General features: G+C 63.0%; 95 protein-coding genes and 3 tRNA genes (1 of these 98 cut by a window edge). 53 read left to right on the top strand and 45 right to left on the bottom strand.

Annotated features, from left to right (window positions below):
* Positions 1–168: 168 nt before the first annotated feature.
* From ACTJLB_RS20585 to ACTJLB_RS20570, 4 genes are all read right to left on the bottom strand, one after another.
* Positions 169–243 (bottom strand) — tRNA-Val (locus ACTJLB_RS20585).
* A 48-nt stretch (positions 244–291) separates the two neighbouring features.
* The gene (gene dnaQ, locus ACTJLB_RS20580; protein ID WP_440784304.1) at positions 292–1,026 is read right to left on the bottom strand and encodes a DNA polymerase III subunit epsilon; all 735 of its coding nucleotides are present in this window, start codon (positions 1,024–1,026) and stop codon (positions 292–294) included.
* Positions 1,027–1,105: 79 nt separating this feature from the next.
* Positions 1,106–1,552: a ribonuclease HI gene (rnhA, locus tag ACTJLB_RS20575; protein ID WP_006051973.1), complete on the bottom strand. Its 447-nt coding sequence runs from the start codon at positions 1,550–1,552 to the stop codon at positions 1,106–1,108.
* On the bottom strand, positions 1,549–2,442 hold the full coding sequence (locus ACTJLB_RS20570; protein WP_440784303.1) for a class I SAM-dependent methyltransferase: 894 nt from the start codon (positions 2,440–2,442) through the stop codon (positions 1,549–1,551). The genes rnhA and ACTJLB_RS20570 overlap by 4 nt, the downstream gene beginning before the upstream one ends.
* Positions 2,443–2,461: 19 nt before the next feature.
* On the opposite strand from ACTJLB_RS20570, the gene gloB reads away from it, so the two are divergent.
* The 7 genes from gloB to ACTJLB_RS20535 all read left to right on the top strand — a co-directional run bounded on the left by gloB (position 2,462) and on the right by ACTJLB_RS20535 (position 12,699).
* Positions 2,462–3,253 carry a hydroxyacylglutathione hydrolase gene (gene gloB / locus ACTJLB_RS20565; protein ID WP_410800346.1) on the top strand — a complete coding sequence of 264 codons (792 nt, stop codon included), beginning with the start codon at positions 2,462–2,464 and terminating at the stop codon, positions 3,251–3,253.
* Positions 3,254–3,409: 156 nt separating this feature from the next.
* Positions 3,410–5,059, top strand: coding sequence for a transglycosylase SLT domain-containing protein (locus tag ACTJLB_RS20560; protein ID WP_288825984.1), 1,650 nt, complete (start codon positions 3,410–3,412; stop codon positions 5,057–5,059).
* Between the two features lie 201 nt (positions 5,060–5,260).
* Positions 5,261–6,499 (top strand): MFS transporter, encoded by a 1,239-nt coding sequence (locus tag ACTJLB_RS20555; RefSeq protein WP_440784302.1) that lies wholly within the window; start codon positions 5,261–5,263, stop codon positions 6,497–6,499.
* A 457-nt stretch (positions 6,500–6,956) separates the two neighbouring features.
* Positions 6,957–8,111: a glutamine-hydrolyzing carbamoyl-phosphate synthase small subunit gene (gene carA / locus ACTJLB_RS20550; protein ID WP_087754228.1), complete on the top strand. Its 1,155-nt coding sequence runs from the start codon at positions 6,957–6,959 to the stop codon at positions 8,109–8,111.
* Positions 8,112–8,207: 96 nt separating this feature from the next.
* On the top strand, positions 8,208–11,462 hold the full coding sequence (gene carB, locus ACTJLB_RS20545; RefSeq protein WP_020069430.1) for a carbamoyl-phosphate synthase large subunit: 3,255 nt from the start codon (positions 8,208–8,210) through the stop codon (positions 11,460–11,462).
* 230 nt (positions 11,463–11,692) lie between these two features.
* Positions 11,693–12,169, top strand: coding sequence for a transcription elongation factor GreA (greA, locus tag ACTJLB_RS20540; RefSeq protein WP_020069431.1), 477 nt, complete (start codon positions 11,693–11,695; stop codon positions 12,167–12,169).
* A 20-nt stretch (positions 12,170–12,189) separates the two neighbouring features.
* Complete coding sequence (locus tag ACTJLB_RS20535) at positions 12,190–12,699, top strand: DUF4149 domain-containing protein (RefSeq protein WP_408420453.1); 510 nt, start codon at positions 12,190–12,192, stop codon at positions 12,697–12,699.
* 142 nt (positions 12,700–12,841) lie between these two features.
* On the opposite strand, the gene ACTJLB_RS20530 is transcribed toward ACTJLB_RS20535, so the two are convergent.
* The gene (locus ACTJLB_RS20530; RefSeq protein WP_020069433.1) at positions 12,842–13,369 is read right to left on the bottom strand and encodes a YhbY family RNA-binding protein; all 528 of its coding nucleotides are present in this window, start codon (positions 13,367–13,369) and stop codon (positions 12,842–12,844) included.
* Positions 13,370–13,592: 223 nt separating this feature from the next.
* On the opposite strand from ACTJLB_RS20530, the gene ACTJLB_RS20525 reads away from it, so the two are divergent.
* The 11 genes from ACTJLB_RS20525 (at position 13,593) to phoR (ending at position 25,868) form a co-directional block, all read left to right on the top strand.
* Complete coding sequence (locus ACTJLB_RS20525; RefSeq protein ID WP_020069434.1) at positions 13,593–14,255, top strand: RlmE family RNA methyltransferase; 663 nt, start codon at positions 13,593–13,595, stop codon at positions 14,253–14,255.
* Between the two features lie 216 nt (positions 14,256–14,471).
* The gene (ftsH, locus tag ACTJLB_RS20520) at positions 14,472–16,361 is read left to right on the top strand and encodes an ATP-dependent zinc metalloprotease FtsH (RefSeq protein WP_006051983.1); all 1,890 of its coding nucleotides are present in this window, start codon (positions 14,472–14,474) and stop codon (positions 16,359–16,361) included.
* Between the two features lie 98 nt (positions 16,362–16,459).
* Positions 16,460–17,344, top strand: a complete 885-nt coding sequence (gene folP / locus ACTJLB_RS20515) for a dihydropteroate synthase (protein ID WP_440784345.1) — start codon at positions 16,460–16,462, stop codon at positions 17,342–17,344.
* 27 nt (positions 17,345–17,371) lie between these two features.
* Positions 17,372–18,730, top strand: coding sequence for a phosphoglucosamine mutase (gene glmM, locus ACTJLB_RS20510; RefSeq protein WP_440784299.1), 1,359 nt, complete (start codon positions 17,372–17,374; stop codon positions 18,728–18,730).
* A gap of 322 nt (positions 18,731–19,052) precedes the next feature.
* Positions 19,053–20,084 (top strand): phosphate ABC transporter substrate-binding protein PstS, encoded by a 1,032-nt coding sequence (gene pstS / locus ACTJLB_RS20505; RefSeq protein WP_020069437.1) that lies wholly within the window; start codon positions 19,053–19,055, stop codon positions 20,082–20,084.
* Positions 20,085–20,277: 193 nt separating this feature from the next.
* Complete coding sequence (pstC, locus tag ACTJLB_RS20500) at positions 20,278–21,279, top strand: phosphate ABC transporter permease PstC (RefSeq protein WP_027804860.1); 1,002 nt, start codon at positions 20,278–20,280, stop codon at positions 21,277–21,279.
* The gene (pstA, locus tag ACTJLB_RS20495) at positions 21,276–22,172 is read left to right on the top strand and encodes a phosphate ABC transporter permease PstA (RefSeq protein WP_020069439.1); all 897 of its coding nucleotides are present in this window, start codon (positions 21,276–21,278) and stop codon (positions 22,170–22,172) included. Before pstC ends, pstA begins: the two co-directional genes overlap by 4 nt.
* 17 nt (positions 22,173–22,189) lie before the next feature.
* Positions 22,190–23,038, top strand: coding sequence for a phosphate ABC transporter ATP-binding protein PstB (gene pstB / locus ACTJLB_RS20490; RefSeq protein ID WP_020069440.1), 849 nt, complete (start codon positions 22,190–22,192; stop codon positions 23,036–23,038).
* 29 nt (positions 23,039–23,067) lie between these two features.
* Entirely contained in the window at positions 23,068–23,772 is a 705-nt protein-coding gene (phoU, locus tag ACTJLB_RS20485; RefSeq protein WP_020069441.1) for a phosphate signaling complex protein PhoU, read from the top strand.
* Positions 23,773–23,798: 26 nt separating this feature from the next.
* Complete coding sequence (gene phoB / locus ACTJLB_RS20480; protein WP_006051991.1) at positions 23,799–24,500, top strand: phosphate regulon transcriptional regulator PhoB; 702 nt, start codon at positions 23,799–23,801, stop codon at positions 24,498–24,500.
* Between the two features lie 54 nt (positions 24,501–24,554).
* Positions 24,555–25,868 carry a phosphate regulon sensor histidine kinase PhoR gene (gene phoR, locus ACTJLB_RS20475; protein ID WP_020069442.1) on the top strand — a complete coding sequence of 438 codons (1,314 nt, stop codon included), beginning with the start codon at positions 24,555–24,557 and terminating at the stop codon, positions 25,866–25,868.
* Positions 25,869–25,961: 93 nt separating this feature from the next.
* On the opposite strand, the gene ppk1 is transcribed toward phoR, so the two are convergent.
* Entirely contained in the window at positions 25,962–28,025 is a 2,064-nt protein-coding gene (gene ppk1 / locus ACTJLB_RS20470; protein WP_027804861.1) for a polyphosphate kinase 1, read from the bottom strand.
* Between the two features lie 202 nt (positions 28,026–28,227).
* Here ppk1 and ppx point away from each other — a divergent pair, with 202 nt between their 5' ends.
* The gene (ppx, locus tag ACTJLB_RS20465) at positions 28,228–29,853 is read left to right on the top strand and encodes an exopolyphosphatase (protein WP_020069444.1); all 1,626 of its coding nucleotides are present in this window, start codon (positions 28,228–28,230) and stop codon (positions 29,851–29,853) included.
* A gap of 111 nt (positions 29,854–29,964) precedes the next feature.
* On the opposite strand, the gene ACTJLB_RS20460 is transcribed toward ppx, so the two are convergent.
* From ACTJLB_RS20460 to ACTJLB_RS20430, 7 genes are all read right to left on the bottom strand, one after another.
* Positions 29,965–30,777, bottom strand: coding sequence for a GNAT family N-acetyltransferase (locus ACTJLB_RS20460; protein ID WP_087754221.1), 813 nt, complete (start codon positions 30,775–30,777; stop codon positions 29,965–29,967).
* A gap of 196 nt (positions 30,778–30,973) precedes the next feature.
* A complete protein-coding gene (gene sixA, locus ACTJLB_RS20455) occupies positions 30,974–31,432 on the bottom strand; it encodes a phosphohistidine phosphatase SixA (protein WP_020069446.1) in 459 nt (152 codons plus the stop codon).
* A 255-nt stretch (positions 31,433–31,687) separates the two neighbouring features.
* Positions 31,688–31,764 (bottom strand) — tRNA-Pro (locus tag ACTJLB_RS20450).
* A 73-nt stretch (positions 31,765–31,837) separates the two neighbouring features.
* Complete coding sequence (locus ACTJLB_RS20445) at positions 31,838–31,996, bottom strand: DUF3309 family protein (RefSeq protein WP_020069447.1); 159 nt, start codon at positions 31,994–31,996, stop codon at positions 31,838–31,840.
* A gap of 514 nt (positions 31,997–32,510) precedes the next feature.
* Positions 32,511–32,687: a hypothetical protein gene (locus ACTJLB_RS20440; protein ID WP_020069448.1), complete on the bottom strand. Its 177-nt coding sequence runs from the start codon at positions 32,685–32,687 to the stop codon at positions 32,511–32,513.
* Positions 32,688–33,058: 371 nt separating this feature from the next.
* A complete protein-coding gene (locus ACTJLB_RS20435) occupies positions 33,059–34,411 on the bottom strand; it encodes an MATE family efflux transporter (RefSeq protein ID WP_440784297.1) in 1,353 nt (450 codons plus the stop codon).
* Positions 34,408–34,716 carry a DUF2288 domain-containing protein gene (locus ACTJLB_RS20430; protein WP_027804863.1) on the bottom strand — a complete coding sequence of 103 codons (309 nt, stop codon included), beginning with the start codon at positions 34,714–34,716 and terminating at the stop codon, positions 34,408–34,410. The genes ACTJLB_RS20435 and ACTJLB_RS20430 overlap by 4 nt, the downstream gene beginning before the upstream one ends.
* Positions 34,717–34,829: 113 nt before the next feature.
* On the opposite strand from ACTJLB_RS20430, the gene ACTJLB_RS20425 reads away from it, so the two are divergent.
* Positions 34,830–35,570 carry a pentapeptide repeat-containing protein gene (locus ACTJLB_RS20425; RefSeq protein ID WP_408473397.1) on the top strand — a complete coding sequence of 247 codons (741 nt, stop codon included), beginning with the start codon at positions 34,830–34,832 and terminating at the stop codon, positions 35,568–35,570.
* Between the two features lie 839 nt (positions 35,571–36,409).
* Here ACTJLB_RS20425 and ACTJLB_RS20420 read toward each other — a convergent pair.
* The 3 genes from ACTJLB_RS20420 to ACTJLB_RS20410 all read right to left on the bottom strand — a co-directional run bounded on the left by ACTJLB_RS20420 (position 36,410) and on the right by ACTJLB_RS20410 (position 38,731).
* Positions 36,410–36,736: a hypothetical protein gene (locus ACTJLB_RS20420; RefSeq protein ID WP_310352288.1), complete on the bottom strand. Its 327-nt coding sequence runs from the start codon at positions 36,734–36,736 to the stop codon at positions 36,410–36,412.
* A 195-nt stretch (positions 36,737–36,931) separates the two neighbouring features.
* Positions 36,932–37,648 (bottom strand): peptidoglycan DD-metalloendopeptidase family protein, encoded by a 717-nt coding sequence (locus tag ACTJLB_RS20415; protein WP_020069453.1) that lies wholly within the window; start codon positions 37,646–37,648, stop codon positions 36,932–36,934.
* Positions 37,649–37,822: 174 nt separating this feature from the next.
* Positions 37,823–38,731 carry an aldose epimerase family protein gene (locus ACTJLB_RS20410; protein ID WP_440784296.1) on the bottom strand — a complete coding sequence of 303 codons (909 nt, stop codon included), beginning with the start codon at positions 38,729–38,731 and terminating at the stop codon, positions 37,823–37,825.
* Positions 38,732–39,381: 650 nt separating this feature from the next.
* Here ACTJLB_RS20410 and ACTJLB_RS20405 point away from each other — a divergent pair.
* A complete protein-coding gene (locus tag ACTJLB_RS20405; protein WP_020069457.1) occupies positions 39,382–40,212 on the top strand; it encodes an undecaprenyl-diphosphate phosphatase in 831 nt (276 codons plus the stop codon).
* Positions 40,213–40,280: 68 nt separating this feature from the next.
* Positions 40,281–40,357: transfer RNA gene (locus ACTJLB_RS20400), tRNA-Arg, on the top strand.
* Positions 40,358–40,430: 73 nt separating this feature from the next.
* On the opposite strand, the gene ACTJLB_RS20395 is transcribed toward ACTJLB_RS20400, so the two are convergent.
* Entirely contained in the window at positions 40,431–40,814 is a 384-nt protein-coding gene (locus ACTJLB_RS20395; RefSeq protein WP_027804864.1) for a DUF427 domain-containing protein, read from the bottom strand.
* A 247-nt stretch (positions 40,815–41,061) separates the two neighbouring features.
* A complete protein-coding gene (locus ACTJLB_RS20390; protein ID WP_440784295.1) occupies positions 41,062–42,639 on the bottom strand; it encodes an acid phosphatase in 1,578 nt (525 codons plus the stop codon).
* Between the two features lie 333 nt (positions 42,640–42,972).
* Here ACTJLB_RS20390 and ACTJLB_RS20385 point away from each other — a divergent pair, with 333 nt between their 5' ends.
* Positions 42,973–44,280, top strand: a complete 1,308-nt coding sequence (locus ACTJLB_RS20385) for a cytochrome-c peroxidase (RefSeq protein ID WP_440784344.1) — start codon at positions 42,973–42,975, stop codon at positions 44,278–44,280.
* A gap of 65 nt (positions 44,281–44,345) precedes the next feature.
* On the opposite strand, the gene ACTJLB_RS20380 is transcribed toward ACTJLB_RS20385, so the two are convergent.
* Positions 44,346–44,585 (bottom strand): hypothetical protein, encoded by a 240-nt coding sequence (locus ACTJLB_RS20380; RefSeq protein ID WP_020069461.1) that lies wholly within the window; start codon positions 44,583–44,585, stop codon positions 44,346–44,348.
* A 359-nt stretch (positions 44,586–44,944) separates the two neighbouring features.
* Between ACTJLB_RS20380 and ACTJLB_RS20375 the strand changes: the two genes are divergently transcribed.
* Together ACTJLB_RS20375 and ACTJLB_RS20370 are read left to right on the top strand one after the other, a co-directional pair.
* A complete protein-coding gene (locus ACTJLB_RS20375) occupies positions 44,945–45,334 on the top strand; it encodes a hypothetical protein (protein ID WP_440784294.1) in 390 nt (129 codons plus the stop codon).
* A gap of 82 nt (positions 45,335–45,416) precedes the next feature.
* On the top strand, positions 45,417–45,866 hold the full coding sequence (locus ACTJLB_RS20370) for an NUDIX domain-containing protein (RefSeq protein WP_131319818.1): 450 nt from the start codon (positions 45,417–45,419) through the stop codon (positions 45,864–45,866).
* A 162-nt stretch (positions 45,867–46,028) separates the two neighbouring features.
* Here ACTJLB_RS20370 and ACTJLB_RS20365 read toward each other — a convergent pair whose 3' ends face one another.
* A complete protein-coding gene (locus tag ACTJLB_RS20365; RefSeq protein WP_440784293.1) occupies positions 46,029–47,738 on the bottom strand; it encodes a glutamine--tRNA ligase/YqeY domain fusion protein in 1,710 nt (569 codons plus the stop codon).
* A 474-nt stretch (positions 47,739–48,212) separates the two neighbouring features.
* Between ACTJLB_RS20365 and ggt the strand changes: the two genes are divergently transcribed.
* Positions 48,213–49,985: a gamma-glutamyltransferase gene (ggt, locus tag ACTJLB_RS20360; protein ID WP_440784292.1), complete on the top strand. Its 1,773-nt coding sequence runs from the start codon at positions 48,213–48,215 to the stop codon at positions 49,983–49,985.
* An 81-nt stretch (positions 49,986–50,066) separates the two neighbouring features.
* Positions 50,067–50,627 carry an RBBP9/YdeN family alpha/beta hydrolase gene (locus ACTJLB_RS20355; protein WP_440784291.1) on the top strand — a complete coding sequence of 187 codons (561 nt, stop codon included), beginning with the start codon at positions 50,067–50,069 and terminating at the stop codon, positions 50,625–50,627.
* 40 nt (positions 50,628–50,667) lie between these two features.
* Here ACTJLB_RS20355 and ACTJLB_RS20350 read toward each other — a convergent pair whose 3' ends face one another.
* The gene (locus ACTJLB_RS20350; RefSeq protein WP_440784290.1) at positions 50,668–51,888 is read right to left on the bottom strand and encodes a CaiB/BaiF CoA transferase family protein; all 1,221 of its coding nucleotides are present in this window, start codon (positions 51,886–51,888) and stop codon (positions 50,668–50,670) included.
* Positions 51,889–52,233: 345 nt separating this feature from the next.
* Between ACTJLB_RS20350 and alaS the strand changes: the two genes are divergently transcribed.
* On the top strand, positions 52,234–54,858 hold the full coding sequence (gene alaS / locus ACTJLB_RS20345) for an alanine--tRNA ligase (protein ID WP_310352262.1): 2,625 nt from the start codon (positions 52,234–52,236) through the stop codon (positions 54,856–54,858).
* A 232-nt stretch (positions 54,859–55,090) separates the two neighbouring features.
* Here alaS and ACTJLB_RS20340 read toward each other — a convergent pair whose 3' ends face one another.
* A complete protein-coding gene (locus ACTJLB_RS20340; RefSeq protein ID WP_310353064.1) occupies positions 55,091–56,050 on the bottom strand; it encodes a LysR family transcriptional regulator in 960 nt (319 codons plus the stop codon).
* Positions 56,051–56,240: 190 nt separating this feature from the next.
* On the opposite strand from ACTJLB_RS20340, the gene ACTJLB_RS20335 reads away from it, so the two are divergent.
* From ACTJLB_RS20335 to ACTJLB_RS20295, 9 genes are all read left to right on the top strand, one after another.
* A complete protein-coding gene (locus ACTJLB_RS20335) occupies positions 56,241–57,827 on the top strand; it encodes a YbfB/YjiJ family MFS transporter (protein WP_440784289.1) in 1,587 nt (528 codons plus the stop codon).
* A 380-nt stretch (positions 57,828–58,207) separates the two neighbouring features.
* A complete protein-coding gene (locus ACTJLB_RS20330) occupies positions 58,208–59,239 on the top strand; it encodes a threonine aldolase family protein (RefSeq protein WP_087754206.1) in 1,032 nt (343 codons plus the stop codon).
* Between the two features lie 117 nt (positions 59,240–59,356).
* Positions 59,357–59,887 carry an NUDIX domain-containing protein gene (locus tag ACTJLB_RS20325; RefSeq protein WP_408162480.1) on the top strand — a complete coding sequence of 177 codons (531 nt, stop codon included), beginning with the start codon at positions 59,357–59,359 and terminating at the stop codon, positions 59,885–59,887.
* A gap of 101 nt (positions 59,888–59,988) precedes the next feature.
* Complete coding sequence (locus ACTJLB_RS20320; protein ID WP_408162482.1) at positions 59,989–60,444, top strand: acyl-CoA thioesterase; 456 nt, start codon at positions 59,989–59,991, stop codon at positions 60,442–60,444.
* 4 nt (positions 60,445–60,448) lie between these two features.
* Positions 60,449–61,387 carry a branched-chain amino acid ABC transporter permease gene (locus tag ACTJLB_RS20315; RefSeq protein WP_288825932.1) on the top strand — a complete coding sequence of 313 codons (939 nt, stop codon included), beginning with the start codon at positions 60,449–60,451 and terminating at the stop codon, positions 61,385–61,387.
* Positions 61,380–62,696, top strand: a complete 1,317-nt coding sequence (locus tag ACTJLB_RS20310) for a branched-chain amino acid ABC transporter permease (protein WP_408162483.1) — start codon at positions 61,380–61,382, stop codon at positions 62,694–62,696. The genes ACTJLB_RS20315 and ACTJLB_RS20310 overlap by 8 nt, the downstream gene beginning before the upstream one ends.
* Complete coding sequence (locus tag ACTJLB_RS20305; RefSeq protein ID WP_088173532.1) at positions 62,693–63,445, top strand: ABC transporter ATP-binding protein; 753 nt, start codon at positions 62,693–62,695, stop codon at positions 63,443–63,445. Before ACTJLB_RS20310 ends, ACTJLB_RS20305 begins: the two co-directional genes overlap by 4 nt.
* Entirely contained in the window at positions 63,442–64,155 is a 714-nt protein-coding gene (locus ACTJLB_RS20300) for an ABC transporter ATP-binding protein (RefSeq protein WP_408162484.1), read from the top strand. Before ACTJLB_RS20305 ends, ACTJLB_RS20300 begins: the two co-directional genes overlap by 4 nt.
* 316 nt (positions 64,156–64,471) lie before the next feature.
* A complete protein-coding gene (locus ACTJLB_RS20295) occupies positions 64,472–66,679 on the top strand; it encodes a hypothetical protein (protein WP_440784287.1) in 2,208 nt (735 codons plus the stop codon).
* A gap of 107 nt (positions 66,680–66,786) precedes the next feature.
* On the opposite strand, the gene iolB is transcribed toward ACTJLB_RS20295, so the two are convergent.
* The 7 genes from iolB to ACTJLB_RS20260 all read right to left on the bottom strand — a co-directional run bounded on the left by iolB (position 66,787) and on the right by ACTJLB_RS20260 (position 75,854).
* Positions 66,787–67,587 (bottom strand): 5-deoxy-glucuronate isomerase, encoded by an 801-nt coding sequence (gene iolB, locus ACTJLB_RS20290; protein ID WP_027776561.1) that lies wholly within the window; start codon positions 67,585–67,587, stop codon positions 66,787–66,789.
* Positions 67,584–68,534: a myo-inosose-2 dehydratase gene (iolE, locus tag ACTJLB_RS20285; protein ID WP_020069481.1), complete on the bottom strand. Its 951-nt coding sequence runs from the start codon at positions 68,532–68,534 to the stop codon at positions 67,584–67,586. The genes iolB and iolE overlap by 4 nt, the downstream gene beginning before the upstream one ends.
* A 10-nt stretch (positions 68,535–68,544) precedes the next feature.
* Positions 68,545–70,533, bottom strand: a complete 1,989-nt coding sequence (iolD, locus tag ACTJLB_RS20280) for a 3D-(3,5/4)-trihydroxycyclohexane-1,2-dione acylhydrolase (decyclizing) (RefSeq protein WP_440784286.1) — start codon at positions 70,531–70,533, stop codon at positions 68,545–68,547.
* Positions 70,530–72,578, bottom strand: a complete 2,049-nt coding sequence (locus ACTJLB_RS20275) for a bifunctional 5-dehydro-2-deoxygluconokinase/5-dehydro-2-deoxyphosphogluconate aldolase (protein WP_440784285.1) — start codon at positions 72,576–72,578, stop codon at positions 70,530–70,532. Before ACTJLB_RS20275 ends, iolD begins: the two co-directional genes overlap by 4 nt.
* Positions 72,579–72,641: 63 nt before the next feature.
* Positions 72,642–73,481 carry an ATP-binding cassette domain-containing protein gene (locus tag ACTJLB_RS20270; RefSeq protein WP_408192264.1) on the bottom strand — a complete coding sequence of 280 codons (840 nt, stop codon included), beginning with the start codon at positions 73,479–73,481 and terminating at the stop codon, positions 72,642–72,644.
* A gap of 13 nt (positions 73,482–73,494) precedes the next feature.
* Positions 73,495–74,667 carry an ABC transporter permease gene (locus ACTJLB_RS20265; protein ID WP_131319802.1) on the bottom strand — a complete coding sequence of 391 codons (1,173 nt, stop codon included), beginning with the start codon at positions 74,665–74,667 and terminating at the stop codon, positions 73,495–73,497.
* A 140-nt stretch (positions 74,668–74,807) separates the two neighbouring features.
* Positions 74,808–75,854, bottom strand: coding sequence for a sugar ABC transporter substrate-binding protein (locus tag ACTJLB_RS20260; protein ID WP_020069486.1), 1,047 nt, complete (start codon positions 75,852–75,854; stop codon positions 74,808–74,810).
* Between the two features lie 277 nt (positions 75,855–76,131).
* On the opposite strand from ACTJLB_RS20260, the gene ACTJLB_RS20255 reads away from it, so the two are divergent.
* The 4 genes from ACTJLB_RS20255 (at position 76,132) to ACTJLB_RS20240 (ending at position 79,428) form a co-directional block, all read left to right on the top strand.
* Complete coding sequence (locus ACTJLB_RS20255) at positions 76,132–77,013, top strand: MurR/RpiR family transcriptional regulator (RefSeq protein WP_020069488.1); 882 nt, start codon at positions 76,132–76,134, stop codon at positions 77,011–77,013.
* Positions 77,006–78,025, top strand: coding sequence for an inositol 2-dehydrogenase (gene iolG, locus ACTJLB_RS20250; RefSeq protein ID WP_440784283.1), 1,020 nt, complete (start codon positions 77,006–77,008; stop codon positions 78,023–78,025). Before ACTJLB_RS20255 ends, iolG begins: the two co-directional genes overlap by 8 nt.
* Positions 78,022–79,068 (top strand): Gfo/Idh/MocA family oxidoreductase, encoded by a 1,047-nt coding sequence (locus ACTJLB_RS20245; protein ID WP_204522199.1) that lies wholly within the window; start codon positions 78,022–78,024, stop codon positions 79,066–79,068. The genes iolG and ACTJLB_RS20245 overlap by 4 nt, the downstream gene beginning before the upstream one ends.
* Positions 79,069–79,200: 132 nt before the next feature.
* Positions 79,201–79,428: a sulfurtransferase TusA family protein gene (locus ACTJLB_RS20240; RefSeq protein WP_027776570.1), complete on the top strand. Its 228-nt coding sequence runs from the start codon at positions 79,201–79,203 to the stop codon at positions 79,426–79,428.
* Between the two features lie 118 nt (positions 79,429–79,546).
* Here the strand turns inward: ACTJLB_RS20240 and galU are convergent, their stop codons facing one another.
* Together galU and ACTJLB_RS20230 are read right to left on the bottom strand one after the other, a co-directional pair.
* Complete coding sequence (galU, locus tag ACTJLB_RS20235; protein ID WP_027776571.1) at positions 79,547–80,428, bottom strand: UTP--glucose-1-phosphate uridylyltransferase GalU; 882 nt, start codon at positions 80,426–80,428, stop codon at positions 79,547–79,549.
* Between the two features lie 70 nt (positions 80,429–80,498).
* Positions 80,499–83,378 carry a valine--tRNA ligase gene (locus ACTJLB_RS20230; RefSeq protein ID WP_408413181.1) on the bottom strand — a complete coding sequence of 960 codons (2,880 nt, stop codon included), beginning with the start codon at positions 83,376–83,378 and terminating at the stop codon, positions 80,499–80,501.
* Positions 83,379–83,565: 187 nt separating this feature from the next.
* On the opposite strand from ACTJLB_RS20230, the gene ACTJLB_RS20225 reads away from it, so the two are divergent.
* A complete protein-coding gene (locus ACTJLB_RS20225; RefSeq protein WP_440784282.1) occupies positions 83,566–85,929 on the top strand; it encodes a UvrD-helicase domain-containing protein in 2,364 nt (787 codons plus the stop codon).
* Entirely contained in the window at positions 85,926–86,735 is an 810-nt protein-coding gene (locus tag ACTJLB_RS20220) for a 5'-methylthioadenosine/adenosylhomocysteine nucleosidase (RefSeq protein ID WP_440784281.1), read from the top strand. Before ACTJLB_RS20225 ends, ACTJLB_RS20220 begins: the two co-directional genes overlap by 4 nt.
* 29 nt (positions 86,736–86,764) lie before the next feature.
* Here the strand turns inward: ACTJLB_RS20220 and ACTJLB_RS20215 are convergent, their stop codons facing one another.
* Positions 86,765–88,672: a propionate--CoA ligase gene (locus tag ACTJLB_RS20215; protein ID WP_310068356.1), complete on the bottom strand. Its 1,908-nt coding sequence runs from the start codon at positions 88,670–88,672 to the stop codon at positions 86,765–86,767.
* 201 nt (positions 88,673–88,873) lie between these two features.
* Positions 88,874–90,151, bottom strand: coding sequence for an MFS transporter (locus tag ACTJLB_RS20210; RefSeq protein ID WP_310352222.1), 1,278 nt, complete (start codon positions 90,149–90,151; stop codon positions 88,874–88,876).
* 499 nt (positions 90,152–90,650) lie between these two features.
* Between ACTJLB_RS20210 and ACTJLB_RS20205 the strand changes: the two genes are divergently transcribed.
* The gene (locus ACTJLB_RS20205; RefSeq protein WP_310352221.1) at positions 90,651–92,333 is read left to right on the top strand and encodes a methyl-accepting chemotaxis protein; all 1,683 of its coding nucleotides are present in this window, start codon (positions 90,651–90,653) and stop codon (positions 92,331–92,333) included.
* A 67-nt stretch (positions 92,334–92,400) separates the two neighbouring features.
* Here the strand turns inward: ACTJLB_RS20205 and ACTJLB_RS20200 are convergent, their stop codons facing one another.
* The 4 genes from ACTJLB_RS20200 to ACTJLB_RS20185 are packed head-to-tail and all read right to left on the bottom strand — an operon-like array spanning position 92,401 to position 97,351.
* Positions 92,401–93,261, bottom strand: a complete 861-nt coding sequence (locus tag ACTJLB_RS20200) for an efflux RND transporter periplasmic adaptor subunit (protein ID WP_131319332.1) — start codon at positions 93,259–93,261, stop codon at positions 92,401–92,403.
* A gap of 13 nt (positions 93,262–93,274) precedes the next feature.
* Positions 93,275–93,475: a DUF1656 domain-containing protein gene (locus tag ACTJLB_RS20195; protein ID WP_020069500.1), complete on the bottom strand. Its 201-nt coding sequence runs from the start codon at positions 93,473–93,475 to the stop codon at positions 93,275–93,277.
* Positions 93,465–95,675, bottom strand: a complete 2,211-nt coding sequence (locus ACTJLB_RS20190; RefSeq protein ID WP_440784280.1) for an FUSC family protein — start codon at positions 95,673–95,675, stop codon at positions 93,465–93,467. The genes ACTJLB_RS20195 and ACTJLB_RS20190 overlap by 11 nt, the downstream gene beginning before the upstream one ends.
* A gap of 11 nt (positions 95,676–95,686) precedes the next feature.
* Positions 95,687–97,351 carry an efflux transporter outer membrane subunit gene (locus ACTJLB_RS20185; RefSeq protein WP_440784279.1) on the bottom strand — a complete coding sequence of 555 codons (1,665 nt, stop codon included), beginning with the start codon at positions 97,349–97,351 and terminating at the stop codon, positions 95,687–95,689.
* Positions 97,352–97,506: 155 nt separating this feature from the next.
* Between ACTJLB_RS20185 and ACTJLB_RS20180 the strand changes: the two genes are divergently transcribed.
* Together ACTJLB_RS20180 and ACTJLB_RS20175 are read left to right on the top strand one after the other, a co-directional pair.
* Positions 97,507–98,445, top strand: coding sequence for a LysR family transcriptional regulator (locus ACTJLB_RS20180; RefSeq protein WP_131319328.1), 939 nt, complete (start codon positions 97,507–97,509; stop codon positions 98,443–98,445).
* A gap of 224 nt (positions 98,446–98,669) precedes the next feature.
* The gene (locus ACTJLB_RS20175) at positions 98,670–98,828 is read left to right on the top strand and encodes a hypothetical protein (protein WP_165572665.1); all 159 of its coding nucleotides are present in this window, start codon (positions 98,670–98,672) and stop codon (positions 98,826–98,828) included.
* Between the two features lie 68 nt (positions 98,829–98,896).
* Here the strand turns inward: ACTJLB_RS20175 and ACTJLB_RS20170 are convergent, their stop codons facing one another.
* The 4 genes from ACTJLB_RS20170 to wrbA form a co-directional block, all read right to left on the bottom strand.
* Complete coding sequence (locus ACTJLB_RS20170; protein ID WP_020069505.1) at positions 98,897–99,715, bottom strand: metallophosphoesterase; 819 nt, start codon at positions 99,713–99,715, stop codon at positions 98,897–98,899.
* Positions 99,716–99,782: 67 nt separating this feature from the next.
* Positions 99,783–101,207 carry an FAD-binding oxidoreductase gene (locus ACTJLB_RS20165; protein WP_440784278.1) on the bottom strand — a complete coding sequence of 475 codons (1,425 nt, stop codon included), beginning with the start codon at positions 101,205–101,207 and terminating at the stop codon, positions 99,783–99,785.
* A 73-nt stretch (positions 101,208–101,280) separates the two neighbouring features.
* Positions 101,281–101,688, bottom strand: coding sequence for a DUF2069 domain-containing protein (locus ACTJLB_RS20160; RefSeq protein ID WP_088173555.1), 408 nt, complete (start codon positions 101,686–101,688; stop codon positions 101,281–101,283).
* On the bottom strand, positions 101,685–102,287 hold the full coding sequence (gene wrbA / locus ACTJLB_RS20155) for an NAD(P)H:quinone oxidoreductase (protein WP_440784277.1): 603 nt from the start codon (positions 102,285–102,287) through the stop codon (positions 101,685–101,687). The genes ACTJLB_RS20160 and wrbA overlap by 4 nt, the downstream gene beginning before the upstream one ends.
* 164 nt (positions 102,288–102,451) lie before the next feature.
* Here wrbA and ACTJLB_RS20150 point away from each other — a divergent pair, with 164 nt between their 5' ends.
* Positions 102,452–103,765 carry a YihY family inner membrane protein gene (locus tag ACTJLB_RS20150; RefSeq protein ID WP_408174838.1) on the top strand — a complete coding sequence of 438 codons (1,314 nt, stop codon included), beginning with the start codon at positions 102,452–102,454 and terminating at the stop codon, positions 103,763–103,765.
* 37 nt (positions 103,766–103,802) lie between these two features.
* On the opposite strand, the gene ACTJLB_RS20145 is transcribed toward ACTJLB_RS20150, so the two are convergent.
* From ACTJLB_RS20145 to ACTJLB_RS20135, 3 genes are all read right to left on the bottom strand, one after another.
* Positions 103,803–104,123 carry an Mpo1-like protein gene (locus tag ACTJLB_RS20145; protein ID WP_027776586.1) on the bottom strand — a complete coding sequence of 107 codons (321 nt, stop codon included), beginning with the start codon at positions 104,121–104,123 and terminating at the stop codon, positions 103,803–103,805.
* Positions 104,124–104,362: 239 nt separating this feature from the next.
* Positions 104,363–105,196 carry an alpha/beta fold hydrolase gene (locus ACTJLB_RS20140; RefSeq protein ID WP_410800309.1) on the bottom strand — a complete coding sequence of 278 codons (834 nt, stop codon included), beginning with the start codon at positions 105,194–105,196 and terminating at the stop codon, positions 104,363–104,365.
* A complete protein-coding gene (locus ACTJLB_RS20135; protein WP_440784276.1) occupies positions 105,193–106,572 on the bottom strand; it encodes an O-acetylhomoserine aminocarboxypropyltransferase in 1,380 nt (459 codons plus the stop codon). The genes ACTJLB_RS20140 and ACTJLB_RS20135 overlap by 4 nt, the downstream gene beginning before the upstream one ends.
* Positions 106,573–106,813: 241 nt before the next feature.
* Between ACTJLB_RS20135 and ACTJLB_RS20130 the strand changes: the two genes are divergently transcribed.
* From ACTJLB_RS20130 to ACTJLB_RS20115, 4 genes are all read left to right on the top strand, one after another.
* The gene (locus ACTJLB_RS20130; protein WP_020069514.1) at positions 106,814–107,272 is read left to right on the top strand and encodes a CBS domain-containing protein; all 459 of its coding nucleotides are present in this window, start codon (positions 106,814–106,816) and stop codon (positions 107,270–107,272) included.
* Positions 107,273–107,499: 227 nt separating this feature from the next.
* Positions 107,500–109,473 (top strand): MFS transporter, encoded by a 1,974-nt coding sequence (locus ACTJLB_RS20125; protein ID WP_440784275.1) that lies wholly within the window; start codon positions 107,500–107,502, stop codon positions 109,471–109,473.
* Positions 109,474–109,575: 102 nt separating this feature from the next.
* Positions 109,576–110,676 carry a chorismate synthase gene (aroC, locus tag ACTJLB_RS20120; protein ID WP_088173558.1) on the top strand — a complete coding sequence of 367 codons (1,101 nt, stop codon included), beginning with the start codon at positions 109,576–109,578 and terminating at the stop codon, positions 110,674–110,676.
* A 50-nt stretch (positions 110,677–110,726) separates the two neighbouring features.
* Positions 110,727–112,202 (top strand): tetratricopeptide repeat protein, encoded by a 1,476-nt coding sequence (locus tag ACTJLB_RS20115; RefSeq protein WP_440784274.1) that lies wholly within the window; start codon positions 110,727–110,729, stop codon positions 112,200–112,202.
* A 107-nt stretch (positions 112,203–112,309) separates the two neighbouring features.
* Here ACTJLB_RS20115 and ACTJLB_RS20110 read toward each other — a convergent pair whose 3' ends face one another.
* Complete coding sequence (locus ACTJLB_RS20110; RefSeq protein WP_088173559.1) at positions 112,310–113,983, bottom strand: electron transfer flavoprotein-ubiquinone oxidoreductase; 1,674 nt, start codon at positions 113,981–113,983, stop codon at positions 112,310–112,312.
* A 187-nt stretch (positions 113,984–114,170) separates the two neighbouring features.
* Here ACTJLB_RS20110 and ACTJLB_RS20105 point away from each other — a divergent pair, with 187 nt between their 5' ends.
* Both ACTJLB_RS20105 and ACTJLB_RS20100 read left to right on the top strand, forming a co-directional pair.
* Positions 114,171–114,947, top strand: coding sequence for an SDR family oxidoreductase (locus ACTJLB_RS20105; protein WP_006052429.1), 777 nt, complete (start codon positions 114,171–114,173; stop codon positions 114,945–114,947).
* A 230-nt stretch (positions 114,948–115,177) separates the two neighbouring features.
* A protein-coding gene (locus ACTJLB_RS20100) for an acyl-CoA thioesterase (RefSeq protein WP_020069519.1) crosses the window boundary here: on the top strand, positions 115,178–115,343 show its 5' end (the start). It continues 278 nt past the right edge of the window; only the first 166 of its 444 coding nucleotides appear in the window; its start codon is at positions 115,178–115,180; its stop codon lies beyond the right edge, outside the window.

The following is a 115,343-nucleotide window of genomic DNA, read 5'->3' as shown; positions in this document are numbered from 1 at the left end:
GACTCGCACGCACACCGCGGTGCCGACGACAGATATCGACATGCAAGCAGTGAGAAAGACAATGGCGAGGCAAACCGGACGTGACGAAACGGAAAACACAAAACGGAAAAGGGCTTACGCATTGCTGCGTAAGCCCTTTTTTCTTCGGTGATCGACACACCAAAATTCTGGTGGGTAGTACTGGGATCGAACCAGTGACCCCTGCCGTGTGAAGGCAGTGCTCTACCGCTGAGCTAACCACCCGAAGAGAGCGAAATTATGCCGGGGATTTGCGAACTCGTCCAGCACTTTTTAAGCAGGTTGCTCATCCGACACGGGCACGGGTTCGAGGCGCCACACGCTCGTGCCTTTGATTGCTTTGTCGAGGCCGTCCAGAACCGCCTGGTGTGCGGCGAGTTCTTCGTCGCTCGCGGCAATCACGACGAGGTCCAGCGAGTCGATGGCCACGCGCGGCGCATGCGCTTCGCCGCTGCCGTGCGATTCGCCAAGCATGTCGATGACAAGGCTTTCCTGGCCGCGTGTCATCGCCAGATAGACTTCGGCGAGCAGTTCCGAGTCGAGCAGCGCGCCGTGCAGCGTGCGATGCGCATTGCTGATGCCGAAGCGGTCGCACAAAGCGTCGAGTGAATTGCGCTTGCCGGGGAACATCTGCTTCGCACGCGCGAGCGTGTCGATGATCTCGCCGCAATAGGTGCTGACGGGCGGTAGGCCGAGCAACGCGAACTCGGCGTCGAGGAACCCGATGTCGAACGGCGCGTTGTGAATGATCAGGTGCGCGTCCTGAATGAAGTCACGAAACTGGTCGGCGATCTCGGCGAACTTCGGCTTGTCGCTCAGGAACTCGGTGGTCAGCCCGTGGACCGCCAGTGCGCCGGGATCACTGTCGCGCTCGGGGTTGATATAGAAGTGCAGATTGTTGCCGGTGAGGCGCCGGTTCACCAGTTCGACGCAACCCAGTTCGAGGATGCGGTCGCCGGTTCGGGCATTCAAGCCGGTTGTTTCGGTATCGAGGATAAGTTGACGCATGTTGAGTTAGCTTTGCCTCAGAAATTACAGCCGCAAATTAGCGGGGAGAAAGGTGGTCGCGCGGCCTGACGGCCGACGGTCACAATTCCGCGAGCGACGCGACGCCACGATTCGCAAGCTGGTCCGCGCGTTCGTTTTCCGGGTGCCCGTTATGCCCGCGCACCCAGCGCCATTCGATCTCATGTTGCGCGACGAGCGCGTCGAGCCGCTTCCACAAATCGGCGTTTTTCACCGGTTGCTTTGCGGCGGTGACCCAGCCTTTCTTTTTCCAGCCGTGAATCCACTCGCTGATGCCTTTCTGCACGTACTGCGAGTCGGTGTGCACAACGGCTTTGCACGGACGCTTCAGCGCCTCGAGCGCGGAGATCACGCCCATCAGTTCCATGCGATTGTTGGTGGTATTCGCTTCGCCGCCGAACAGCTCTTTTTCCTGATCGCCGAAGCGCAGCAGCGCGCCCCAGCCGCCCGGGCCGGGGTTGCCCTTGCAGGCGCCGTCGGTATAAATGTCGATGATGTTTGCTGTCATTGAGTATGGTTGCGTGTGTTCGGTGTAGCGGCGGGCGCGAGGCCCGCGGCGAGGACGGGCTTTTTCACCTTGAGTGGTCCGACGAGGCGCATGCCGCGCACGCGCTTGATCGCCTTGATCATGTAGGTCGCGCCGAAGATCGGCCACCAGCGGTCGCCGGCGGCTTCCATGAAGCCATAGCGGGAGAGCCACTGATCGCTGTCGAGCGGCGGACGATAGCAGCCGAAGCGCCCGCGTTCAAGGTCGAAGCCGAGCAGCTTGATCCAGTCTTTCAGACGCGTGAAGGCGATCAGATCGACAGCGGCGGGCACGAACGGCCGGCCCGTCATCTTGCCGACCGATTGCCGCGCGCCCCACAGCGAAAGCGAGTTGAAGCCGAGAATGATCAGCTGGCCTTCGGGCATCAGCACGCGCTCCGCTTCGCGCAGCAGGCGGTGCGGATCGCTCGTGAATTCGAGCGTGTGCGGCATCACGATCAGGTCGACGCTCTGGGCTTCGAACGGCAAATCCAGCAGATCGCACCAAACCGCGCTGCGTCCGGCCGGCGAGGGCAGCGGTGCCGGCGCTGGTCCGCCGCGCATGGGGCCGTTGCCCGGGGCGCTTCTCGAACTGTCTCTCAATCCGTCTCTCAAGCCATTCCCGGCAAGTGCCTGAGCGCGCGGGAAACTATACGGCGCACTCGCACCGCTCGCGGCGTCGAGCACGAGCCCGCGACAGGGCATGCGGTTTTCGCGCAACGCGTCGAGCTGCGGCAGGCCGAGTTGCAGCGCGTGGTAGCCGAAAACGTCCGACACCACACGGTCGAGCTGCGTCTGTTCCCATTCCAGCACGTAGCGGCCGGGCGGCGAATCCGTCCAGGCGGGCCAGTCTATAATCGCTCGGTCAGTCATATCAAAGAATGCGTCGCCTATGAATGCGCTCGAGTACGTACCGGTCCCGGCGTTTGAAGACAATTACATCTGGGTCGTTTCCGACGGATACCATGCGGTAGTCGTCGATCCGGGTGAAGCCGCTCCCGTTCGCGCCTATCTGTCGAGGCGCGGTTGGCGACTGAGCGCTATTTTACTCACGCACCATCATCAAGACCATGTCGGCGGGGTAGCCGATCTGCTGAATGGCCAGGCCGTTCCCGTCTACGGGCCCGCCGGCGAAGCGATCGGGCATCTCACGCACCGTCTGAAACATGGCGATCGAGTGACGATCGCTGCGCCCGCGCTCGATTTGAGCGTACTCGAGGTCCCGGGCCACACGAGTGGCCACATCGCTTATTTTCAGGCGGCGGACCCGGGCGGCACACCGCATGTGTTCTGCGGCGACACGCTGTTCGCCTGCGGGTGCGGACGGCTCTTCGAAGGCACGCCCAGCCAGATGCTCGCGTCGCTCGACTCGCTCGCGGCGTTGCCCGGCGCGACCGAAGTGCACTGCGCGCACGAGTACACGCTGTCCAACATCCGCTTCGCGCTCGCTTGCGATCCGGACAACGACGAACTGCTTGCCTGGCGAGACAAGGCGAGCGATCTGCGGGCTCGCAAGGTGCCCACGCTGCCGACCACGATCGCCCACGAGCGCGCCGTGAATCCGTTCCTGCGTGCCGACAACCCCGCCATTCAGGCGACCTTGCGGGAGCAGTTGCATGCCGACGTACCTGACCGTCTGGCGTCGTTTACATTGATGCGCGAGTGGAAAAACCGCTTCCGGTGACCGGGTTCGTCTCGGGCGCTTCCTCAAGCGAAGAATCGGAAGAATTCGCCAAGCCCTAGATTTGCTTGATATTTTGGTCAATTTCCGATTGACGTAGACGTTACGGTTTCGTACTATCGGCTGCAAATTCCAGCCCTTGTGGAAGCCGAGACGTTCATGCGATTTATCTTTAGTGCGTTGCTGGTCCTGACGCTCGCCGCCTGCGCGAGCCAGGGACCAACGACGAGCAGCCCCACCACCGCAACAAATCCCGCCAGCCAGCAAGCCGTAGCCGACGCACTCCGCAAGACAGCCACCGCCAAGGAAACCATCAATGTCGACCAGGGCTCAGTCACGCAGTTGACGAGCGCCGACGCCGATTTATGGGGCCGCATTCGCCGTGGTTTCCAGATGCCGGATCTGCAAACGGACCTCGTCGACATGCAGGTCAACTGGTACGCGCAGCGTCCGGATTACGTGCAGCGCATGACCGAGCGCTCGCAGAAATACCTCTATCACATCGTCGAAGAGCTCGAGGCGCGCCATATGCCGACCGAGCTCGCGTTGCTGCCGTTCATCGAATCGGCGTATAGCCCGCAGGCGTTGTCGGTGGCGAAAGCGGCCGGCATGTGGCAATTCATGCCGGGCACCGGCCGCACTTACAACCTCAAGCAGAACATGTGGCAGGACGAGCGCCGGGACGTGCTGGCGTCCACCAGTGCCGCGCTCGACTATCTGTCACGTCTGCACGACATGTTCGGCGACTGGCAACTGGCACTCGCTGCGTACAACTGGGGCGAGGGCAATGTGCAGCGCGCGATTGCGCGCAATGAAGCGGCTGGCTTGCCGACAGACTATCTGAGCCTGCGCATGCCCAACGAAACGCGCAACTACGTGCCGAAGCTGCAAGCGGTCAAGAACATCGTGTCGAACCCGCAAATGTACGGGCTCGCGTTGCCGTCGATCCCGAACCACCCGTATTTTGTGACCGTCACCACGTCGCACGATATCGACGTGGACATGGCCGCCAAACTGGCTAATCTCTCGCTCGACGAATTCCGTTCGTTGAACCCGTCGTTCAGAAAGCCGGTGATTCTGGGCGCTACGCAGCCGCAAATCCTGCTGCCGTTCGACAACGCGAGCGCGTTCGAGCGCAATCTGAAAACGTACTCGGGTTCGCTGTCGTCGTGGACCACGTATACGGTTACCGAGCGTTCGGCGCCGGCGGCCATCGCGCAAAAGATCGGTGTCGATGCCGACACGCTCATGGAAGTCAACAAGATTCCGGTCGGCATGCGTCTGAAGCCGGGTTCAACCATCGTCGTGCCGCGCGGTTCGGATGACGACGAGGACATCAGCGCGGACGTCGCCGAAAGCGCCGTGCTCGCTATGGAGCCCGACGTTCCCGACACCCGCAAAATGCTGATCCGCGTGCGCCGCAATCAGTCCATGGCGGCTATCGCGTTGCGTTATGGCGTATCCGTCGGGCAGTTGAAGTCGTGGAACCGCACGCATCGGGATAGCGTGACGCGCGGGCAGGTCATCGTGCTGCACGTGCCAGTCGGCAGGACTGTTCCGAGCGAACCGGGTCCCGAGCGTATCGCGACCGACGTCCAGGGCGGCGGTGTCCAGAAGATCGGCACGCGGGTGAGCGGCTCTAAAAGCGAATCTCGCAACGACACAAAGAAGGGCCGCGGCCACTCCGCTGTAGTGAAGGTCTCCGAGCCGGTTGCCAAGGCCGGCAAGTCGAAAGCGTCTGCCGCGCCTGCTGGCAAAGTGACCAAAGTGTCGGCTTCCACGTCGAGCAAGACAAAGAAGAGCAAGTAAGCACGGCGGTGGCAATCGGGGCCCTGACTGGGCCCCTTGCCTTTGGGGCTCCTCCAGCCGGTTCGCTGCGATCGTATTCCCGTTTTATTGACGCCGTCACCCTGTGGTGACGGCGTTTTCCATTTGCGGGGCCGGCGGCGGACATAGCCGAATTCCGATATCGTTCGTCATTTGGCCTGCGGCCAACCGGATATTGAGCGTATGTCGTCGACCCAGTTGCGCGTCTTTCTGCTGTTTTCTGCCGGTTATTTCGTGTCCTATGTGTTCCGGGGCGTCAATCTCGGTTTTGCGCCGTTTATCACCCACGACCTCGGGTTGTCCGCGGCTGATCTTGGCGTGCTGACCAGTCTGTACTTTCTCGGCTTCGCGGGCGCGCAAATCCCGGCCGGCGTATTACTCGACCATTTTGGCCCGCGGCGCGTGACGGCAGTCACCTTGCTGTTTGCCGCCGCGGGAATCTGGGTGTTCGGCGCGGCCCACAGCCTCGGAATGATGATGGCGGGGCGGTTGCTCATCGGCGTGGGCGTGTCCGTGTGCCTCGGTGCCGCATTCAAGGCGTTGGCGCAGCATTTCGCATCGGCGCGTCTGCCGCTGATGAACGGTCTCGTGATGGCGATCGGCGGCTTCGGCGGAGTCATGGTCGGCTCGCCGCTCACATGGGTGCTCACCTTCAGCAGCTGGCGCTCGGTTTGCGTCGGCCTGGGTCTGATGACGGTCGCCGTTGCGCTCGCTCAGTGGATGCTTCTCCCGGAGACAAATGAGACGCGTCATCAGGCGAGTATCGGCGCGCAGTTTCAGGGCACGCTGCATATTCTACGGAGCGCGGCCTTCTGGAAAATCGCGTCGTTTTCAGTCGTCACGCAGGGCGTTTTCTATGCAATGCAATCGCTATGGGTTGGCGCGTGGCTGCGCGACGTTCAGGGCTTCGCGCCGAAAGAAGCCGCTGCGCTGGTGTCGATTCTTGGTTTCGCGATGATGGCCGGTTGCGTCGGTTTCGGCGCAGCGGCTCGCAGTCTCGAGCGGCGCGGCGTATCGCTGTATGCGTTCTGTGGCATCGGCATGGCGCTGTATGTGTTGACCCAACTGCTGATCGTGTTCAACGCGCCGCTTCCGGCCAGCCTGCTGTGGGCGGCGTACGGAATCTTCGGCGGCACGGGCATTCTCACGTATGCGGTCATGGCGCGCAGCTTTCCAGCACACATGACCGGCCGCGTGAACACCACGCTGACATTGATCATTTTTCTATTGATCTTCGGCTTCCAGATCGGCGTGGGCGCCGTGTTGTCGCATTGGCCGGCGAGCGGCGGCCATTATCCGGCGGCCGCTCATCTCGCGGCGTGGGGAATTCTCATCGCGTTTCAGGTGCTCAGCGCAGTCTGGTACGTGATTCCGGGGCGCAAGCCGGTGCACGCCGCGGCCCACGCTCAGCAGGACGCATGAGCCTTTCCCGGCAATTTTCCGGGAAGCCGCTGAACCGGCACCTTACGGCTCGTACTATCCCGAATCCGGCAACGTAAAACTTGCCGGCTTGCCGTGTGAGCCCGTCCGATAAGGCTTTGACCGGATTGCCGTGGGTCGCGGAGGTGTCGGCGGGCAATCTCGGATTTGGAGGGAAGGGCAGTCTCAGGCTATAATTCCGAGGTTTGAGCTTATCAACCCGCACCCTAGCGCCTACCTCTTCCATACCGTTCATCCGCCGCGCGCCACTGGCGTAGCAAGCAGCCCGCACCAAGCCGATCCGTCCACAAAATGGACACATTGGACACCCCGCGCGCGCATTGCAAAGTCAACGGCAGTACGCGAGCGAGTCTGCGCGCGCATCGCATGATGCTGTCCGCTGCGGCTCGCAAACCGGATAGGCAGGTCGGCAACAGGGTGTTCCCCCAAGGAGTCTCCCGTGTTGCCGTCATTTTCTCCCGCTCTGCTCGCGCTCGCCGACGGCACGGTCTTTCGTGGTTATTCGATCGGCGCCCCCGGGCATACCATTGGCGAAGTGGTGTTCAACACCGCTATCACCGGCTATCAGGAAATTCTGACTGACCCGAGCTACGCGCGCCAGATCGTGACCCTCACGTACCCGCATATCGGCAACGTCGGCGTGAACGCCGAAGACGTCGAAGCGACGAAAGTCCATGCCGCCGGGCTGATCATTCGCGACCTGCCGGTTCTCGCGTCGAACTTCCGCATGGAGCGCACGCTCACGCAGTATCTGCAGGACGAAGGCGTGGTCGCGATCGCCGGTCTCGACACCCGCAAGCTGACCCGCGTTCTGCGTGACAAGGGCGCTCAGAACGGCGCGATTCTCGCCGGCTCGGACGACGAGGCCAAGGCTATCGAACTCGCACGCTCGTTCCCCGGCCTCGCGGGCATGGACCTCGCGAAGGTCGTGTCGACGAAAGAAACCTACGAGTGGACTCAGACCGAATGGCGTCTGGAAAGCGGCTACGGCAAACAGAATGCGCCGAAGTATCGCGTCGTCGCGTTCGACTACGGCGTCAAGTACAACATCTTGCGCATGCTCGCTGAGCGTGGCTGCCACGTGACCGTGCTGCCGGCAGAGGCATCGGCCGCGGACGCGCTCGCGCTCAATCCGGACGGCATCTTCCTGTCGAACGGCCCGGGCGATCCCGAGCCGTGCGACTACGCAATCGCGGCCACGAAGGAACTGATCGAGCGTGGCATTCCTACGTTCGGCATCTGCCTCGGTCATCAGATCATGGGCCTCGCGCTCGGCGCCAAGACCGTGAAGATGAAAACCGGCCACCACGGCGCCAACCATCCGGTGAAAGATCTGGACGACGGCCGCGTGATCATCACGTCGCAAAACCACGGCTTCGCAGTGGACGCCGACACGCTGCCGGCCAACGCGCGCGTCACGCATGTGTCGCTCTTCGACGGCACGCTGCAAGGCTTCGCGCTGAGCGACAAGCCCGCGTTCTGCTTCCAGGGCCATCCGGAAGCGTCGCCGGGCCCGCACGACATCGCCTATCTGTTCGACCGCTTCACCGCGTTGATGGACGCGAAGAAGGCCGGCAAGACCGCGGCGGCATAACGAGCGCGGCCAGAAGCAGCGAGAGGTAAAGCGCGCGCAACGCCCAGGCGGCGCGCGCTGACGGAAAGAATTCAGGAATACATTAGCGAGAGCGTTATGCCCAAGCGGACAGACATCAAGAGCATTCTCATTATCGGCGCGGGTCCGATCATCATCGGCCAGGCGTGCGAGTTCGATTACTCGGGCGCGCAGGCATGCAAGGCGCTGCGTGAGGAAGGCTACAAGGTCATCCTCGTCAACAGCAATCCGGCGACGATCATGACCGACCCGAACACGGCCGACGTGACTTATATCGAGCCGATCACGTGGGAAGTGGTCGAGCGCATCATCGCCAAGGAGCGCCCGGACGCGATCCTGCCGACGATGGGCGGCCAGACCGCGCTGAACTGCGCGCTCGATCTACACGCGCACGGCGTGCTGGAAAAGTACAAGGTCGAGCTGATCGGCGCATCGCCCGAAGCAATCGACAAGGCGGAAGACCGCCAGAAGTTCAAGGACGCGATGACCAAGATCGGTCTCGGTTCGGCCAAGTCGGGCACCGCGCATTCCATGGAAGAAGCGCTGCAGGTTCAGGCGCGCATCGCCGTCGAAACCGGCAGCGGCGGTTATCCGGTCGTGATCCGCCCGTCGTTCACGCTCGGCGGTTCGGGCGGCGGCATTGCGTACAACCGCGAAGAGTTCGAGGAAATCTGCAAGCGCGGTCTCGATCTGTCGCCCACGCGCGAGTTGCTGATCGAAGAATCGCTGCTCGGCTGGAAAGAGTACGAGATGGAAGTGGTCCGCGACAAGAAGGACAACTGCATCATCGTTTGCTCGATCGAAAACCTGGACCCTATGGGCATCCACACCGGTGACTCGATCACCGTAGCGCCGGCTCAAACGCTCACGGACAAGGAATATCAGGTTCTGCGTAACGCGTCGCTCGCGGTGCTGCGCGAGATCGGCGTGGACACCGGCGGTTCGAACGTGCAGTTCTCGATCAATCCGAAAGACGGCCGGATGATCGTGATCGAAATGAACCCGCGCGTGTCGCGTTCGTCGGCGCTGGCGTCGAAGGCGACCGGCTTCCCGATCGCCAAGGTCGCGGCCAAGCTTGCAGTCGGCTACACGCTCGACGAACTGAAGAACGAAATCACCGGCGGCCAGACGCCGGCGTCGTTCGAACCGACGATCGACTACGTCGTCACCAAGATTCCGCGTTTCGCGTTCGAAAAATTCCGCGAAGCCGATTCGCGCCTGACCACGCAAATGAAGTCGGTCGGCGAAGTCATGGCGATCGGCCGCACTTTCCAGGAGTCGTTCCAGAAAGCGCTGCGTGGTCTTGAAGTGGGCGTCGACGGTCTGGACGAAAAGACCGATAACCGCGACGAGATCATCCGCGAGATCGGCGAAGCCGGTCCGGACCGAATCTGGTACGTCGGCGACGCGTTCCGTATCGGCATGACGGCGCAGGAAATTTTCGAAGAGACGTCGATCGACCCGTGGTTCCTCGCGCAGATCGAACAGATCATCCTGAAGGAAAAGGCGCTGGCCGGCCGTACGCTCGCGAGCCTCTCGAAGGAAGAACTGAAGTATCTGAAGCAAAGCGGTTTCTCGGACCGGCGTCTCGCCAAGCTCGTCGGCGCGAAGCCCGCCGAAGTGCGCGCTCGCCGCATTGAACTGAACGTGCGCCCGGTGTACAAGCGCGTCGATACATGCGCGGCCGAGTTCGCCACGAAAACGGCCTACATGTACTCGACCTACGAGGAAGAGTGCGAGGCTAATCCGACGAACAACAAGAAGATCATGGTCCTGGGCGGCGGCCCGAACCGGATCGGCCAGGGCATCGAGTTCGACTACTGCTGCGTGCATGCCGCGCTCGCCATGCGCGAAGACGGCTACGAAACGATCATGGTCAACTGCAACCCTGAAACGGTTTCGACCGACTACGACACGTCCGATCGTCTGTACTTCGAATCGCTGACGCTCGAAGACGTGCTCGAAATCGTCGACAAGGAAAAGCCGGTCGGCGTGATCGTGCAATACGGCGGCCAGACGCCGCTGAAGCTCGCGCTCGATCTCGAAGCGAACGGTGTGCCGATCATCGGCACGTCGCCCGACATGATCGACGCGGCCGAAGACCGCGAGCGTTTCCAGAAACTGCTGCAGGACCTCGGCCTGCGCCAGCCGCCTAACCGCACCGCGCGTGCCGAAGACGAAGCGCTCAAGCTCGCCGACGAAATCGGCTACCCGCTGGTGGTGCGTCCGTCGTACGTGCTGGGCGGCCGCGCAATGGAAATCGTCCACGAGCCGCGCGACCTCGAGCGCTACATGCGCGAGGCCGTGAAAGTGTCGAACGATTCGCCGGTGCTGCTCGACCGCTTCCTGAACGACGCAATCGAATGCGACGTGGATTGCATTTCGGACGGCGAAGCGGTGTTCATCGGCGGCGTGATGGAGCATATCGAACAGGCGGGCGTGCATTCTGGCGACTCGGCTTGCTCGCTGCCGCCGTACTCGCTGTCGGGCGAGACCATTGCCGAACTGAAGCGCCAGACCGGTGCAATGGCGAAGGCGCTGAACGTGGTCGGCCTGATGAACGTGCAGTTCGCGATTCAGCAAGTTCCGCAGGCGGACGGCTCGAAGCAGGACATCATTTACGTGCTGGAAGTGAATCCGCGTGCATCGCGCACGGTGCCGTACGTGTCGAAGGCGACCAGCCTGCCGCTCGCGAAAATCGCAGCGCGCGCTATGGTCGGTCAAAAGCTTGCGGCACAAGGCGTGACGAAGGAAATCGATCCGCCGTACTTCAGCGTGAAGGAAGCTGTGTTCCCGTTCGTCAAGTTCCCGGCTGTCGACCCCGTGCTCGGGCCGGAAATGCGTTCGACCGGCGAAGTGATGGGCGTCGGCCAAACGTTCGGAGAGGCGCTTTTCAAGTCGCAGCTGGCGGCGGGCTCGCGTCTGCCGGAGTCGGGCACGGTGCTGTTGACCGTGATGGACGCGGACAAGCCGAAGGCCGTCGAAGTCGCGCGCATGCTGCACGAACTCGGCTATCCGATTGTCGCGACCAAGGGCACGGCGGCTGCGATCGAAGCGGCCGGCGTGCCGGTCAAGGTCGTGAACAAGGTGAAGGACGGCCGCCCGCACATCGTCGACATGATCAAGAACGGCGAAATTGCGCTGGTCTTCACGACCGTCGACGAGACGCGCGCCGCGATCGCCGACTCGCGCTCGATCCGCATGAGTGCGCAGGCGAACAAGGTCACGTACTACACGACCATGTCCGGCGCGCGCGCGGCCGTCGAAGGCTTGCGCTACCTGAAGGATCTGGAAGTCTATGATTTACAAGGCTTGCACGCTCGCCTAAACTAAGGCTTCGAGTTCCTGTCCAAGATGTAAGTGCCGCGGTTAAGCGGCGTTCCGCAGGTGCTGTGTCCCGGTTTCTTCCGGGTCGCCGGCTCCCACGGAATGCACTTAACCGCGGTGTTTTTTTACGGCCGCTTTTTGTTTCAAAGCACTCCACGCATCTGGCTCTTTCGCTTCAGACGCGGCGCGGGGCTCAGCGAACCGGAAGCGGCCCGGCGTTTTCACGAGAGTTGTTTATGAGCACTATTCCATTGACTAAGCGCGGCGCAGACATGTTGCGCGACGAATTGCAGCGCCTGAAATCGGTTGAGCGTCCCGCCGTGATCAACTCGATCTCGGAAGCGCGCGCGCAGGGCGACCTGTCGGAAAACGCAGAATACGACGCAGCGAAGGAAAAGCAGGGTTTTATCGAGGGCCGCATCGCAGAAATCGAATCGAAGCTCGCCGGCGCTCAGGTGATCGATCCGTCCAAAGTGGACGCGGATGGCCGCGTGGTGTTCGGCGCAACGGTCGAACTCGAAGATCTCGCTTCGGGCGCTTCGGTCAAATATCAGATCGTCGGCGACGACGAAGCGGATATCGACCACGGCCTCATTTCCATCAGTTCGCCGATTGCGCGCGCGCTGATCGGCAAGTCGGAAGGCGACGTGGCGTCGGTGCAGGCGCCCGGCGGCGTGCGCGAGTACGAAATCATCGCAGTTAGCTACGTTTGAGGGCCGCTCTGGTGTCCCTGATGCCGCATCGGATTTTCCGTCTGCTGACGGTGGTGTGGGTCGGCAGCCTGCTGACTATCGGCTATGCCGTTGCGCCCGTGCTGTTCACTTCGCTCGACCGGACAACGGCGGGCGCAGTGGCCGCGCAGCTGTTTCGCATCGAAGGGGTGCTCGGCGCCGTGTGCGGCATTTTGCTGCTCGGCCTCGCGAACGTGGTGGTCCGGCGCGGCGGCAACGCGTATCGCCGGTTGCGCTGGCTTGTCGCGGGAATGCTGGTGTGCGTGCTGGTTGGTTATTTCGCGCTGCAGCCGTTCATGAATGCGATGCGTATCGCTGCGGTCGAAGCGGGCACCGATGTCGGCCATTCCGCCTATGCTGCGCGCTTCGGCATGCTGCACGGCGTTTCGAGCCTGTTTTATCTGATTGAAAGCCTGCTCGGCCTGGTTCTGGTCTGGAAGCTGCCGCTGGGCGAGGGCGCTGGTTCAGTACAGCAGGGCGCCCCCGATGTTTCGGGAAAGGTGACAGGCTAAAGCACCGGCTGGAGGGCTGCTGCTGTGGTGTGGCGCTCGCTTGTGCTGTCGGCGCGCCAGGCGAAGAGCGCGGCCAAACGTTGAAGTCAAAGCTGGCCGCAGGCAATAGGCGCGGAGCTCGCCGCACCTTTCATACGTTTGCTTATTTCGACTGATGCGCGCGCTTGGCGCTTGTTTGTCGCTTTTTCGCGCGTTTGATGTTGCCGCCTTGCGTGACGCGTTCGTTCCCGCGCACCAGCACTGCTTTCGCCTTGGGTTTGCGCATGGGCACTTCGCTAGGCTTCACGACTTTGACGACGCGCGGCGCGCGGCCCTTGCCGGGCTTCGCTTCGACAGCGGCTTCGCGGGCGCTCGGCAATGCGCCGCGCTTGCTCTTCACCGCAGGTTGCGCTGCGGCCTCCGGCTTCCAGATAACCAGCAGCTTGCCGATATGCTGGATCGGCGCGGCGTTCAGCGTGTCGCAGATCTGTTCGTAAATGGCGATGCGTTCTTCGCGTTCGTCGCCGAACACGCGAATCTTGATCAGCTGATGAGCGGCAAGGTGAACCTTGATCTCGGCGAGCACGGCGTCGGTCAAACCTTCGGCGCCGACGAGCACGACCGGTTTGAGCGCATGTGCCTGGGAGCGCAACTCGGCGCGTTGGTCGGAAGAGACTTTGAGGGCGGGCATGTGAAGTGGGAGACTCGACTAAAATGGCAGCGCCTGCGTGGCCTATCCCGTCTTTCGATTGATTCGGTTTGGGCGCAATCGGGATACGAGTGGGACAGTACGGCAGGCGGCGCGTCAGAACAACAGAATCGCGGATAACTGCCGGTTTTTGGCGGTCGCCGCGCGAATTAACCGCGTATTATCCGCTAAAGCGTGACATGACGCAGCAAGAGTTCAACGTTTAATGGCAAAAAACAAGTTCAACACGGCGTGGTTGCATGACCACATCAACGATCCTTACGTAAAGATGGCGCAGCGCGAAGGCTACCGCGCCCGCGCAGCGTACAAGCTGAAGGAAATCGACGAGCAGGACAAGCTGATCCGCCCGGGGCAGGTCATCGTCGATCTGGGCTCCACGCCGGGCAGCTGGAGCCAGTATGCGCGCAACAAACTCGCCAAAGGGTCGCGGCGCGACGCCGAGCGGGAAGGCGGGATCGACGGCACCATTATCGCGCTCGACGTGCTGCCAATGGAGCCGGTCGCCGACGTCCACTTCATTCAGGGCGACTTTCGCGAAGACTCGGTGCTGGCGCAGTTGGAAGAATTAGTGGGAGAGCGCCAGGTAGACCTTGTAATTTCGGATATGGCGCCCAACCTGTCAGGCGTGGCCTTGGCGGATGCGGCGCGGATCGAGCATTTGTGCGATCTCGCGCTGGAATTCTCGCAGAATCACCTGAAACCGGATGGAGCCCTTTTAGTCAAATGCTTCCACGGCAGTGGTTACAGCCAGATTGTCGAAAAGTTCAAGCGCCAGTTCAAGGTGGTGGCTGCCCGCAAGCCGAAGGCTTCGCGGGACAAGTCGTCAGAAACGTTTATTTTGGGTAAGCATTTGAAGCGCCCCGCGTAGGGCGGCCCGCGTAGGGCGAGCTGCGTAGGGCCTGCAGAATGGTTCAGCGTCTGTCCATAAATGCGCTGATGACGGTGGAAATTTGCACCGTTACAGCCCGCTACGCTATTTCTGTGGTAGCGAAACCTTATGGCAGGGGTCTGCGGACTGGATTAGAATGCTTTCGTGGTGCCGCAAGGCAAATGTAGGCGCCCGTCTAAGTGAAGGAGTGGTGCTTTGAACAACAATATGTTTTCGAAAGCAGCAGTGTGGCTGGTTATCGCACTGGTGCTATTTACGGTGTTCAAGCAGTTCGACAAGCCCCGTGTCCAGGAAGGCGTTTCCTATTCGCAGTTCATGGACGACGCGAAGAACGGCAAAGTCAAGAACGTCATTGTCCAGGGGCGGAACCTCACGGTCACTCCAGCAGACGGCCAGAAGTACCAGATCGTGTCGCCCGGCGACATCTGGATGGTCGGCGATCTGATGAAGTATGGCGTTCAGGTAAGCGGCAAGGCTGACGACGAACCTAATGCGCTGGTGTCCGCGCTGTATTACCTCGGGCCGACGATCCTGATCATCGGTTTCTGGTTCTACATGATGCGACAGATGCAGGGGGGCGGGAAAGGCGGCGCGTTCTCGTTCGGCAAGTCTCGTGCGCGTCTGATCGACGAAAACAACAACGCAATCAATTTCACCGACGTCGCAGGTTGCGACGAAGCGAAGGAAGAAGTCTCCGAACTGGTCGACTTCCTGCGCGATCCGCAGAAATTCCAGAAGCTGGGCGGCCGCATTCCCCGTGGCGTACTGCTGGTCGGCCCGCCGGGAACCGGTAAGACGCTGCTCGCGCGCGCCATTGCTGGCGAAGCGAAGGTGCCGTTCTTCAGCATTTCGGGTTCGGACTTCGTCGAAATGTTCGTCGGCGTCGGCGCGGCGCGTGTGCGCGACATGTTCGAGCAGGCGAAAAAGCATGCACCGTGCATCGTGTTCATCGACGAAATCGACGCGGTCGGCCGTCATCGCGGAGCCGGCATGGGCGGCGGTAACGACGAGCGCGAGCAGACCTTGAATCAGATGCTGGTCGAGATGGACGGCTTCGAGGCGAATTCGGGTGTGATCGTGATCGCCGCAACCAACCGTTCGGACGTGCTCGACAAGGCTCTGCTGCGTCCGGGCCGTTTCGACCGCCAGGTCTATGTCGGTCTGCCGGACATTCGTGGTCGCGAACACATCATGAAGGTTCACCTGCGCAAGGTGCCGATTTCGAACGACGTCGACGCAGCGGTGATCGCGCGCGGCACGCCGGGCTTCTCGGGCGCCGATCTGGCGAATCTCGTGAACGAAGCGGCTTTGTTTGCGGCGCGCCGCGGCAAGCGCATCGTCGAAATGACGGACTTCGAAGACGCGAAAGACAAGATCTTCATGGGCCCGGAGCGCAAGTCGGCCGTGATCCGCGAAGAATCGAAGCGTGCCACCGCGTATCACGAGTCGGGTCACGCAGTCATCGCCAAGCTGTTGCCGAAAGCCGATCCGGTGCACAAGGTCACGATCATTCCGCGTGGCCGTGCGTTGGGCGTCACGTGGCAGTTGCCGGAGCATGACAACGAAACGTACTCGAAAGACTACCTGCTCGATCGTCTCGCCATTCTGTTTGGCGGCCGTGTTGCGGAAGAGTTGTTCCTCAACCTGATCAGCACCGGCGCGTCGGACGACTTCAACAAGGCCACGCAAACCGCGCGCGCCATGGTGGCTCGTTTCGGCATGACGGACGCGTTGGGACCGATGGTCTACGTTGACGACGAAAACGACGCAACGCCGTTTGGTCGTGGTTTCACGCGCACCATTTCGGAAGCAACGCAGCAGAAGGTCGACGCCGAAATCCGGCGCGTGCTGGACGAGCAATACAACCTCGCGAAGCGCCTGCTGGACGAAAACCGCGACAAGGTCGAAGCAATGACCGCCGCGTTGATGGAGTGGGAAACGATCGACGCCGATCAGATCAACGACATCATGGCAGGCCGTCCGCCGCGCTCGCCTAAGAGCTCGCCGCCGTCGGCAAGCGACGCTTCGTCGGGCGGCAGCCCCGGCACCGAAGTCAAGCCGGGCAGCGCGACCGCTCCGGCCTGATCGGCTATCAGTAGAAAGTGCGGGCCGGTGTGTTTCACACCGGCCCGTTTTGCATTTATCCGTCATAAGTGATGTAACGCTACGTGGCCACAGTCGCTATTCCTTTTCCCCGTATCCCGGAGCCGTTGCAATGCGGCCGGTTCAAGCTGAGCTTTGAACGCCCGTTGGTCATGGGCATCCTGAACGTCACACCAGATTCCTTTTCCGACGGCGGCCAGTATGCGACGCGCGGCGATGCGTTGCGTCAAGCCGAACGCATGCTGCTTGACGGCGCGGACATCATCGACATCGGCGGCGAATCCACGCGTCCGGGCGCGCCGCCAGTGCCGCTCGACGAAGAGCTAGAACGTGTGATCCCACTTGTCGAGCAACTGCGCGGCGCCAACGTGCCGCTATCCGTCGACACCTATAAGCCCGAAGTCATGCGCCACGCGCTCGCCGCGGGCGCCGATCTGATCAACGACATCTGGGGCTTTCGCATGCCCGGCGCCGTCGACGCGGTCCGCGAAAGCGACTGCGGTCTGTGCGTCATGCATATGCTCGGCGAGCCGCAGAGCATGCAACTGGGTGAACCGGCTTACGGCGACGTCGTCAGCGAAGTCCGGCAGTTTCTGGAAGAACGGGTGGACGCGCTCAGACAGGCGGGCATCGCACGGGATCGCATCAGCGTCGACCCCGGTTTCGGTTTTGGTAAGGCAGTGGTCGAGCATAATTACGCGCTGCTCGCGGCTCTGCCGGATACGGCGCCGCGCGGCGAGCCGCCGTATCCCATTCTTGCGGGAATGTCGCGCAAATCGATGATCGGCGCGGTCACCGGACGGGCGGCGCCGGAGCGCGTCGCCGGCAGCATCGCTGCAGCCGTTTGCGCGGCGGAACGCGGCGCCGCGATTCTCCGCGTGCACGACGTCGCACAAACAGTAGACGCAATGAAAGTCTGGGTAGCCCTGCGCAACGCGGCGAATCACGCCGGCCCGCGCGGTTGAACCCTCAGCCAAGGAGGAACATAAAAGATGGCACGTCGTTATTTCGGCACGGACGGAATTCGGGGAAAGGTCGGTGAAGGGCCCATCACGCCGGAATTTGTATTGCGGCTCGGCTATGCGGCCGGCAAGGTGCTGGTCGGTGCAGACCGTTGGGCACGCACGGGCACGCGGCCAACCGTGCTGATCGGCAAAGACACGCGGGTGTCCGGCTATATGCTCGAGGCTGCGCTCGAAGCCGGTTTTTCCGCAGCAGGCGTCGACGTGATGCTGGCCGGTCCAATGCCTACGCCGGGCATCGCCTATCTGACGCGAGCGTTGCGGCTTGCGGCCGGCGTGGTGATCAGCGCGTCGCACAATCCGTATTACGACAACGGCATCAAATTCTTTTCCGCCGACGGCAACAAGTTGCCCGACGAGGTGGAATCGCAGATCGAAGAGCACCTTGAGCTGCCGCTCGCCTGTGCTGCGTCCGAGCAGCTCGGCAAGGCGCGGCGTCTCGACGACGCCGCCGGCCGCTACATCGAGTTCTGCAAAAGCACGTTTCCCGCGGCGTTCGATTTGCGGGGACTGAAGCTGGTGGTCGACTGCGCGCACGGCGCCGCGTATGACGTCGCGCCGCACGTCTTTCACGAGCTCGGCGCGGAGATCATCCCGATCGGGGTCGCACCGAATGGCTTCAATATCAACGACGGCGTCGGTGCGACCGCGCCGGATGCGCTCGTGCGGGCGGTGCGGGCCAACCACGCCGACCTGGGTATTGCGCTCGACGGAGACGCCGACCGTCTGCAGGTCGTCGACTCGGCAGGGCGCCTGTATAACGGCGACGAACTGCTGTACGTGCTGGTGAAAGATCGTATCGCGACCGACGGCAAGGTCGAAGGCGCGGTCGGCACCTTGATGACCAATATGGCGGTCGAAGTCGCGTTGCAGGCGGCAGGCGTCAAGTTCGTGCGCGCGGCAGTCGGCGACCGCTACGTGCTCGAACAGTTGCGGGAGCACGGCTGGCAGCTTGGCGCTGAAGGGTCGGGCCACATTCTGTCGCTCGACCGCCATTCCACGGGCGACGGCATTGTGTCAGCGCTGCTCGTGCTTGCCGCCATGAAGCGCAGCGACAAGACGCTGGCCGAACTGCTCGACGGCGTCACGCTGTTCCCGCAAAAGCTGATCAATGTGCGGATGAAACCGGACGCCGACTGGAAGAGCAGCGACGCAATCCGGCGCGCCATCGCCAGCGCCGAAGACGCGCTCAATGGCCGCGGACGCGTGCTGATTCGCGCTTCGGGCACCGAGCCGGTGCTGCGGGTCATGGTGGAGGCGGAACATGCCGACGATGCGCTTCGTCATGCCGAATCCATCGCTGCTGCGGTGAAGCAGGCGACGGCTTAAGCGGGCGCCTCAATGCGCGGGCGGGGCCGCCGACGGCCCCCCCCCCGCGCATGCCCGAGTTTCATTGCGGCGAGCCGATGCGCACTCACGCATCGCTAGATCCCACGCTCCACCGCAAACCCTCACCCCATCTTTTTCGCCTAATCTATACAGGCACCGGGCAACGACGCGCCCGCTCCGTGATTTACCCACCACGCCTTTCACCTTCGTAAACCCACTGTCACGTACGTTTCACGGTAAGTCACGTTACTGTCACAAAGAGACCCTAAGCTTCGCGGTGTTCGTCTTACTCGCTCACACCGCTCACACCTTGGAGGTTTCGATGAAATTGATGCAAACCGTGTTCGCTGGCGTCGCTGGCGCGTTCTTCGCGATCGCAGCGCAAGCCGCAGACATCACCGGCGCGGGCAGCACCTTCGCAGCACCGATTTATACGAAGTGGGCCGACGCCTATCAGAAGTCCGGCGGCGGCAAGGTTAATTATCAGGGCATCGGTTCGTCGGGCGGCGTTAAGCAGATCGTTGCCAAGACCGTCGATTTCGCAGGCTCCGACGCTCCGTTGAAGGACGACGAACTCGCCAAGGACGGCCTGTTCCAGTTTCCGACGGTGGTCGGCGGCGTGGTGCCGGTCGTCAACGTACCGGGCGTGAAGCCGGCTGAACTCGTCCTGTCGGGCGAAGTGCTCGGCGACATCTATCTGGGCAAGATCAAGAAGTGGAACGATCCCGCGATCGTTGCACTGAACCCGAAGGTCAAGCTGCCGGACACGGACATCGCCGTGGTTCGCCGCGCCGACGGTTCGGGCACCAGCTTCATCTGGACGAACTACCTGTCGAAGGTCAACACGGAATGGAAGTCGAAGGTCGGTGAAGGCTCGACGGTCAACTGGCCGACGGGTACGGGCGGCAAGGGCAACGACGGCGTCGCCGCATTCGTGCAACGTCTGCCGGGCGCAATCGGCTACGTCGAATGGGCCTACGCCAAGCAGAACCACATGACCTACGTCGCGCTGAAGAATTCGACGGGCACGGTGGTCGAGCCGAAGACGGATACGTTCAAGGCAGCGGCAGCAGGCGCGGACTGGTCGAAATCGTTCTACCAGATCCTGACGAACGAGCCGGGCAAGAACGCATGGCCGATCGTCGGCGCGACGTTCGTGCTGTTGCACACGACGCAGGAAAAGGCACCGCAAGGCACCGAGACGCTGAAGTTCTTCGACTGGGCATTCAAGAACGGCACGCAAGCCGCGAACGATCTCGACTACATTTCGCTGCCGGAATCGGTCGTGTCGGAAATCCGCACGCAGTGGAAGTCGAAGGTCAAGGACGCAGCGGGCAAGCCGCTCGCCGAGTAAGCGTTGCCCCAGAAGAAGTAGCAGGCAACGGCTGTACGTAACACATTGGCCGTCCTCGCGTGAGGACGGCCAATGGCATTAACCGGCACGTCCCGGCGACGTCCCGGCACCCGGCAACATCAGTCGGTACTCACGCATTACCGGCCGCGCGGCATACGTCGCACGGCAACTGGAAAAGGTCCATCAGGCTCTTATGTCCGACATCCAACTCGCGTCAGGCGCTTCGCGGGCGACACCGCCCGGCAGCGCGTCCCAGCAGAAAGCGCCCAGCCGCGCCGGCGACGTGATCTTCGGCGGCCTCGCGCGCCTTGCCGCCATCGTCACGCTGTTGCTGCTCGGCGGCATCATCGTTTCGCTGATCGTCGCGTCCATGCCGTCGATCAAACAATTCGGCCTCGGCTTCCTGTGGAGCGCGCAATGGGATCCGCCGAGCAAGCAGTTCGGCGCACTCGTGCCGATCTACGGCACCATCGCCACATCGATCATTGCACTCATCATCGCGGTGCCCGTCAGCTTCGGCATCGCACTTTTTCTGACGGAACTCTCGCCCGCGTGGCTGCGCCGGCCGCTCGGCATCGCGATCGAACTGCTCGCCGCGATTCCGTCCATCGTCTACGGCATGTGGGGCCTGCTCGTGTTCGCGCCGATCTTCGCGACGTGGTTCGAGAAGCCGCTCGGCGCGGTACTCGGCGGCATTCCGGTGGTCGGCGCGCTGTTTCAGGGCGCGCCCATCGGCATCGGCATTCTGTGCGCGGGAGTGATTCTCGCGATCATGATCATTCCGTACATCGCTTCGGTGATGCGCGACGTGTTCGAAGTCACGCCGGTCCTGCTCAAGGAATCGGCTTACGGCATCGGCTGCACGACGTGGGAAGTAATGTGGAAGATCGTGCTGCCCTTCACGAAGAGCGGTGTGATCGGCGGCGTGATGCTCGGCCTCGGCCGGGCGCTCGGCGAGACCATGGCCGTGACCTTCGTGATCGGCAATACGAATCTGCTCGATAACGTGTCGCTCTTTTCGCCGGGCAACAGCATCACGTCGGCGCTCGCCAACGAATTCGCCGAAGCGGATCCGGGCCTGCATACGTCGGCCCTGATGGAACTCGGCCTCATTCTGTTCGTGATTACATTCATCGTGCTGGCGATTTCCAAGATCATGCTGCTTCGTCTCGAGAAAGGGGAGGGCGCCAAATGAGCCAGTCCACCTTGAACATGCCGGGTTCGAACGACGCAGCCGCGCTCGAAAAAATGCGCGTGCGTCTGCAAGGACGCCGGCGCATGAAGAACGCGATGGCGCTGACGTTGTCGCTCGCCGCGATGGCCTTCGGCCTGCTGTGGCTGATCTGGATTCTCTACACGACGCTGCGCCTCGGTATCGGCGGTTTGTCGATCGAGCTGTTCACGCAGTCCACGCCGCCGCCGAACACGGATGGCGGCGGTCTCGCCAACGCGATCGTCGGCAGCTTGATGCTGGTTGCGCTTGCAACGTTCGTCGGCACGCCGATCGGCATTCTTGCAGGCGTGTATCTCGCGGAATACGGACAGAAAGGCTGGCTCGCGAGCGTCACCCGCTTCATCAACGACATTCTGCTGTCGGCGCCGTCGATCGTGGTCGGTCTGTTCGTCTACGCGCTCGTCGTCGCGAAGATGGGGCACTTCAGCGGCTGGGCCGGCGTATTCGCGCTCGCGCTGCTGCAGATTCCTATCGTGATCCGCACTACCGAGAACATGCTCAAACTGGTGCCGAACGCACTGCGTGAGGCGGCGTTCGCGCTCGGCACGCCGAAGTGGAAGATGGTGTTGTCGATTACGCTGAAGGCGTCCATTGCGGGCATCGTCACCGGCGTGCTGCTCGCCGTCGCGCGTATTGCCGGCGAAACGGCGCCGCTGCTTTTCACCGCGTTGTCGAACCAGTTCTTCTCGGCGGATCTGGGCCAGCCGGTCGCGAACCTGCCGGTCACGATCTACAAGTTTGCGATGAGCCCGTTCGCGCAGTGGCAATCGCTCGCGTGGGCCGGCGTCTTCCTGATCACGCTCGCGGTGTTGGGACTGAACATCCTCGCGCGCACGATCTTCACGAACAAGTAAGGGCGGAGTGTAATCCGATGAATATGGCAGAAACTCAACTCAATCCGATCTCGCGTCCCACTGCGCCCGCCGGTTTCGATCCCGCACAAGGCGGCCAGGAGCCGTCGCCGTCGCGCCCGAAGATCGAGGTCAACGACCTGAACTTCTTCTACGGCAAGTATCACGCGCTGAAGAACATCAATCTGCAGATTCCCGAAGGCAAGGTGACTGCGTTCATCGGCCCGTCGGGTTGCGGCAAGTCGACGTTGCTGCGTACGTTCAACAAGATGTACGCGCTCTATCCGGAGCAACGCGCCGAAGGCGAAATCCTGATGGACGGCGAAAACCTGCTGACCTCGAAGCGCGATATCTCGCTGCTGCGCGCGCGCATCGGCATGGTGTTCCAGAAGCCGACGCCGTTTCCCATGTCGATCTACGACAACATTGCGTTCGGCGTGAAGATGTTCGAAACGCTGCCGCGTTCGGAGATGGACGATCGCGTCGAATGGGCGCTCACGAAGGCCGCGTTGTGGAACGAAGTGAAGGACAAACTCGGCCAGAGCGGCTACGGTTTGTCCGGCGGCCAGCAGCAGCGTTTGTGCATTGCGCGCGGCATCGCGATCCGCCCGGAGGTGTTGTTGCTCGACGAACCGTGCTCGGCGCTCGACCCGATTTCGACGGGCCGTATCGAAGAACTGATCGCCGAACTGAAGAGCGACTACACGGTGGTAATCGTCACGCACAACATGCAACAGGCGGCCCGCTGTTCGGACTACACTGCCTATATGTACCTTGGCGAGCTGATCGAATTCGGCGACACCGAAAAGATCTTCATCAAGCCGGTCCGCAAGGAAACCGAAGACTACATTACGGGCCGCTTCGGCTAATCGGCCGGGCAAAAACAACGGAGTACGACATGTCCGATAAACACCTGTCCAGCCAGTTCGACGCCGACCTGAATCTGGTTTCCTCGAAGGTGCTCGAAATGGGCGGCCTCGTCGAATCGCAGATCGTCAAAGCGATGCAGGCGCTCAACGAGTTCGATCTCGACATCGCCGAGCAAGTGATCGCGGCAGAAGACCGCCTGAACACGATGGAAGTGGAGATCGACGAGGAATGCAGCAACATCATCGCGCGCCGTCAGCCGGCCGCACGTGATTTGCGCTTGCTGATCGCAATCTCCAAGACCATCACGAATCTGGAGCGAGCGGGCGACGAGGCCGAGAAAATCGCCAAGCGCACCAAGCGTCTCATGGAAGACGGCGCATCGCGCACCATCAATATCGCCGAAATCAAATTGTCGGGCGAAATGGCGGTGTCGATTCTGCGCCGCGCGCTCGACGCGTTCGCGCGTCTCGACACGGTCGCCGCTGCGCAGATCGTGCGCGACGATAAAGCGATCGACGAAGAATTCCGCGCGTTCGTGCGTAAGCTGATTTCGTACATGACCGAAGATCCGCGCTCCATTTCGGTGGGCCTTGATTTTCTGTTCATCGCGAAAGCCATCGAGCGGATCGGCGACCATGCGAAGAACATCGCCGAGTTCATCATTTACATCGTGAAGGGTACGGACGTGCGGCACAAGTCGCGCGACGCGCTCGAACGCGAAGCACTCAGTTAATCCAGAGATAAGGACCAGAGGTGCCGATGCCCAGCAGCATTCTCGTCATTGAAGATGAGCCCGCGATTTCCGAACTGATTTCGGTCAATCTTCAACACGCCGGACACTGCCCGATTCGCGCGTACAACGCCGAGCAGGCGCAGAACCTGATCAGCGACGTATTGCCCGACCTCGTCCTGCTCGACTGGATGCTGCCGGGCAAGTCGGGTATTGCGTTCGCGCGCGACCTGCGCAACAACGAGCGTACCAAGCACATTCCGATCATCATGCTGACCGCGCGCGGCGATGAACAGGACAAGGTGCTCGGCCTCGAAATCGGCGCCGACGACTACGTCACCAAGCCGTTTTCCCCGAAAGAATTGATGGCACGCATCAAGGCGGTTTTGCGCCGCCGCGCGCCGCAATTGACCGAAGACGTCGTCGCGATCAATGGGTTGAAGCTCGATCCGGCAACGCATCGTGTCGCGGCGCACGCGGAAGGCAGCGAGATCAAACTCGATCTCGGCCCGACCGAATTCCGTTTGCTGCATTTCTTCATGACGCATCCCGAGCGCGTGCACAGCCGCACGCAACTGCTCGACCAGGTATGGGGCGACCACGTGTTCGTCGAAGAGCGCACGGTGGACGTGCACATCAAGCGTCTGCGCGCGGCCCTCAAGCCGGCCGGCTGCGATGCTATGATCGAGACGGTCCGCGGCAGCGGCTACCGTCTGGCCAAAAGCGCTTGATCGCTTGATCAATGGGTAGCGGCGCGCTCGCCGCTCTCTTCGAACGTTTAGACCATGAACATCATCTGGGCGCGCTCCATCGTTTCGATCGTGCTGCTCGCCATACTGTGCGTGGTGGTCGGCGCATTGGTCAATGTGAAGGCGGCATTGATCCTCGCGGTCGTAATGCTGCTTCTGCAAAGCTTCTTCGGTACCTTCCATAAAGAGCGCTTGTGGCGTTTGCTCGACGCGCCGGTTTACGGCGAAGTGCCGAGTGCGCCCGGCATCTGGGGCGAAATCTATTACCGGTTGCACAAGCTCGCGAAGCGCTGGCATGCACAGGTGCGCCAGGTCGAGCAGCAGCATTCGCGTTTCATTCAGGCAATTCAAGCGTCGCCGAACGGCGTCGCAATGCTCGACGACCACGATCAGATTGAGTGGTGCAACGCCATTTCCGAAGTACATTTCGGGCTCGACGCGAAGCGCGATTTGCGTCAGCACATCACGCATCTGGTGCGTCAGCCGGACTTCGTGCGTTACCTGAACTCGCACCACTACGAAGAAATGCTGATCATGCGCGGCATGGGCGAGAAGCGGCAGAACGTGCTCTCCGTGCAGGTGTTCCCTTATGGCGAGAACCGCAAGCTCGTGCTGTCGCAAGACATCACCGAACTTGAGCGCACCGACGCGATGCGGCGTGACTTCGTCGCCAACGTGTCTCATGAACTGAAGACGCCGCTCACTGTGCTCTCCGGTTTTCTCGAGACGATGCGCGAGTTGCCGTTAGCCGAAACCGAGCGCGCGCGTTATCTGGAGTTGATGGAGCAGCAGGCGTCTCGCATGCGCCATATCGTGAACGATCTACTCGTGCTCGCGAAACTCGAAGGCGATAACAAGCCGCCGAGCGATCAGATGATCGACATGCGCGCCGTATTGCGGCACTTGCGTGACGACGCGGAGAGCCTGTCGAGCGACCATCACAAGATTACATTCGACGCCGACGAGGGGCTCACGGTGACCGGCGTCGAAACCGAGATTCTGAGCGCGCTAGGCAATCTGGTGACCAATGCCATTCGCTATACGCCCGATGGCGGCGCGATCAAGGTCAGCTGGCAGGCGCAAGCCGGCGCTGCCGTGTTCTCCGTGACGGATAGCGGCCTGGGTATTCCGGCTGCCGACATTCCACGGCTAACCGAGCGCTTTTATCGTGTCGACCGCAGCCGCTCGCGCGACACGGGCGGCACGGGCCTCGGACTCGCGATCGTGAAGCATGTGCTGCAACGGCACGATGCGCAACTCGACGTGAAAAGCGAGGAGGGGCGCGGCAGTACTTTTACCGTGAGATTCCCGGTGTACCGCACGACACGGCGGCAACCGGCGCATGCGTGAGAAGCACTCGCTTCAAAGAAAAGCCCGCTAGAAAGCGGGCTTTTTTTATATACGTGGCAGCGTTCACCCGCTCGACGCGGAGTGCGCCGGCCTTCACGGACAGAACTTCGTCAACAGACTCATTTGCGCATTGCGCGAGGACTTGCCGGGACGCCGCCGACGATAGTGTCCATCGCTTTGCATCAGCCACGCAGACTGGTTGTCGCCGAGAAACGCCGACAGGCCTTCTGCGATCACACGCCGTTTGAGCCGCCGATTGTTGATGGGGAACGCGACTTCCACGCGGCGGAAGAAGTTGCGATCCATCCAGTCCGCGCTCGACAGATACACCTGCTCGCGGCCGTCGTCGTAGAAATAGTAGATGCGGTGATGTTCGAGAAAGCGCCCGACAATCGAGCGCACCGTGATGTTTTCCGACAGGCCCGGCACGCCCGGCTGCAACGAACACACACCACGCACGATCAAGTCGATCTTCACGCCCGCCTGCGATGCTTCGTATAACTCTGCGATCACCGTGGGTTCGAGCAGCGCGTTCATCTTCGCGACAATGCGCGCTTTCTTGCCGGCGCGCGCATGCTCCGCTTCGGCGCGAATTGCTTCCACGAGTTTCGGATGCAACGTGAACGGCGACTGCCATAACTCGTGCAGCTTCAGTTCGCCGCCAATGCCGGTCAGTTGCTGAAAAACGTGGTGCACGTCTTCGCAGATTTTCTGATCCGCGGTCATCAGGCCGAAGTCGGTGTAAAGGCGTGCAGTGCGCGGGTGATAATTGCCGGTGCCCAGATGTACGTAGCGCTTGAGCGTCATCTTGCCGCCCACCGTTGCGCGCCGCACGATCAGCATCATCTTTGCGTGGCACTTGTGGCCCACCACGCCGTACACCACATGCGCGCCGACAGCTTCGAGCTGCGAGGCCCAGTTGATGTTCGTCTCTTCGTCAAAACGCGCGAGCAGTTCGACGACCACCGTCACTTCCTTGCCGTTGCGCGCCGCTTGCATGAGCGCGTCCATCAGCGGCGAGTCGGTGCCCGTGCGATAAATCGTCTGCTTGATGGCGACGACGTTTGGATCTTTCGCAGCCTGCAGCAGCAGTTCGAGAACCGGCTGAAAACTTTCGTACGGATGATGCAGCAGCACGTCGCCCTGATCGATCACGTCGAACATGCTCGCTGCGTTGGCAATGGCGGAAGGGATCGCGGGAATGTGCGGCACGAACTTCAGATCGGGCCGATCCACCATCTCCGGCAATTGCATCAGACGCACGAGATTGACGGGGCCGTCCGCGTAATAGCAGTCCTTGTTCGACAGGCCGCTCTCGTCGAGCAGGCGCCGCACGACATGCGCGGGTGTCTCCGCGGATACTTCGAGGCGTACCGCGTTACCAAGGTGCCGCGCGGGAAGTTCGCCCTGTAGCGCGACGCGCAGATTCGTGATTTCGTCTTCGTCGACGAACAGTTCGCTGTTGCGCGTAATGCGAAACTGATTGCAACTTCGCACGACGAGGTTCGGAAACAGCTCGCCGACAAAGCGCTGCAATAGCGAACTCAACAGCACGAAACCATGCGGATAACCCGACAGTGCTTGCGGCATCCGCACGAGGCGCGGCAAGGCGCGCGGCGCCTGCACGATGCCCATCATCGCCTGACGGCCGAACGCGTCCTTGCCCTCGAGTTCGACGACGAAGTTCAGGCTCTTGTTCAGCACACGCGGAAACGGATGCGCCGGATCGAGGCCGATCGGCGTGAGCACGGGCAGGAGTTCGTCGAAGAAGTAGTTGCGCGCCCATTCGGTCTGCGCTTCGCTCCAGGCTTCGGTGCCGTGAAAGTAGATGCCTTCTGCCTCCAGCGCGGTGAACACGGTGTCGTGCAGCATCGTGTACTGCCGATGCACGAGCTTTTGCGCCCGCTCGACCACGAGGTCGTAGACATGCTGCAGCGACATGCCGTCGGGCGACAGCGCACCGGGGTTGTCGCGCATCTGCTCCTGCAGTCCGGCCATGCGGACTTCGAAGAATTCGTCGAGATTGCTACTGGTGATGCAGATGAAGCGCAGGCGTTCGAGCAAAGGGACGGCGGGGTCGGCGGCTTGCGCCAACACACGCTCGTTGAAACCCAGAATGCCCAGCTCGCGATTCAATAAGGGGTAGCGGATGGACATCGGCAGCGAGAATGGAATGTCAGATATGGAGGCAGAAAGACGCTCGGAAATTCTCACAGTATGATGACGTTGTTATGACATTCTCAATGTTATAAATTCTACGCTGTATTCCTCGCCTGTCGTCAATATGACGCAGTCCGTATGGGACCATGGGGCACCCCCATCTCCGCGAGGTGACATCGTGAGCTCCGGTACGCTTAGAATGGCGTCTTTGAACAGCGCGGCCGGCCGCAAGACGAAGGGAACCTCGCGTGACGGTCCCGCCTTGCTCACATCCACCGCTGCCGCGCTCGCGCGCATGGAGTCCGCATACCCGATGGTCAATACCCCACAACTCCTTGCTGCAGTCGACCTTGGTTCGAACAGCTTCCGGCTGATCGTCGGCCGGGTCGAGGAAACCGACGCGGGCAGCCAGATTTATCAGGTCGATGCATTGCGTGAGCCCGTGCGGCTCGCCGCCGGTCTGTCGCGCGACAAGATGCTCGATCGCGCGTCACAGGTGCGCGGCTGGGATGCACTGAAGCGCTTTGGCGAGCGGCTGCGCGACTTTCATCCCGACCACGTTCGCGCGGTCGCGACCAACACATTGCGTATCGCGAAGAATGCGGGCGAATTCCTCGGCGAAGCACAAGCCGCCCTAGGCTTCCCGATCGAGGTGATTGCCGGCCGCGAGGAAGCACGGCTGATTTACGCCGGGGCAGCACACTCCGTGCCCGCGAGCCCGGGCAAGAGGCTCGTGGTCGATATCGGCGGCGGCTCGACTGAGTTCATCATCGGCTCGCACTACACGCCGATCAAGATGGAAAGCCTGTACATCGGCTGCGTGAGCCACAGCCGGGCATTTTTCCCGTCAGGCAACGTCGACGAATACACGATGCGACAGGCCGAGCTTGCAGCAGGCCGCGAAATCCAGATCATTTCGGCCGAATACAAGAAAACCGGCTGGGAGCAGGCAATTGGCTCGTCCGGCACGGCGCGTGCCCTTGCGGAACTCGTCGAGGCAAACGGCTTTAACGATGCAGGCATCACGCACGGCATTTCGCGCGGGGGCCTCGAGCGTTTGAAGCGTGCGCTGATCAAGGCGGAGAACGTCAATCGTCTTAAGCTGGTTGCGTTGAAGGGCGACCGGATCCCGGTGCTGGCGGGCGGCCTCTCGATCATGATCGCGGTGTTCGACGAACTGGGCGTCGATTACGTCGATACGACAGATGGCGCTTTGAGACTCGGCGTGCTCTACGATCTGCTCGGTCGTTCGCAACACGAAGACATGCGCACGGTCACAGTGGAAGGCTTCATGCGCCGCTATGGCGTGGATCGTCCGCAGGCCGGGCGCATCGGCGAGTTGGCGGTGCGCTTTTACGATCAGTTCGCGGAGCCCGACGAAGAACGCCGCCAGGAGAACCGCATGTTTCTCGGCTGGGCGGCGGCGTTGCATGAAATCGGCTTGTCGATCTCGCACAGCGCCTATCACAAGCATTCGGCCTATATCACGAGCAATGCAGACATGCCCGGCTTCTCGCGCACCGACCAGGCGCGGCTTGCCGCGCTCGTGCTCGGTCATGCAGGCAAGCTCGGCAAGCTGTCGCAAACGCGCGAAGTGGAGTGGCCGCTGCTGTTCTGTTTGCGGCTCGCCGCACTGCTATGCCGCCGGCGTGCCGATGTCGGTCTGCCTGGCATCACGGTCGCGCAGGCCAACGGCGGGTATGAGGTGCGTTTGCCTAACGAGTGGGTCGCCAATAATCCGCTTACGGACTACAGCCTGATTCAGGAAGCCGCGGAGTGGGAAAAGGTTGGCATTCCGTATCGAGTGGTCTATACGGACGAGTGACGTGTCGATGTCCGGTTCTGTCAGTACGTAGGCAGAGCAAGCGGCACATGTAGAAAAGCCCGGTTTTTACCGGGCTTTTCTGTTTCTGCTTGCAAGCTCGCTCGAGCGTTGTCAGCGCGGCAATGCATCGCCGAGGAAGTGGCGCGCATAGCGGGCGTTGATGTCCGACAGACGGAACAGCGTCAGAAAGTCGGCGGTATTGAAGTCGGGATCCCATGCCGGTGCGCCGCAAATCTTCGCACCTAGTCGCAGATATCCTTTGACGAGCGGCGGCGGTGCGACATTCGCGCCGGTCTGCAGTTCGTCGACGGGCAGCGGCGTGTGCGGGAATGCGCGATATTCCGGCGCGGTCAGCGCGCTATCGCGCAGCGAGCAATAGAGGTTCGCTGCATAGTGCCCGCCGTCGACCATCGCGACGCTCGCGCAGCCGAGCATCGTCTCGTAGCCGTTGTGCTTCATATAAGCCGCGAGTCCGGCCCACAGCGACATGATGACGGAGCCGCTGCGATAGTCTGCGTGCACACACGAGCGGCCGACTTCGACCATCTTCGCGCGCAGGTGAGTGAGACGCGAGACGTCGAACTCGCTTTCCGCGTATAGACGTCCGATGCGCGCCGCCTGATGCGGCGGCAACGCGCGATAGGTGCCAACCACTTTCAGGGTGTCGAGATCGCGCACCAGCAGGTGATCGCAGTACGAATCGAACGGATCGACGTCGAGGCCTGCAGGGCCGCTCAGGCGAGCGCCCATTTCCTCGGCGAACACGCGGTAACGCAGACGCTGCGCCTCGCGAAGCTCTTCGTCGGTGCGAGCCCACGTGACTCGCAGGCGGTGCTGGGCGGTGACCGTCTCTTCGGCGCGGGGCAGGCGACGCGACTCGAAGATCGAAGCGAGGGGCAGGGTAGGCGTCGGCAGTTCTCGCATTGGGGCGTCCTGGTCGAAAAAAGGATGAGTCTTTTTTCGCCAATGTAGTAACGCCCGGTGACGCTCGCATGGCAAAGCCATGACGATTGGATGACTGTATGAAAGCTGCGGGTGCCGCGTCGCTTGCCGATTGGCGTTCCGTGTCCGCGCCGCGCCGGGCTTGCGGACGTTGGCGGCGCGCCGTTTGCCGCTCGGATCAGACGAGTTCGGGCGTCATCGCTGCGAGCAGCACCGCCTGGTCGTCGCCGTGGCGCTCGCGGCTGGCGATCCACCATAGGCCCGCTTTCTTGAGCGGCCAGCTGGCGTCGCTGTTCGCAAGCAGCTTTGCGGCAACGTGGCCGAGCGTCGGCTGATGACCCACGATCACCACCGTTTCGGCGATGCCCTTCGGCCAGCCGGATGCGGTGAGCACGTCTTGCGCGCTTGCATTCGGCGCCAGCTCGCGCACGACACGGTATTGATCGCTCAACGTCTCCGCGGTCTGGATGGTCCGCACCGCGGGGCTGGCGAGGATCACGGCGTCGTCGGGCAGACGCGTGCGCAGCCACTTGGCGACGTGTTGCGCCTGCTTGCGACCGCGAGTGGTGAGTGCGCGGGCGAGATCCGTGGCGGCGTAGTCCTCGGCTTCGGCGTGACGCCAGAGAATCAGATTCATGCGTGGCTCCTCGAGTCTGGATGCGGGTGTTGCAGTGCTTTGCATGCGGCGCTGCATGGTTCCGAGGCTGGGGCGCGGGCTTGAAGTCCAGCGGGGCAGCTTGCTCCGTCGGCTGAACCGCGCTTCGGTTGCAATTGTTTTAGCAGATCGCGAGCCCGGCCTCGGGCTCATCTGCATTCATTCGGATGCAAAAAGCAAAAACCCGCGAAGCCGGAGGCGACGCGGGTTTTTGTGATGCCGTTGCTGCTTTTTTCGTGGTCGGAGCGAAAGGATTCGAACCTTCGACCCTCTGATCCCAAATCAGATGCGCTACCAGGCTGCGCTACGCTCCGACGAATCCGAGATTCTACGTGGCTTTAGGTGCCAGAGTCAATCGCGAATTGCGTCGAAGCAAAAATAGCCGCGTCATATACGTCCCATGAGCAGCAACACGATGACGATGATCAGCACAACGCCGAGCAGGCCGGTCGGGCGGTAGCCCCAGCCGCTGCTGTACGGCCAGGTCGGCAACGCGCCGATCAGCAGCAGGATGAGCACGATGAGTAGGATGGTTCCGATTGTCATTTGAGTTCTCCCTGTCCGGCTCCGACGAATGCCGGGCCGCATGGTTCGTTGATCCGACGCAAATTGCCCGTCGCGATGAGCGACCTGCAACGTGCGCTGCTTGCAGCCAGCCAATCAGCAATGCGTGTGCCTAAGCTTGTAGTGCCGGCTGCGCCCCACGCGGAACGTTGGGGAGAGGCAATGCTTGACGACGCGGACGAGTCGGAGGTGCAACCAAGGCAGTGGTAAGTCGGCGGGCGAAGGAGAGCGTGACGAGGCCCAGTAGAGCACACAGTGACAAAGCCGGACGGAGAGCAGGCCAGACGAAGGCCAAGGCCCGACACGGAAGGTCAGGATCGGCGCTTGACGGGAAAGGCTCAAGGCGGGACAGATCTGGGCGTGACAGGCTCAGGCGCAACCCGGCCAGCCGTGGCGCCTCAATCGCAACATGAGCAGACCACACACCTCGACCGACACGACAGCGCCCCTCCCGCAATCGCGGGACAACCTGCAATCGAACGAGGCACAAAAACCTTCAGTGCCGGCGGCGCTTCCAGTGCGGCATGTGCACGTGCTGATGAGTCAGCCAGTGATGCAGCATGCCTTCGCCGTGTTCGCGTCGATATGTCTTCGATTCAAAAATCGAAAGTGCGAGCAGCACGGCGAGGCCGATCCCGAGTCCGACCAGACCGGCAACCGATTCAGCGTCCATGGCAGTCTCCTTTGACGTTCTGCTGTGACTTTATAGTAGGTCACGCATCGCGAAACGGCAGACCGGACTGCGCGCGCCGCGTCATGGAACGAGCGTTGCGGGTAGACTCTCGCGCTCCGCAGCTCCGGCGCTCACGCCTTGCGTTCCTTCCCATAAGAGAGACTACCGTCCATGTTCCGTGTTTCGATGATTGCCTTGTTCCTGAGTGCCGGTGTCGCGGGTTGTGCAAACGAACCATCCGGCCACCACGCGGCCCCGCCGCAGGATCCCGCGGATTATCATGGTGTGCCCACCGACACCCGTCCGCCCGCAATGGTGCCCGCGCCGGTAGCGCGTTGAGCGCGAGCGGGAAAACCGACGGGCCCTCGCCGCTACACCCCCACGCTCGTAACCACTTTCGTCAGATGACGCGCAAGCGTCGCGCCACGCGCGGCCATGAAGACAAGCATCGCGGCCCACAGGCCATGGTTGCCGTACAGCATGAGCAGCGGCCACGAGGCGCCGACGAAAATCGCGAACGACAAGACCATCGACGTCATCAGTTCTCGCGTGCGTGTTGCGCCGATAAACACGCCGTCGAGCACATAGCCGCCTACCGACACCACCGGCGAGAGCGCCGCCCAAGGCAGATAACGCTCGGCCGTGGCACGCACGGCTGCCTGATCGGTCAGGCGCTCGACGATCCACGAACCCAGGCCCGCGTACACGAGTGCGAAGCCGAGCGCGCCGAGCGCCGACCATAGCGCCGTAACCTTGATGGCCTGGACGAACGCGTGCCGGTCGCGCGCGCCGATTGCCGCGCCGACCAGCGCCTCGGCGGCGTGTGCGAAGCCGTCGAGTCCGTAAGCCATGAAGGTCTGAAAGTTCAGCAGCAGCGCGTTCGCGGCGAGCGTCGCGTCGCCCTGTTTCGCTCCGAGGTGCGCAAACCAGCCGAACGACAGCAGCAGGCACAGCGTGCGCAAAAAGATATCGCGATTGAGAACGATCAGGCGCCGCAGCGCCGCGGCGTCGAAGAGCGCCTGCCGAGTGAGGGCGGGCAGGCCGCGCGTCCTGCCGTGCCACAGCAGCGCCGCGCCGAGCACGAAGCCGAGCGCGTCGGCGGTGGCAGTGGCCGCGCCGATTCCCGCAACGCCCCAATTGAACACATACACATACAGGAACACCGCGACGATGTTCACGCCGTTGATAAACACCTGCGACAACAGCGCCAGACGCACGCGCTGCGTGCCGAGCAGCCAGCCCAGCACCACATAGTTGCCGAGCGCGAGCGGCGCGGCCCAGATGCGCGCGTGGCAGTAGAGGCGTGCGTTGCGCTGCACAGCGTCGCTTCCGCCGATGGCGCGCAAAGCGTAATCGATCAGCGGCACCTGCAGCGCGAGTATTGCGGCGCCGATCGCGGCCGCGAGCAATAGTGCTCGCACGACGTTATCGCGCAATGCCGCGTGGTCGCCCGCACCGTGCGCCTGCGCGACGAGGCCGGTCGTGCCCATGCGCAAGAAGCCGAAGCCCCAGAACACGAAGTTGAAGAAGAGTCCGCCAAGCGCGACGCCGCCGAGATACGCCGCTCCGTCCAGATGACCGGCGACGGCGGTATCCACGGCGCCGAGAATCGGCTGGGTCAGATTGGCGAGGACGATCGGAAATGCAAGCGCAAGCACGCGGCGATGCCAGCGCACCGGCAGCGCGGGCGCCGTATGTTCGACGCCTGACGCCGCTTCGCTCAATGGCGTTCCTGCACGCAAATCCACGGAGAAACGACCACGGCCCAAAGGTCAGGGTCGCGCGCGGCGAAGTCCGCGGCGGTTTCGGACTGCACTCGCTCGACAAGTCCCGCCGACAGCCATTGCGTGATCTGCGCGGTGTCGTCGCTGGCGATGGCTTCGGCCACGCTCACGAGATCGAGGTCGCTCGCGACGCGTAACAGCATGCCGCGCGCGAAGAAGCGTTCCAGTTCCGGCCAGCCGATTTTCGCTGTTTCGGCGAGGAGCTTGGCGTACAGGGGGCTATGGGCGGCGTCGTTGGAAGTCATCGTAAGCGGGTTCTGGCGGGGGTCGATACTATAAACCATCGGCGCAAGCAGCCGGCGCGGCACGCATTCCGGTACGCTTAGGCCCTTCGCAATTCGTCCGATTCTGAACCTTCATGTCACTCGATTCAACCGCGCCGGCTCCGGGCGCGCCAGTTCACGAAGTGGCCGGCGCCACGCTCACTCGCGCCGATGTCGAGCAACTGATCGCGGCAAGCGCCGTCGCGAACGGGCAGGCAAGCGGCACGCCGCTCGTCTTCAACGATTGCGATCTGGAAGGCGCCGATCTTTCGCGGCTCGACTTGCGCGGCGCGCAGTTCCACCGCTGCGCGCTTGCCGAGGCTTCGTTTTTCGGCGCAACGCTTGCGCAGACACGCTGGGTTCGTTGCCGGGCGCGCCAGGCCGATTTTGCATCGGCGGATCTCGTGGATGCGGCATTCCAGTCGAGTGATCTGAACAACACGAACTGGCGGCGCGCCAAGCTCGCGTCCGCGTCGTTTCGCGGCTGCAAGCTGACCGGCGCGAACTTCGAGGCGTGCACGGCGCTGGGCCTGAGCTTCGTCGAAACGCTGCTGGTCGGCGCGCATTTGCGCGGCCTGTCGTTCCGCAAGGCGACGCTGCATCAGCTCGATTTCTCCGACGCCGACCTCGCGGGCGTCGATTTCCGCGAGGCGATTTTCGATGGCGGCAGCCTCAAGGACGCACACTTGAAGGGCGCGCGGTTCGACGGCGCCGATCTGCGCGAAGCTGATTTGAGCGGCGTGCGGCTGGTAGACGCGGCCCTCTTCAAAGGCGCGACAATTTCGCATCTACAGGCTGCGGTGCTCATCACCGAGCTGGGATTGCGAGTCATGTAAAGCCACCGCGCAACCCGGCCGGATTATGACTTTCGGCCGACTTGTGCGGAACCGCACGAATGACTAACATCTGATTTATTCAACGCCTGAAACCTGGGATTTTAAGCGGCTTATTTGTCGGTGGATTTGAGGCGAGTTTAGAGTTTCGCCATTCGCGGATTCTCATGAGGGGTTATTGGACGTGAGCAACGCGTGCTGATTCCGATTATTTAATTGAATTGGTGCGGTGGCGCACCTAGCGTTTTTAACACCAACGATCCGCGAATAAGGCGAGGCGCCAGCGCTGGAAAGAGAGGCGCGTTATTTGTCAGCCTTGTTGCAATGAAGTGATTCAGAGCCTTGCTGCGAAAGGGTTTGCGGGCGTACTAACTCGCTTGAACCACCAGGCTAATAACTTGCCGTCTGCCGGGCTGGCCTGATTTATTGGGCGGTTATTGCCTATGTTTTCGGTTCACATAATGCGAAATCCGTGCGTCGCATCACATTGCTGTCGAAATTAAGATATTGCGCTTGTAAAACCGGGTTGTTAAATTTCGTTCTGGCGCATGGTGAACCGGTCCTTTGCCGATATGCGCCGAACCCCCGTTAGCCCGGCCTCGCGCCGGGCTTTTTTTTGGGCAGACCTTTAATTGCCGTCACCGCGATTACACACCACGCGCGGATCATAAAAGCTTACCTCTTCTTTCCTCGGTTATGACTTGGGTAATCATATTCGTTGCCGCGTGGCCAATTGCATTCGGAGCGTTACTGGCCTTCGCCGCAAGCATCGAACCGCGGTCGGGGCGTTGGGTGCGCGGCCGGCTGCACTTCGTGCAACCCGGCAGCGAGGTACGCATGCCTTACTGCTTGCAGCGGATCACCATCGAGCGGTTTTTCACGTTCGCCCCAAAAATTCCGCCGACGGTGCCGCCTGAAGTCGCGCCGTTGTCGACATCTTTCGATACGACGTCGTAGCCATAATTGCCGCAGACTTCGCCCGCGCGCTTGTAGCATTCGGCCCAGCTCGTGCTGGCGTCGCTGCCGCTGCAGTTGATCGCAAAGCCGGTGTCGCCGCTTGGCAGATAAGTCATGTTGGTGGTGGTCGAGCAGCCGCTGAGGCCGCCCAATGTCAGCAGGCCCACGCTGATCGCTGCGGCCGTCGCCACGGACGCAAATGCGCTCTTCATTGCAGATTCCCTTACAGATGGCATGAAAGACGTGGCACGAAGCCACGCGTGTCGGATTGAGCGTTTATAGCACGCAGGGTTCCCCTGTCAGTCCGTGTAACGCGGTGCTCCGGATGCGCGGACTGTAGCGCCGCGAGCCAGGCGGCGCGCCAGCAGCAGGCTGTCGCCACGCCTACGTCGCGTCTAACGTCACGTCTAACGTGCGGGCAGCGCACGCGACGGGTCGATCGAGCGGCCCTGATAGCGCAGCTCGAAGTGCAGCATGACCCGATTGGTATCGGTGTCGCCCACCTCGGCGATTTTCTGGCCTTGCGCGACGGTTTCGCCTTCCTTCACGAACAGCACGCGATTGTGCGCGTAGGCGGTCAGATACTCCGCGTTGTGCTTGAGAATCAGCAGATTGCCGTAGCCGCGCAGCCCGTTGCCCGCGTAGACGACTGTGCCGGCCGCTGCCGCAACCACAGGCGTGCCCGCTGGAGCGGAGATGTCGATGCCCTTTGAGTTTCCGCCGTCAAAGCCGCGAATGACATTGCCGTTGGTCGGCCACACGAGCGAGATCGATGACGCCGGCGGGGAAGAGGGCGCGCTCTCGACCGGCGCGGAACGCGGCGCGGCCGAAGCACTCGCGCTCCCGTTGCCGCTGCTGCGCACGGCGCCGTTCGTCGAAGCCGCGCCGTTGGGCGGATCGACACGCAGTACTTGCCCGACCTCGATGCTGTCGGGGTTCGTCAGGTTATTCCAGCGCACGATGCTTTGCACCGACTGGTGATGACTACGCGCGATCTTCGACAGTGTGTCGCCCCGTTCGACGCGATAAAAGCCCGGCCCCACCGGCGCCGACCCGCACGCGGCGATGAGCGCCACCAACGACACGCACGCGAGTCGTTTGATAATTCTTGTTGTTTCAGACATTGGACCTCGCAAAGCGCTGCCGCGCGCCGATCCCGATCACGCGGCAGGTAGATACAAAGCGTCTGATTCTAACGGTTTTGCGTTGCAGCATCGGAAAAACGGGCATTGGGCGCCCTCGGCATCTCGCGCAATAGAGCCGCGCGCACGTGACCGCTGCGCCCGTGGGACCGGAAATTAGTCGAGTTTTTCGACGCTGATGCGCAGCGCGGCGATTTCGGTCTTGCCCGGATCGAGCCAGCGCAGGCCCATGCCGTTATGAATCGCGTCGGGCAGCCCGAGCCACGGTTCGACGCAGTAGAAGTCGGACTCCGCCGCTTCGGTCCATGTCGTCACCGCGTACCAGGGCACGGAGTTCGGCCGCTGCAGATCGATGGTGATCACCCGACCGAGCCCAGGCGCGATCAGCCGTACCGGTTGTTCCGGAGCGCCCGTGAGGCAGTGGAAGCGGTCGTGAATGCGTGCTTCGTCGAGCGTGTAACGCGCTTCGCCCGGCTCGGCCGCGCTGATCGAGCCGTCTGCCTGCTGGAAGCGCCTTTCAGTGCGCGGCAATTCGAGCGACGTCTCTGCACGTTGCCGGTGCGGCAGCGTGAAGTAGAAGTGATGGCCGGCGTAATAGGGCAGCGGTGCGTCGCCGGTGTTGGCGGTCGTCAGCGTGACTTCGAGCGTGTGCGCGTCGATCAGCGTGTAGGCCGCCTCGAAGCGGAAGCCGAACGGATAACCGCCGCGCGTTGCGTCGCTATCGGTGAGCACGAGGCGCAGGCCCGCGCCGTGCACGTCGGCGTGAGCGTCGAACGGAAGGTCGCGTGCAAAGCCGTGCATGGGCAGCTCGCGGACCGTGTCCTGCGCGTCTCGCCAGTAGCCGATCTTGCCGTCCACGCGATGACGTCCGAGAAACGGAAACAGCAGCGGGTTGCCGCCGCGGATGCGCGCGGGCTGACTCCAGTCGGCGTGCTCGGGCCAATGGATCACCTCTTCGCCGTCGATGATCCACGAAAGCAGACGGCCGCCGGCTTGCGGCGCGAAGCGGAGCACGGAGGCGTCCTGAGCGATTTCGAGAATGTCCTGCTGCGGGGAAAGAGGCATGGTCGATGGTGTGATGGAGTAAGTGGTAGACGCGCCGGACGCGACAGCCGCAGCAGCTGCGACTTCCGGTACCGGCGGAAACGACGATTTTGCTCTGCTTTACGCTACGGGGAAACCCTTCTGGGGAAATTGCGGGTGTCGCAAGCGGCCGATCGTTGCCGATAATCCGTCTCACTGCCCGGTGATATCTACCGCCGGGCGAGATCGCTCAGGAGGGGTTATGGATCTCGCAATGGCAATGGGTGTCGCTCTCTTCGGCATGTTCACTGCAAGCACGGTCTACTTCTTTTACAAGCTCGATCGCTGATCTGCGTGCTCGCCCGCTGTTTGCTCGCCCGCTTCGAACGATGCGTCGCGTCGCCCATGCGCGCGGCTTGCATTTCGTAAGCTTGACGACTTCTCGAACGCGCTCATCCGGCGTTCGCCGTTAGGCGATTGAAAGGGATGCTGTCTCCCAACGGCCCTTTTCGTTTGCGTTTCGCGTAGCGACAGTCTTATGTCGTGACGCAGCGCGTCAATATCTCCCCGAATGTGGCCCAAACGCTTGGCGCTGACTTGTCAGCCAGGCATAATCGGTGCGCTTTTTAACGCGCCGGGTAGTTCGTTGTGCGGCGCGCTGTCCCCGACATCTTCCTTACAAGGACTGCCGCGTGAATCTGTCGTTTCTTATCTTCCTGAGCGTGCTGCAAGGCGTGACCGAACTTTTCCCGGTGAGCAGCCTCGGTCATACGCTGCTCGTGCCAGCATTGTTCGGCATGCATATCGATAAACACGCGCCGCAGTTGCTGCCGTTTCTCGTCGCCTTGCACCTCGGTACGGCCTTCGCGCTGCTGTGGTATTTCCGCGAACGTTGGTGCGCACTCGTACGCGGCTTCTTCGCGTCGTTTGGCGGCCGCCGTAACGACGATGCTCACATGATGTGGGCACTCATCATCGGCACGATTCCGGCTGGGCTCGTCGGCCTGCTGCTCGAGAAGCGGCTCGAACGGATTTTCCACGACCTGCGCATCGTCGCAATCGCGCTGATCGTCAACGGCGTGCTGTTGTGGCTGGGCGATCGCCTGCAGCGTTCGCGCGCGCATCAGGCGCCGGAGAAAATGGGTTTTGGCCAGGCGTTCCTCGTCGGCCTCGCCCAAGTCGGCGCGCTGATTCCCGGATTTTCGCGCAGCGGCCTCACGATGATCGCCGGCAATGCCGCTGGCCTCACGGCGGAGAAAGCCGCGGAGTTCTCGTTCCTGCTCGGCACGCCGATCATTTTCGCAGCTGGTTTGCTCGAGGTGCCGAAGCTTTTCCATGCACCGGGCCAACTCGCGGACGCACTGCTCGGCGGCGTGCTGACCGCCATCGCCGCGTATCTGAGCGTGCGTTTTCTGATGCGCTATTTCGAAGGCCGCGGACGTCTTGCTTCGTTCGGCGTGTACTGCGTGATCGCGGGCATCGTGTTCCTCGGCTGGTTTGCGCTGCATCCGCAGCCGGTCTGATAATGTGCGATGTGCCCGCCGCGTTCTGGCGGGCATGAGGCGATCGGTTATAATCCGGGCCGACCTTTGCGGCGGTAGCTCAATTGGATAGAGCACAGGTCTTCTAAACCTGAGGTTGTGAGTTCGATCCTCGCCCGCCGCGCCATTGCCCGCATGTCAAGAATCCCATCTACCGAATCCGGTGATGGGATTTTTTTATTGCCTCGCGTTTTCCCGCGTTACGACAGCGCTTGCACGTCGATCGAATCGACGCGGTCCGGATAGAACGCGAGATGTTGGGCTATCTCTTTCACAGCCGCATACGGCGACTCGTAGGTCCACACTGCATTGACCGCGCGCTCCCCGCCCGGCGTGATGCTGTAGTACGCACACTCGCCTTTGTACGGGCAGTAGGTCGTGTGGTCGGTACGCGCGAGCAGGTTCATGTCGGCGTCGTTGCGCGGAATGTAATACACCGCCGGATAAGACGCTTCGCGCAGCACGAGCGCCTTTTCCGTGTCGGCGATCACGCGACCCGCCACCGTCACGACAACGCGAGCCCGCGCGGGCTCGACGCTAATCGGATGATCGGCGCCGGGGACCTTGATGGTTCTTTCAGTCATGCTGTCGAACTCCTGATGATCGGGCGAAATGACGTCGACGCAAGTCGTCGAGCCTGTAGCGCAGCATACGCTCGTCGCGTCCGATGCGCCGCGCCGAAGGTCACCGGTCATGAGGCCCATATCACGGCCCCGGGTCTACGCGTCGCGCCAATAAATCGCGCCAATAAAAATGGGCAGCCGAAGCTGCCCGTCGAAAGCCGCGCCGCAAGGCCGGCTGTTGCTTACCAGTGCCGCTGCGCTGTCGCGCTTACTGCCTGACGTTCAGTGCGGCGGTCAGATCGCCCATCGGCTTGCCGCCGTTGGCGACGAGCGCCGAGTCGCGCGCCGCGATGCCCGGGAGCGTCGGCAGCGAGAAACGGTGCGTGATGAAGCGCAGGATCGAAGTCGTGTCGTATTGCGTGTGATCGACGAAACCCTTCTTCGCGAACGGCGAGATGATCAGCGCCGGAATACGCGTGCCCGGACCCCAGCGATCCGCCTTGGGCGGCGCGACGTGATCCCAGAAGCCGCCGTTTTCGTCGTAAGTGACGACCACCAGCATGTTGTTCCACTGCGGGCTCTTCTGCAGATGCGAAATCACGTCCGCGATATGCTGGTCGCCCGACGCGACGTCGGTATAGCCCGGGTGCTCGTTCAGGTTGCCTTGCGGCTTGTAGAACGTCACTTGCGGCAGCGTGCCGCTGTCGATCGCCTTGATGAACTCCGAGCCGCCGAGGCCGCCGTCCAGCAGATGCTGCGAACGGTTTGCCGTGCCCGGTGCGAGATCCGCGAAGTAGTTGAACGGCTGATGATGCGGCTGGAAATTAGGCGCCGTCAGGTTCGCGCCGTAAATCACGTTCGACGTGCCGTTCTGGGCGGCGCTCAACGCCGCGCCCCACGCGCCGCCGTACCATGCCCACGACACCTTCGCATTGTTCAGCAGATCGCCGATGTGTTGCTGCGTCTGCGCGGGCAACGTGGTGGCCGCGCCCGGATCGGCGAGATTCGCGTCGCCGCCCGAGGCCGCCTTGTTGCCGCTCGGCTGATACGGCGGCTGCATCGTGTTGATCGCGTAGAAGTCGGGCGTGAGGTTGCCGGACAGCACGAACTTCGGCGGCCCATTGAGCGACGAAGCCGGCGAATTGGACGCGACCTTGAGCGTCACGCCGTCGCTTTCGACGGCCGAAATCGAACCGGCCGCCGGGCTCTTGTCCGCGTTCGGATAGGTCGGCGTGCACGCGCACACGAGCCACTGGTGATTCAGAAACGAGCCGCCGAATGCGCCCATGAAAAAGTTATCGGCAAGCGTGTACTGCTGCGCGATTTTCCACAGCGGCAGCTTGTCCGCATTGAGCGTGTAATGGCCCATGACGAGGCCGCCCGAATCTGCCCATGCGGCGAACTTGTCGTTCTTGCCGCCGTCGATCTGCATCTGGTTCTCATAGAAGCGGTGATACAGATCGCGCGTCGTCGCGGTGATCGGCGTGTTGAAACCGTTGGGGTCGTCGATCGCGAACGGACTGTTCGGTAAGTTGGCCGTCATGGCCTGCGTGACGACCGGCGTCACGCCAGTTTGCGTGAGGCCGTTCCAGACCTGCGGGAGCGTCGCGAGTGTGGAGCCGTCGCGATCCAACTGCTTCGCGCTCGCCGCGCTCACGTTCTGCAAACCGTTGGCACCAGGGAAGTTGCCGTACAGGTTGTCGAAGCTGCGGTTTTCCGCGTAGATCACCACAACGTTCTTGATCGACGTGATGTCCGGTTGCGTAACCTCGTTGCCGCCGCATGCATAAAGGCTTAACACTGCAGCGATCGCCAACGGCGCCGCGCAGATCAGTTTCTTGTTCATCTTTGTAAGTTCTCTCTCTCGCGTTGGGGACGGGCCGCGTGCGTTTGATAGCTCGATGACCGCCCGCGAAAGTGTGGCGATGCAATTTGACAGAAAGATGTATTCATTACGAATTGCTTCGGCGCGGCGATTCGCTGTGGGGCGAATGTCATTTGAACGTCATATCCATGAAATACGCTCGCGGACTTCATATCGCACATTCACATCATTCACATGCGACTCGGTCTGACGGGGATCCGGAAAACAGTAGCGCCCGACGTGGCGCTGTCGCGCGCGAGGTCGGCGGTCAACCGCGGAGGTCACGCGATAGCGCTTTCGTTCGCGGTTGCGGGAATGGCGGTGAGCATGAGTCTCGCTGGCTGCGATGCCGGCACGCCGGCCGCTTCCGCAGATGCGGGTGCGAGTGCCGCTCATGCTTCGGTGGGTTCCGGTGCGGCCGTCGTGCGGGTCGCGGCGCGTGAGGTGGCACATGAGGTGACGCAACCAACACCGGCCGGCGGTCAATCGCGCGCACAAGTCTACGAATCCGTGCGGCAGATGACCGCGGTAGGCAAGCAGCTGTTCTTCGATCCGTCGCTATCCGGTTCGGGCAAGCTGGCGTGCGCGTCGTGCCACAGTCCAGACCACGCGTTTTCGCCGGCCAACTCGCTGTCCGTGCAACTGGGCGGCGGCGACATGCACCGCACCGGCATGCGCGCGGCGCCGACGCTCAAATATCTGCAATCGGTGCCGGCGTTCGCCGAGCACTATCACGAGTCCGACGACGAAGGCGACGAAAGCGTCGATGCCGGTCCAACCGGCGGCCTCACGTGGGACGGCCGCGTGGATCGCGGCAGCGACCAGGCGCGCATTCCGTTGTTGTCTTCGTTCGAAATGGGCAGCTCGCCGGCGAAAGTCACCGCCGCGATCAAGGCCGCGCCGTACGCGGGCGCCTTCCGCGCCGCGTTCGGCGAACATATTTTCGATAGCGACGACGCGACCTTCAAAGCCGTGCTGCAAGCGCTCGAAACCTTCGAGCAAACGCCCGAAGTGTTCTACCCGTACACCAGCAAATACGACGCTTATCTGGCGGGAAAGACGCAGCTAACAAAAGCCGAGCTGCACGGTTTGCAACTCTTCAACGACGAAAAGAAGGGCAACTGCGCGAGCTGTCACATCAGCCAGCGGACGCTGGACGGCGCGCCGCCGCAGTTCAGCGACTTCGGGCTGATTGCGATCGGTGTGCCGCGCAATCGCGCGCTGCCCGTGAACCGCGATCCGCGCTTCTACGATCTTGGCGCATGCGGCCCGGAGCGCACCGACCTGCAGGGACGCGCGGAGTTCTGCGGCATCTTTCGCACGCCGACGCTGCGCAACGTCGCGTTGAAGAAGAGTTTCTTCCACAACGGTATCTATCATTCGCTCGAACAGGTTCTGCACTTTTATGCCGAACGCGACACGAACCCGGAGAAGTTCTATCCGGTGTCGAAGGGGAAGGTCCAGAAGTTCGACGATCTGCCGCAGCGCTACTGGGCGAACCTGAATACGGAGCCGCCGTTCGACCGCAAGCCGGGCGACAAACCTGCGCTGAACGACGCGGAGATCAAGGACATGGTGGCGTTTCTGAATACGCTCACCGATGGCTACAAGGCGGGGAACTGACGAAGAATCTTCGGGAGCGGCGCGCCGCCACCGGATGGGCGGCGGGCACGAGGTGATCCGGCGCTTCAGATAGACGCGCCGGCGACGATGCAGAAACAGGCGGCGAGCAGCAGCGCAAAAGAGACGAGCACGCATGCGATGCCGGCGCGCGTTACAAGGTTCGGCCAGCGGGGACGGCGCAGTCCGTCGATCCGGATGATGGGCCGCGCGAGACCGGGATCGCGTCGGATAGCGACCGGCACGAGCGCCACGCAAAGCAGCGCCAGTGCGACGGCAAAGGTTTCCAGTGCAACGGTGAATTCCATGATTGGGCGTTTGAAGGGAGCAATGCGAAAGCGCAATACGGCCAATCTTAGGAAAGCGTGACGCACGGTGATATGGGAGCCATCCTAAAAATGAGAGCGCCTAAATCAGAGTGATTAGGTAAGAGCGGCTAAATGAGAGCCGCTAAATGAGAGCGGCTGCCGGTCGCGAGCTGCAGGCGCACATCGCGCATTTTTTGGGCGGGCGATTGATGCGTGGAAGGGGAACGGGTCGCCTCGGCGCAGCGCGCCCAAGCTGTCGCGACGGACATGCTATGCTTTTGGGGTCCAGATCAAGAGCGGCCATCAGTGCGCTCGAGACCGCCCAAAAACGCAGCAAAACGTATCTGAGGAGCCCCTTCATGTCGATGCGAACTCGTGCACTCCGTCAACTGACCGCCGCCGGTCTCCTGCTTGGAGCGGCCATCGGCGCGCAAGCGGCGAATCTCGGTTTCCTCAACGACACGCCGATCAGCTATATGAAAGAGCGCGACGTCGAGTCGATCAAGCAGGCGGTCTTCGCCGCGCTCGATCAGAAGCCCGACGGCGAAAGCATCACATGGGTCAATGAAGGCACGCGCAACAGCGTGAAGATCGACGCGACCATTACGATCGCGAGCACGTCGAAAGAAGGCGAGCGCACGTGTCGCGACCTCGGTGTCGTGCTCAATGCAAAAGGGCAGTCCATGAACCTGCGCCCGCAGTTCTGCAAGCAGGGCGGCGGCAAGTGGCAGTTGCAGAAGAAGAACTAGGCATGCATCCAGCCGTTGGAATGCCGGCGGATCGTTCGCGAGCCCGCACGGATGCGGTGAGTCGGACTGGGTCGGGGCGGCGATGAGTCCGCGGATCGTCTCGTGCGGAATCGTGCTACTCGATCCCGAAGGCCGCGTGCTGCTCGCGCATGCCACCGAGACATCGCACTGGGACATTCCGAAAGGTCATGGCGAGGAAGGCGAGGCCCCGCACGTCACCGCGCTGCGCGAGATGGTCGAAGAGACCGGAGTCGCAATCGAGCCGGAGCGTCTGAAGGATTTGGGCCTCTTTGTCTACCGGCGCGACAAGGATCTGCATCTGTTCGCAGCGCGCGCCACCGTCGATGAACTCGACCTGAGTTCCTACACATGCACGTCGCTGTTTCCGCGCCGCTCGGACGGTAAGCTGATTCCCGAGATGGATGCCTATCGCTGGACCGCGCCCGACGAAGTGGAAAAGTACGCGAGCCGCAGCCTCGCGCGGCTCTTTCAAACCACGCTTTCACTGACGGAATTGCATCGGTCGTTATAGCGGCGCGGCAGCGCTTCTGCTGACGATTCCCGACGCGAGAAGGCACGCACAAAGAAAAAGGCGTGCATCCGATGAGACAGATGCACGCCCTGGTCGATCACTGGTGCGCGGCTAACGCCCTCTGAAGCGGCGACGCTTGCCGTTAGCCGTTGGCTTCGCCGCTTACGCCGGCTTGCCCCAACTGTCGCGCAAACTCACGATCCGGTTGAACACGGGCTTGCCCGGCTGCGAGTCCACGCGGTCCGCGACGAAGTAACCGTGACGCTCGAACTGATAGCGCTGTTCGGGCAACGTGCCGTGCGCGCCAGGTTCGAGGTAGGCATTGACCACGCGCTTCGAGTCGGGATTCAGCGCTTCGAGGAAATCGCGGCCGCCTGCGTCCGGCTGCGGTTCCTTGAAGAGGCGGTCGTAAATGCGCACTTCGGCCGGGCACGCGGCTGCCGCGCTGACCCAGTGAATGTTGCCCTTGACCTTGTAGTTGTTCGCGCCTTCGGTGCCCGAGCGGCTGTCCGGGAAGTAGTTGCAATGCACCGCGACGATGTTGCCGTTCTCGTCCTTCTCCGCACCCGTGCATTCGATCACGTAGCCGTAGCGCAGACGCACCTTGTTGCCCGGGAAGAGGCGGAAATAGCCCTTCGGCGGCGTTTCGGTGAAGTCGTCGCGCTCGATCCACAGCTCGCGCGAAATCGGAAACTCGCGCATGCCCTGTTCCGGATGATGCGGATGCACCGGCGCACTGCACGGCTCGCTGAGGCCCTCAGGGAAGTTGTCGATGATCAGTTTCAACGGGTCGAGCACGGCGGCGATGCGCGGCGCCTTGTCGTCGAGATCGTCGCGCAGCGCGCCTTCGAACACGCTCATGTCGATCCAGGAATCGACCTTCGTTACGCCGATACGCTCGCAGAACAACTGGATCGACTCAGGCGTGAACCCGCGACGGCGCACGCCGACGATGGTCGGCATGCGCGGATCGTCCCAGCCATCCACGTGGCCTTCGTTCACGAGTTGCAGCAGCTTGCGCTTGCTGGTGATCGCGTACGTCAGATTCAGACGCGAGAATTCGATTTGCTGAGGCAGCGGGCGCGTGAAAATACCTGCTTCGGCCAGCTCGTTCAGAATCCAGTCGTAGAGCGGACGGTGGTCTTCGAATTCGAGCGTGCACAGCGAATGCGTGATGTTTTCCAGTGCGTCCGAAATGCAATGCGTGTAGTCGTACATCGGATACACGCACCACTTGTCGCCCGTGCGGTAGTGATGCGCGAAGCGGATCCGGTAAAGCACCGGATCGCGCATGTTGAAGTTCGGCGACGACATGTCGATCTTCGCGCGCAGCACGTGCTCGCCTTCCTTGAACTCGCCCGCCTTCATGCGGCGGAACAGGTCCAGGTTTTCCTCCACCGAACGCTCGCGGAAGGGCGAGGGCGTGCCGACCTCGGTAGCCGAGCCGCGGTTCGCGCGCATTTCCTCGGCGGACTGGCTGTCGACATACGCCTTGCCGCGCTGAATGAGCAGCTCCGCGAATTCGTACAGCTTGTCGTAGTAGTCGCTCGCGTAGTAGAGGTGTTCCTTGCCGTCTTTCTGCCACTCGAAGCCGAGCCAGCGCACGGCGTCGATGATCGAATCGACGTATTCGACGCTTTCCTTTTCCGGATTGGTGTCGTCAAAGCGCAGATGGCATACGCCGCCATAGCTGCGCGCCACGCCGAAGTTCAGGCAGATACTCTTGGCGTGACCGATGTGCAGATAGCCGTTCGGCTCGGGCGGAAAGCGCGTTTCGACGCGCTGGCCCCACTTGCCGGTACGGTTGTCGTCGTCAATGATGTTGCGGATGAAATTGGATGCCGCTGGCGCGTCGTTGCGTTCGGTATTCATGCGAGATGGTGAAAGTCTGTCGGGGGCGCGCAATACGCCCACTTATCCGACAATTCTACCTGACGAGGCACGATGCGACAGGCGAGTGCGGCGCGCAGCAGACGTTCGAGCGCCTTTCATGCCGCGCCGCGCCGCGAGTTATGCGGGGACTCGCGCGGCAGTTCGGGCGCAGTTCGATGCGCAGACCGGCTGTAACAGGACGTAAATCGTTTTGTTCCGCGCCTGACAGCGACTTAGCATGCCGGTCGGCGCGGGTCTGCGCGGGCGCAAGAAACGCGCTTTGCCGTCAGGCCGCCGCGCGCCGCCCCGGGCGGCCACGTCGGCGCCCGCCGATCATTCAAGAACGGTGCCGCATGCGCCGTGGCGGTGCATCCGCCTCGCGCTGCGCTCACGCAAGCCGCACGTTCCGTCTCGCCTTGCTCGGACTTTTTCCGTTCGTGCAACATGGCGCCCTAAGTTGCCGGAGTTTCTCGGATGCCAATCTTGACGCACGGCGCGCCTCGCGCGCCCTTTGCCTTTACTTCGTTCGCGCGACTGATCGCGACCGCCACGCTTTCAGCCACGTTCGCTGCGTGCATCGTCGCGCCCGCCGGGGTGTTCGCCAAAACGCCGCAGCCTAAAGCCGTGTTCGATGCATCCGCGGTGGCCGCGCCGGATCGCTACAGCGCCGACGCCGCGCAGCAAATCTTCGCCGCAGGCGGCAACGCAGTGGACGCCGCCGTGGCTATCGCCTTCACGCTGGCCGTCACGCGGCCGGACGCCGGGAACCTCGGCGGCGGTGGGTTCATGACGCTGTTCGTCGACGGCAAGCCGTATTTTCTCGACTACCGCGAGCGCGCGCCGCAGCAGGCGACGCGCGACATGTATCTCGACGACAAAGGCAACGTCGTGCCGGGCATGAGTTCCATCGGCCATCGCGCGGTCGCTGTGCCGGGCAGCGTCGACGGTATGTGGCAGGCTCAGCAGCGTTTTGGAAAGCTGAAGTGGAAGCAGGTACTCGCGCCCGCTATCCGCTACGCCACTGAAGGCTTTCAGGTCGATCCCCGGCTCCAGCAGCAGCGTGACGCGGCGGCGAAGAATTTCGCCGGCAGGACGAACTTCGACGCCTATTTCTCGGGCATGAAAGCCGGCGCCACTTATCGGCAGCCGGAACTGGCGCAAACGCTCTCACGGATTGCGAGCGACGGCGGCCGTGAGTTCTACGAAGGGCGCACCGCCGATCTGCTCGCGCAGCAGATGTACGGGCATGGTTTCGTCACGAAGGGTGATCTGCTGCAATACAAGGCCGTGTGGCGTCAGCCGCTCACTGCAAACTGGAACGGCTATCAGGTATTGACGGCGCCGCCGCCGAGTTCGGGCGGCGTGGGGCTGATCCAGATGCTGAAAATGAAGGCCGATCTGAAGCCGGCTTTCGACGGGCTCGAATTGAACTCTGCGCCGTATATCCATCTGGTCGCGCAGATCGAAGACCGCGTGTTCGCCGACCGCCAGCAGTACCTGGGCGACCCGGATTCGTACAAGCTGCCGGTCGATAAACTGCTCGACGACGCCTACCTTAGCCAGCGCGCCTCCGAAGTCAGTGCGGACGAAGCGCCAGGCGCGACGCCGGTCAAACCCGGCCTTGGCGACGCGGTACCCGAAAAAGCGCAGACCACGCATTTCTCTGTGGTGGACAAGTGGGGCAACGCGGTGTCGAACACCACGACGCTCGACGGCGAATTCGGCTCGGGCGTGGTGGTCGACGGCGCGGGTTTCCTGCTCAATGACGCGATGGACGACTTCGTGACGAAGGCCGGCGCCGCAGGCCAGTCTGGCTCGACCAGTGCGACGGCTGCCACGGGTGCGGAACTCAACACGGTGCTGGCGGGCCGCCGCCCGCTATCGTCGATGACGCCGACCATCCTGCTAAAGGACAACAAGGTGTCGCTCGTGATCGGGACGCCCGGCGGATCGCGCATTCTCACGTCGATCTTCCAGGTCATGACCGATCTCTACGACTTCAATATGCCGGCCGGCGACGCGCTCGCCGCGATGCGCTTTCATCATCAGTTACTGCCGCCCAAGACGATTTACTTCGAGCCGTACCATCCCATTACGGGCGAACTCGCCACCGCGCTGCAGGACCTGGGCTACACGCTGGAAGGGCAGTCGTTCAACGGCGACGTGCAGATGATCCGCATCGACGGCACGACGCCCGAGCCGGCCGCCGATCCACGTGGCATGGGAACAGGACGTGTGATACGTTGAGCGCTCGACGCGTTGCAGCTGGCCACCGCTGATAGCGGTCGGCCGCGATTGCGCGCTAAAACAAAATCTACGGGGAACACAATGAACGCACGACAGCCGGGCGTACTCGTATTGCCGGGTTACCAGAACTCCGGCGCAGAGCATTGGCAGACGCGCTGGGAGGCTCTTGATCCCGCATTCGCGAGGGTGCAGATGCCTGACTGGAATTATCCCGTGCGCGATGCCTGGTGCCGCGCGCTCGACTCAGCGGTAGCAGCCGCTGATGGTCCGGTCGTCTTCGCTGCCCACAGCCTCGGTTGCCTGACGGCCGCGTTCTGGGCCACGCAGTACGCGAGCGTCGCCCAGCTCGGCAAAGTGGCGGGCGCGTTGCTTGTCGCCGTTCCCGATCCCGCTGGAGCGAACTTCCCGCAGGACGCGAGCGGATTCGCGCCGGTGCCGACTGAGCGCTTGCCGTTTGCGAGCATCGTGGTCGCGAGTAGCGACGATCCATACGGTGGCGTGCCGTTCTCGCAAGCCTGCGCGAACGCGTGGGGCAGCCGCTGGATCGACGTGGGTCCGCGCGGACATATCAATGCCGACAGCGGGCTCGGCGATTGGGAGGAGGCGCGCGGCTGGCTCGCTGCGCTGCGCGCTTCCGCTTGAGCGCGGGACGAGAGGCAGCCCGCGCGGAAGCGGGCATTTCTCAAATCACGGATTGCCCGCATAACGCCGCGATCCGTTCGTCGCCGTAACCCAGCACGTCGCGCAGAACGCTTTCCGTATGCTCTCCGAGCGTGGGCGGATGCGTGAGCGCTTGTGGCGGCGTGCCCGTCATATTGATCGGATTGCGCACCAGCTTGACGGTGCCGCCCGACGGATGCGGCAGATCGACCTGCATGCCGCGCGCCACCACCTGCTCGTTTTCGAACACTTCTGCGAGATCGTTGATCGGACCGCACGGCACGCCGGCTGCCTCGAGCGCCGCGATCCAGTCCTGCTTGCCCTTTAAGCGGACCATTTCTGCGAGGATCGGCACGAGCACGTCGCGGTGTCGCACGCGTGCGGGATTGGTCGCGAAACGCTCGTCTTCGGCGAGTTCCGGGCGTTGGCCCACCTCGACGAACTTGCGGAACTGGCCGTCGTTGCCGACCGCGACGATGATCCAGCCGTCGCTCGTCTGGAACGTCTGATACGGCACGATGTTCGGATGCGCGTTGCCCCAGCGGACCGGCGGCTGACCGCTCGCGAGGTAGTTCGAATTCATGTTGGCGAGCATGGCGACCTGCACGTCGAGCAATGCCATGTCGATATATTGGCCTTCCCCGGTGCGGTCGCGGTGCGTGAGAGCCGTGAGCACGGCGATGGTCGAATACATGCCGGTCATGAGATCGGCAATCGCCACGCCGGCCTTCTGCGGGCCGCCGCCAGGCTGGCCGTCGCGCTCGCCGGTGATACTCATGAATCCGCCGATCCCCTGTACGATGAAGTCGTAGCCCGCCCGCTGCGCATACGGTCCGGTCTGCCCGAATCCCGTCACGGAGCAGTAGATCAGATCCGGCTTCACTTCTTTCAGCGACGCGTAATCGAGGCCGTATTTCTTCAGTTGCCCGACCTTGTAGTTCTCCAGCACCACGTCGCTTTGCGCGGCCAGTTCGCGAATGATCCGCTGACCTTCTGGCGACGCGATGTCGATGGTCACCGAGCGCTTGTTGCGGTTCGCCGCGAGATAGTAAGCCGCCTCGCGCGTGTCCGTGCCCTCGGGCGTCTTGAGGTACGGAGGGCCCCAGTGCCGCGTGTCGTCACCCACGTCGGGGCGTTCGATCTTGATCACGTCTGCGCCGAAATCGGCAAGCGTCTGCGCGCACCAGGGGCCGGCGAGCACGCGGGTGAGATCCAGCACGCGGATATGACTGAGAGCGCCCATGTTTGTCGATGTCTCCTATGTAAGCGGCCGGCGCGCAAGGCACCGTGTATGTGGGCAATCTTAAGCGATTCGCGGGCGCCGGCGCAGTCGGCCAAACGTCATAAGACGAATGACGCGCAATTCTCGCAAGCGCTGCAAGAGCCGCGCGAGGACCCATGCGCGGCTTGGCGCGTCCTGTGTCTCACACTACCCGGTGCGACCTGGCCGAACGGCTGACCACGCGGCAGCGCGCCGCGCGAGGCCGCCGATCCCGTATAATCAGTCGTTTAAGAAACAAACAGTTGGCGCATCTTCCGATGCCGCCGGTAAAAGTCTGGAAACAGTCAGGACCGTCCCCCGCACGCTATGAAAGCCGCCGAAATCCGCGAGAAATTCCTCAAGTTCTTCGAATCGAAGGGCCATACGATCGTTCGCTCGTCGAGCCTTGTGCCCGGCAACGACCCGACGCTGCTCTTCACCAATTCGGGAATGGTGCAGTTCAAAGATGTGTTCCTCGGCGCGGAGTCGCGTCCGTATTCGCGCGCCACTACCGCGCAGCGCAGCGTGCGCGCGGGCGGCAAGCACAACGATCTGGAAAACGTCGGCTATACCGCGCGCCACCATACGTTCTTCGAAATGCTGGGCAACTTCTCGTTCGGCGACTATTTCAAGCGTGACGCAATCCACTACGCGTGGGAACTGCTGACGGGCGTGTACCAGCTGCCGAAAGACAAGCTGTGGGTCACCGTCTATCACGAAGACGACGAAGCGCACGACATCTGGGCGAAAGAAGTCGGCGTGCCGGTAGAGCGCATCATCCGCATCGGCGACAACAAGGGCGCGCGTTACGCGTCGGACAACTTCTGGCAAATGGCAGACACCGGCCCGTGCGGCCCGTGCTCGGAAATTTTCTACGACCACGGCCCGGACGTGTGGGGCGGCCCGCCGGGATCGCCGGAAGAAGACGGCGACCGGTACATCGAGATCTGGAATCTCGTGTTCATGCAATTCAATCGCGACGCGCAAGGCAACATGACGCCGTTGCCCAAGCAGTGCGTCGACACAGGCATGGGTCTCGAGCGTATCGCCGCGGTGTTGCAGCACGTGCACAGCAACTATGAGATCGACCTGTTCCAGGCGCTCATTCAGGCAGCCGCGCGCGAAACCGGCGTGAGCGATCTCACGAACAACTCGCTGAAAGTGATCGCCGATCATATTCGCGCGTGCTCGTTCCTCATCGTCGACGGCGTGATTCCCGGCAATGAAGGTCGCGGCTACGTGCTGCGCCGTATCGTGCGTCGCGCTATCCGTCATGGCTACAAGCTCGGCAAGAAGGGCTCGTTCTTCCATCGCATGGTGGCCGATCTCGTCGCGCAAATGGGCGGCGCGTATCCGGAACTGAAGGACGCACAACAGCGCGTGACCGACGTGCTGCGTCAGGAAGAAGAACGCTTCTTCGAGACGATCGAGCACGGCATGTCGATTCTCGAAAACGCGCTGGCCGACCTCGAAAAGAAGGGCGGCAAGACACTCGACGGCGAACTTGCGTTCAAGCTGCACGATACGTATGGCTTCCCGCTCGACCTGACCGCTGACGTATGTCGTGAGCGCGAAGTGACGGTAGACGAAGCAGCGTTCGACGAAGCCATGGCGCGTCAGCGCGAACAGGCTCGCGCAGCGGGCAAGTTCAAGATGGCGCAAGGGCTCGAATATTCGGGCGCGAAAACCACGTTCCACGGCTACGAAGAAATAATCTTCGACGACGCGAAGGTTGCCGCGCTTTATGTCGATGGTGCTTCGGTGCAGGAAGTCACACACGGGCAGCAGGCCGTTGTCGTGCTGGACCACACGCCGTTCTACGCAGAGTCGGGCGGCCAGGTTGGAGATCAGGGCCTGCTCGCCAACGCAAGCGTGCGCTTTGCGGTATCCGACACGCTGAAAGTGCAGGCCGACGTGGTCGGTCATCACGGTACCCTCGAACAGGGCACGCTGAAGGTGGGCGATGTCGTCAAGGCTGAAATCGACGCGGTGCGCCGCGCCCGCACGGCCCGCAACCACTCGGCCACGCACCTTATGCACAAGGCGTTGCGCGAAGTGCTCGGCTCCCACGTGCAGCAGAAAGGCTCGCTCGTCGATCCGGACAAGACGCGTTTCGACTTCGCGCACAACGCGCCAATGACAGACGAGCAGATCCGCCGCGTCGAAGAGATCGTCAACGCCGAAGTGCTGGCGAACGCACCGGGCATCGTGCGCGTCATGCCGTTCGACGAAGCGGTGAAGGGCGGCGCCATGGCGCTGTTCGGCGAGAAATACGGCGACGAAGTGCGCGTGCTCGACCTCGGCTTCTCCCGCGAGTTGTGCGGCGGCACGCACGTGCAACGCACCGGCGACATCGGTCTCTTCAAGATCGTGATGGAAGGCGGTGTGGCGGCAGGGATCCGTCGCGTGGAAGCAATCACGGGCGACAACGCCGTGCGCTTCGTGCAGGATCTCGACGCGCGCATCAATGCCGCGGCGGCCGTGCTGAAAGCTCAACCGTCCGAACTGACACAGCGCATCACCCAGGTGCAGGATCAGGTGAAGCAGCTTGAGAAGGAACTGAGCGCGCTCAAGTCGAAGATGGCGTCAAGCCAGGGCGACGAACTCGCCGGTCAGGCGATCGAAGTGTCCGGCGTGCAGGTTCTGGCCGCCACGCTTGAAGGCGCAGATGTGAAGACGCTGCGCGAAACGGTGGACAAGCTCAAGGACAAGCTGAAGAGCGCGGCGATCGTGCTGGCTTCCGTCGAAGGCGGCAAGGTCAGCCTGATCGCCGGGGTCACCGCGGACGCGAGCAAGAAGGTCAAGGCGGGCGAGCTCGTCAACTTCGTCGCGCAGCAGGTGGGCGGTAAGGGCGGCGGCCGGCCGGATATGGCGCAGGCTGGCGGGACCGAGCCGGCAAATCTGCCCGCAGCGCTTGCTGGTGTGAAGGGGTGGGTCGAAGCGCAGCTTTGATCGGGTTTCGATCCGGCTGTTATGCGCTGGATCGAGCCGAACCTCGTTGAAAAGATCTGAAGTGGGTCACGCGGTGCGCCGGATTGTCGGCGTGGCGGGTGACCCAATTTTTTTGCTGCGTCGGCGTTCGGTTAGCGTCTCCGGCTTACCGTTGGGGAGCGAGATACGGCGGCGTGACGCGTCTACCGGCCAATTTCAGATACTCGCCGTGTGTCCAGCGTTGTAGCGAAAATCAGGCGACGCCAGCGCTCACGCCAGCGCGAACGCCTGGATCAGCATCTGAACCTCCACCCGCAACCACCTCCGCCGTCACAACCCCGGCGCCCTCCTGCGCGACCAGAGTCTGCTTAAGCGCGTTGAGGGCCGACGAAAAATGCCCACGTCGCCAAACGAGCAATGTCTCGATCACACCGATGTCGGGCAAGTCATGCACGGCGATGTTGCTCGCGTCCGCTTGCAGTCCCAGCACCGAGCGGGGCGCAACCGCCACCCCGGCGCCCGCGGCCACGCAAGCCACGATCGCATGATACGAGCCGAGTTCCAGCACCCGCGCCGGCCTCACGCCGTGCTCCAGATACCATTTCTCGATGTAAGCCCGGTAGGCGCAGCCGCGCTCGAACGCAACGAGCGTCGATAGCGCGATGTCGCGCACTCCGCGAATGGGCCGATGGCCGCGCGGCGTCAGCATCACCAGTTCCTCTCTGAACACCGGCACAGTCTCGAACAAGTCGCCAAGCGCCGCCGGGTCCAGTGGTGTTGCCACGAGAGCGGCGTCCACTTCGAATTCGCGCACCCGTTCGATCAGCTTGCCGGTCGTACCGGTTTCGAGTTCAAGTGCGACGTCGGGCCATTGCTGGTGATAGCGGGCGAGCAACCCCGGAAGACGTGTTGCCGCGACACTTTCCATTGTGCCCAGACGCAGCCGCCCGCTCGGACGGTCGGCGCGCACCGCGTGGCGTGCTTCGTCGGCAAGAGCGAGCAGCCGTTCGGCGTACGGCAGCAGCGTCTCGCCGGCGGGCGTCAGCACGAGGCGTCGCCCGTCGCGGATAAAGAGATCCGCCCCGAGCTGCTCTTCAAGCTGTTTGATGCGCGTGGTGACATTCGATTGCACGCGATTGAGCTTCGCGGCGGCGCGGGTCACGCCGTTTTCGCGCACGACTGCCCGAAAAATCGTCAAAGCTGCCAGGTCCACGATTCTCTCCTCGCGATGGATGGTATCCAAATTATTCATTTTCCATGATCGAATCGTCAAGCTAATATGGATACAGCTTCGGCTCAGGCGCCGCCCGCATGCTGGTCGGCATGGGCCGACCGCGCGGCAGCTCAGGTGAGTTGGCGCGCGGCTTCCTGCATGTCGCGTGCGTTTCCTTCAACGGCCATCCATGAACGATTCTGCTTCCCAAGCCCAATTCATGTCCGCGGAACCCCATGCCGCCCGGCGCGCAGCGCTCGCCTGTATGGTGACGCTGGCCGTCGCGCTCGGAGTCGGGCGGTTTGCGTTCACACCGCTGTTGCCGCTGATGCTCCATGGCGGCGGCGTGTTCGGTCAGCCGCCGATCGACATCCAGCACGGCGGCTGGCTGGCGTCGTTCAATTACGCCGGCTATTTCGTCGGTGCTTTGACCTGCGCGGCGTTGCGCGTCGAGCCCGCCCGGATGGTGCGCTCCGGGCTGGTACTGACCGTTCTGTTGACACTGGCAATGGGGGTCACGAGTCAGTTCTGGGTGTGGGCTGCGGTGCGGTTCATCGCCGGAGCGGTGAGCGCCTGGACTTTCGTGTTCGCGTCGCAATGGGGCCTGCGGCGGCTCGCGGAACTTGGTCAGCCTGCATGGAGCGGCGTGATTTACACAGGGCCGGGCGTGGGCATCGTTGGAACCGGTTTGCTGGTCAGCGCGGCGGGCGGTTATGGCGCGACGGTGGGCTGGATCGGCTTTGGCTTGATCTCGGCGGTTCTCACGGTGGTGGTCTGGTCCGCGTTCGGCGCGTCGGCCGTTTCCGGTTCGGGTGCTGGGAGTGCGCGTCGCCGCTCTGCGCCTTTAGTCAATGAAAGGCCGATGGGAGACAGGCCGGCTAGCGGCTCGTTCACTGGAACGGTAGCAGGCGCCGGTCAACGCACCGGCCAAGAACACACATCGAGTTTTGACCCGGCGACGCGCGGCTCAACGGCGCCGGAGGGTCTGGCTGCCGCGAACTCCGGCGTAACTACGGCAAAGAGTTTTGCTACCGCCGCGCCTGACGCCATCGAAGCAAACGTCTCCGCCGCCGCAACCGCCGCTGCAACCGCACATGCAACAGTAGCGCCCAGTGCTGCCCCGGCAACGCCCAACGCCGCCGCGCGAAGCTATGGCCACGCAACCCGCCCGACCGTGGGCGACGAGCGTCGCAGCCACCCCGCGGACGCCTTCTGGCTCGTCGTCCTTTACGGTGTGCCTGGCTTCGGCTACATCATTACGGCGACGTTTCTGCCGGTTATCGCGCGTCATGCGCTGCCCGGCTCGCCGTGGCCCGATCTGTTCTGGCCGATGTTCGGCGCTGCGTTGATTGTCGGTGCATTGCTGGCCGCGCGGCTGCCGCTGCACCTGGACAATCGCGTCTTGCTGGCCGGCAGTTACGTGTTGCAAGCGTGCGGTATCGCGCTCGGCATTGTCTGGCCGACGGCGGGCGGCTTCTCACTCGGAAGCATTCTGATCGGCGTGCCCTTTACTGCAATTACCTTGTTCGCGATGCGGGAGGCACGGCGTCTGCGCGGCGACGACGCGGCCGGCCTCATGGGCTATGCCACTGCCGCCTACGGCCTCGGCCAGATCATCGGACCGCTCGTCGCTGCGCCGATCGCCGCGCATACCGGCTCGTTTTCGCCGGCTTTGTGGCTGGCGGCCGGCGTGTTGTTGCTGGGGGCGGGCGGTCTTGTAGCCGTCGCCAGAATGCCTCGCGGGCGAGGGCGCATGCCGGAGTGCGGCTGCGGTTGAAGCCGCGTTTGGACACCGGCGGTAAGTTCGCCGACCGTCGCGCAGCCCGGTGATGAGACAGCGGGCCGTCGCGTCCTTCGTTTGCATACTCCCGCCTGGACACCGGCGGCGGACACTTTGGTAAGTTTGCCGACGTTCGCGCATCCCCGTGACGAGACAACGCGCCGTCGCGCCCTTCGATTGCATTCTCGGCAGCGAATATCCTCGAACAACACCCTTCCGCGATCCCACGCAAAAACCTCACGCTTGCCCCCCAAGCTCGAACCACCCACGCTCAACCCCGAAACCGCACCCCATCAAAAAACAAATCCCGCCCTCTAGCACTAAAATGACGGCTTTCCGTCATCCCCGCGCGTCTGTCGCCGGCCGCGCTGCTCACCATGCAACATTTCGCGTCCGACAACTACGCCGGCATCTGTCCCGAAGCGCTCCATGCGCTGATCGCCGCCAACAACAGCGGCCACGAACCGGCCTATGGCGACGACTCCTGGACCAATCAGGTATGCGACCGTCTGCGCGAACTGTTCCAGACCGATTGCGAAGTGTTCTTCGTGTTCAACGGCACGGCGGCCAATTCGCTTGCGCTTGCGTCGCTTTGCCAGTCATACCACTCAGTGATCTGCCATGAACTCGCGCACATCGAGACCGATGAATGCGGCGGCCCCGAGTTCTTCTCTGGCGGCTCGAAGCTGCTCACGGCGCCCGGCATCGGCGGCAAGCTCACGCCCGATGCGATCGAGGCGGTCGTCACGCGCCGCGCCGACATTCATTACCCGAAGCCCAAGGTCGTCACGCTCACGCAATCGACCGAAGTCGGCACCGTCTACACCGTCGAGGAAGTGCGCGCGATCGCTGCAATCGCCAAGCGGCGTCATCTGAAGGTGCATATGGACGGCGCGCGTTTCGCGAATGCGGTCGCCGCGCTCGACGTGCATCCGTCCGAGATCACCTGGCGCGCGGGCGTCGACGTACTGTGTTTCGGTGGCACCAAGAACGGCTTGCCGGTGGGCGAAGCGGTGGTGTTCTTCGACCGCGCGCTCGCTGCCGACTTCGCCTACCGACTGAAGCAGGCGGGCCAGCTTGCTTCCAAGATGCGCTTCATTTCTGCGCCGTGGCTCGGCCTGCTCGATAACGACGTGTGGCTGCGCAACGCGCGTCACGCGAACGCGATGGCGCAACTGCTGCAAACGCGGTTGCAGGAAATTCCGGGCGTCAGCATCATGTTCCCGCGCGAGTCGAACGCGGTCTTCGCGCAGTTGCCCGCGCAAGCCGCGAAGGCCATGCGTGCGCGCGGCTGGAAGTTCTACGAGTTCATCGGCGCGGGCGGCTGCCGGTTGATGTGCGCGTGGGACACGCAACCCGAAACGGTCGAGCGTTTCGCGACCGAAGTCCGCGAGTTGTGCGCGGCGTAAAGTTCGTCCGCTGTGCAAACCGGGAAGCCGGGAAGCCGGGAATCCGTGTAAGCCGCAACACCGCAACGCCGCCAGCGCGCCGCGCCGGCAAAGACCGAACCTCCAAGTCACCTCACCATGACCGAATACCGATTTTGTCCCCGCTGCGCGACGCCGTTGACGGAGCGCGCCGACGCCGAGCATGAAGGCGGCCGCATCCGCCAGACCTGTCCCGATGCCGGATGCGGCTACGTGCACTGGAACAATCCGCTGCCGGTGGTTGCGGCGATCGTCGAATACGAGGGCGAAATTCTGCTCGCGCGCAATGCTGCGTGGGCGGAGGGCGTCTTTGCGCTGATCACGGGCTTCCTTGAAAACGGCGAGACGCCGGAAGAGGGCATTGCGCGCGAGGTGCTTGAAGAGACGTCGTTGCATGCCGAGTCGGTCGAACTGATCGGCGTGTATGAATTCATTCGCAAGAACGAACTGATCATCGCGTATCACGTGAAGGCAAACGGCACGATCTCTCTGTCGCCGGAACTGCTCGAGTACCGGCTGGTCGAGCCGGCGAAGCTGCGGCCATGGCGCGCCGGCACCGGGCAGGCGCTCGGCGAATGGATGCGGCGGCGCGGCTTGCCGTTCGAATTCGTCGACAAGCCGGGGCAATAGTCGTGAGCGGCCCGATCGCCAGTAACGTCGGCGAGCCGGACAGCGCCGCCCCAAACCCAACCGCACCCCGACACCACCACTTAAGCGACCCAGCCACCTCAATGTCCAAACCCGCCGCCGCGTCACGAAGCTCGTACCCGCACTTTCTCGCCATCACCACGCGCTGGATGGACAACGACGTCTACGGTCACGTGAACAATGTCGTCTATTACAGCTACTTCGATACGGTGGTGAACGAGTATCTGATCCGCGCCGGCGTGCTCGATTTCGAGCGTGGCGAAACGATCGGGCTGGTGGTCGAGACGCATTGCAACTACTTTGCGCCGCTCGTGTTCCCCGAGCGCGTCGAAGCGGGCTTGCGAGTGACGCGGCTCGGCACGTCGAGTGTGCGTTACGAAGTGGGACTCTTCAAGGAAGGCAGCGACGAGGCCGCCGCGCACGGCCACTTCGTGCATGTGTACGTGGATCGCGTCACCCGCCGTCCAGTGAGCCTGCCCGATGCACTGCGCGAGGCGCTCGAGCCGATCCGCTTTGTCACCGGCACAGCGGCGGATTAGGCACGTGCAGTCGTTAGCCATCAACCTGCTTAACGGGCTCAGCTTCGGACTGCTGCTCTTCATGCTGTCGGCCGGGCTGACGTTGATCTTCAGCATGCTCGGCGTGCTGAACTTCGCGCATGCGAGCTTCTATATGCTTGGCGCCTACGTCGGCTATTCGGTGGCCGCGCGGGCCGGATTCTGGAGCGCGCTCGTGATCGCGCCGCTCGTCGTCGGTTTGATCGGTGCTGCGTTGGAGCGCTGGCTGTTGCGCCGGGTGCGAAGCCATGGCCATCTCGCGGAATTGCTGCTGACGTTTGGCGCCGCCTATGTGCTCGGCGAACTCGTGAAGCTCGGCTGGGGTTTGAGTCCGCTCGGCGCGAGCGTGCCGGCCGCGCTGGACGGTCCGCTTTTCACGCTCTACGGCGCGACCTTCGCGCGGTATCGAGCGTTCATGATGCTCGTCTCTCTTGTGATGCTCGTCTCGCTGTACGCGGTGCTGCGCGTGTCGAAGGCGGGCCTCATCGTGCGGGCCGCGCTGACGCACCCGAGCGCCGTCGAAGCGCTCGGCCACAATGTACCGCGCGTCTTCACCGGCGTCTTCGCGGCGGGCACGGCGCTCGCCGCGCTGGCCGGCGTGATCGGCGCGCCGCTTTCCGTGATCGAACCCGCCATGGCCGAATCGCTCGGCTCGATTGTGTTCGTCGTAGTGGTGATAGGCGGGCTGGGATCGCTGGGCGGCGCGCTGGCTGCGTCGCTGCTGATCGGCTGTGTGCAGACACTGGCGGTGGCGAGCGATGTTTCGCTCGGCGACGTGCTCGCCACGTTCGACGCTTCGCTGCCGCGCGAATGGGACGCGCTGACGCTCGCGCAGCTTGCGCCGCTGATTCCGTACCTGCTGCTCGTCGGCATGCTGGCGCTGCGCCCGCGCGGACTCTTCGGCCGGCGCGACGATCATGCGTGAACTGCTCAAGCCGGAGGCCGCGCAAGCGTCGCCAATAGTGCGGACCCAGCGTTCTCACGCGATGTGGCGTCGTCTCGCACCGTGGCTCGGGCTCATTGTCCTTCTCACGGCACCGCCATTGATCTGGCGTCAAAGCTGGCTGCTCGTCTATCTCGCGCAGACCGCCACGATGATCGTCTTCGCGCTCTCGTACAACCTGTTGCTCGGAGAGACCGGACTGCTGTCGTTCGGCCATGCCGCCTATTCGGGTCTCGGAGCGCTGATTGCTGCGCAGGTTTTCAACCGCATCGGCGCACCGCTCGCGCTGCTGCCGCTGGTCGGCGGCGCGGGCGCCGCGTCGTGCGGGGCGTTGCTCGGTTTTATCTCGACGCGTCGCGCCGGGACCGCGTTTGCCATGATCACGCTAGGCATCGGCGAACTCGTCGCGGCCGCGGCGTGGACCTTACCCGACTGGTTCGGCGGCGAAGCGGGTGTTGCCATAGACCGCGCAAGTGGGCCCATGCTCGGCGCCTTTACGTTCGGCCCCGCACGCGAGGCTTACACGCTGATCGCGCTGTGGTGCCTGGTCGCGAGCGCCGCGATGTTCGCCCTGTCACGCACGTCGTTCATGCGGCTCGCCAACGCGGTGCGCGACAACCCGGCGCGCGCCGCGGCGATCGGCTGCTATCCGCGCCGCGTCCGCTATAGCGTCGTGGTCATGTCGGCGTTCTTTGCGGGTATCGCGGGCACACTTGCGCTGATCAACGTCGAACTGGTGTCGACCGATAGTGTGAGCATGGTGCGCTCGGGCTCGGTGCTGATCGCCACGGTAATCGGCGGTACGGGTGTCTTTTTCGGACCGGTCGCAGGCGCGGTCGTGCTGACGTTCTTCAGCGTGGCCGTGGCCAGCGTCACGCGGGCCTGGCTCTTTTATCTGGGCCTTTTCTTTATCGTGATCGTGGTCGCTGCGCCGGACGGACTCGCCGGTTTTATCCAGCGGCATACGGCGCGGCTCGCGCGTGACGGTTGGCGCACATGCCGCGCCGTCTACCTCTGCGGCACGGCTGCGATCCTGTTGTGGACGGTTGCCACCGTGCTCGCGGTGCAGTGGGCTTACGCCGTCCAGTTCGGTGCCGAGGAGGGCGCTGCGCTGCGCGTCGGCGGTCAGTCTTCGTGGCTATCGTTCGTCACCGCGTCGCCGTTGCGGCTCGGGCTGACGATCTTCGTGCTCGCAGCACTGGGCGCCTTGGCGGCTTTGTCCGCGTCGCGCGCGCAAACCCGTCTCGCGGCCCAAGTACGCACGATAAAAAACGCCGGAGGTTCGCAATGATCCCCGCGCTCGCGCTCTACGGCGTCGAGAAGCGCTTCGGCGCCACGCGCATCCTGCGCGGTGTGAATCTCGCGATCGAACCGGGCGAGCGGCACGCGTTGATCGGCCCCAACGGCGCGGGCAAATCCACGCTCTTCAATCTCATTGCCGGCGCCACGCGGCCAGACGCTGGGCGCATCGACCTCTTCGGTGCTCAGATCACGCGCCTTGCGCCGGCGGCGATTGCGCGCCGTGGTCTCGCGCGCAGTTTCCAGAACACGAGCGTGTTTGCACGGTTGAGCGTGTACGACAATTTGCGCTGCGCGGCGATGCTCGCCGAGCGCGACCGCCTACGCTGGTGGCAGCGATTCTCTGGCGCACCGGAGGTCGATGCACGCGCGGCGCAGGTGCTCGAAGCAGTCGGCCTTGACGCGCGCGCGCTTGTTCTGGCCGGCGCGCTGAGTTACGCCGAGCAGCGCGCGCTCGACCTCGGGATAGCACTCGCTGGCGGCGCGCATACGTTGTTGCTCGACGAGCCGACTGCCGGCATGAACCGCGCGGAGGCGGCGCGCGCAATCGAACTGATCCGCGAGACCACAGCGGGACGTACGCTGCTGATGGTCGAGCACGACATGGACGCGGTGTTCGCCATCGCCGATCGCATTTCAGTGCTCGTGCAAGGGCGCATTATTGCGACCGGCACGCCTGCGGCGATTCGCGCGGATGCCGCCGTGCGCGCGGCTTATCTCGGCGAAGGATTCGACGCATGACATCCTTGCTCGAGATTCGCGGACTGAATGCCTGGTACGGGCCGAGCCAGGCGTTGCACGGCGTGAATTTGCAGATCGGCGCGAGCGAAGTGGTCGCGCTCGTCGGGCGCAACGGTTCAGGACGCTCGACGCTCGTTCGCTCGATCATGGGCCTCGTGCATGCCGAAGGCGAGTTGCGCTTCGCGGGCCACTCACTTGCCGGATTGCGCACCTTTGAAATCGCACGGCTCGGCATCGGCTATGTGCCCGAGCATCGAGATGTGTTCCCCGCGCTGAGCGTCGGCGAAAACCTCGAACTCGGCGTAGCCCCCCGCAATCGCGCGCGCACGCCGCGCTTCAGCATAGACGACGCCTACTCGCTTTTCCCCGTGCTGCACGAACGACGGCGCACGCGCGCGGGCGCGCTGTCCGGCGGCGAGCAGCAGATGCTGAGCCTCGCCCGGGCGCTGCTCGGCGATCCCGATCTGCTGCTGGTCGACGAGCCCGGCGAGGGCCTCGCGGGCTTCGTGATGCAGCAGGTCGCCCAATGCCTGCGTGTGCTGCGCGAGCGCGGCATGGCGATGTTGCTGATCGAGCAGCGACTCGTGATCGCGCAGGACATTGCGAGCCGCGTCGCGGTAATGGGTCATGGCGAGATCGTGTTCGACGGCGAACTTCACGCGTTCCTGCAGCGTCCGGACGTCATGCGTGAATGGCTCGGTGTGGGTTGATCCCTGGGTGTGGATTAAACCCTTTCCCTGCGTGCGGTTCTCAACCCCGCGTGTGCTTTTGTCGAATGCCCATTTTTCCGCAAACTAAAAAGGGCGGCGGTATTAGCGTTTGACTCTCCGTTCCGGCTATGCCGCTTATCCCGAGCCCGCACGGCTTTGCGTCGACTCGTCAAAGCGATTCAAACGCTTGATCGTTTGGTGAGCGTCCTCCAGAAATCTTGTCGGCAGCGCGCGTACAAATGAAGACAATCAAGTGAAAGACGAGCGACGTCGACGTGAGCGTTGAAGACGCGTCGCGGCTTCAGGAGGAGACATCATGAACGAGACAGGCGCGGTCGCCACAGTGCTCGCCGTGGCTTTGCTGATGTGCGCTTGTGCCGACGCCAGTTCGTCGGCGAATCTGGCAACGTCGGCGACCATGCCGGCGTCGCAGGACAAAACGGGTTACGACTCAAAACCCGCATCCTCGTCGCTGCCTGCCATCGAGCGCGCGAAGGCCCACCAACTCGTCATCGAGCAAAGCATCGCCGCGCGGGTGCCGGCGGCAAGCGGCCTCAGCACGAAGCGCAGCCGCGCGCTCACACTGCGCGACTCGGGCATCGACGGTTCGCTGATGTTCGCGCGCAACGTCGACTTTCGCGTGACGGGCGACATCGGCTTCATGATCCACGACATGGCCGCGACGCTTGTTCCGTCGCGACCAGGAGAGCCGATCGTATTCGACGACCCGACCAGCCTGAGCATCGACGTTCATCGCGGCGAGGTGATGCTCGACAGTGCGAAGCTCACCGCGATCTTCAACCGTTATCTATTCCAGTATCGAGGCTCGCCTCTGCGCAACATGCGCGTCGTGCCGCAAGACGATGGCAGCTTGCGCATTACCGGCGAGATGCATCGCGATACGTGGGTGCCGATCGTTCTGTCTGGTTCACTGTCCATGCGCAGCGCCGACGAACTCGTGTTCCATGCCGATCACGTCGAAGTCGCAGGCGTGGCAGCCGACAGGCTGATGCAGGCCGCGCACGTCAGGATGGCCGACCTGTTGAAGGTCGATACGCCGATTGCGCGTCTCGACGGCGACGACGTCGTCATGCAGGTCGCGAAACTGACGCCGCCGCCCGCGCTACGCCTGACGATAACGAAGCTCGACACGAGCGCGGCGGGCGTGCGCTTCATGCTCGACGACGGCTTGGTCCCGAAGATCGACTGGCCTGCGAACATGCCCGCGCGCGGCATGCTGATGGAAGGCGGGGACGTCAAATTCATGCGCTCGATGCCGATGAACATCGACATGGCGCTCACGCCTATCGACGCGGACGCGCCGTTCGTGCTCGATCTGTACCACTATCGCGACCAGATGGCCGCGGGATATTTCACCTTCGACGAAGCGGGCGCACTTGCCGTCCACCTGCCTTCGTACACGACGCTTGCGGGTGCCGCGAAAGATCCGTCGCTGCTGATCGGCAGCGCTAACGCGCGTTTTAACGACAGTTTGATTCGCGCGCAGCAGGCCTCGCTCGCTCAGGCGCGGCTCGAATGGCGACGCGTGCCGCAGGAGTTGCAAAGCGCGTCGGCGGCGCGTGCTGTTCCTGTCAGCATGCGGAGGGCGTTTTCCGGTGCCAGGGAGGAGACTCGAACCCCTGCAACCGGCGACGAACGTCATTCATCCGGCCATGCGTCGTTGATACATGTCGAAAACGTCGACTTCTATGTGGCGGGTCGCATCGGCTTTCATGTGCGTTCGCTCGACGCGCAGATGATTCCGAAGACGCCGGGCGAGCCTGTCGACCTCGACGATCCGGGACAGTACGACATTCGAATTATCGGCGGGGAAGTGGTCGAGCCTTGGCCGGCAATGGCGGCGCTCTTCAACGACTACCTGCTCGATTACGAGCCGCGTTCGCTCAATGATCTGCAGTTGAAGCCGGTGGACGGCAAGCTCGAAGTCACGGGCGGCATCAAGTTGTGGAATCACTTTCCCGGCGTGTGGCTGCCCACGACGATGAGCGGCACCATCGTCGCGAGAGACGAGCGGCATCTCGTGTATGAGCCTTCGTCGGTGAAAGTGCTTGGCATCCCGCAGGCCGGGCTGCTGCGCGCACTCGACATTCCGCTCGCTTCACTCACGCCATTTGCGCGCAAAGGTGTCGCGCTCGAAGGCAACGAACTCGTGTTCGATCAGTACACGGTGTTCCCGCCGCCCGTCTTGCAAGGGCGTCTTGCAAGCGCGACCGTGACCGACGAAGGTCTTGTACTCAAGTTCAAGCGCGAGACCGGCATCGCGCCTGCGCGGCCGCCGGCAAACATGGTCAACGCGGCAAAAAGTTATGTGTGGATCGAATCCGGCGACGTGAAGATGTTCAATTCGCTCGTCACGAATGCGCGGACGTTCATCAAGGACAGCTCGAACGCCGGCGCGATGAAGTTCGATTTATACGGCTATCGCAGAGACGTTTCGAAGGGCACGGTGAAAATGGACACCAACGGGGGGCTCGAAGTGGATCTCGCCGCGCGAGGCAAATGATCGGGCTTTGGCATCGCGCGAGTCGGCTGCGTGGCGTTGTGTGTTGTTACGCGAAGTTGCCTCGCTCCTCGCGTGAAGCAACTTCGCACGAGGCAACTTCGCGCGGCTCAATCTTCCTTGTTGATGATCCACTCGTGCGCCGGGTCGTTGCGGAAATGCCAGACACGTTGAGCACCGGCCATAACATTCAGATAATACGAGTCGTAGCCATACGGCACGACGACCGGATGATAGCCGCGCGGCACCATCACGACATCGTGGTCCTCGACGGCCATTGATTCGTCGATGTCGCGCATATCGGTGTACACGCGTTGGAACGCAAAGCCTTGCGGCGGATTCAACCGATGGTAGTACGTCTCTTCGAGCGAACTCTCGTGGGGCACGTTATCGGTGTCGTGCTTGTGCGGAGGATAGCTCGACGCGTGTCCGCCAGGCGTTCTCACTTCAACCACCAGCAACGATTCCGCCGGCTCTGTTTGCGGAAGAATGTCGCAAACGTATCGCGTATTAAGACCCTTCCCGCGGGTCGAGCGCTTCATTGAAGACGGCTCGATCAGGCGTGCGGGCAGCTCGCCTTTCGCAGGCGCGCTCGCTACGCCGACCTCCGCATCGCGGCACGCGCGCACGGTGGCGCGCACGCCCGGCGGCAAATAGACCGCGTAAGGCGCGGCATCTTCGAATACGCTGTCGCGCGAACCGAGCGAACTCCATCGCGTGTCCGCAGTTTCAATATCCACGGCGCCCGTGAGCACGACAATGCACACTTCGCGCGACGGCTCCATCACGTGCACGACTTCACTCGTGCCAAGACGGTAAGCGGCAAAGCCGACATAGCGCCAGCATGCCGATGCCGGTGTAACTCGCGCGATCGTCTGGCCTTCGCGCTGCGCCTTCACTAATAGAGTCATGCTGCCTCCTGCGTGGTGCCATGGCTGTCGCCCCGAGTGCCGGCAGACGTCGTGTCGAGCGGGGCATCGACCAACGCACGCAATGTCTGATAGCCCTTCTGCGCATACTCGAACGACGGCGCCACGACCGGGTCCTGTTCCGCCTCCACGACGAGCCAGCCCGAATAGCCATGCCGCTTCAGGCGCGCGATGATCGACGGGAAATCGACTGCGCCGTCGCCGGGCACCGTGAAAGCGCCGGCGATCACCGCGTCGAGAAAGCTCCAGTTGCGATTGCGCGCGAGTTTCATGACGGCAGGGCGCACGTCCTTGCAATGCACATGACACACCCGTCCGATGTGTTTGTCGAGCACGACGAGCGGATCGCCGCCTGCAAAGGTAATGTGCCCCGCGTCGAACAGCAGGCCGACCGCGTCGCTCGTGCGTGACATCAACTGATCGACGTCGGCCGGCGTTTCGACATAAGCACCCATGTGATGATGGTACGCAAGCCGCACGCCGCGGCTTAGCGTATAGCGCGCGAATTCGTCGACGCGTGCGGCGTAGGCGGCCCACTGTGCGTCGCTGAAAAAACGCGGCCGTTGATATAAAGGTCTTGGCGCGCCCTGAATAGAATCCGCCACTTCGCCATACACCATGACCGTCGCGCCGTTTCGCGCGAGCAGTTCGAGATGCGGGCCGACCTCGGCGATTTCCTCTTCGACGCTACGCCGCGCGAGACGTCCCGAGTACCAACCGGACACGAGCGCGAGATCGTATTGCGCGAGCAGTGTCTTCAATGCTTGCGGTTCGCGCGGAAACTTGTTGCCGAGTTCGAAGCCCTGGTAACCGATCTCGCGGCCTTCGGTCAGCGCTAGTTCGAGCGGCGTCTCGCCGCCGAGCGAAGGCAGATCGTCGTTCATCCACGACAACGGGTTGATGCCGATGCGTACGTTGAAAGCTGTCATGCGAGCGTCCTCAATCGTTGGCCTGGTCGTTGCTGTTGCCGCTGCCGTTGCCGCTGTTCTCTGCCGAAGCGGGCGCTTTCCCGCGCGCTGAGATCTGCGCGTCGTAGTTTGCTCGCGCTTCGCGCACGCTCGCTCGCGACGAGACTTCGGGCACCGCGACTTCCCACCACCAGCCGCCGTCGCTCGTCGTGCGGGCCGGATCGGTGTCGATGCTGATCACGTACGTCCGGTCCGCCGAGCGCGCGCGTTGCAGTGCGGCTTCCAGTTCCGCCACATTCGCCGCGTGTTCCGCTCGCGCACCGAGTGCGCGGGCGTGCGCGGCGAAGTCGATCTGCGGCGCGCCGAGCGGGCCCTGCATGCTGTCTTCGAGCAGGTTGTTGAATGGCGCACCGCCGCATGCCTGTTGCAGGCGATTGATACAACCGTACCCGCGATTGTCGAGCACCACGACAATGAGCTTCGCGCCGAGCATCACCGACGTGGCGATCTCGCTGTTCATCATCAGATAGCTGCCGTCGCCCACCATCACGATCACTTCACGCTCGGGCCGCGCAAGCTTCACGCCGAGTCCTCCGGCGATTTCGTAGCCCATGCACGAGTAGCCATATTCGACGTGATAGGCGCCTGGCGTTCCGGCGCGCCACAGCTTGTGCAATTCGCCGGGCAAGGTGCCGGCCGCGCACACGACAATGTCGTTCGCCGGTGAATTCGTGCTTGAACGTTGCACGGCGCCGATGACATCGCCTTCATAAGGCAGCACGGAATCTCGTTGCGGCGCGTGCGTGAGCGCATGCACGGTATCGCGCCAGCTTGCGGCCAATTCGTGCGCGCGCGAGGTCCACGCGCGATCCGCCTGCCAGTCTTGCAGACGTTCGGCGAGTGCGTCGAGCGCGAGACGCGCGTCCGCCTCGACGACTTGCGCGCGATGCTTGAGGGCGTCGAACGCATTTGCATTGATGCCGATCACGTCGGCTTGCGTGAACAGCGTATTCGAGCCGGTTGTGAAGTCCTGCAAGCGCGTGCCGAGCGCGAGCACGCAGTCGGCATCGCGGGCGAGCGCGTTGGCCGCGGGCGAGCCGGTCACGCCCAGCGATCCGGCGTTCAGTGGATCGTCCCATGCAAGCGAACTCTTGCCGGCTTGCGTCTCCGCAACCGGAATGCCGTGCGCGGCAGCAAAACGTTGCAACGCATCGGTCGCACGGCCGTACAGCACGCCGCCGCCCGCAACGATCAGCGGACGCTTCGCGCGCTGCAAACGTGCTACAGCAGCGTCGATTTCGTCGACACGCGGTGCCGGCGCATAGAACGTGACAATGCGCGGCGCAAAGAAGTCGGCAGGGAAGTCCCACGCCTGCGCCTGCACGTCTTGCGGCAACGCAAGCGTGACCGGCCCGCACGACCCGGCGTCGGTGAGCACGCGCAGTGCGCGGGGCAGTGCGCTCAGCAGTTGCGCGGGATGCATGATGCGATCGAAGTAGCGCGACACGGGTTTGAACGCGTCGTTCGCGGAAACGCCGCCATCGTGGAAATCTTCAACCTGTTGCAGGACCGGATCGGGCGCTCGCGACACGAAGATGTCGCCCGGCAGCAGCAGCACCGGCAAACGATTCACGTGCGCGAGCGCGGCGGCCGTCAGCAGATTGGTAGCACCTGGTCCGATCGACGTGGTGACCGCCATCATGCGTCGGCGAAAGTGCGCCTTTGCATAAGCGATCGCGCTGTGCGCCATCGCCTGTTCGTTATGGGCGCGCAGCGTCGGCAGCTCGTCGCGATGCTGATACAGCGCCTCGCCCATGCCGGCGACGTTGCCGTGTCCGAAGATCGCGAACACGCCGCCGAAAAGCGGTTCTGTTCCCAAGCCGTCTTCAGTGGCGACGCGTTGTGCGGCGAGGTAGCGAACGAGCGCTTGCGCGGTGGTCAGCCGGATGGTCGTACCTGAGACTACCGCGCCCGCCGATGCCGCCTCGTCGTGTTCATGATGTAACTCGCGCTGATTCATGCCGCCTGCTCCTGATGAACACGGTTGCTGGCGCCTCGTTCGGCGGCGGCGGCGTCCCGCGCCGCGCGCCACGATGCGATTAGCGTTTCGAACGTGCGGCGCACGCGCGCGATCAATTCGTCGTCGCCGATCTCGCCTGCGAGCCACGCATGACTCGGCTCGTGGAAGATCGTGCGGCCAACTGTGAAACCGCGACACGTCGACGAGCGCGCCGCCGCGCGAAAGCCCTCGTTCAACTGCTCGACGCCCGCCGACAAACCGAGCAGCACGACGCCCCGGCAATACGGATCGCGCTCGGCGATCAGCGCGTCGATGTTGCGCCATTGCGCGGCGTCCATCGGTTCGAGCTTCCACCACTCGGGATAGATGCCGATGTTATAGAGCCGCTTCAACGCGCGATACACAATATCCGGACCCTGCGGCAAGTTCGCGTGCTTCGGCGGAATCACTTCGAGCAGCAACTCGTGCCCGCTTGCTTGCGTCGCGTCGTAGAGCGCGCGCAATTGGGCTTCCTGTTCGAGGCGCTGTTCGACGGGTTCGTCGGGGTGGAATTGCACGAGGCACTTCGCGACGTGTTCCTGCGGCCACGACACGAGCGTCGTGCCGACCGAGCGGCCATGGTCGAACACGAGCGGCACCGAGCCGGGCAGCTCGACCGGGCGGCCGATCCACCAGCCGCGGCCCGTTGCCGCGTTCAGCGCGTCCTGGCCGTAGCGGCTGTCGATCAGCACGCCAATGCGGCCTTGCAGGCCCAATGCGCTTTCGGTCTGCGCGACCGCGTCGACGAACAGCCCCTTGAGCTGGGCGATGCGTGCTTCGCTTGCGCCGCTCTGCTGCGCGAGTTCAAAGAACTGATTCCGATGATCGAACGCGAAGCCGAGCACTTCGTCCCACTGCTTGCGCGCAGGTGTCACGCGATGCAGGCGCGCCAATGTCGCGTCGCGGTCGGGGCGGCGCATACGCTCGGGATCGGCCTTCGCCTCGCGCAGAAAGTAGTCGAGTTCAGCGGGCGTCGGCATGGCCGGCGCGCACGCGTGGCGCGAAACGACGAGTGCACCGCTGGCATTCGCGGCACGCGCGCAGGCGTCGAGCGGTTGATCGCGCAGCCATCCGGAGAGAAAACCGGACGCGAAGGCGTCGCCGGCACCGAGCACGTTCAGCACTTCGACTTCCACGCCGCCGTGCACCGGCGTGTCGTCGAGCGAGGCGGGCACTTCGCCGTCGATGATCTGGCAGCCCATCGGCCCGCGCTTGAGCACGAGCGTGGCCGGAGTGACCGCGCGCACCATTGCCAGGGCGTCGACGAGATCGCTTTTGCCGCCCGCAATGCGAAATTCCTCCTCGGTGCCGATCACGAGATCGAACAATGGCAGGATGCGTTGCAAATGCGCGGTGACTCCTTCGCTTGCAACAAAGCGCGTTTCGCCGTCCGCCTTACCTGTGAGGCCCCACAACACGGGGCGATAGTCGATGTCGAGAACGGTGCGCACCTGGTTGCGCCGCGCGTAATCGAGCGCGCGGCGGCTCGTGCGGTTCACCTGTTCGGTCGAGAAGTGCGTGCCGGTAATCAGCAGCGCTTTCGACGACGCGATAAATGCCTCGTCGAAATCCGCTTCGTCAACGGCCATGTCCGCGCAATTCTCGCGATAGAAGATCAGTGGAAACGTATCGCGATCTTTGAGGCCGAGCAGCACGAGCGCGGTCAGACGTTCGGGATCCACGCGCACGTGGCTCACATCGCAGCCTTCCTTCGTCAACGTTTCGGTGAGAAAGCGGCCCATGTGATCGTTGCCCACGCGTGCGAGCATTGCCGACGCAAGTCCAAGGCGCGCGCATCCGAATGCAATGTTCGCCGACGACCCGCCGAGATACTTCGCGAAGCTCGACACGTCTTCGAGCCGCGCGCCGACCTGCTGCGCGTACAGATCGACCGCGAGCCGGCCAAGACACACGATGTCGCGGCTGCGGCCCGGCGCGAAGCGGCTGCCGGCGGTTGCGCCCGGCTGCTGCGCCGGCGTACCGCTGAATGTACTGGATTGAGCCATGAATGTCCCTGAATGACGGAGCGCGGCGAGCGGTGCCACGGCAGCAGCCGCCGCGCGAATGAATCAGATCGTTGCGCCTTCGAGTTCGCCTATCATCTTCTGCATCTCGGCACCGCCCGCCATCATGTCGAGCACTTCGTCCTTGCTGATCGTTTCTTTTGTGAACGTGCCGAGCGATTTGCCGCGATTGAGCAACGTGAACGAATCGCCGATCGGATACGCGTGATGCACGTTGTGCGTGATGAAGATCACCGAGATGCCTTTTGCGCGCGCCTTGTGGATCAGCTTTAGCACATTGAAGCTCTGCTTGACGCCGAGCGCAGCGGTCGGCTCGTCGAGGATCAGCACACGCGCGCCGAAATGGATGGCGCGCGCAATCGCAAGGCACTGTTTTTCGCCGCCTGACATCGTGCCGATCGGCTGATGCGGATCGCGCACGTTGATGCCCATTTCTGCGAGCTTGTCGCGCGCTGTCGTCGCGCTCGTTTCGAGATCCATCACGTTCAGGAACCCGAACAGTTTCTTTTGCGGCTCCCGTCCCATGAAGAAATTACGCGCGACGGAGAGCAGCGGCACCAGCGCGAGATCCTGATAGACGGTCGCAATGCCGAGATCCAGTGCGTCTTTGGGCGACTCGAACAGCACCGGCTTGCCGTCGACGAGATACTGGCCCGACGACGGTTGATGTACGCCCGCCAGAGTCTTGATCAGCGTCGACTTGCCCGCGCCGTTGTCGCCGAGCAGGCAATGAACTTCGCCGCGTTTCAGGCGCAAGGTCACGCCGCTTAGCGCGATTACTTTTCCAAAGTATTTGTTGACGTTCTCGAGAGCGAGGATCACGTCGTCCTGCGGCGCGGCACTCGTCAGATTCATTTCGTTCGTCACATGGTTCGTATCGGACATGTGCGTCTCCTCGTTACGATTGCGCGACGCGACGGCGCACATAGTGATTGAACAGCACGGCGATGAGCAGCATCACGCCGAGGAATACGCGGAACCAGTCGGAGCTCACATTCGTATAGGTGATGCCGATTTGCACCACGCCGAAAATCAGCGCGCCGAAACATGCGCCGATCACCGAGCCGTAGCCGCCCGTCAACAGTGTCCCGCCGATCACCGCCGCGATGATCGCCTCGAACTCCTTCTGCAAACCGCGGTCGGCCGCAGCCGAGCCGATATCGCACACTTGCAGCACCGCGAACAGGCACGAGCAGAACGCGGTCAGCACGAAGAGCAGGATCTTTACGCGACGCACCGGAATGCCGACGTTTTTCGCCGCGTTGGCGTCGCCGCCCACTGCGAGAATCCAGTTGCCCGCGCGCGTTTTCGCGAGGACGAATGCGCAGATCGCGGCGAGACCGAACCACCACAGAATTACTTTGGGAATGCCGGGCACGAGCGCGTGACCGTTATCGAGCAGGGTGCCGATGCCGTGATGCGCGAGCATCGTGAAGAGACCCTGCAGCGCAACGCCGTGGAAGAGCGTGTTGGCGAGCCAGTCCTGCTGTGCAAGATCGCCCACGCCGGAAACGATGGTGCGGTCCGCGAACATGATCGACAGCGCAAGGGTGAGGCCGCGCAGAATAAAGAGGAACGCGAGCGTGACGATGAACGACGGCAGGCGCGTGCGCATCACGAGATAGCCGTTGAGCGCCCCCAGCAGCATCGAGCCGACGAATGCAAAGAGAATCGCGAGCGAAATCGGCCAGTGAAAATACACGGTGGGGATCGCGACCATCATGCCGGCAAAGCCGATCATCGAGCCGATCGACAGATCGAACTCACCGGCGATCATCAGGAGACAGGCGCCCACGGAAAGAATCCCGAGATAAGCGGACACCTGCGACCAGTTCATTACGCCGTCGAGATTGAACATGCCGGAGCCGCCGGCCGTCAACGCGAAGACTAGAAACACCAGCACCGCGCCGGAGATCGCGGCGAACTCGGGGCGGTTCAGCAAATGACCGAACCATGATTCCTTGCGCACGCGCTCGTCGCGCCCGTCCGTTTCGGGGCGCGACGCAGCGCTATGCGAAGCGGCGCTATTCGAGTCGACGCGCGGTGGAAAGTGCTTGCCGGCTACACCCATGATGTCTCCTTGGAGCCGGCTGTGTGTCCGGGCAAGCGGGAATGCGTTGCGGGAACGACAGCCGGTGAAATGCGCGTTGGCAGCGAAGCCGCCCGGCGGGAGCGTTGCCCGCCGCGCGCGTGACTAGCTAGAGAAAAGAATCAGCGGTACTGCCCTGCGTATTTGATGACCTTGTCGAGGTTTTCCTTCGTGATGAAGCCCGGACCGGAGCGAATATTCTTCGGGCCATACGAAGGCGCGAGGCCGTAAGTGGCAAGCCGTGCCTTGAACTTAGGATTCGCTTCGAGAATCTGGCGAATCTTCGCGGGGTCGGTGGTGTGCTCTTTCTTCACGATGGCCAGCACGGCGACCGGAATGTAGCCCTGCAGATACGGCTGCTGATCGATCGCGAACTGGATCGTGCCGTTCTGGATCGCCTTCGCGATGTCGTCGGAGAAGTCAAAGGTGCAGAAGTAGATCTTGCCGTTCAGGCCCATTTGCTGCACTGCTTTGAGCGTGGCCGAAGCGGGCGTCGGTCCGAGCGTGAGAATGGCGCCGGTGTTCGGATGGTTGCGCAAATAGGCGCTGACTTTCGATTGAATCTCGGTCGGGTCCTGGCCGGAATCGATCGTGGAGGACTTGTAGTCGACGCCAAGCGCCTCGGCGAAACCGCGGCAACGGTCGAACGAAACGGTGTTGGTCGCGAGGTGATTCACGCACAGGAACGACTTCACGCCGGCTGCTTTCGCCTTTTCGCCTGCCGCCTTGCCGGCGACGTACTCCGGCTGGCCGATGTGCATGATCGCGCCGAGTTGCGCGCTTTGTTCCTCGGTGCCCGAGTTGATCGTGACGAGCGGGATCTTTTTGGCGGTGACTTTGTTGATAGAGCTTTTCAGCACGTCGTAATCGGCGATGGTGACGATCACACCGTCGTAATTGCGCGCTGCGGCCTGTTCGACGAGACGCGCCATATCGGCGATGTCACCGTTCGGCGGATTGCGATAGTCGGTCTCGACGTTGAAGTCCTCATCGGCCTGCTTGATGGCGTTTTTAATCGTGTTCCACCACGAATCGGAGTCCGGCGCGTGGCTGATCAGCACGAAATGAGCGTCAGCCGCGCGGGCGGCCGAGGCCGCTCCGAATCCCGTCGCCAACGTCAAAGCCGTCACCAGAATCCTGAGCGTAGCCTTGCCCTTGCAAAGTCTCATGTCTCCACCTTTCTCGGTCTGTCGTTATTGAAGGAGCGTGTGGCGCACGGTACGCAAGGCGGCACCGGAGGTGTCGCACGATCGCCGCAGCACCATCGCTCACGACCAAGATTAGGTCATCTTCGAATGGCTTGCAATGGAAATTTCACCGTAGATAAAAATGGAAAATACGTTCCATTTATGCGGTGCGCTGCCTATAATCGGCAACGTCAGCAGCCTCTGCGGCGCCGGTCCGAAAGCGCCTGCCGCAGTGCAGTAAAGCCCCGAAGAGAGAACCATGGCGGAAGAAAGCACAGAAGAATTGCCGAGCGTCGAAGAATTGATGCAGCGCATCGCCGATAACTACGAGGCGCTGCCGCGTCAGTTGAAGAACGTCGCGACGTATATCGAGCAACATCGTTCGAGCGTGATGGTGGACCGCACGAGCGATATCGCCGCGAGTTGCGGCGTGCATCCGTCGGCGGTCGTGCGATTTGCGCAGCGCTTTGGTTTCTCCGGCTTCTCCGATTTGCAGGCGGTGTTTCGTCAGGCGTATACAGGGCAGGGTGCGTCGTCGCCCAGTTATCAGCAACGCATTCGCAAGCTCATTGACGAGAAGCCCGGTGCGTTGTCCGGCGGCGCGGTCGCGCGCGAGTTCATCGCGGCTTCCCGCGGCGGTCTCGAAGAACTCGAAGCGGGGCTCGACGACAAGCAGTTCGACGCCGCCGTGAAGATGCTGCAACAGGCGGACAACATCTATGTGATCGGCGTGCGGCGCTCGTTTCCAGTGGCGAGCTACATCGTCTATGCGTTGCAGCACACGCCCAAGCGCGTGCACCTCGTATCGGGTTTCGGCGGCATGTACCGCGAGCAGATACGCAGCGTGAAAAAGGGCGACGTGGTGATCGCGATCAGCTTCGCGCCTTATGCGAAGGAAACGCAGTATTGCTTGCGGGTCGCGCATCATCATCAGGCGAAGACGCTGGTCATTACGGACAGCCAACTATCTCCGCTCGCGCGTTACGCGAGTACCCAGCTGTATGTGAAAGAGGGCAGCGCGTTCGCGTTCCGCTCGCTGACCAGCACGATCTGCCTGTGCCAGGCGCTCTTCATCGCGCTTGCGTACAAGCTCGAATTAAACGTAGAAGAATCGAAAGACACTGGAGGATACGATGACTGACGCAGCAAAACCGATCGACGTCGCAGTGTTCGGCGCGGGCCGTATCGGCAAGATTCACGCGGCCAATCTCGCGCGGCAACCGGGCGTGCGGCTGAAATATGTGGTCGATGTGAATAGCGAGGCGGCCGCGGCGCTGGCTGCCGTGCATGGCGCCAAGGTGGCCGATATTGACGGCGCAATGGGCGACGCGTCCGTCGGCGCCACGGTGATCTGTTCGAGCACCGACACGCATGCCGATCTGATCATGAAGTCGGCCGCTCAGAAAAAACATGTGTTCTGCGAGAAGCCGGTCGACCTGACGCTGGAGCGTGCGCGGGCTTGTGCTGATGCCGTTGAGCGCGCGGGCGTGGTGTGCATGATCGGCTTTCAGCGCCGCTTCGATCCGACGTTCTCCGCGTTGAAGGCGCGCCTCGATGCGGGCGAGATCGGCGCGCCGGAAATGCTGGTGGTGACGAGCCGCGATCCAGGCGCGCCGCCGGTGGACTACATCCGCCATTCGGGCGGCATCTTCAAGGACATGCTGATTCACGACTTCGACATTTTCCGCTGGATTCTCGGCGACGAAGCGGACACGTTGCACGCTACCGGCAGTTGTCTGAGCGACCCGGCAATCGCGGAGGCGGGCGACATCGATTCGACCGCGGTGACCATCCGCACGAAGCGCGGCCGCCTGTGCCAGATCAACACCGCGCGCCGCGCCGCCTACGGCTACGACCAGCGCTTCGAAGTGCTCGGCAGCGCGGGCATGCTGCAGGCGGGCAACGTGCGGCCCACGGAAGTCACGGCTTACTCCAGGACGCAGGTGTCGAGCGACGTGCCCGAAGCGTTTTTCCTCGAACGTTATCGCGCCGCTTATGCGCTCGAAATTGCGCATTTCTTCGAGGCGGTCACGCAGGGCAAGCCGGTGCGCACCACGGTGGCCGACGGTTTGAAAGCGCTAGAACTCGCTGAGGCCGCCACGCGCTCATGGCGCGAGGGGCGTGCGGTGAAGCTCGGCGAGGCCGCGCAATGAGTGCGGCGGCGTCAACGCGGCGGCTGCGTCTCGGCGTGGTCGGCCTCGGGCGGCTCGGCAAACGTCACGCTGAAAATCTCGCGTATCGCGTGCCGGGCGCGGAACTGGTTGCTGCTTGCAGCCCGCTCGAAGAAGAGCGGAGGTGGGCGCGCGACGCTTTGCCGTCGCCGCGCCTTTACGATGACTACGCGCGGCTGCTGGACGACAAAGACGTGGACGCCGTGTGGCTCGTCACGCCGTCGTCGTTGCACGCGCAGCAGATCGTCGACGCTTTGCGCGCCGGTAAGCACGTGTTCTGCGAAAAGCCTTTATCGCTCGATCTGGCCGAGTGCGAGCGCGTGCTGCACGAGGCTGCGCAGTACCCGCATCTGCAGGCGACGATTGGCTTCATGCGGCGTTTCGATCCGAGCTACAAGGACGCGTTCGACAAAATCGAAGCGGGCGCGATCGGGCGGCCGTTTCTCGTGCGCTCGCAAACCACCGACAAGAACGACACCGACGGCTTCTTCGTGCGCTTCGCGGCAACTTCCGGCGGCATTTTCCTTGACTGCACGGTGCACGACATCGACGTTGCGCGCTGGCTGCTCGGAAAGCCGCGTGCGAAGCGCGTGTTCGCGGCGGGCGCCGTCGCGCTGCACGAAGGCCTGCGTGAATTCGGCGATGTGGATAACGGCGTGGCGATCTGCGAATTCGAGGACGGCAAGCTCGCCATGTTCTACGCGTCGCGGACCCAGGCACACGGTAACGACACGCACAGCGAGGTGATCGGCACGGCAGGCGGACTGACCATTGGCCATAATCCGCGCGCGAATCGCGTCGAGATTTACGACGCGACGGGCATTCGCAACGAGTGCACGCCGAGCTTCTTCGATCGCTTCGAAGAAGCGTTTCTGCACGAGGCGCGCGCGTTCGTTGCGTCGGTGCAGGGCGGGGCGGGATCGACCGCGCAAGCGGGCGCGACGCTCGCCGACGCGCTGGAAGCGACCCGCATCGGCAATGCGCTGCGGCAGTCGCTGCAAAGCGGGCAGGCTGTGACGCTGTAGCGTCGATATGGCTGGTTGGGCGGCGTGGTGCGCGGTGCCCGCGCCGGCAAGGCGGCGAAGGCTGCGGTAGAATTTGACCCTCTGTCCGGCGTCGCGAACGACGCCTTGTCCCGAAGGTCATCGTCGATGCAAATTCAGATTCATAAGGAAGTCGATGCGCGCGGGCTGATGTGCCCGCTGCCCATTTTGCGCGCCAAGAAGGCGCTCGCCGATATGGAAAGCGGTCAGATTCTCAAGGTGCTCGCCACCGACCCCGGCTCGCAGCGCGATTTCGCCGCGTTCGCGAAGCAGACGGGCAATGAGATCGTCGAGAGTTCGGCGCACGACAAAGTCTTTACGTTTCTCATGAAGCGCCGCTGAAGCGCATACATTCAGACGCACGCTCCAAAACAAAAGGCGCTGTGCCCGCGAAAGCGGGGCACAGCGCCTTTTTGACTTTCGGGAGATGCCTCGCGATTCAAGGCATCTCGCAGGGGCTTTAGCCTTCCAGAACCGGCGAACGGGTACGCAGATATTCGTCGAAATCCGCGGCCACTTCGGGGTGACGCAGCGCGAACTCGACCGTTGCCTTCAGATAACCGAGCTTGCTGCCGCAGTCGAAGCGCGTGCCATGGTACTTGTACGCGAGAACCTGTTCGTCGGCGAGCAACGACTGGATTGCGTCCGTAAGCTGCAGTTCGCCGCCGGCGCCCGGCTTGATCGAGCGGATGTGGTCGAAAATGCGCGGTTTGAGCACGTAGCGGCCCACCACGCCGAGATTCGACGGTGCGACGCTCGGTTCCGGCTTTTCGACGATGCCCGACATCTTGATGATCGAGTCTTCCCATTCCTTGCCGTCGACAATGCCGTACGACTTGGTTTCCTGCGCCGGGATCTCTTCGACGCCGATCACCGAGCTGTGATAGTGGTCGAACACCTCGATCATTTGCGTCATGACGGGCGGCGTGCCGTACAGCAAGTCGTCAGCCAGAATCACGGCAAACGGGTTGTCGCCCACCAGCTTTTCCGCGCACAGCACGGCGTGGCCGAGGCCGAGCGCTTCGGGCTGACGCACGTAGAAGCAGTCCACATGGCTCGGCTTGATGCTGCGCACGAGTTCGAGGAGCTTGTCCTTGCCGCGCGCTTCCAGTTCGGCTTCGATTTCGTACGATTTATCGAAGTGGTCTTCAATCGCCCGTTTGCTGCGGCCCGTGACGAAGATCATTTCGGTGATGCCGGCCGCCATGGCTTCTTCCACCGCGTACTGAATCAGCGGCTTGTCGACGATCGGCAGCATTTCCTTCGGGCTTGCCTTCGTGGCAGGGAGGAACCGGGTGCCAAGACCTGCTACCGGAAATACTGCCTTTGTAACTTTTAGCATGTGATTACCCTGAGTCCTCTGGTTTAGCTATCTGTCCGTGCCCGTCGCGCGGGCGGGCGTGGAGCGTCGATCAGGCCGGCAAGCGCGCGAGCTGCGCTTTCAGCTTGCCGACAGTCGCTTCGAATTCCGCCAGCCTTTTCTGCTCCTGCTCGACGACTGCGGGCGGCGCCTTGGCGACAAAACTTTCGTTCTGCAGTTTAGCGTTGCACTTGACGACTTCTGTGCTCAACCGCGCAATCTCCTTAGACAACCGCTCGCGCTCGACAGCGACGTCGATTTCCACCTTCAGCACGAGCTTGTCACTGCCTACGATAGCAATTGGCGCGCCATCCGCTTGCGCGTCGAGCGCGGCTTCGTCGGCAATGATCTGCACTTCCGACAAACGGGCCAATGCCTGGGCGTACGGAGCGAAGGTGCGCAGACGCTCCGCGTTGCCGGTAGCGAGCAACGGCACCTTGACCGCCGGCGACAGATTCATTTCGCCGCGCAGATTCCGGCACGCATCGATCACTGCTTTCAGGTCGGCCGCCCATTGCTCCGCGTCTTCGTCGAGCTTCGACATCTCGGCAACGGGGTACGGCTGCACCATGATGGACGCTTCGCCCTCGGCCTTGCCCGCGGGATAACGCCCGGCCAACGGCGCAACTTTTTGCCACAACGCCTCGGTGATGAACGGAATCACCGGGTGCGCGAGGCGCAACACCGTCTCGAGCACGCGCAGCAGGGTGCGCCGTGTGGCGCGCTGCTGGTTCGGCTGACCCGTCTGGATCTGAACCTTGGCGAGTTCGAGATACCAGTCACAGTATTCGTCCCAAACGAACTTGTATAGGGCGTTGGCCACATTGTCGAAGCGATAGTCGGCGAAACCCCTGGCGATCTCGGTTTCCACGCGCTGCAGGCGGGACACGATCCAGCGATCCGCCGACGAGAAGTTCAGGTGGCCGTCCGGTCCGCACTCGCCGCACTGTTCCGGCTTGCCGAAACCGCAATCGTGACCTTCGCAGTTCATCAGCACGAAGCGGGTGGCGTTCCACAGCTTGTTGCAGAAATTGCGGTAGCCCTCGCAGCGTGCGAGATCGAAGTTGACGTTGCGCCCGAGCGTGGCCATTGACGCCATCGTGAAGCGCAGCGCGTCGGTGCCGAATGCGGGAATGCCGTCGGGAAATTCCTTGCGGGTTTTCTTTTCGATCGACGCGGCCTGCTTCGGGTTCATGAGGCCGGTGGTCCGTTTGGCGACGAGGGCGTCAAGGCCGATGCCGTCGACGATATCGATCGGATCGAGCGTATTGCCCTTGCTCTTCGACATTTTCTGACCTTCGGCGTCGCGCACGAGACCGTGCACGTAGACCGTGTCGAACGGCACCTTGCCCGTGAAGTGCGTGGTCATCATGACCATGCGCGCGACCCAGAAGAAGATGATGTCGAAGCCCGTAACCAGCACCGACGACGGCAGGAAGTGCTTCAGTTCCTGCGTTTCGTTCGGCCAGCCGAGCGACGAGAACGGCACGAGCGCGGACGAAAACCACGTGTCGAGCACGTCTTCGTCGCGTTTGAGCGGGCCCGTGTAGCCGGCTTCTGCCGCTTTTGCATGCGCGCCTTCCTCGGTCTTCGCGACGAAAATCTCGCCATTTTCGCCGTACCACGCGGGAATCTGATGGCCCCACCAGAGCTGGCGCGAGATGCACCAGTCCTGAATGTTCTCGAGCCACTGGTAGTAGGTGGTGGTCCAGTTTTCCGGCACGAAGCGGATTTCGCCGTTGCGAACCACGTCGAGCGCGGTTTCGGCGATCGATTTGCCCGGATTGAACGTGCCTTCAGGCGCCGGTTTGCTCATCGCGACGAACCACTGGTCGGTCAGCATCGGCTCGATCACGACGCCGGTGCGGTCGCCGCGCGGCACCATCAGCTTGTGCGGCTTGACCGATTCGAGCGCGCCGAGCGCTTCGAGGTCGGCGACGACCTGCTTGCGGGCTTCGAACCGGTCGAGGCCACGGTATTTTTCCGGCGCGTTGTCGTTGATCTTCGCGTCGAGCGTGAGAATCTCGATTTGCGGCAGCTTGTGGCGCAGGCCGACCTGATAGTCGTTGAAGTCGTGCGCGGGCGTGACCTTGACGACGCCCGTGCCGAACTCGCGGTCGACGTAGTCGTCGGCGATGATCGGCACTTCGCGGCCCGACAGCGGCAGCGTGACGGTCTTGCCGATCAGATGCGCGTAGCGCTCGTCTTCCGGATGGACCATCACGGCGGTGTCGCCGAGCATGGTTTCGGGCCGCGTGGTCGCGACCGTCAGATGGCCGGAGCCGTCGGTGAGCGGATACTGAATGTGCCACAGGTGGCCGGTTTCTTCTTCGCTGACTACTTCGAGATCGGAAACGGCGGTAAGCAGCACCGGGTCCCAGTTGACGAGGCGTTTGCCGCGATAGATCAGGCCCTGTTCATAAAGGCGCACGAACACGTCGCGCACGGCGGCCGACATTTTGTCGTCCATCGTGAAGTATTCGCGCGACCAGTCGATCGACGCGCCGAGGCGGCGCACCTGGTTCGTGATGGTCGAGCCGGATTCCTGCTTCCATTCCCAGACCCGTTCGACGAATTTCTCGCGGCCGAGGTCGTGGCGCGACACGCCTTGCGCGTCCAGTTGCCGTTCGACGACGATCTGCGTGGCGATACCCGCGTGGTCGGTGCCCGGCACCCACAGCGTGTTGTCGCCGAGCATGCGGTGATAGCGGGCGAGACCGTCCATGATGGTCTGGTTGAACGCGTGGCCCATGTGAAGGGTGCCCGTGACGTTCGGCGGCGGCAACTGGATCGAGAAGTCTTTCCTGTTCCCGTCGAAAGAGGGCGCCGCGTAGGCGCGCTTTTCCCATTCGGGGCCCCAGTGGGCTTCGATGGTGTGCGGCTCGAAGCTTTTGGCAAGGGTAGAGGAGGTGTCGCTCGGGGTGTCGCTCATGGGTCGATCGGCTGGTAAATGCGGAGAATGTTCGATTATAAAGGGCGCCGGGGCGCGGCTCTGGTTTTGAGGTTTTTGCTTGTCGGGATTCGAACCCGCCAGAACGGAACGCCGGGCTCGCCGGGCAAAAAAAGCAAGCGGGCGCCGGGGCATATAATGACGAACACCCCGCCGTCCCTCCGAAAAAATGCCCGATCTGCTAGCCAATCTCAACCCCGAACAACACGCCGCCGTCACACTCCCCAACGAGCCCGCGCTCATTCTCGCCGGCGCGGGCAGCGGCAAGACCCGCGTGCTCATCACGCGCATTGCGTGGCTCATCCAGCACGGGCTTGCGTCGCCCGCCACGATTCTGGCCGTGACCTTCACCAACAAGGCCGCGCGCGAAATGATGTCGCGCCTGTCGGCGCTTTTGCCCATCGACACGCGCGGCATGTGGATCGGCACCTTTCACGGCCTGTGCAACCGCATGCTGCGCGCGCATCATCGCGATGCCGGCTTGCCCGCCACCTTCCAGATTCTCGACACCGCCGACCAGCTGTCCGCGATCAAGCGTCTGATGAAGGGCCTGAACATCGACGACGAAAAATATCCGGCCAAGAACCTCCAGTACTTCATCAACAACGCGAAGGAACAAGGACTGCGCCCGAAAGACGTCGACGCCACCGACAATTTCAACCGCAAATTCGTCGAACTGTACGAAGCGTATGACCAGCAGTGTCAGCGTGAAGGCGTCGTCGACTTCCCGGAACTGCTGCTCCGCTGCTATGAACTGCTCGCGCACAATCCGCCGCTGCGCGCGCATTATCAGGCGCGCTTCAAGCACATTCTCGTCGACGAGTTTCAGGACACGAACAAGCTGCAATACGCGTGGCTGAAGCTGCTCGCGGGTCAGACCAATTCGATCTTCGCGGTCGGCGACGACGACCAGTCGATCTACGCGTTCCGCGGCGCCAACGTCGGCAACATGCGCGACTTCGAGCACGAGTTCAACGTGCGGCATCTGATCAAGCTCGAACAGAACTACCGCTCGCACGGCCATATTCTCGACGCGGCCAATCAGTTGATCGCGAACAATTCGCGGCGTCTCGGCAAGAATCTGCGCACCGACGCCGGTCACGGTGAACCGGTCCGTGTTTATGAATCCGCGACGGATTCGCAGGAAGCCGGCTGGATCGTCGAGGAAATCAAGGCGCTGATCAGCACCGGCACGTCGCGCAGCGAAATCGCGATTCTCTACCGCAGCAATGCGCAGTCGCGCACGATCGAGCACACGCTCGTCAATGCGGGCATCGCGTATCGCGTGTATGGCGGCTTGCGCTTTTTCGAGCGCCAGGAAGTCAAGCACGCGCTCGCGTATCTGCGTCTGATCGACAATCCGAACGACGACACAGCGTTCGCGCGCGTGGTCAATTTCCCCACGCGCGGCATCGGCGCGCGCTCGATCGAACAGCTCGCGGACGCGGCGCGACTGTATAACTGCTCGATGGCCGCGGCGATCCCATATGTCGCCGGCAAGGCGGGCTCCAGTCTTGCGAGCTTCGCGAACCTGATCGGCAAGATGCGCGCGGAAACGCAGCAGATGAGCTTGCCGGAAACCGTCGAGTACGTTGTCCGTGCAAGCGGTCTCGCGGACTTCTATCAGAACGAGCGCGAAGGTCAGGACCGGCTCGAGAACTTGCAGGAACTCGTCAACGCGGCCGCCGCGTTCGTCAGCGAAGAGGGCTACGGCATGGACACGCCCGCGCGCTCCATTCCGCTGCGTCCGGGCGCCACCGCGGCGCCCGAACTGGCAGTCGCGACCGACGACCCGAACACCGTAGTGCTCGACGCGCCCGGCATCGCCGACCCCGCGCAAAACCCGGACACCATGACGCCGCTCGCCGGCTTCCTGTCGCACGCGTCGCTCGAAGCGGGCGACAACCAGGCGCAAGCCGGCCAGGAAGCCGTGCAACTCATGACGGTGCACGCGGCCAAGGGCCTCGAATTCACGGCCGTGTTCATTACGGGTCTCGAAGAGGGGCTGTTTCCGCACGAGAACAGCGCAATGGAGTCGGACGGACTGGAAGAAGAGCGCCGTCTGATGTATGTCGCCATCACGCGCGCGAAGGAGCGCCTGTACTTGTCTTTCGCGCAAAGCCGGATGCTGCACGGCCAGACCCGCTACAACATTCGCTCGCGTTTCTTCGACGAATTGCCGCAGGAAACGCTCAAGTGGCTCACGCCGAAAGTCGAGGCGGGCGCGCGCTGGGGCGGCCGCTCGGACAATGCCGGTTATGGACGAGACTGGTTCGCCCGGCCCGACCGCCAGCAGGGGTACGGCGGCGGGGCGTCCACGGCAGCCGCGCCGTTGCCGGCCTTCGCTAACGAGCAACGTGCGGCGGAGGCGGGCTTCCGCGTCGGCCAGCAGGTGTTTCACACCAAGTTCGGCGAAGGCACGATCACCGCGCTGGAAGGCGGCGGGGCCGACGGGAAGGCGCAAGTCAAGTTCAAGCGCCACGGCGAGAAGTGGCTCGCGCTCGCGGTCGCCAAACTGCAGGCGGTCGAATGAGCGCCGCAAGTCAGGGCCATGACGCAGCGCTGGCCGCGTCGTCGTCGAAGAGACCGCTCGGCATACTCGCGGCCTTGCCGCAAGAACTCGGCGACCTGATCGAGGCGATGCGCGCGGAATCCGGCGTGCGCACGGTCACGCACGGCCGGCGCGACTATCACGTCGGCACCGTCCATGGCGCGCCGTGCGTCGTAACGCTCGCGCGCGTCGGCAAGGTCGCGGCGGCGGCAACGGTCAGCGCATTGATCCATGCATTCGACGTCAAGGCTGTTGTGTTCACCGGCGTCGCCGGCGGAGTGGGCGCGGAGGTGCGCGTTGGCGACATCGTCGTTGCCAATGCGTTGTTGCAGCACGATCTGGACGCGTCGCCGCTCTTTCCGCGTTTCGAAGTGCCGTTGCTCGGCATGTCGCGCTTTACCGCCGACGCCACGTTGGCCGCGCAGCTCGCCGCCGCGTGTGAGCGTTTTGTCGCGGAGGAAGGCGCTGCGTCGGCGGCGCGTTTCGGCACGATGCGGCCGCGCGTGCATCGCGGGCTGATTATCAGCGGCGATCAGTTCGTGGCGAGCGCGGCGGGCGTCAAGGCTTTGCGCGAGGCCTTGCCGGACGCGCTTGCCGTCGAGATGGAAGGCGCCGCGATCGCGCAGGTCTGTCACGAATACGGCGTGCCGTGCGCAGTTGTGCGCACTATCTCCGATACCGCCGACGATCACGCGCCGGCGTCGTTCGTCTCTTTTCTCACCGAGATCGCGGGCGCTTATTCAAACGCGATCCTCACGCGCTTTCTGGTCGCGCGCAGCGCGGGTTGAGTCGAAGCGGGCCGACAGAAACCCCGGCCTTACTCGTTGCGCGCTGACTCGCTCAGCCCCTCGCGCACCTGCTGCAACGCGGCCGGGTCTTCGATAGTCGGCAGTTCGCCCGGCTCGCGCCCTTCTGCCAGTGCGGCGATAGCCCGGCGCAACAACTTGCCTGAGCGCGTCTTCGGCAGCATCGAAACGATCACCACGCGCGACGGCCGCGCAATCGCGCCGAGTTGCCGGTCGACCGTCGCCGTGAGTTCCGCCTCCAGCTTCGTGCGTGCGTTGGCATCCGCGTAAGCCTGCGCGTCGCGCAGCACGACGAAAGCCATCGCTGCCTGACCCTTCAACGGGTCGGCGACGCCGACCACCGCGACTTCCGCAACGGCCGCGTGACTCGACAACGCTTCCTCGATCTCGCGGGTACCGAGCCGGTGCCCCGCGACGTTGATCACGTCGTCGGTGCGGCCGAGGATAGTCACGTAACCGTCTTCGTCCTGAATGCCCCAGTCGAAGGTCGAATACACCTGCTGGTCCGGAAAGCTCGACCAGTACGTACTGACGAAGCGCTTGTCGTCCCCCCAGACCGTCGACATGCAGCCCGGCGGCAACGGGTAATTCAGCGTCAGCACGCCTTTTTCGCCGGGCGGGCATGGCTCGCCCGTCAGCTCATTGCGCAGGGTCAAATTGAATCCGGCCGACGGTACACCCGGCGAGCCGAGCTTCGTCGGCAGCGCTTCGACGCCGCGCGGAATCGCGAGCATCGGCCAGCCGGTTTCCGTTTGCCAGTAGTTGTCGATCACCGGCTTGCCGAGCGCGCCGGTAATCCATGAGGCGGTCGGTTCGTCGAGCGGCTCGCCGGCAAGGAACAGCGTGCGCAGGCTCGACAGGTCGGCGCTTTCAAGCAGCGCCGGGTCCTGTTTCTTCAGCACGCGCAGCGCGGTCGGCGCGGTGAACATCAGATTGATCTTGTGCTGTTCGACGAGGCGCCACCAGATGCCGCCGTCGGGGCGGATCGGCGTGCCTTCGTACATCACCGTGGTCAGCCCCGCGATCAGCGGCGCGTAGACGATATAGCTATGGCCGACCACCCAGCCGACATCCGACGCGGTGAACATCGTGTCGCCTGCCTTTCCTTCGAAGATGTATTCCATCGACGCCGCCAGCGCCACCGCGTAGCCGCCCACATCGCGTTGCACGCCTTTGGGCTTGCCGGTCGTACCCGACGTGTACAGCACGTACGAAGGCTCGCTCGACTCGAGCCATTCGCAGGACACGTGCGCGTCGAAGAACTGTTCGCGCAGCGGTTCGTAATCGACCAGGTAAGTTGCGTTGAGCCGTTCCGGCGCGAGCTGGCGGTCGATCAGCAGCACGCGCGCCGTCTTGTGCGTTGCGCGCGCGATTGCTTCGTCCACGAGCGGCGTGTAGTCGATCACCTTGCCGCCGCGCGCGCCGGCGTCGGCGGTTACGATCAGCACCGGCTTGGCGTCGTCGATGCGCGCGGCCAGGTTCGGCGCCGCGAACCCGCCGAATACGACCGAGTGGATCGCGCCGAGCCGCGCGCAGGCGAGCATGGCGAAGAGCGCTTCGGGGATCATCGGCAGATAGAGCAGCACGACGTCGCCGCGCTTCACGCCAAGCGAGCGCATCACTGCGGCCATCCGGTTGATTTCGGCATATAGCTCGGCGTACGTGTAGCGCCGCTCGATGCCGGTTTCCGTCGACACATATACCAGTGCATTTTGCTGCGCGCGGTCGACAAGGTGCCGGTCTACCGCGTTATGACAGAGGTTCGTGCGCCCGCCGACGAACCACCGCGCGAACGGCGGATTCGAGCGGTCGAGCACGGTGTCGAACGGCGTTTCCCAATGAATGCGCCGCGCCTCGTCGCGCCAGAATGCCTCGGGGTTCTCGATCGAACGGCGGTGGAAGTCGCGGTAGCGGGTCATCTGCGGCGATCCTTCGGATGCTGGGTGACGAACAGGTGGAAAGGCCGTGCGCTGCGGCCATGTTGGGCGGCGCCGGAGCGAGGCGTGTGGCACAAGCATAGAGTACGCGCGGCTCGCCGGACAACGGGGGTTCACCATGAGCGGCGCGCGCAAAAGAAAAAGGCGCCGCAGCGCCTTTTTTTATCCGTCGACAGCAGGCTTTTACGCCTTCGCGCGCTTGCCTTCCACGTCCGGCAGAAACACCGTCAGCACGCCGATCAACGGCAGGAACGAGCAGACTTTGTATACGTACCCAATGCTGGTGGCATCGGCCAGTTCACCCAGCACCGCCGCGCCGATACCGCCCATGCCGAACGCGAAGCCGAAGAAGAGCCCGGCGACCATGCCGACCTTGCCGGGTATGAGCTCCTGCGCGTACACGAGAATCGCGGAGAACGCCGACGCCAGCACGACGCCGATGATCACCGTCAGCACGCCGGTCCAGAAAAGATTCGCGTAGGGCAGCAGCAGCGTGAAAGGCGCGACGCCGAGAATCGACACCCAGATCACGTATTTGCGGCCGATCCGGTCGCCGATCGGACCGCCGATCACCGTGCCCGCGGCGACCGCGGCGAGGAACACGAACAGATGAATCTGCGCGGCCTGCACCGGCAAATGGAAGCGGTCGATCAGATAGAACGTGAAATAGCTGTTGATGCTCGCGAGGTAGAAGTACTTCGAGAACACCAGCAGGATCAGCACGCCCATCGCGAACATGACCTGGTTGCGCGACAGCGTCGCATGACCGGTCTGGCTGCGCGCCTTCTTGACCGACGGATGCTGCTTGTACCAGCGTCCGATCTGCGTCAGCACGACGATCGCGACGAGCGCCGCCACCGAAAACCACGCGATGCTGCGCTGGCCGTGCGGAATCACGATCAGCGCGGCAAGCAGCGGTCCGAGCGACGAACCCGCATTGCCGCCCACCTGGAAGAGCGATTGCGCAAGTCCGTGACGGCCGCCCGACGCCATGCGCGCGACCCGCGACGACTCGGGATGAAACACCGACGAGCCGCAGCCGACGAGCGCCGCCGCCACCAGCAATACGCCGAAATTGGGCGCCATCGACATGAGCAGCAGGCCGGCCAGCGTGAAGCCCATGCCGACGGGCAGCGAGTACGGCTTCGGATGCTTGTCGGTATAGATGCCGACGAGCGGCTGCAGCAGCGACGCGGTGATCTGATAGGTCAGCGTGATCAGACCGATCTGGCCGAACGACAGCGAGAAGTTGTCCTTCAGCATCGGGTAGATGGCGAGAATCAACGACTGGATCATGTCGTTGAGCAGATGCGAAAAACTGATTGCGCCGAGCACCGAATAAACCGTGCGCTGCACGGTCGCGGCCGGCTGCGCGGACGAGCCCGTCGAGTTGGGAGTGGCGGTGGTGCCGGTTACGGCTGACGCGCCGGCAAGTGCGCGTTTATCGAGGCTGGTTTCCATACGCTTGGACAAAGGAAGAGAAAGGGGCAATTCCCGGCTGGCAATAGATCGCGATCGGCGTACTCCGTCGCGCTTTGTCGTTTCGGCATTTCGACGGGGCGTCGCGGGGCGGCCAGCTATTTGTCGCAGTTTAATGTGGCTCGACGGAACTGTAAGGACAAGTTTTGTCGCGAATGAGACATCAGGCTGCGCGGTCCATGCCCTCCGGCGCGCTGCGATGGAGCGTTTCGCGCACCGTCGCAGTGCCCGGTCGCGAGCGGCCGGCACGCCAGTAAGCGTCTGGCAAGCCTGCCGATAAAAGCGCTATGGGGATTTTTGGCCATGTATAAACGGGCGCGGACGCGCGCTCACAAAGCTGCGCGTCGAGGACCGGGCGATCACGATCGGCTTTTTACGAACCGCACTAAAGATCGCGGACGTCGATGCCGTAGACCCGGAGAGATAAGAAGCAATGCCGGAACAGACCTTTGCGGCAGTTCTAAACGTGGGGACGGGGAATATGAAAGCAGTTTCGTTGGGCAGCCGGACAGGCGCGGGCTTTGTTCCGGATGGAAAAGCGGCGGCGTCGCCGTCGCGCGGAAAGGGTGGAAACGGCGGCCGCTCGCGGGCGGTGAGCTTGAAGGGGCTGTCGGTCAAGACGATGTTGCGTCTGGCGTTCGCCGTGCTGCTGATCGGCACGCTGGCGATCGGCGTATTTTCCCTTACCCAGATCAGCCGCCTGAATGCGTCGGCCCAATCCATCTACGATCAAGGCCACGTTGCGAGCCGCGCTGCGGAAGAAGCACGCGGTCACATGTTGCGCGCGAGCCGCGCGCAAAAAATGCTGTTGACGGCAACGACTGCTAAAGAACGCGACGAACTGGGCACCGACATCGACAAGGGCTTGAACGGCCTTTCCACCGAACTGGGCACGCTGCAACAGTACGTCGACAAATCCGACGCGAAGGCCGTCGAGCATCAGAAGAAGTTTTCCGCCGCTGTGACGGTGTGGAGCGCGCATCTGCGCGACTTCGTGACGCTCGTGAAGGCGCAGCCGCTCGACCTGTCGCAGATGAACTGGCAGGTCGGCACGCAAGACGTGTCGCTGCTGGTCGAAACCGGCAAGCTCGAAAAACTCGTCGACGAAATGGTCACGGAGCGCGGCACGGCCGCGAAGGCGACGATCGACGCCTCGCGTTTCATTTACCAGTCGTCGTTCGTCATGCTCGCCGTCATGACGATTGGGCTGATCGTGCTGGCCGCCGGCATCAGCGAATGGGTCGTGCGGCGTCTCGCGCGCCAGCTCGGCGGCGAGCCGGCATACGCGAAGGAGATCGCGAGCCGGATCGCGGCGGGCGATCTGTCGAACCACATCACGCTGGGACGCAAGGACAAGTCGAGCGTGCTGTACGCGCTCTCCGACATGCAAAGCGGTCTTGCGACGACTGTGTCCGACATTGCATCGAGCGCGGACGCGATTGCGACCGCTTCGGGCGAAATTTCGATGGGCAACCTCGACTTGTCGCAGCGCACCGAGCAGCAGGCGATGGCGCTGGAGCGCACCGCGACCAGCATGGAGCAGCTGACGTCGACGGTCCGGCAAAACGCCGACAACGCGAAGCAGGCGAGCACGCTCGCGAATAACGCGTCGGAGATCGCGGAGAAGGGTGGCGAAGTGGTGAGCCGCGTCGTCGCGACGATGAACGAGATCAACGACAGCGCGCGCAGCATCGGCGACATCATCGGCGTGATCGAGGGGATCGCGTTTCAGACGAATATTCTGGCGCTGAATGCGGCAGTCGAGGCAGCGCGCGCCGGCGAGGAAGGCCGCGGGTTTTCAGTAGTCGCAGCCGAAGTGCGCAACCTCGCGCAGAGGAGCGCCGCTGCGGCGAAGGAGATCAAAGGGCTGATCAGCACGTCCGTCGAGCGCGTGAGCAACGGTTCGACGCTCGCTCAGGACGCGGGGCAAACCATGGACGAAGTCGTTAAGGCGGTGAAGCGCGTGACGGACATCATGGGCGAGATTTCGGCGGCTTCTTCCGAGCAGAGCGCAGGTATCGAGGAGATCAATCTTGCCGTCGCGCAGATGGATTCGGGCACGCAGCAAAACGCGGCGCTCGTCGAACAGGCGACTGCCGCAGCACGATCTCTCGACGATCAGGCTCACGGCCTGAAGCAGATGGTGGGCAAGTTCAGGTTGTGAGGCTTAGGACGGGTTAGGCGTATTGATGTGGCGGCGTGCCCGGCACCAACCGGGCGCACTGCGCCGCTCAGCTTTGCTTCACCACCACCGTGCAGGTAATGCCCGCCGCGAGCACCACACCGTCAGGCACCGAATCGATCCTCACGCGCACCGGCACGCGCTGCGCGAGCCTGACCCAGTTGAATGTCGGGTTCACATCGGCGAGCAATTCGCGGCTTTGCGGATTGTCTCGATCGTAGATGCCGCGCGAGATGCTCTCCACATGGCCTTCGAGCGTGCCGCCGCTCATCAGCCGGACTTCGGCCTTGTCGCCGATATGCACGTGCGGCAGCTTGGTTTCCTCGAAGTAGCCATAGACCCAGAACGAGTGACTGTCGACAATGGCGAGCTTCGCCGCGCCGGCTGTCGCATAGTCGCCGCGAAACACATTCAGATTCGTCACGTAGCCGTCGACCGGCGACACAACCCGCGTGCGCGCCAGATTGAGCTTCGCGGCATCTAGCGCGGCGAGCGCCTGCTGATAGGCAGCCTCGGCGGCCGACGCCGTATGCGTCGCGTTTTCCTGGTTTTCTTTCGACACCACGAGCGAATCCATATCCGCGCGGCGCTTTGCGTCGTCGCGCCTCATCTGCAATTCGGCCTTGCGCGCGGCCACGGCGGCCTGTGCCTGTTCGACGGCGATCTCGTAGTGCGACGGATCGATCTGCATGAGCAGATCGCCCTTTCTCACCATTTGATTGTCCTTCACCGGCAGATCGACGACCGCGCCTGAAACGTCCGGCGCGACGTTGACGATCTCGGCGCGCACGCGTCCGTCGCGCGTCCACGGTTCGTCCATGTAGTGAACCCACAGCACGCGTCCGAGCAGGATCGCGACGATAAAAATTATGGCTGTCGCGACGAAGCCAACAAGATTTCGAATGGTCATGTTTCGACTCTGATCAACGGTAAACGGCGAGGCCCAGCACGCCGCAAACACACACGAGCAGGCTGGCCCGGAATAGGGACGGGTGCCACACGACGCGATACACGCCCGTGTAGGCGATGACGCGATCCAGCACCCAGGTGAGCACGGCGCCCGCAATGAACAGCAGAACGATCGTCGGCACGTAGGCGTCGAAAACGGCAATGTCACGCGGCATGCGGAACTCCTTCTGACACGTCGGCTCGTGCGCTCATCAACGGTTCGAGCGGCGATTGCTGATCGAGCAACGCGGTACGAATGAAATGCAACTGACTCAGAATGCGCTGCAACTGATGACGCTCTTCGCGCGGCGGCGTGAACTCGGCGAGCAGCAACTGGACGGCGCCGATCGAGTTTGCGGTGGCGGCGAGTGCGCGCTCGAAACGCTCCGTACGCGGCCGCTCGAACAGAACGCTCAGCGCATCGCACACTGCGTGCAGCGAGACCCGCCACGGCATCGTCTTCGCATAGCGCGGGTCGGCGGGCAGCATCGCCACTTCGCGTCGCAGATCGATGACCGCGTTGCCCACTTCGAGCACCGAGAAGAGCCAGCGTAACGTGTCGCGCTTCGCCGACGCGTCGTCCTGTGCGAGCGCGTTGATCTGGAACATCAGATCGCGCGCGCCGCTCTCGAAGCGCGAGCGCACGCGACCGAGGCGTGCACGGCTCGCCACCGCGACCTGGCGCCGCAGATCCACGAGCAGCCGGTTGCGCAGCCACGGCGTGGACGGCGGCAGCAGCACGGCGAACGCGACCGACGACACCAGCATCGACAGCACGAGCGCGATCGCATCGTTGATAAAGGCGCTCGGGTCGTAGTGCATCACGTTGTCCGGACCGGCAAGAAAGCAGAAGAAGATGCAGTAGCCGACGCCGTAGCCGGCTAGCGCGGGCCGCGTGGTCATGAAAACGCCGAACAGCAGGAACGGCGCGAGCGCCGCGCACAGCAGCGGAAATCCGTCGATGCGCGGAAACACGCCGTACACCGCAAGCATGCCCATCACCGAGGCGACGAGCGTGCCCCCTGCCATCTGGAACACGGTGCGTTTCGGATTCGGGGACGACGACGCCAGCGCGCAAACGGTCGCTGCATTCAGCGTCAACGTCAAGCCGCTCGGCCACGCGGTGGCGATCCAGAACGCGCCGAGCACTATCATCACGAGAGCCGCGCGCAGGCCCGCGACGCCCGCGGCGATCGCGTTCGTCTTGGGCTGGTAACGCTCGACCCAGCGCTCGCGCTCGTGCGTGTCCACGGCAAGCGACGCGTAAGTGGCGGCATATGCATGCAGATCGTCGATAAAGCGGTACAGCAGTTCCGCGCCCGTGTCGAAGTCGAGCAGCGGCGCATTGGGATGCGCTTCGAGCGCGGCGCGCGTCGCGCGCACGCGGCGCGGCAACTCGGCCTTGTACGCGTCGAGTTGCGCGGCGGCGTGGGCGGCGTCGGCCGCGCTCAACACGGGTTCGCCGGACTTCGCGAGCAACGGTGCGATTTCCTTGAAATACGGCTCGAGCGCGTCGATGGCGATGGCCGCGCCGTGCGTGCCGGCGTCGCGCAGTCGGTTCATCAACTGATGCAGCGCGTGAAAGCGCGTCGATGCGGTCATGAACTCGCTGTTCAGCCGCGCGAGACGGCCGCCGCGCATCCGCGAATCCGGTCCTTCGAACACGGCGACACTGCGCGCCGCCTCGAACCCGACGATGTCCGCGACGAAGCGCGCATTGGTCGCTTCGATCTGCGCGCGGTCATTGCGGCCGGCGAGCGACGTCGACACGTATTCGACGAACGCGGAGAACCGCGCTCGCACCGTGCCGCGCATCTGCAAGCCGGTGAACTGCGGGAAAACGAGGCCGCTTACGGCGCCCGCGCAGACGATGCCCAATACGACTTCGGCGACGCGCGTGAGCGCGCTCAGAAATGCGCCGTCGGGATGTTGCGAAGCGGGGATGCCGATCAGCGCGGCCGTGTATCCGGCAAGCACAAATCCGTAGGACCTGAAGTTGCGGTTACGCGCGGCGCCCGCTGTGCAGATGCCGACCCAGATCGCCGTCGCGACGATGAACATCTCTGGCTGTTGCGCAAACAGTCCGAGCAACGCAAGCGTCACGACGAGGCCAACGAGCGTGCCGCAAATCCGGTAGAAGCTTTTCGCGAACACCATGCCGCTTTGAGGCTGCATCACGATGAAGACGGTCGTCATCGCGGTGCGCGGTTGGGGCAGGTCGAGCTTCATTGCGATACCGAGCGCGAGGAAGCACGCGGCGAGCGCCTTGAACAGATAGATCCACGTGAGGCCGTCGGTGCGCGCCCATTCGGCGGCGGCCGAGTACCACACGGCGAACGACGAAGCGCGCGGAGCACATGAAGAGGAGGCTGACATGGCGGGCTTCCTTATTCGGCAGCCGGCGCGGCGTTGCCGGTGTCCGCATGGCTGGCCGCCGCCGCGCGCTTCGGCGTCATGTTCGCCGCAGGGTCTGCGTTGCGCTCGCCTGCCGTGCCTATCGCGGCCGGTGCAACCGCTGCTTTCGCGGCAGTCGCGTTCGACGGTTGTACGGCAGCTTTGCCCTTGCCCTTACCGTGCTCCGGCAGAGTCTGGTCCGCTTGCGGACCGTTGGCCGGATCGTCGAGCCCGCCGCCCAGAGCCGTGACCAGCGACGCATGCACGCCGAGCCGCTCGGCCTGAATCCTGGCCACGCCTTCCTGAGCCCGAAGCAACTGATTCTGCGCGATCAGCACGTTGAGATAGTCGGTCAAACCGCGTCGATAACCCTCGCGCGAGAGGTCGTAGTTTTTGCGCGCGGCGGCGACCGAACGGTCGGCGTCTTGCGCCTGGGTCGCGAGCGAACGCATGCGGATGACCTGATCCGAGATGTCCTTCAGCGCGCCGACGATCGACTGGTTGTAGCGTTCCACCGCCTCGTCGTAACCGGCCGACGCTGCGCCAAGCTGCGAGCGCAGCCGGCCGCCGTCGAAAATCGGCAGCGACAGCGCCGGCCCGGCGCTCCAGCTATGCGAAGGATTTTTCAGGAACTGGAACAACGGCCCCATTGCCGCATAACCGCCGATCGACGCGAGCAGGTCGATATCCGGATAGAACTCGGCTTTCGCAACATCGATGCCGCGCGCCTGTGCCGCGACTGTCCAGCGCGCGGCAACCACGTCCGGCCGATGCCCGATCAATTCCGCGGGCAGGGCGCTCGGCAAGCCGGCAGGCGCGCTGAGCGACAGCACCGGCCGCTGGATCGAGTCGCCCGCGCCGGGACCCTTGCCGGCCAGCGCGGCGAGTTGATTGCGGCTCAACGCGATGTTTTCTTCGATCGAGTCGATCTGGCGTTCGTATTCCGGCAGCGGCGTTTCGGCCTGGCTTACTTCGAGCTGCGTGCCGATGCCGCCTTTCATGCGCCGGCGGGCCAGGTCGGCGATTTGCTGCTGTTGTTGCAAGGTGGCGCGAGCGATGTCGAGGAGCGCGTAATTCAGCGACATCTCGATGTAAGTGCGCACCACGTTGGCCTGGAGTTCGAGTTGGGCGGCGCGGGCATCGGCGGCGCTGGCATGCGCGGCGTCGAGAGCGCGCTCGGCGGCGTTCTTGTCCTTGCCCCACAGATCGAGGTGATAGGACAGCGCGAGCGTGCCGGTGTTGTTCCACGACTGCTCGCCCGCGAGCGGCCCGGGACCGTAGTAGAGGTTGTCGGCCCACTTCTGACGCTGGATCGACAGATGGCCGTTCACTTGCGGCGACAGTGCCGAGCGCGCGACGCCCGCCATCGACATGGCCTGGCGCACGCGCGCCTGAGCGGCGGCGAGGCTCGGGTTGTTCTCCTGTGCGGCCTCGATCCATGCGTCGAGTTGGGGGTCGTTGTACGCGCGCCACCAGTCGGCGGCAGGCCATTGCGCGTCGGCGTTCGCCGCGCGAATGGCGTTGCCGGCGTCGAGCGACGCCGCGTCTGTAGCGCTCGCCTGGGGGGCGATGCCTCCGGTATTTGCGCAGCCGGCGATTGTTAATAGGATCGTAAGAACCGCGGCTGCGGTGATCCTTGTTGGTACCGGAGACTGCACGATTTCCTCCAAAAGTCGCTATAGAAGCAAGTTGCCAATTATATTTTTGGATCGATTGCGGAAAAACCGGTAAAAATGCAAGGCATTCTTACGGACGTTGAGATAATCGCTCTTGCAAACCGTGTAACAATCGCTGCGGATTCTCAAGGAAAGGTATGGATACGCTTCAAAACATGCGCGTATTTGTCCGCGTCGTCGAAGCGGGCAGCTTCACGGGTGCCGCGCAGCACCTGAATACGACGACTGCATATGCGTCGCGCGCGGTGTCCGATCTGGAAGCGCATCTGCGCACGCGCCTGTTGAACCGCACCACGCGCCGCATTGCGCTGACCGAGGCCGGCGAGCGTTATCTGCAGCGCTGCGAGCAGATTCTTGCGTATGTCGATCAGGCTGAAGCCGAGGCGAGCGACGCGCACGCGCGTCCGTCCGGCAAGCTGAAAGTCCACGCAATGACGAGCTTCGGCCAGCACTACGTCGTGCCGGCCGTGGGCCGCTATCAGGAGCGGTATCCGGAAGTGAATATCGAGCTGACGCTCGCGCAGCGCATGCCGGATCTGCTCGACGAAGGCTTCGACGTGTCGCTGACGCTCGCCACCGGCTTGCCTGATTCGGGACTGGTGTCTCAGCGGCTCGGCAGCGCGTTCAGCATTGCTTGTGCGTCGCCGGCTTATCTGGAGAAGCACGGGGTGCCGCAAACTCCCGGCGACCTGGCGCGCCACACGTGCCTGCAGATGGTCACGCCGGTGTTTCCGCCCGACAAGTGGGCCTTCGACGGCCCGAACGGCGAAGAAACCGTTACGCTCGGCCCGGCCACGTTCCAGGTGAACGTGGCGGAGGCAATGGCCGTCGCCGTGGCGAGCGGCATGGGCGTTGGGCTGATTCCCATCTACTCCGCAATCAGCGGTTTGCGGAACGGCTCGCTGGTGTGGCTGCTGCCGGAGTACACATCGCAGGAAATGAATCTCTATGCGCTGTATCCGTCGCGCCAATATCTGGACGCCAAAATCCGAACATGGATCGAGCATCTGCGTGAGGAGCTTCCGGCGACGCTTGCGGCCGATCAGGAGGAGTTGCGGCAGTTTGCGCGGACGTGACGTCGGCGCCGGCAGCGCGCTTTAACCGCGTTTCACGACAGCGGCGCTCGCTGCGCCCGCGGCACTCGGATAACGCCCTGTTACATGAGCGCCGCGTCGCAACATTTCCTTACTTCTGGGCGGAAATCGATTTGATACCGTGTCGATGACGCTGCTGCTCGAGCCGGCACGTTCATTTCGCCACCACGATTCGGCAATCGCAATCACTGAAGGACGAGGGTTTCATGGATACGCACCTGATGATCGGCGTGGCCGTCATGTTTGGACTAATCGGCATTGCCGCATCTCGCGACCTGCTGCGCCGCCTGCGCGAACAGCAGCCGCAACTTGTACCCATCAAGGTCGAGCGTCCGGAGACGGGCAAGCAGCGAGGCGGGCGGTAATCGTTTCAGCGTGCGTTCGGGCATGCGGCCATGGCCGCGCGAGGTGAACCGCTGGCTCTGCCGCCGGGCTATATCTCGACGACCTTGTCCCACGCAAATTGCGGATTTTCCCACTGCCCGCTGCGCCGGTCGAAATAGCCCCGCGGATTGCACACCACGCGTGTGCCGTTGACCGTGTAGTCGAACGGCGTGTGCGTGTGCCCGTGAATCCATAGTGCGACCGGCGTGCGGACGAGTTCCGGCAAGTGGTTGACGAATCCGGCGGACACGCGGTCTTGCGCGTAGCGCTCGGCAAGACTCAACCGATGCGGCGCATGATGCGTGACCACGATCGTCTGGCCGGCAAATGGTTTTGCGAGTTCGTGTTCGAGCCATGCACGCGCATGGCGGTGCAGCGCGAGCGAGTCGCCGGGCGTGAAATCGCGCGATGAGTCCTCGGCATATTTCTGCGAATCTTGCGGCCAGTTCATCTGGATCAGTCCGCGGAAGTCGAGCATGGCGCGCCGCGACGCCTCTATCGATTCTTCAAGCGCTGCGCTGTCAGCGCCGAACAGCGCGAAATCTGTCCACAACGTCGTGCCCAGCACGCGCCAGCGGCCCTGCGGATCGACGAGCGCGGCATTGTTCAGCACGTGCACGTTGTCAACCTGCGCGGCGGCATCGTGAAGTGCGCTTTCCAACGCTCCGAACTCGCCGTCGTAGTACTCGTGATTGCCGGGCACGTAGACCACGGGCACCGCGCCGTCGAAAGCCTGTGCGGCCCAGCGCGGCCCAGCCGCATGATTGTGGATGTCTCCGGCCAGCACGACGAGATCCGCCTGCGCGTGCGGAATCAGTTCAGGCTCGTCGTTCTCCAGATGCAGGTCGGACAGCACGCGAATTTTCACGGATAGGGCTCCTGCGAGTGACCCGCGTCGACATGCGCGGGCCAGGCTTCGGCGTGAAGTTTCAGCTTTAGTTCGAGCGTAGCACCTTGCCCGGGTTCATCAGGTTCAGCGGATCGAGCGCGCGTTTGACAGCTTGCATCAATTGGACCTCGACGTCCGGCTTGTAGTGCATCGCCTCGTCGATCTTCAGCTGACCGAGCCCGTGTTCCGCGCTGATGCTGCCGCGATGCCGATGCACGCTGTCATACACCACGCGATTGATCGGGCTCTGGTACTGCTCGAGGAACGCCTTCGCGTCGACACCCTCCGGCGCCTGCACGTTGTAGTGCAGGTTGCCGTCGCCGAGATGGCCGAATGTCACCATGCGCGCCCCCGGCGCTGCCTGCTCGATCGCCGCGTCGGTTTCTTCTATGAAGTGACCGATGCGCGAAATCGGCACGGCAATGTCGTGCTTGATGTTCAGACCTTCCTCGGCCTGCGCGAGCGGAATATGTTCGCGCAAATTCCAGAACGCGCGCGATTGCGCGAGACTCTCGGCGACCACCGCGTCTTGCACCATGCCGTCTTCGAGCGCCTGTTCCATCAGACGCTCGAACAGTGCGCGCGCGTGCTCCTCGCTTTCGCTGTCCGACAGTTCCAGCAGCACGATTTGCGCGTGCGGTTCCGCGAACGGATAGCGCATCTGCTCAAAGTGCCGGCCAACGAGCCGCAGGCAGAAATCCGACATGAGTTCGAAACCGGTCAGAAGCGGCCCGGCGACGCTTTGTGTGAGCGACAGAAAGTCGAGTGCGGCATGCGGCGACGCAAGCGCCGCGAGTGCCGTTACGCGCGCAGCCGGCTGTGGATGCAGCTTCAGCACGGCTGCGGTGATGATGCCGAGCGTGCCCTCCGCGCCGATGAACAGATCGCGCAAATCGTAGCCGGTATTGTCCTTGCGCAGTCCGCGCAGACCGTCCCACAACTCGCCTTGCGGTGTGACCACTTCGAGGCCGAGGCATAGCTCGCGCGTGTTGCCGTAGCGTAGAACGCCGGTGCCGCCCGCGTTGGTCGCAAGATTGCCGCCGATCGTGCAACTGCCCTCGGCGGCGAGGCTCAGCGGGAAGAGACGTCCGGCTTCTTCCGCGCGCTTTTGCACTTCCGCGAGGATCACGCCCGCTTCGACGGTAATCGTGTTGTTGTGCGGATCGATGTCGCGGACGCGATTCAGACGCCGCAAGCTGACGACCGCCTGCGCACCGCTCGAATCGGGCGTGGCGCCGCCGGCGAGACCCGTGTTGCCCCCTTGCGGCACTACTGCGATGCCGTGTTCCACGGCCAGCTTGACGAGCGCGGCGACTTCATCGGGTGTGGCCGGGCAGAGCACTGCGCAGGCCGCGCCGGTGTAGCGGCGGCGCCAGTCGGTGAGGTAGGGCGCCGTGTCGTGTGCGTCGGTCAACACATGGGCGGCGCCGATGGCGTCGCGGCAGGCAATGAGGAAGGCGGTTTGGGTCATGTCGGTCGATCAGCGGGGTTGGACTGCGTGATGTGGCGCGTGACGTTCATATGTCCGTAGAGGCGCGTGAAATTCATGTATCCGCGCTTGCAGGATGTTCGCGGCGCAGTTTCGCGGCGCGCTTTGCCGCCCGTTTGAATGGCGCAATATAGGCCAGCGTGCAGACAAAAAAGACCAGGGTTAGCACGGCTTCCAGCCAGCCGAGCCGCGCACTCAAGCCACGGTCGCTCCAGCCGCGCACGACGCCTTCGGCAAAGTACAGCAGGATCAACATCGACGCCCATTGCAGCGTGTAGAGCCGCTGGCGCCACACGCCAGGCAGCGCCAGCAACAGCGGCAACGCCTTGAGCACCAGCGCCGAGCCGCCCGGGCGCAGCGGCGCCAGCCACCATTCCCATGCGATCGACAACGCGATCAGTGCAATGAGGGCGGCGGTCGCGCCTGACGCGGCGCCGCGTCTTTGCGGCGTTGGATCGTTCACGGCCGTTCGCTCATGGATGCCGCCGTGCGCGCAACGCGTGCGCCGAGCGCAACGGCGAGAGTTTTCTCGTCCGCGGAAATGCCCTGTGCGGCACTGCCCGCGCGTGCGAAGTGCGATGCGCCGTATGGCGTGCCGCCGGTTTGCGTCGTGCTCAGTGCGCTCTCCGTGTACGGGATGCCGACGATCAGCATGCCGTGGTGGAGCAGCGGCAGCATCATGGATAACAGCGTGGACTCCTGGCCGCCGTGCAGACTGCCGGTTGACGTGAACACGCAGGCCGGCTTGCCGGAAAGTGCGCCGGAAAGCCACTGCGGCGTCGTGCCGTCGAGAAAGTACTTGAGCGAAGCGGCCATATTGCCGAAGCGTGTCGGCGAGCCGAGCGCGAGACCCGCACATTCCTCCAAATCGCGCAGTTCGACGTACGGTGGTCCTTCAGCGGGAATGTCGGGTTGGGTCGCTTCGCAGACGGTCGAAACTGCCGGCACCGTCCGAACGCGCGCCTGCATGCCGGGGACGCTGTCGACGCCGTACGCGATCGCCAGCGCGAGTTCGCGCGTGGCGCCGTGACGGCTGTAATAGAGCACGAGAATGTCTTTCATAGGCCTCATCGGTGAACGGGTATTATAGGGCTTGGGTCCGCTCTACAGGCCGTTCCCAGCGATTCACAGCCATTGGTGGCCATTCGGCCAGGCTCGCGCCAGGAACTCCGCACAGTTCTGTAATGCGGTCCTGAAACACGGTTCGACGAAGCAAGGAGGCAGGTTTGTTGTCCAGGGTGCGTTTCGATCTCGACACGCTCAAGCGGCTCGCGCAGTTCGCCGCGAAGCGCAGCAGCGAGGACCGTATTCCGCAGGTGGCCGGCAGTCTCACCTTCACGACCATGCTCGCGCTGGTGCCGCTCGCCACCGTCGCGTTTGCGCTCTTCACCGCGTTTCCGCTCTTCAGTTCGTTCCAGGAGTCGCTGCAGTTCTTCCTCGCGGATCACCTGATGCCCGCGCAGCTGAACAGCCAGATTTTCAGGTATCTGAACCAGTTCGCCGCGAAGGCGAAAGGCTTGACCACCATCGGCATGGTGCTGCTGTTTCTCACGGCCGTCATGACCATGATGACGATCGAATCCGCGTTCAATGTGATCTGGCGCGTGCGCAAGGCGCGGCCTATCGCGCAGCGCATCCTCGTGTACTGGGCGATCATCACGCTCGGTCCGATTCTGATTGGCGTGAGCCTCTCTATCTCGTCGTATCTGTTCACGCAGTCAATGACCTTCAGCGCCGCCCAGCGCATCACGCCGGTTATCGAGTGGGCGCTCACGGGTGCGGCATTGCCGTTGACGGCGCTCGCGTTCACGATTCTCTACGTGTATTTGCCGAATTGCCGCGTGGAATGGCGCGATGCGGTGATCGGCGGCGTGACCGCGGCAATCGCCTTCGAGCTCGCCAAGCGCGGCTTTGGCTATTACGTGCGCCGCATTCCCACTTACACCGCGGTCTACGGCGCGTTCGCGGCAGTGCCGCTTTTCCTGCTGTGGATGTACCTGTGCTGGTTCATCACGCTGGCGGGTGCAATGATCGCGTCGGCGTTGCCTGCAATCCGGATCGGCCAGTTTCATCGCCCGACTTTCGAGGGCAGCAATCTCTTTGATTCTCTCGAATTGCTTGCACGGCTTTGCGAAGCGCGCGACGCCGGCAAGCGCGGCTACACGGTGCCCGAGCTTTCACGAATGCTCCGCCGCGATATGGACACCACCATCAATCTGCTGCAACGGCTCGAACAGATCGGATGGATCGCGCAACTGGAGGAAGACGGCTCGCGCCCGCACTTCCTCTTGCTGGCGAATCCGGCGCAGATCACCGTTCAGCAGGTCTACGACCTCTTTGTGATCGATCGTGCAGAGCTGGAGTATCAGCTTCAGCTTGCTTCTACTCGCGTGGACGGCGCCACGCTGCTCGCCGCGCTCGACAACGACAAGCTCAAAGTGACGCTCGCGACGCTGCTCGCGGCGCGTGCCGCGGCACGCGAATCGGAAGCCGAAGAGAACGAGCGCGGCGCGTCCTCGATGCCGCATCAGGCGGCGTAGGCGTCGCGCGAGGCGGCGGAGCGATCTTGCGCCGGGTCTACAACGAGATCTTGCCTACGCAGATGTCCTTGAACATCACCCAGTCGCCCATCAGGCTATAAAGCGGATGACGGAAGGTTGCCGGCCGGTTCTTCTCGAAGAAAAAATGTCCGACCCAGGCAAAACCGTATCCGCAGATCACGGCGGCCGGCAGCCATAGCCAGTCGCCGGTGGCAAGCGCCATGGCGAGACAGCCGATGACCCCGAGCGATCCCACGAAATGCAGCCGCCGCGAGACCTGGTTGCGATGCTCGCTCAGATAGTACGGGTAGAACTCCGCGAAGTTCGCGAAGTGGTCGGTGTGCGCGGTATGAGCCATAACGCCTCCGGATTGCTACGCGCTGCGATTGCACGCCCGCCGCTGCGAACGCTCTTTTGCTGAGCGCGCCTGCATGCCCGCGGCGCCTTGACGAGGACACGCTCGAACCATTGTGCGGCTATCGTGCGACTCGCGCAACCTGGCCATTCGGACGATGGCGCCGGCGTCCCGCAGCCGCTATCTTGAGAACTCGTCACGGCTTGCAAAGCGGGAGCGACCGGCACGAAATTGCGCAGCGGCTAGCCCGCGTCGCGTGGCGGCGTACGAGCGAAGCTGAACAACGCGTCGAGCGTCGCGTCTGGCTGTTCGGTCATCAGTGCGTGACCGGCGTCGAGCGTCACCGTATCCACCGGTGCGCCTGCTTGCAGAAGCGCATCGGCCAATGCCTTGGCGGCTCGCGGCGGCGTCATCGCATCGCGCCGGCCAACGACGAGGCGTGTGGCGCAGCGAATCTGCGCGGCTCGCGCGAGGCCGTCGGCGTACGTATTGCACGCGGTGAAGTCGGTATGAAAGAGATTCGCTTCACCCTTTGCTGAAACGCGCTCCATCAACCGCTGGTTCATGCCGTGCAGCCAGAAGCCGGGTCCGGGGCACGAAGGCTTCGCGGCGAGCGTCGAGTGCGACCACTGGTTGACCATGTCGATCGCTTCGGGCTCGCGGTGCAGGGCGGCCTCCAGCAAGGTGTCGGATACCGCCATTGGCAAAGCGGTGGCGAGCAGAGCGAGGTGAGTGGTTCGTTCGGGGTAGCGGCCCGCGAAGTCGAGCGCGACGAGCGAGCCCATGCTGTGGCCGGCTACGAATGCGCGCTGCACGCTGGCGGCGTCCAGCAATGCAGCGAGCCAGTCAGCCATCGCGGTGACCGTGCGTAGCGCCGGGCCGGCGCTACGGCAGTGCCCAGGCAGATCCACGGCGAGCACGCCGAAGCCGTGATGCGCGAAGTAGCGCGTCTGCAGCGCCCATACGCTATGGTCGTGCTCCGCGCCGTGGATGAAGACGGCGGTCGGCAGACTGGCGTCGAACGGTTTGCCGCCCGTGTAGGCGTAAGCGGCTTTGCCTTGAACGTCGACGATCATGCGGACTCCTTGCCGGGACGTGTAGCCGCGGAACCCGAGCCACCGGGTTCGGTGGAACCAGATTGCCCGCTTCGCGGCGCCGCGGAGCCAGACGCTTTCTGCGCCGCTTTCAGGCCGCGTTTCAGATCGTCGATGAGGTCGTCGGGGTCTTCGAGGCCGATCGACAACCGGATCGTGCCTTCAGCGATGCCGGCTGCGGCCAGCGCGGCGGCGTCCATGCGAAAGTGAGTCGTGGACGCAGGATGGATCACCAGCGAGCGCGCGTCGCCCACGTTCGCGAGGTGCGAGAACAGCGAAAGTGCTTCGATAAAGCTGCGGCCTGCGGCGCGGTCGCCGCGCAGATTGAAGCTGAATACGGCGCCCGCGCCCCGCGGCAGCAGCCGCTTTGCGAGCGCGTGGTCGGGATGCGTCGGCAACTCCGGATACGCGACGGCTTCGACCGCCGCATGACCGGCCAGGAACTCGACCACGCGGCGTGTGTTGGCCACGTGCCGCTCCATCCGCAAGGGCAGCGTTTCGATGCCTTGCAGAAGCTGCCACGCGGCTTGCGGATGCAGGCACGCGCCGAAGTCGCGCAAGCCTTCGCGGCGAGCGCGCAGCAGGAAGGGAGCGGCGGTGCTTTCCTCGCTGAATATCATGCCGTGAAAACCTTCGTAAGGCTCGGTGAATTCCGGGAAGCGCCCGGAAGCGTCGAAGTCGAACGTGCCGCCGTCTACGAGCACGCCGCCGATGGTCGTGCCGTGCCCGCCCAGGAACTTGGTGGCCGAGTGATAGACGAAGTCGGCGCCGTGCTCGAAAGGCTTCAGCAGGTATGGCGTGGTGAACGTGGAGTCGACGAGAAGCGGCACGCGGTGCTCATGGGCGATCTGCGCGACGGTTGCGACGTCGAGCACGTCGAGGCCCGGATTGCCGAGCGTTTCGCCGAACAGCAGGCGCGTGTTGGGACGTAGAGCCGCGCGCCATGCGTCGATATCGCCGGGTTTGACGAAGGTGGTCTCGATGCCGAAGCGGCGCAACGTGTAATGCAGCAGATTATGCGAGCCGCCGTATAGCGCGCTCGAGGCCACGATGTGCGAGCTCGCGCCCATTAGCGTGACGATCGCGAGGTGCAAGGCGGCCTGGCCGCTTGCCGTGCCGATTGCGCCCGCGCCGTTTTCAAGCGCGGCAACGCGCTCTTCGAATACGGCCACGGTAGGATTCGAGATGCGCGAGTAGACGTGGCCCGCGCGCTCCATGTTGAAGAGCGCGGCTGCGTGGTCCGAGTCGCGAAACGAGAACGACGTGGTCTGATAGATAGGCGTGGCTCGCGCACCGGTGGCGGGGTCGGGAGCGGCGCCGGCGTGCAGCGCAAGCGTATCGAAACGGTTGGCGGACATGCTGGTCGGCGAGGCCACGGACAGCCTCGCGAAAGGTGAAAGTGGCGGCCATCGTATCACCGGCATGAACTGCTTCAAGCGCGGTTTTCCCGATGCGTCTGCGCGCCGCAAGGCCTTTGCAGGGCGGCGTAAGCCCGCCGTGCCTTGATGGGCGGGCCGCTTTCCTTTTATGGGCCTTTCCGCTAGGATCGAAAGTCATTGATGCATCACCATGCCTAGCGGGTATTTCGGGAGACAGATCATGCGAGTCAGCGACATTCTTAAAGTCAAAGGCAACACCCTTTTCACGGTCACGCCAGACGCCACGCTGCACGACGCAGTCAACACCATGGCCGAGCACGACATCGGCTCGCTCGTCGTCATGGAGTACGGCGACCTGGTCGGCATGCTGACATTCCGCGAGATTATTCTTACGCTGAGCGAGAACGGCGGGAGCGTGGGCACGTCCACAATCCGTAAGGTCATGGACGATCATCCGCTCACCTGCACGCCTGAAACGGACGTCAACGAAGTGCGCCGCATGATGCTCGAACATCACGTGCGCTACCTGCCGGTCATGGAGAGCCGCACGCTGATGGGCGTTATTTCTTTCTACGACGTCGCGAAGGCGGTGGTCGAGGAACAGGGCTTCGAAAATCGCATGCTGAAGGCATACATCCGCGACTGGCCGGAAGAGCAGGGGCAGCAGCCGGCGCGCTAATACGCAGCAACCCGCTCGCGGGGCCGCCGGTATTGCCGCGTGGGTGGCCGGACAGGGCGCCGCGGTGCTTGGGAGGGCCAGCGGTGCGGAACGTCCGTAAAGGCGTAACATCCAGGAAAGGCGTGCGCGAGAGCGCGCGCTTTTTTTGTGCGCGCCGTCATGGTTCTTCATGTGGCCTTTAGCCGCTTCTCCTGGCGCCTGCTACTGAATCTGTTTCAACGAACTTCATGAGTCAAAGCCCGCTGCCCCCAACGCCTCCCACGCCGCCCGCGTCTGCGCCGGCCGCCGTCCACCGTGCCGCGCGCCAGCATGGCCAGCACGAATCGCAGTTCAAGCTGCTGGGCGAGCGCCGCTTTGCGCCGTTTTTCTGGACGCAGTTCCTCGGCGCGATGAACGACAACGTCTTCAAGATAGGTTTCACGTCGCTCGTCACGTTTCAGGCGGCGCGGTTCTCAGGCGTCGATCCGAAGACCGCCGCGTTCATGATCTCGGCGATCTTCATCTTGCCTTTCGTGTTGCTGTCGGCCACGTCCGGACAGATCGCCGACAAGTACGACAAGGCGATGCTCACGCGTTTCGTGAAGAGCTTCGAGATCGTCGTCATGTTGGTCGGCGGCGCGGGCTTCCTGCTGCATAGCGCGCCGCTGCTATATCTGTGCACGTTCATGATGGGCGTCCATTCGACTCTGTTCGGGCCGGTCAAGTATTCATATCTGCCGCAACATTTGTCGAGCGAGGAACTGGTCGGCGGCAACGGCATGGTCGAGATGGGCACCTTCGTCGCGATCCTGGTCGGCACGATTGTCGGCGGCGCGGGCGCGGGTTTCGTCGAACACGGCGCGCTGGTTCTGGCTTGTGCCTGCGTCGCCATTGCGCTCGCGGGGCGCGTCGTATCGAGCTTCGTGCCGGTAACCGCGGCGCCGCAGCCGGATTTGCGGATCAACTGGAATCCGGTCAGCGAGACCTGGCGCAATCTCAAGCTCGCGCGCGAAAACCGCACGGTGTTTCTGAGCCTGCTCGGCATATCGTGGCTGTGGTTCGTGGGCGCGACGTTTCTGTCGTCGTTTTTCAGCTTTGCAAAAGATGTGCTGTCGGCCAACCCGGACGTCGTGACGGTGCTGCTCGGCACCTTCTCCGTTGGTATCGGCCTTGGCTCGCTGCTGTGCGAGAAGCTATCCAAGCGGCGTATCGAGATCGGCCTCGTGCCGCTCGGCTCGATCGGCATGAGCGTGTTCGCCATCGACCTGTTTTTCGCGAGCCACGCGCTGCCGGCCGCCGGTCACCTGCTGAGTGTAAGCGAGTTCCTCGCGCACGCCGCGCATTGGCGCGTGCTCGCCGATCTGTTTCTACTTGCCATGTTCGGCGGTTTCTACAGCGTGCCGCTTTATGCACTGATCCAGAGCCGCAGCCAGCCGAGCCACCGGGCGCGCATCATCGCCGCGAACAATATTCTCAATTCGCTGTTCATGATCGTCTCCGCGTTGATGGCGGTCGGCCTCACCTCGGCGGACTTCAGCATTCCGGCCATTTTTCTCGTGACCGCGCTGCTCAATATCGTGGTGGCGACCTACATCTATTCGCTCGTGCCCGAGTTCCTGTTGCGATTCATCGCATGGTTGCTCGTGCACACGTTCTACCGGATTCGCCTCGTGCACGCGGAGCGGATTCCGGAAGAGGGCGCGGCCGTGCTCGTGTGCAATCACGTGAGCTTCGTTGATGCGGTCGTGATCATGGCCGAAAGTCCACGGCCGATCCGCTTCGTAATGGACTATCAGGTCTTCAAAAACCCGTTCGCAGGCTGGGTCTTCCGTCATGCGAAGGCAATTCCCATAGCGCCCGCGCATCAGGACCCGCAGGTGCTGGCGCGCGCGTACGAGCGTTGCGCACAGGCGCTTGCCGACGGCGAACTGGTGTGCATTTTTCCCGAAGGCAAACTCACCCGGACGGGCGACATGAACGAGTTCCGTCGCGGTGTCATGGAAATCATCGCGCGCACGCCCGCGCCGGTCGTTCCAATGGCGTTGCGTGGCCTGTGGGGCAGCGTGTTTTCCCGCTCCGACGACGCACACTGGCCACGCCCCGTGCAAAAGGGCGTGATGAGTCGGCTGACTCTGGCAGTAGGCGAGCCTATCGAGCCGGCGCTGGCCACACCCGAGTTGCTTCAGAGAATCGTCACGGACTTGCGCGGCGCGCGGAAGTAGGCGCGGTCTTGTCCGGAAGTCATAAGCCGGCGCGCGGCGTCGTCCCGGGCGGCAAGGGGCTGGCATAATAGCGTCTTCCCCGCATTCCTTTGGACGACGCCCATGTCCGGCAACACGCTCGGTACGCTTTTTACTGTCACGACCTTCGGCGAATCGCACGGCCCGGCTATCGGCTGTGTGATCGACGGTTGCCCGCCGGGCATGGCGCTGACCGAAGCCGACATCCAGCTCGAACTCGACCGCCGCAAGCCGGGCACGTCGCGCCACGTCACGCAGCGTCAGGAAGAGGACAAGGTCGAGATTCTGTCGGGCGTGTTCGAGGGAACCACCACGGGTGCACCCATCGCGCTGCTGATTCGCAATACCGACCAGCGCAGTAAAGACTACGGCAACATCGTGGACACGTTTCGTCCCGGCCACGCCGACTACACGTATTGGCAAAAGTACGGTATTCGCGACTATCGCGGCGGTGGCCGTTCGTCGGCGCGTTTAACAGCGCCTACGGTCGCGGCCGGTGCCGTTGCGAAGAAATGGTTGCGCGAAAAATTCGGCACTGAAATTCGTGGCTACATGGCCGCGCTTGGCGAGATCGACGTGCCGTTTGTCGACTGGGCGCATGTGCGCGAGAATCCGTTCTTCGTGCCGAACGCGGACATCGTGCCGCAGCTCGAAGCGTATATGGACGCGCTGCGCAAAGAGGGCGACTCGATTGGCGCCCGTATCAATGTGGTGGCCTCTGGTGTGCCCGTCGGTCTCGGCGAGCCGTTGTTCGACCGCCTGGACGCGGACATCGCTCACGCCATGATGGGTATCAACGCGGTGAAGGGCGTTGAGATCGGCGCAGGGTTCGCGAGCGTCGCGCAGCGCGGCTCCGTGCATGGCGATGAACTCACTCCCGAAGGCTTTGTCGGGAATAACGCGGGCGGTGTGCTTGGCGGTATTTCCACCGGCCAGGACATTACCGTGTCGATTGCCATCAAGCCGACGTCGAGCATTCGTACTCCGCGCCGCTCGATCGACAAAGCGGGGCAACCGGCAATGGTCGAGACGTTCGGGCGGCATGACCCGTGTGTCGGCATTCGCGCCACGCCTATCGCCGAATCCATGCTTGCGCTGGTGCTGATCGACCATGCGTTGCGCCATCGCGCGCAATGTGGCGACGTTTCGGTGAGTACGCCGAAGATCGCAGCAAGCGCGCCGTAAAGGGCGCGGTTCGCGCGTTTCAATCGCATTGCGCGAACTGCGCTTTTCGCATGAATCATCTCTCCAGCCAGCCGGCGGACAACATTCTCCCGGCGTTGCGGGCACGCGCCGCGGCGCCGCACGCGGTCGCGCACGACTGTCTCGCGTTCGGCCAGACGCTGCTGCAACACGCGGGCGGCGACAAAGCGCTGCAACGCGAAGCCCTCGGGGCGCTCGTACGCGCGTATCAGGCCGACCCAGTCTGTGAGCCGACGCTCCTCCACACTATTGCGCAGACGGCCTTCGTCGTGCGCGATTGGGCGCTTGTCGAATCTGCCACGGCACTGCTGCTCTCACAAAACCCCGCCGATGCCAACGCATTGATCTGGCGGTCCGCCGCCGTCCAACATCGTAACGACTTCGCGACTGCCGAGAATTTGCTGCGCGAAGCGGTGCGGCTCGTGCCGGGCAATCCGATCGCGCTTCATAAGCTGGCGTTGTGCATCAAGGAGCAGGGGCGTTTTGCGGAAGCCGAAGCGCTCCTTCGTGAAGTGCTCGCGTTGTCTGCGGATAACGCACATGCGTTGTTCGATTTGTCCGAACTCCAGATCCGCAGCGGGCGTTTCGCCGAGGGCTGGGCGCTCTACGAGTCGCGCCTTGCATTCGCCAGCGATCTGAACAACGCGCAGCAAGCGCTCGCCGCGATCAGCGCACCGTGGCAAGGAGAGTCGCTGGCGGGCAAGACGCTCGTCGTGTACGGCGAGCAAGGCAACGGCGACTGTCTGTGGGCGGTGCGCTTTCTGCCGCTGCTCGCCGAGCGTGCGCGGCGTGAGGGCGGTCATGTGATCTTCGGTCACGACGGGCCGTTGCGGCATCTATTCGAACGGACGCTGCCTGCCGACCTGCGCCTTGAAACAAGCCTCGAAACGCAGCCTGATTTTCATTGCGGGTTGATGAGCTTGCCCTTGCGTCTAGGCATTGTCGAGGCGACCGGTTGGGGCGCGCCTTATCTGAGCGCGGACCCGCAACGTCTGCAACCGTGGCAGCAGTGGGTGCATGCCTGTGTCGACGGCAAGCCCGGTAATCGCAAAGTGGGACTCGTGTGGAATGGAAATCCGGACCATATCCGCGATGCGCGGCGCTCGGTGCCGATCGAGCAACTGGAGCCATTGTTGAACGTGGCCGGTGTCACCTACTTCGCGCTGTCGCCAGGACGTGGCGAGACGGTCGCGCAATGGCGTGCAATGGGCTTCGACGTCGTCGATCCTACTCAGTACTTTGAAGCCGGCTTCGACGACGTCGCCGCGCTGCTGGCGAATCTCGATCTGGTGGTGACGATCGACAGTGGACCTGCCCACCTGGCCGGCGCGCTCGGCGTACCGACGTGCTTGATGATCGATCACGTATCGGCGTGGTTCTGGCGAGTGGGGGCGCCGGTTACGCCCTGGTACGATTCGATCGAACTGTTCCGGCAACCGGCGGTGGGCGCCTGGGCGCCGGTGATGGCACAAGTGTGTGCGCGTATCGAAGGAATGGTGCGCGGCTAAGCGGTGGCCTTGGCGGGTTGCCCTGGTGGGTGGCCTTGGGGTGGCCTTCGCGGCTTGCCTTCGCAACGCAGAGGTCGTCTGCCTATGTTGCGAAGGCGAAGCGCCGCTCACATGTTCGGGTAGTTCGGCCCGCCGCCGCCTTCAGGTGTCACCCACACGATGTTCTGCGTCGGGTCCTTGATATCGCAGGTCTTGCAGTGCACGCAGTTCTGCGCGTTGATTACCAGCCGCTCGCTGCCGTCGTCGTTCTTCACGAATTCATACACGGCCGCCGGGCAGTAACGCGACTCCGGACCCGCATATGTCTGCCAGTTTACGTTCACCGGCACCGTGGGGTCTTTGAGCGTCAAGTGAGGCGGCTGGTTCTCTTCGTGATTCGTGTTCGATATGAACACCGAAGACAAACGGTCGAAGGTCAGCTTGCCGTCCGGCTTCGGGTAGGTGATCGGCGTGCATTGCGACGCGGGCTTGAGCATCTCATGATCGGAATGCTGATGGTGCAGCGTCCACGGCACATTCCCGCCGAGCAGCTTCTGCTCTATGCCGACCATCAACGTGCCGAGGTACAGGCCCTTGCTCATCCACTGCTTGAAGTTGCGGGCCCTGTAGAGCTCCGTGTGCAGCCACGAAGTCTTGAACGACTCGGGATAAGCCGTGAGCTCGTCGCTCGTGCGGCCTGCCTGCACGGCTTCAAATGCGGCATCGGCGGCGAGCATGCCAGTCTTGATCGCGGCATGCGAACCCTTGATCCGCGATGCGTTCAGGAAGCCCGCGTCGTCGCCGACCAGTGCGCCGCCGGGGAACACGAGCTTCGGCAGCGACATCAGGCCGCCCGCAGTGATTGCCCGCGCGCCATACGACACGCGCTTGCCGCCTTCCAGAAAATGACGGATTGCCGGATGCGTCTTGTAGCGCTGGAATTCCTCGAACGGCGACAGATACGGATTCGTATAACCGAGCCCGACCACGAAGCCCACCACCACCTGGTTGTTGTCCATGTGATAGAGGAACGAGCCGCCGTACGTGTCCGTCTGCAAGGGCCAGCCGGCCGTGTGCATGACGAGCCCCGGCTTGTGTTTCGACGGATCGATCTCCCACAATTCCTTGATGCCGATGCCGTAGACCTGCGGATCGACGCCGTCGCGCAACCTGAACTTCTCGTTTAGCTGACGCCCGAGATGCCCGCGCGCGCCTTCGCAGAAAAGGGTGTATTTCGCGTGCAGTTCCATGCCGAGCTGAAAGTTTTCAGTCGGCTGGCCGTCCTTGCCGATGCCCAGATTGCCCGTGGCGACACCTTTCACCGAACCGTCGTCGTTGTAGAGCACCTCCGCAGCCGGAAAGCCGGGGAAAATCTCCACGCCGAGCGCTTCGGCCTGCTGGCCCAGCCAACGCGTCACGTTGGCGAGGCTGATCACGTAGTTGCCGTGGTTCTTGAAGTTATCGGGCAGCGCCCAGTTCGGCACGCTCTTCGCGCCGGTTTCCGAAAGGAACAGGAATCGGTCTTCGGTGACTTCGACGTCCAGCGGCGCGCCTTTTTCCTTCCAGTCGGGAATCAGTTCATTCAACGCGCGCGGGTCCATGACGGCGCCCGAGAGGATGTGCGCCCCGATCTCCGAGCCTTTTTCCAGCACGCAGACGCCAAGCTCGACGCCCTTGTCGGCCGCCAGCTGCTTCAGGCGGATCGCCGCGGACAAGCCAGCCGGGCCGCCGCCGACGATCACGACGTCGTATTCCATCGACTCGCGCGGGCCGTACTGCTCAATGAGACTTGCGGGGGTCATTGATGCTCCTCTTACCGTTAGAATGCTTTTTTCGGGATCGTATTGTGGGCGATGGTCTCTTGCACCGCAACCCGATCAGCAGAGATTAGCACGAGCGTTCTATTTATATGCTACGGTATTGACCCGAGCATGGGTCGGACCGCGACCGACAACCGTATTCGTAACAACAACCGAACAAGGAACGACAATGGGCCGTTCGATCAATCTGGAAGGCAAAGTCGCGCTCATCACGGGCGCCTCGAGCGGGTTGGGAAAGCGCTTTGCTCAAGTGTTGTCGCAGGCGGGCGCCAAGGTCGTGCTAGCGAGCCGGCGAACCGAGCGCCTGAAGGAACTGCGCGCCGAAATCGAGGCGTCAGGCGGCGCGGCGCACGTCGTTTCGCTGGATGTGACCGATTATCAGAGCATCAAGTCGGCGGTCGCCCATGCGGAGACCGAGGCGGGCACCATCGACATTCTGGTGAACAACTCGGGCGTGTCGACCACGCAGAAGCTGTCGGAGGTTACGCCGGCCGACTTCGAATATGTGTTCGACACCAACACTCGCGGCGCGTTCTTCGTCGCGCAGGAAGTGGCCAAGCGCATGATCATGCGCGGCAACAACGCGCAGAAACCTTCGTACCGGATCATCAACATTGCGTCGATGGCCGGCTTGCGCGTATTGCCTCAAATCGGCCTTTATTCGATGAGCAAGGCAGCCGTCGTCCACATGACGAAAGCCATGGCGCTCGAATGGGGCAAGCATGGCATCAATGTGAACGCGATCTGCCCGGGCTATATCGACACGGAGATCAATCATCATCACTGGTCGACCGAGCAGGGGCAAAAGCTCGTGTCCATGCTGCCGCGCCATCGCGTCGGCAAGCCTGAGGACCTGGACGGATTGCTGCTGTTGCTGGCGGCGGACGAATCGCAGTTCATCAACGGCTCGGTCATCGCCGCCGACGACGGCTTCGGTCTGGCCTGATCGCCGGCTTATGAGTTGACGCGCGATCACCGGGATCCGGGGAGGTGCGACTGGCACTCGTCCCGGCGCGCCAGGCGATTAACGCAGTTTCGAAGAAGCTCTTTTACGCGCGCGGGCCTTCTGCCGACGAAACGTCTGCGCTATGGTGCAGGCATTGGCCTGAATGGCCACGGTTTTACCCGACTCGATCCTTGAGCAATCTTTTGAGAAGTAAGAAGAGCAGAAGCACGATGAGCGATTTTCACGCAGTTTTCGAGATGTCGATGCCGATCCGCTGGGGCGACATGGACGCATTCGGCCATGTGAACAACACGGTCTATTTCCGCTACATGGAGCAGGTGCGTATCTCCTGGTTCGAGCAACTCGGCCTCGCCGGCAGCAATGCGGATGGGCAGG

This window comes from Paraburkholderia sp. 22098 (assembly GCF_052045935.1).
Lineage (GTDB): Bacteria > Pseudomonadota > Gammaproteobacteria > Burkholderiales > Burkholderiaceae > Paraburkholderia > Paraburkholderia caledonica.
This window is presented reverse-complemented; position numbering and strand designations above follow the sequence as displayed.

Bases quoted from the DNA above. Each gene is read 5' to 3' on its own strand.
- dnaQ (WP_440784304.1), bottom strand. From the start codon at position 1,026: ATGCGTCAACTTATCCTCGATACCGAAACAACCGGCTTGAATGCCCGA.
- rnhA (WP_006051973.1), bottom strand. From the start codon at position 1,552: ATGACAGCAAACATCATCGACATTTATACCGACGGCGCCTGCAAGGGC.
- ACTJLB_RS20570 (WP_440784303.1), bottom strand. From the start codon at position 2,442: ATGACTGACCGAGCGATTATAGACTGGCCCGCCTGGACGGATTCGCCG.
- gloB (WP_410800346.1), top strand. From the start codon at position 2,462: ATGAATGCGCTCGAGTACGTACCGGTCCCGGCGTTTGAAGACAATTAC.
- ACTJLB_RS20560 (WP_288825984.1), top strand. From the start codon at position 3,410: ATGCGATTTATCTTTAGTGCGTTGCTGGTCCTGACGCTCGCCGCCTGC.
- ACTJLB_RS20555 (WP_440784302.1), top strand. From the start codon at position 5,261: ATGTCGTCGACCCAGTTGCGCGTCTTTCTGCTGTTTTCTGCCGGTTAT.
- carB (WP_020069430.1), top strand. From the start codon at position 8,208: ATGCCCAAGCGGACAGACATCAAGAGCATTCTCATTATCGGCGCGGGT.
- greA (WP_020069431.1), top strand. From the start codon at position 11,693: ATGAGCACTATTCCATTGACTAAGCGCGGCGCAGACATGTTGCGCGAC.
- ACTJLB_RS20535 (WP_408420453.1), top strand. From the start codon at position 12,190: ATGCCGCATCGGATTTTCCGTCTGCTGACGGTGGTGTGGGTCGGCAGC.
- ACTJLB_RS20530 (WP_020069433.1), bottom strand. From the start codon at position 13,369: ATGCCCGCCCTCAAAGTCTCTTCCGACCAACGCGCCGAGTTGCGCTCC.
- ACTJLB_RS20525 (WP_020069434.1), top strand. From the start codon at position 13,593: ATGGCAAAAAACAAGTTCAACACGGCGTGGTTGCATGACCACATCAAC.
- glmM (WP_440784299.1), top strand. From the start codon at position 17,372: ATGGCACGTCGTTATTTCGGCACGGACGGAATTCGGGGAAAGGTCGGT.
- pstS (WP_020069437.1), top strand. From the start codon at position 19,053: ATGAAATTGATGCAAACCGTGTTCGCTGGCGTCGCTGGCGCGTTCTTC.
- pstC (WP_027804860.1), top strand. From the start codon at position 20,278: ATGTCCGACATCCAACTCGCGTCAGGCGCTTCGCGGGCGACACCGCCC.
- pstA (WP_020069439.1), top strand. From the start codon at position 21,276: ATGAGCCAGTCCACCTTGAACATGCCGGGTTCGAACGACGCAGCCGCG.
- pstB (WP_020069440.1), top strand. From the start codon at position 22,190: ATGAATATGGCAGAAACTCAACTCAATCCGATCTCGCGTCCCACTGCG.
- phoU (WP_020069441.1), top strand. From the start codon at position 23,068: ATGTCCGATAAACACCTGTCCAGCCAGTTCGACGCCGACCTGAATCTG.
- phoB (WP_006051991.1), top strand. From the start codon at position 23,799: ATGCCCAGCAGCATTCTCGTCATTGAAGATGAGCCCGCGATTTCCGAA.
- phoR (WP_020069442.1), top strand. From the start codon at position 24,555: ATGAACATCATCTGGGCGCGCTCCATCGTTTCGATCGTGCTGCTCGCC.
- ppk1 (WP_027804861.1), bottom strand. From the start codon at position 28,025: ATGTCCATCCGCTACCCCTTATTGAATCGCGAGCTGGGCATTCTGGGT.
- ppx (WP_020069444.1), top strand. From the start codon at position 28,228: ATGGCGTCTTTGAACAGCGCGGCCGGCCGCAAGACGAAGGGAACCTCG.
- ACTJLB_RS20460 (WP_087754221.1), bottom strand. From the start codon at position 30,777: ATGCGAGAACTGCCGACGCCTACCCTGCCCCTCGCTTCGATCTTCGAG.
- sixA (WP_020069446.1), bottom strand. From the start codon at position 31,432: ATGAATCTGATTCTCTGGCGTCACGCCGAAGCCGAGGACTACGCCGCC.
- ACTJLB_RS20445 (WP_020069447.1), bottom strand. From the start codon at position 31,996: ATGACAATCGGAACCATCCTACTCATCGTGCTCATCCTGCTGCTGATC.
- ACTJLB_RS20440 (WP_020069448.1), bottom strand. From the start codon at position 32,687: ATGGACGCTGAATCGGTTGCCGGTCTGGTCGGACTCGGGATCGGCCTC.
- ACTJLB_RS20430 (WP_027804863.1), bottom strand. From the start codon at position 34,716: ATGACTTCCAACGACGCCGCCCATAGCCCCCTGTACGCCAAGCTCCTC.
- ACTJLB_RS20425 (WP_408473397.1), top strand. From the start codon at position 34,830: ATGTCACTCGATTCAACCGCGCCGGCTCCGGGCGCGCCAGTTCACGAA.
- ACTJLB_RS20420 (WP_310352288.1), bottom strand. From the start codon at position 36,736: ATGAAGAGCGCATTTGCGTCCGTGGCGACGGCCGCAGCGATCAGCGTG.
- ACTJLB_RS20415 (WP_020069453.1), bottom strand. From the start codon at position 37,648: ATGTCTGAAACAACAAGAATTATCAAACGACTCGCGTGCGTGTCGTTG.
- ACTJLB_RS20410 (WP_440784296.1), bottom strand. From the start codon at position 38,731: ATGCCTCTTTCCCCGCAGCAGGACATTCTCGAAATCGCTCAGGACGCC.
- ACTJLB_RS20395 (WP_027804864.1), bottom strand. From the start codon at position 40,814: ATGACTGAAAGAACCATCAAGGTCCCCGGCGCCGATCATCCGATTAGC.
- ACTJLB_RS20390 (WP_440784295.1), bottom strand. From the start codon at position 42,639: ATGAACAAGAAACTGATCTGCGCGGCGCCGTTGGCGATCGCTGCAGTG.
- ACTJLB_RS20385 (WP_440784344.1), top strand. From the start codon at position 42,973: ATGGCGGTGAGCATGAGTCTCGCTGGCTGCGATGCCGGCACGCCGGCC.
- ACTJLB_RS20380 (WP_020069461.1), bottom strand. From the start codon at position 44,585: ATGGAATTCACCGTTGCACTGGAAACCTTTGCCGTCGCACTGGCGCTG.
- ACTJLB_RS20375 (WP_440784294.1), top strand. From the start codon at position 44,945: ATGTCGATGCGAACTCGTGCACTCCGTCAACTGACCGCCGCCGGTCTC.
- ACTJLB_RS20370 (WP_131319818.1), top strand. From the start codon at position 45,417: ATGAGTCCGCGGATCGTCTCGTGCGGAATCGTGCTACTCGATCCCGAA.
- ACTJLB_RS20365 (WP_440784293.1), bottom strand. From the start codon at position 47,738: ATGAATACCGAACGCAACGACGCGCCAGCGGCATCCAATTTCATCCGC.
- ggt (WP_440784292.1), top strand. From the start codon at position 48,213: ATGCCAATCTTGACGCACGGCGCGCCTCGCGCGCCCTTTGCCTTTACT.
- ACTJLB_RS20355 (WP_440784291.1), top strand. From the start codon at position 50,067: ATGAACGCACGACAGCCGGGCGTACTCGTATTGCCGGGTTACCAGAAC.
- ACTJLB_RS20350 (WP_440784290.1), bottom strand. From the start codon at position 51,888: ATGGGCGCTCTCAGTCATATCCGCGTGCTGGATCTCACCCGCGTGCTC.
- alaS (WP_310352262.1), top strand. From the start codon at position 52,234: ATGAAAGCCGCCGAAATCCGCGAGAAATTCCTCAAGTTCTTCGAATCG.
- ACTJLB_RS20335 (WP_440784289.1), top strand. From the start codon at position 56,241: ATGAACGATTCTGCTTCCCAAGCCCAATTCATGTCCGCGGAACCCCAT.
- ACTJLB_RS20330 (WP_087754206.1), top strand. From the start codon at position 58,208: ATGCAACATTTCGCGTCCGACAACTACGCCGGCATCTGTCCCGAAGCG.
- ACTJLB_RS20325 (WP_408162480.1), top strand. From the start codon at position 59,357: ATGACCGAATACCGATTTTGTCCCCGCTGCGCGACGCCGTTGACGGAG.
- ACTJLB_RS20320 (WP_408162482.1), top strand. From the start codon at position 59,989: ATGTCCAAACCCGCCGCCGCGTCACGAAGCTCGTACCCGCACTTTCTC.
- ACTJLB_RS20310 (WP_408162483.1), top strand. From the start codon at position 61,380: ATGCGTGAACTGCTCAAGCCGGAGGCCGCGCAAGCGTCGCCAATAGTG.
- ACTJLB_RS20305 (WP_088173532.1), top strand. From the start codon at position 62,693: ATGATCCCCGCGCTCGCGCTCTACGGCGTCGAGAAGCGCTTCGGCGCC.
- ACTJLB_RS20300 (WP_408162484.1), top strand. From the start codon at position 63,442: ATGACATCCTTGCTCGAGATTCGCGGACTGAATGCCTGGTACGGGCCG.
- ACTJLB_RS20295 (WP_440784287.1), top strand. From the start codon at position 64,472: ATGAACGAGACAGGCGCGGTCGCCACAGTGCTCGCCGTGGCTTTGCTG.
- iolB (WP_027776561.1), bottom strand. From the start codon at position 67,587: ATGACTCTATTAGTGAAGGCGCAGCGCGAAGGCCAGACGATCGCGCGA.
- iolE (WP_020069481.1), bottom strand. From the start codon at position 68,534: ATGACAGCTTTCAACGTACGCATCGGCATCAACCCGTTGTCGTGGATG.
- iolD (WP_440784286.1), bottom strand. From the start codon at position 70,533: ATGAATCAGCGCGAGTTACATCATGAACACGACGAGGCGGCATCGGCG.
- ACTJLB_RS20275 (WP_440784285.1), bottom strand. From the start codon at position 72,578: ATGGCTCAATCCAGTACATTCAGCGGTACGCCGGCGCAGCAGCCGGGC.
- ACTJLB_RS20270 (WP_408192264.1), bottom strand. From the start codon at position 73,481: ATGTCCGATACGAACCATGTGACGAACGAAATGAATCTGACGAGTGCC.
- ACTJLB_RS20265 (WP_131319802.1), bottom strand. From the start codon at position 74,667: ATGGGTGTAGCCGGCAAGCACTTTCCACCGCGCGTCGACTCGAATAGC.
- ACTJLB_RS20260 (WP_020069486.1), bottom strand. From the start codon at position 75,854: ATGAGACTTTGCAAGGGCAAGGCTACGCTCAGGATTCTGGTGACGGCT.
- ACTJLB_RS20255 (WP_020069488.1), top strand. From the start codon at position 76,132: ATGGCGGAAGAAAGCACAGAAGAATTGCCGAGCGTCGAAGAATTGATG.
- iolG (WP_440784283.1), top strand. From the start codon at position 77,006: ATGACTGACGCAGCAAAACCGATCGACGTCGCAGTGTTCGGCGCGGGC.
- ACTJLB_RS20245 (WP_204522199.1), top strand. From the start codon at position 78,022: ATGAGTGCGGCGGCGTCAACGCGGCGGCTGCGTCTCGGCGTGGTCGGC.
- galU (WP_027776571.1), bottom strand. From the start codon at position 80,428: ATGCTAAAAGTTACAAAGGCAGTATTTCCGGTAGCAGGTCTTGGCACC.
- ACTJLB_RS20230 (WP_408413181.1), bottom strand. From the start codon at position 83,378: ATGAGCGACACCCCGAGCGACACCTCCTCTACCCTTGCCAAAAGCTTC.
- ACTJLB_RS20225 (WP_440784282.1), top strand. From the start codon at position 83,566: ATGCCCGATCTGCTAGCCAATCTCAACCCCGAACAACACGCCGCCGTC.
- ACTJLB_RS20220 (WP_440784281.1), top strand. From the start codon at position 85,926: ATGAGCGCCGCAAGTCAGGGCCATGACGCAGCGCTGGCCGCGTCGTCG.
- ACTJLB_RS20215 (WP_310068356.1), bottom strand. From the start codon at position 88,672: ATGACCCGCTACCGCGACTTCCACCGCCGTTCGATCGAGAACCCCGAG.
- ACTJLB_RS20210 (WP_310352222.1), bottom strand. From the start codon at position 90,151: ATGGAAACCAGCCTCGATAAACGCGCACTTGCCGGCGCGTCAGCCGTA.
- ACTJLB_RS20205 (WP_310352221.1), top strand. From the start codon at position 90,651: ATGAAAGCAGTTTCGTTGGGCAGCCGGACAGGCGCGGGCTTTGTTCCG.
- ACTJLB_RS20200 (WP_131319332.1), bottom strand. From the start codon at position 93,261: ATGACCATTCGAAATCTTGTTGGCTTCGTCGCGACAGCCATAATTTTT.
- ACTJLB_RS20195 (WP_020069500.1), bottom strand. From the start codon at position 93,475: ATGCCGCGTGACATTGCCGTTTTCGACGCCTACGTGCCGACGATCGTT.
- ACTJLB_RS20190 (WP_440784280.1), bottom strand. From the start codon at position 95,675: ATGTCAGCCTCCTCTTCATGTGCTCCGCGCGCTTCGTCGTTCGCCGTG.
- ACTJLB_RS20180 (WP_131319328.1), top strand. From the start codon at position 97,507: ATGGATACGCTTCAAAACATGCGCGTATTTGTCCGCGTCGTCGAAGCG.
- ACTJLB_RS20175 (WP_165572665.1), top strand. From the start codon at position 98,670: ATGGATACGCACCTGATGATCGGCGTGGCCGTCATGTTTGGACTAATC.
- ACTJLB_RS20165 (WP_440784278.1), bottom strand. From the start codon at position 101,207: ATGACCCAAACCGCCTTCCTCATTGCCTGCCGCGACGCCATCGGCGCC.
- wrbA (WP_440784277.1), bottom strand. From the start codon at position 102,287: ATGAAAGACATTCTCGTGCTCTATTACAGCCGTCACGGCGCCACGCGC.
- ACTJLB_RS20145 (WP_027776586.1), bottom strand. From the start codon at position 104,123: ATGGCTCATACCGCGCACACCGACCACTTCGCGAACTTCGCGGAGTTC.
- ACTJLB_RS20140 (WP_410800309.1), bottom strand. From the start codon at position 105,196: ATGATCGTCGACGTTCAAGGCAAAGCCGCTTACGCCTACACGGGCGGC.
- ACTJLB_RS20135 (WP_440784276.1), bottom strand. From the start codon at position 106,572: ATGTCCGCCAACCGTTTCGATACGCTTGCGCTGCACGCCGGCGCCGCT.
- ACTJLB_RS20130 (WP_020069514.1), top strand. From the start codon at position 106,814: ATGCGAGTCAGCGACATTCTTAAAGTCAAAGGCAACACCCTTTTCACG.
- ACTJLB_RS20125 (WP_440784275.1), top strand. From the start codon at position 107,500: ATGAGTCAAAGCCCGCTGCCCCCAACGCCTCCCACGCCGCCCGCGTCT.
- aroC (WP_088173558.1), top strand. From the start codon at position 109,576: ATGTCCGGCAACACGCTCGGTACGCTTTTTACTGTCACGACCTTCGGC.
- ACTJLB_RS20115 (WP_440784274.1), top strand. From the start codon at position 110,727: ATGAATCATCTCTCCAGCCAGCCGGCGGACAACATTCTCCCGGCGTTG.
- ACTJLB_RS20110 (WP_088173559.1), bottom strand. From the start codon at position 113,983: ATGACCCCCGCAAGTCTCATTGAGCAGTACGGCCCGCGCGAGTCGATG.
- ACTJLB_RS20105 (WP_006052429.1), top strand. From the start codon at position 114,171: ATGGGCCGTTCGATCAATCTGGAAGGCAAAGTCGCGCTCATCACGGGC.